75 protein-coding genes and 1 other annotated feature are annotated in these 93,856 nt (G+C 39.3%); of the genes, 5 read left to right on the forward strand and 70 right to left on the reverse strand.

Annotated features, from left to right (window positions below):
• Nucleotides 1–210 precede the first annotated feature (210 nt).
• From rpsL to E7276_RS05395, 14 genes are all read right to left on the reverse strand, one after another.
• Nucleotides 211–630, reverse strand: coding sequence for a 30S ribosomal protein S12 (gene rpsL / locus E7276_RS05330; RefSeq protein WP_294214673.1), 420 nt, complete (start codon nt 628–630; stop codon nt 211–213).
• Nucleotides 631–792: 162 nt separating this feature from the next.
• Nucleotides 793–4,452 carry a DNA-directed RNA polymerase subunit beta' gene (gene rpoC, locus E7276_RS05335; RefSeq protein ID WP_294214675.1) on the reverse strand — a complete coding sequence of 1,220 codons (3,660 nt, stop codon included), beginning with the start codon at nt 4,450–4,452 and terminating at the stop codon, nt 793–795.
• A gap of 19 nt (nt 4,453–4,471) precedes the next feature.
• Entirely contained in the window at nt 4,472–8,371 is a 3,900-nt protein-coding gene (gene rpoB, locus E7276_RS05340) for a DNA-directed RNA polymerase subunit beta (protein ID WP_294214676.1), read from the reverse strand.
• Between the two features lie 240 nt (nt 8,372–8,611).
• Nucleotides 8,612–8,986 carry a 50S ribosomal protein L7/L12 gene (gene rplL / locus E7276_RS05345; RefSeq protein ID WP_028234586.1) on the reverse strand — a complete coding sequence of 125 codons (375 nt, stop codon included), beginning with the start codon at nt 8,984–8,986 and terminating at the stop codon, nt 8,612–8,614.
• 56 nt (nt 8,987–9,042) lie between these two features.
• The gene (gene rplJ / locus E7276_RS05350; protein ID WP_294214678.1) at nt 9,043–9,576 is read right to left on the reverse strand and encodes a 50S ribosomal protein L10; all 534 of its coding nucleotides are present in this window, start codon (nt 9,574–9,576) and stop codon (nt 9,043–9,045) included.
• Between the two features lie 40 nt (nt 9,577–9,616).
• Nucleotides 9,617–9,754 (reverse strand) — a sequence feature (ribosomal protein L10 leader region).
• A 29-nt stretch (nt 9,755–9,783) separates the two neighbouring features.
• The gene (gene rplA / locus E7276_RS05355) at nt 9,784–10,479 is read right to left on the reverse strand and encodes a 50S ribosomal protein L1 (protein WP_294214684.1); all 696 of its coding nucleotides are present in this window, start codon (nt 10,477–10,479) and stop codon (nt 9,784–9,786) included.
• Nucleotides 10,480–10,562: 83 nt separating this feature from the next.
• Nucleotides 10,563–10,988, reverse strand: coding sequence for a 50S ribosomal protein L11 (gene rplK, locus E7276_RS05360; protein ID WP_294214687.1), 426 nt, complete (start codon nt 10,986–10,988; stop codon nt 10,563–10,565).
• A 103-nt stretch (nt 10,989–11,091) separates the two neighbouring features.
• Nucleotides 11,092–11,622 (reverse strand): transcription termination/antitermination protein NusG, encoded by a 531-nt coding sequence (gene nusG / locus E7276_RS05365; RefSeq protein WP_294214689.1) that lies wholly within the window; start codon nt 11,620–11,622, stop codon nt 11,092–11,094.
• Nucleotides 11,623–11,636: 14 nt separating this feature from the next.
• Nucleotides 11,637–11,834: a preprotein translocase subunit SecE gene (gene secE / locus E7276_RS05370; RefSeq protein ID WP_294214691.1), complete on the reverse strand. Its 198-nt coding sequence runs from the start codon at nt 11,832–11,834 to the stop codon at nt 11,637–11,639.
• 18 nt (nt 11,835–11,852) lie between these two features.
• On the reverse strand, nt 11,853–12,002 hold the full coding sequence (rpmG, locus tag E7276_RS05375) for a 50S ribosomal protein L33 (protein WP_028234592.1): 150 nt from the start codon (nt 12,000–12,002) through the stop codon (nt 11,853–11,855).
• Between the two features lie 360 nt (nt 12,003–12,362).
• Nucleotides 12,363–13,238 carry a carbohydrate ABC transporter permease gene (locus tag E7276_RS05380; protein WP_294214693.1) on the reverse strand — a complete coding sequence of 292 codons (876 nt, stop codon included), beginning with the start codon at nt 13,236–13,238 and terminating at the stop codon, nt 12,363–12,365.
• A 39-nt stretch (nt 13,239–13,277) separates the two neighbouring features.
• On the reverse strand, nt 13,278–14,198 hold the full coding sequence (locus tag E7276_RS05385; RefSeq protein ID WP_294214695.1) for a carbohydrate ABC transporter permease: 921 nt from the start codon (nt 14,196–14,198) through the stop codon (nt 13,278–13,280).
• Nucleotides 14,199–14,285: 87 nt separating this feature from the next.
• Nucleotides 14,286–15,689: a carbohydrate ABC transporter substrate-binding protein gene (locus E7276_RS05390; RefSeq protein ID WP_294214698.1), complete on the reverse strand. Its 1,404-nt coding sequence runs from the start codon at nt 15,687–15,689 to the stop codon at nt 14,286–14,288.
• Between the two features lie 87 nt (nt 15,690–15,776).
• On the reverse strand, nt 15,777–16,790 hold the full coding sequence (locus E7276_RS05395) for a LacI family DNA-binding transcriptional regulator (protein ID WP_294214700.1): 1,014 nt from the start codon (nt 16,788–16,790) through the stop codon (nt 15,777–15,779).
• 324 nt (nt 16,791–17,114) lie between these two features.
• Here E7276_RS05395 and E7276_RS05400 point away from each other — a divergent pair, with 324 nt between their 5' ends.
• Together E7276_RS05400 and E7276_RS05405 are read left to right on the forward strand one after the other, a co-directional pair.
• Nucleotides 17,115–19,550 (forward strand): GH36-type glycosyl hydrolase domain-containing protein, encoded by a 2,436-nt coding sequence (locus E7276_RS05400; RefSeq protein ID WP_294214702.1) that lies wholly within the window; start codon nt 17,115–17,117, stop codon nt 19,548–19,550.
• Between the two features lie 90 nt (nt 19,551–19,640).
• Nucleotides 19,641–20,531: an RluA family pseudouridine synthase gene (locus tag E7276_RS05405; protein WP_294214705.1), complete on the forward strand. Its 891-nt coding sequence runs from the start codon at nt 19,641–19,643 to the stop codon at nt 20,529–20,531.
• Here the strand turns inward: E7276_RS05405 and E7276_RS05410 are convergent.
• The 16 genes from E7276_RS05410 to metK form a co-directional block, all read right to left on the reverse strand.
• Nucleotides 20,528–20,983 carry a molecular chaperone DnaJ gene (locus E7276_RS05410; RefSeq protein WP_294214709.1) on the reverse strand — a complete coding sequence of 152 codons (456 nt, stop codon included), beginning with the start codon at nt 20,981–20,983 and terminating at the stop codon, nt 20,528–20,530. The genes E7276_RS05405 and E7276_RS05410 overlap by 4 nt on opposite strands.
• Nucleotides 20,984–21,081: 98 nt before the next feature.
• Nucleotides 21,082–23,112: a glycoside hydrolase family 13 protein gene (locus tag E7276_RS05415; protein WP_294214710.1), complete on the reverse strand. Its 2,031-nt coding sequence runs from the start codon at nt 23,110–23,112 to the stop codon at nt 21,082–21,084.
• A 231-nt stretch (nt 23,113–23,343) separates the two neighbouring features.
• Complete coding sequence (ftsH, locus tag E7276_RS05420; protein ID WP_294214840.1) at nt 23,344–25,140, reverse strand: ATP-dependent zinc metalloprotease FtsH; 1,797 nt, start codon at nt 25,138–25,140, stop codon at nt 23,344–23,346.
• Between the two features lie 34 nt (nt 25,141–25,174).
• Nucleotides 25,175–25,699, reverse strand: coding sequence for a hypoxanthine phosphoribosyltransferase (gene hpt, locus E7276_RS05425; RefSeq protein WP_294214713.1), 525 nt, complete (start codon nt 25,697–25,699; stop codon nt 25,175–25,177).
• Between the two features lie 4 nt (nt 25,700–25,703).
• Entirely contained in the window at nt 25,704–27,050 is a 1,347-nt protein-coding gene (gene tilS / locus E7276_RS05430; protein WP_294214714.1) for a tRNA lysidine(34) synthetase TilS, read from the reverse strand.
• Complete coding sequence (locus E7276_RS05435) at nt 27,016–27,327, reverse strand: septum formation initiator family protein (protein WP_294214717.1); 312 nt, start codon at nt 27,325–27,327, stop codon at nt 27,016–27,018. Before E7276_RS05435 ends, tilS begins: the two co-directional genes overlap by 35 nt.
• Nucleotides 27,328–27,352: 25 nt before the next feature.
• Nucleotides 27,353–27,592 (reverse strand): RNA-binding S4 domain-containing protein, encoded by a 240-nt coding sequence (locus E7276_RS05440; protein WP_015548569.1) that lies wholly within the window; start codon nt 27,590–27,592, stop codon nt 27,353–27,355.
• Nucleotides 27,593–27,936: 344 nt separating this feature from the next.
• A complete protein-coding gene (locus E7276_RS05445; protein WP_028234604.1) occupies nt 27,937–28,209 on the reverse strand; it encodes an HU family DNA-binding protein in 273 nt (90 codons plus the stop codon).
• A gap of 228 nt (nt 28,210–28,437) precedes the next feature.
• Nucleotides 28,438–29,562 (reverse strand): hypothetical protein, encoded by a 1,125-nt coding sequence (locus E7276_RS05450; protein ID WP_294214721.1) that lies wholly within the window; start codon nt 29,560–29,562, stop codon nt 28,438–28,440.
• Between the two features lie 117 nt (nt 29,563–29,679).
• Nucleotides 29,680–31,014, reverse strand: a complete 1,335-nt coding sequence (locus E7276_RS05455) for a CCA tRNA nucleotidyltransferase (protein ID WP_294214844.1) — start codon at nt 31,012–31,014, stop codon at nt 29,680–29,682.
• Entirely contained in the window at nt 31,010–32,449 is a 1,440-nt protein-coding gene (proS, locus tag E7276_RS05460; RefSeq protein WP_294214723.1) for a proline--tRNA ligase, read from the reverse strand. Before proS ends, E7276_RS05455 begins: the two co-directional genes overlap by 5 nt.
• Nucleotides 32,450–32,547: 98 nt before the next feature.
• A complete protein-coding gene (locus tag E7276_RS05465; protein WP_294214727.1) occupies nt 32,548–34,833 on the reverse strand; it encodes a GGDEF domain-containing protein in 2,286 nt (761 codons plus the stop codon).
• 19 nt (nt 34,834–34,852) lie between these two features.
• Nucleotides 34,853–35,509: an RluA family pseudouridine synthase gene (locus tag E7276_RS05470; protein ID WP_294214729.1), complete on the reverse strand. Its 657-nt coding sequence runs from the start codon at nt 35,507–35,509 to the stop codon at nt 34,853–34,855.
• 51 nt (nt 35,510–35,560) lie between these two features.
• Complete coding sequence (locus E7276_RS05475; RefSeq protein WP_294214731.1) at nt 35,561–36,250, reverse strand: response regulator transcription factor; 690 nt, start codon at nt 36,248–36,250, stop codon at nt 35,561–35,563.
• A complete protein-coding gene (locus E7276_RS05480; protein ID WP_294214734.1) occupies nt 36,247–37,389 on the reverse strand; it encodes a sensor histidine kinase in 1,143 nt (380 codons plus the stop codon). Before E7276_RS05480 ends, E7276_RS05475 begins: the two co-directional genes overlap by 4 nt.
• Nucleotides 37,390–37,454: 65 nt before the next feature.
• Complete coding sequence (gene metK / locus E7276_RS05485; RefSeq protein ID WP_294214736.1) at nt 37,455–38,636, reverse strand: methionine adenosyltransferase; 1,182 nt, start codon at nt 38,634–38,636, stop codon at nt 37,455–37,457.
• A 248-nt stretch (nt 38,637–38,884) separates the two neighbouring features.
• On the opposite strand from metK, the gene E7276_RS05490 reads away from it, so the two are divergent.
• Nucleotides 38,885–40,027, forward strand: a complete 1,143-nt coding sequence (locus E7276_RS05490) for an HD-GYP domain-containing protein (RefSeq protein ID WP_294214738.1) — start codon at nt 38,885–38,887, stop codon at nt 40,025–40,027.
• Here E7276_RS05490 and recD2 read toward each other — a convergent pair.
• The 10 genes from recD2 to E7276_RS05540 all read right to left on the reverse strand — a co-directional run bounded on the left by recD2 (nt 40,017) and on the right by E7276_RS05540 (nt 51,877).
• The gene (gene recD2 / locus E7276_RS05495) at nt 40,017–42,245 is read right to left on the reverse strand and encodes an SF1B family DNA helicase RecD2 (protein WP_294214741.1); all 2,229 of its coding nucleotides are present in this window, start codon (nt 42,243–42,245) and stop codon (nt 40,017–40,019) included. The genes E7276_RS05490 and recD2 overlap by 11 nt on opposite strands.
• 680 nt (nt 42,246–42,925) lie before the next feature.
• Nucleotides 42,926–43,369: a hypothetical protein gene (locus E7276_RS05500; protein ID WP_294214743.1), complete on the reverse strand. Its 444-nt coding sequence runs from the start codon at nt 43,367–43,369 to the stop codon at nt 42,926–42,928.
• 84 nt (nt 43,370–43,453) lie between these two features.
• Entirely contained in the window at nt 43,454–44,269 is an 816-nt protein-coding gene (locus E7276_RS05505) for a flagellar hook-basal body protein (protein ID WP_294214745.1), read from the reverse strand.
• A 33-nt stretch (nt 44,270–44,302) separates the two neighbouring features.
• On the reverse strand, nt 44,303–45,106 hold the full coding sequence (locus E7276_RS05510) for a flagellar hook-basal body protein (protein ID WP_294214748.1): 804 nt from the start codon (nt 45,104–45,106) through the stop codon (nt 44,303–44,305).
• Between the two features lie 134 nt (nt 45,107–45,240).
• Entirely contained in the window at nt 45,241–45,984 is a 744-nt protein-coding gene (locus E7276_RS05515) for a glycerophosphodiester phosphodiesterase (protein WP_294214749.1), read from the reverse strand.
• Between the two features lie 19 nt (nt 45,985–46,003).
• Nucleotides 46,004–46,987 (reverse strand): rod shape-determining protein, encoded by a 984-nt coding sequence (locus tag E7276_RS05520; protein ID WP_294214751.1) that lies wholly within the window; start codon nt 46,985–46,987, stop codon nt 46,004–46,006.
• Nucleotides 46,988–47,341: 354 nt separating this feature from the next.
• Nucleotides 47,342–48,211, reverse strand: coding sequence for a carbohydrate ABC transporter permease (locus tag E7276_RS05525; protein ID WP_294214753.1), 870 nt, complete (start codon nt 48,209–48,211; stop codon nt 47,342–47,344).
• Nucleotides 48,211–49,266, reverse strand: coding sequence for a carbohydrate ABC transporter permease (locus tag E7276_RS05530; RefSeq protein ID WP_294214756.1), 1,056 nt, complete (start codon nt 49,264–49,266; stop codon nt 48,211–48,213). Before E7276_RS05530 ends, E7276_RS05525 begins: the two co-directional genes overlap by 1 nt.
• A 125-nt stretch (nt 49,267–49,391) precedes the next feature.
• Nucleotides 49,392–50,675 carry an ABC transporter substrate-binding protein gene (locus E7276_RS05535; RefSeq protein ID WP_294214758.1) on the reverse strand — a complete coding sequence of 428 codons (1,284 nt, stop codon included), beginning with the start codon at nt 50,673–50,675 and terminating at the stop codon, nt 49,392–49,394.
• A gap of 167 nt (nt 50,676–50,842) precedes the next feature.
• On the reverse strand, nt 50,843–51,877 hold the full coding sequence (locus tag E7276_RS05540; RefSeq protein ID WP_294214759.1) for a LacI family DNA-binding transcriptional regulator: 1,035 nt from the start codon (nt 51,875–51,877) through the stop codon (nt 50,843–50,845).
• A gap of 151 nt (nt 51,878–52,028) precedes the next feature.
• On the opposite strand from E7276_RS05540, the gene E7276_RS05545 reads away from it, so the two are divergent.
• Together E7276_RS05545 and E7276_RS05550 are read left to right on the forward strand one after the other, a co-directional pair.
• On the forward strand, nt 52,029–53,003 hold the full coding sequence (locus E7276_RS05545; protein ID WP_294214761.1) for an adenylyl-sulfate kinase: 975 nt from the start codon (nt 52,029–52,031) through the stop codon (nt 53,001–53,003).
• 16 nt (nt 53,004–53,019) lie between these two features.
• Nucleotides 53,020–54,684 (forward strand): glycosidase, encoded by a 1,665-nt coding sequence (locus tag E7276_RS05550; RefSeq protein ID WP_294214763.1) that lies wholly within the window; start codon nt 53,020–53,022, stop codon nt 54,682–54,684.
• Nucleotides 54,685–55,377: 693 nt separating this feature from the next.
• Here E7276_RS05550 and uvrA read toward each other — a convergent pair.
• The 30 genes from uvrA to E7276_RS05700 all read right to left on the reverse strand — a co-directional run bounded on the left by uvrA (nt 55,378) and on the right by E7276_RS05700 (nt 93,623).
• A complete protein-coding gene (uvrA, locus tag E7276_RS05555; RefSeq protein WP_294214766.1) occupies nt 55,378–58,203 on the reverse strand; it encodes an excinuclease ABC subunit UvrA in 2,826 nt (941 codons plus the stop codon).
• Between the two features lie 92 nt (nt 58,204–58,295).
• Complete coding sequence (gene uvrB / locus E7276_RS05560; protein ID WP_294214769.1) at nt 58,296–60,284, reverse strand: excinuclease ABC subunit UvrB; 1,989 nt, start codon at nt 60,282–60,284, stop codon at nt 58,296–58,298.
• Between the two features lie 127 nt (nt 60,285–60,411).
• The gene (csrA, locus tag E7276_RS05565) at nt 60,412–60,645 is read right to left on the reverse strand and encodes a carbon storage regulator CsrA (protein WP_294214772.1); all 234 of its coding nucleotides are present in this window, start codon (nt 60,643–60,645) and stop codon (nt 60,412–60,414) included.
• A 2-nt stretch (nt 60,646–60,647) separates the two neighbouring features.
• A complete protein-coding gene (gene fliW, locus E7276_RS05570; protein WP_294214775.1) occupies nt 60,648–61,100 on the reverse strand; it encodes a flagellar assembly protein FliW in 453 nt (150 codons plus the stop codon).
• 20 nt (nt 61,101–61,120) lie between these two features.
• A complete protein-coding gene (locus E7276_RS05575; RefSeq protein ID WP_294214779.1) occupies nt 61,121–62,710 on the reverse strand; it encodes a flagellin N-terminal helical domain-containing protein in 1,590 nt (529 codons plus the stop codon).
• 75 nt (nt 62,711–62,785) lie between these two features.
• Entirely contained in the window at nt 62,786–64,723 is a 1,938-nt protein-coding gene (gene flgK / locus E7276_RS05580) for a flagellar hook-associated protein FlgK (protein ID WP_294214780.1), read from the reverse strand.
• Nucleotides 64,724–64,744: 21 nt separating this feature from the next.
• Nucleotides 64,745–66,562 carry a flagellar hook-associated protein FlgK gene (flgK, locus tag E7276_RS05585; RefSeq protein WP_294214783.1) on the reverse strand — a complete coding sequence of 606 codons (1,818 nt, stop codon included), beginning with the start codon at nt 66,560–66,562 and terminating at the stop codon, nt 64,745–64,747.
• 46 nt (nt 66,563–66,608) lie between these two features.
• The gene (locus tag E7276_RS05590) at nt 66,609–67,121 is read right to left on the reverse strand and encodes a flagellar protein FlgN (protein ID WP_294214784.1); all 513 of its coding nucleotides are present in this window, start codon (nt 67,119–67,121) and stop codon (nt 66,609–66,611) included.
• An 18-nt stretch (nt 67,122–67,139) separates the two neighbouring features.
• Nucleotides 67,140–67,574: a flagellar biosynthesis anti-sigma factor FlgM gene (flgM, locus tag E7276_RS15085; protein ID WP_330598938.1), complete on the reverse strand. Its 435-nt coding sequence runs from the start codon at nt 67,572–67,574 to the stop codon at nt 67,140–67,142.
• A 137-nt stretch (nt 67,575–67,711) separates the two neighbouring features.
• The gene (locus E7276_RS05600) at nt 67,712–69,691 is read right to left on the reverse strand and encodes a hypothetical protein (RefSeq protein ID WP_294214786.1); all 1,980 of its coding nucleotides are present in this window, start codon (nt 69,689–69,691) and stop codon (nt 67,712–67,714) included.
• On the reverse strand, nt 69,666–70,565 hold the full coding sequence (locus tag E7276_RS05605; RefSeq protein WP_294214788.1) for an ABC transporter ATP-binding protein: 900 nt from the start codon (nt 70,563–70,565) through the stop codon (nt 69,666–69,668). The genes E7276_RS05600 and E7276_RS05605 overlap by 26 nt, the downstream gene beginning before the upstream one ends.
• The gene (locus tag E7276_RS05610; RefSeq protein ID WP_294214791.1) at nt 70,549–70,935 is read right to left on the reverse strand and encodes a GntR family transcriptional regulator; all 387 of its coding nucleotides are present in this window, start codon (nt 70,933–70,935) and stop codon (nt 70,549–70,551) included. The genes E7276_RS05605 and E7276_RS05610 overlap by 17 nt, the downstream gene beginning before the upstream one ends.
• Before the next feature lie 375 nt (nt 70,936–71,310).
• Nucleotides 71,311–71,934: a YesL family protein gene (locus E7276_RS05615; protein WP_294214793.1), complete on the reverse strand. Its 624-nt coding sequence runs from the start codon at nt 71,932–71,934 to the stop codon at nt 71,311–71,313.
• A 12-nt stretch (nt 71,935–71,946) separates the two neighbouring features.
• Complete coding sequence (locus E7276_RS05620) at nt 71,947–72,567, reverse strand: hypothetical protein (RefSeq protein ID WP_294214796.1); 621 nt, start codon at nt 72,565–72,567, stop codon at nt 71,947–71,949.
• 76 nt (nt 72,568–72,643) lie between these two features.
• The gene (locus E7276_RS05625; protein WP_294214799.1) at nt 72,644–74,227 is read right to left on the reverse strand and encodes a glucose-6-phosphate isomerase; all 1,584 of its coding nucleotides are present in this window, start codon (nt 74,225–74,227) and stop codon (nt 72,644–72,646) included.
• Nucleotides 74,228–74,594: 367 nt separating this feature from the next.
• Entirely contained in the window at nt 74,595–75,527 is a 933-nt protein-coding gene (locus E7276_RS05630; protein WP_294214802.1) for a sugar phosphate isomerase/epimerase family protein, read from the reverse strand.
• Nucleotides 75,528–75,550: 23 nt separating this feature from the next.
• Nucleotides 75,551–76,873, reverse strand: coding sequence for a sugar phosphate isomerase/epimerase family protein (locus tag E7276_RS05635; protein WP_294214804.1), 1,323 nt, complete (start codon nt 76,871–76,873; stop codon nt 75,551–75,553).
• A gap of 12 nt (nt 76,874–76,885) precedes the next feature.
• Complete coding sequence (locus E7276_RS05640) at nt 76,886–79,264, reverse strand: adenylyltransferase/cytidyltransferase family protein (RefSeq protein WP_294214806.1); 2,379 nt, start codon at nt 79,262–79,264, stop codon at nt 76,886–76,888.
• Nucleotides 79,265–79,281: 17 nt separating this feature from the next.
• Nucleotides 79,282–80,322, reverse strand: a complete 1,041-nt coding sequence (locus tag E7276_RS05645; RefSeq protein WP_294214809.1) for an NAD-dependent epimerase/dehydratase family protein — start codon at nt 80,320–80,322, stop codon at nt 79,282–79,284.
• The gene (locus E7276_RS05650) at nt 80,323–81,036 is read right to left on the reverse strand and encodes an IspD/TarI family cytidylyltransferase (RefSeq protein WP_294214811.1); all 714 of its coding nucleotides are present in this window, start codon (nt 81,034–81,036) and stop codon (nt 80,323–80,325) included.
• Nucleotides 81,037–81,059: 23 nt separating this feature from the next.
• A complete protein-coding gene (locus tag E7276_RS05655) occupies nt 81,060–82,346 on the reverse strand; it encodes a glycosyltransferase (protein ID WP_294214812.1) in 1,287 nt (428 codons plus the stop codon).
• 154 nt (nt 82,347–82,500) lie between these two features.
• On the reverse strand, nt 82,501–82,860 hold the full coding sequence (locus E7276_RS05660; RefSeq protein WP_294214814.1) for a hypothetical protein: 360 nt from the start codon (nt 82,858–82,860) through the stop codon (nt 82,501–82,503).
• On the reverse strand, nt 82,842–84,086 hold the full coding sequence (locus E7276_RS05665) for a helix-turn-helix domain-containing protein (protein ID WP_294214818.1): 1,245 nt from the start codon (nt 84,084–84,086) through the stop codon (nt 82,842–82,844). The genes E7276_RS05660 and E7276_RS05665 overlap by 19 nt, the downstream gene beginning before the upstream one ends.
• Nucleotides 84,087–84,234: 148 nt before the next feature.
• A complete protein-coding gene (locus E7276_RS05670; protein ID WP_294214821.1) occupies nt 84,235–85,680 on the reverse strand; it encodes a CDP-glycerol glycerophosphotransferase family protein in 1,446 nt (481 codons plus the stop codon).
• On the reverse strand, nt 85,680–86,867 hold the full coding sequence (locus tag E7276_RS05675; RefSeq protein ID WP_294214823.1) for a rhamnan synthesis F family protein: 1,188 nt from the start codon (nt 86,865–86,867) through the stop codon (nt 85,680–85,682). Before E7276_RS05675 ends, E7276_RS05670 begins: the two co-directional genes overlap by 1 nt.
• Before the next feature lie 14 nt (nt 86,868–86,881).
• On the reverse strand, nt 86,882–87,805 hold the full coding sequence (locus E7276_RS05680; RefSeq protein WP_294214825.1) for a glycosyltransferase family 2 protein: 924 nt from the start codon (nt 87,803–87,805) through the stop codon (nt 86,882–86,884).
• 21 nt (nt 87,806–87,826) lie between these two features.
• Nucleotides 87,827–88,963, reverse strand: a complete 1,137-nt coding sequence (locus E7276_RS05685) for a glycosyltransferase family 2 protein (RefSeq protein WP_294214827.1) — start codon at nt 88,961–88,963, stop codon at nt 87,827–87,829.
• Between the two features lie 3 nt (nt 88,964–88,966).
• Nucleotides 88,967–90,562, reverse strand: a complete 1,596-nt coding sequence (locus tag E7276_RS05690; RefSeq protein ID WP_294214830.1) for an ATP-binding protein — start codon at nt 90,560–90,562, stop codon at nt 88,967–88,969.
• A 145-nt stretch (nt 90,563–90,707) separates the two neighbouring features.
• Complete coding sequence (locus E7276_RS05695; protein ID WP_294214833.1) at nt 90,708–92,027, reverse strand: glycosyltransferase family 2 protein; 1,320 nt, start codon at nt 92,025–92,027, stop codon at nt 90,708–90,710.
• Nucleotides 92,028–92,045: 18 nt separating this feature from the next.
• A complete protein-coding gene (locus E7276_RS05700; RefSeq protein WP_294214836.1) occupies nt 92,046–93,623 on the reverse strand; it encodes a glycosyltransferase family 4 protein in 1,578 nt (525 codons plus the stop codon).
• Nucleotides 93,624–93,856: the final 233 nt, after the last annotated feature.

The following is a 93,856-nucleotide window of genomic DNA, read 5'->3' on the forward strand; positions in this document are numbered from 1 at the left end:
TGTATATAGGATCTGCCAAAACGTCTCTCTTTTGAGTATGTCCTTTTCTTGGCACGATACTTCCCTCCTTAACTAAATTTGTTAGATCAACGGTACTCACATTTAAATACTATGTGTCCATGCGCTATTATTTCTATAGAGAAAAAATAACAACATTAACCAAAGTGAATGTGAATTACAATTAATTACTGGACGCTAGAATAATCTATCTTATTTTGCATCCTTAGGTCTCTTAGCGCCGTACTTTGAACGTCCCTGCTTGCGGTTAGCAACGCCGGCTGTATCAAGTGTACCTCTGATTACGTGATAACGTGTACCTGGTAAATCCTTAACACGACCACCACGAATCAAAACAACGCTATGCTCCTGAAGATTGTGACCTTCGCCTGGAATGTATGATGTTACTTCGATTCCGTTTGAAAGACGAACTCTGGCAATCTTACGAAGAGCTGAGTTAGGCTTCTTAGGTGTAGCTGTCTTAACAGCTGTACATACACCACGCTTCTGTGGAGAAGAAGTGTTTGTAGGCTTCTTCTTAAGAGAGTTATAACCTCTCTGAAGTGCTGGTGCTGTAGACTTCTTTTCAGATGTCTGACGACCTTTTCTAACTAGCTGGTTGAATGTTGGCATTCTTTTTTACCTCCTAATTTATTCTTACCCATGGAAATAGGCATAGTTATCCTATTTGCGCATGCTAGAACATTATATTTCCTGAAAATCATTCTGTCAACCCTTAAAATGTGAAAAAACTAGGGATAGATTTCTCTATCCCTAGTCTATATTTAACATTTATTAGCCTTCGATATCTACTAATTCCTCAGTAGTCTCACCATCAAGGTTAAACTCCTCTGCTTCGTTTGCGTTAGCAATTTCAGCATCAGTTGAAAGTGGAATATTTGAATATCTCTTCATACCAGTACCAGCTGGGATCAAGCGACCGATGATAACGTTCTCTTTAAGGCCGTTAAGTGGGTCAACCTTACCCTTGATAGCTGCGTCTGTAAGTACCTTTGTTGTCTCCTGGAATGATGCAGCTGAAAGGAATGAGTTTGTAGCAAGTGCTGCCTTTGTGATACCAAGGAGTTCCTGTGTACCAGTTGCAACCTGCTTGCCCTCTGCTTCCATCTGCTCATTTGCTTCTTCGAAATCAAGCCAATCAACAAGTGAACCAGGCATAAATCCTGTATCACCAGCATCATCAATTCTGATTCTCTTAAGCATCTGACGGCAAAGAACTTCGATATGCTTATCGTTGATATCAACACCCTGAAGTCTATATACACGCTGTACTTCACGGATGAGGTAATCCTGAACAGCTGCCTTACCCTTAATTGTAAGGATATCATGTGGGTTTACAGAACCTTCTGTAAGCTCATCACCAGCCTCAAGTTCCTGTCCTGAAAGTACTTTGATACGTGAGCCATAAGGGATGAGGTACTTCTCTACATCACCTGTCTCAGAGTTTGTAACAACAACTTCTCTCTTCTTTGTCTTTGAATCTTCTTCAATAGAAACTGTTCCAGGGATTTCTGTAATAATTGCAAGTCCCTTAGGCTTTCTAGCCTCGAAAAGCTCCTCGACACGAGGAAGACCCTGAGTAATATCGTTACCAGCAACACCACCAGTATGGAAAGTTCTCATAGTAAGCTGTGTACCTGGCTCACCGATTGACTGAGCAGCGATGATACCAATTGCTTCACCGACCTGAACAGCACGACCTGATGCCATGTTAGCACCGTAGCACTTAGCACAAACACCAACGTGTGAACGGCAGTTAAGTACGTTTCTAATCTTAACTTTCTTGATTGGGTTGCCATTATCATCAACACCGCGCTCAACGATTGCAGCTGCACGCTTTGGTGTAATCATATGGTTAGCCTTAACAATCATCTCGCCATTAGCATCGTAGATTGAGTAGCATGAGAATCTACCTGTGATACGATCCTTAAGTGACTCGATTTCCTCACGACCATCCATGAATGCGTATACCCACATACCTGGAATCTCGCGACCTGTACCAGCAACACAGTCAGACTCACGAATAATAAGCTCCTGAGCAACGTCAACCATTCGACGTGTCAAGTATCCTGAATCGGCTGTACGAAGAGCTGTATCGGAAAGACCCTTACGAGCACCATGAGCTGACATGAAGTACTCAAGTACATCAAGACCCTCACGGAAGTTTGACTTGATAGGAAGCTCGATTGTACGACCTGTTGTATCAGCCATCAAACCACGCATACCTGCAAGCTGTTTAATCTGCTTATCAGAACCACGGGCACCTGAATCAGCCATCATGAAGATGTTGTTGTATTTATCAAGACCAGAAAGAAGTGCGCTTGTAAGCTCATCATCAGTCTTCTTCCATGTCTCAACAACTTCACGGTAACGTTCTTCTTCTGTAGTAATACCACGCTTATACTTACGTGTGATTAAATCTACAGTCTCTTCTGCCTTTGCAATAAGCTCTGGCTTCTGAGGTGGAACAGTCATATCTGAAATTGAAACTGTCATAGCTGCTATTGTTGAGTAGTGGTAACCCATTGCCTTGATATCATCAAGAACTTCAGCAGTCTTTGTAGCTCCATGTGTGTTAATTACTTTTTCAAGAATCTGCTTTAACTGCTTCTTACCTACATGGAAGTCAATTTCTGGAACAAGCTCATTCTCTGGATTTGTACGATCTACGTAACCAAGATCCTGAGGAATGATTTCGTTGAAAATAAGTCTACCAAGTGTAGATGAAACAATACCTGTCTTAACAGTGCCATCTGCCATCTTCTTTGACACACGAACTTTAATTCTAGCATGCATTGTAAGAGCTTTATTCTCATATGCAAGAATTGCTTCGTTAAGGTTCTTGAATGCCTTACCTTCGCCAAGCTCTTCTCTGCTGTCGCCTACTGTAGTACCACGCTCCTGTGTGAGGTAGTAAATACCAAGTACCATATCCTGTGAAGGAACGGCAACAGGACCACCATCAGAAGGCTTTAAGAGGTTGTTAGGAGAGAGAAGCATGAATCTACACTCTGCCTGTGCCTCTTGTGTAAGTGGAAGGTGAACAGCCATCTGATCACCATCGAAATCGGCGTTGAACGCTGTACATACAAGTGGATGAAGCTTAATAGCTCTACCCTCTACAAGAATTGGCTCGAAAGCCTGAATTCCAAGTCTATGAAGTGTAGGAGCACGGTTAAGCATAACTGGATGCTCTTTAATGACATCTTCAAGAATGTCCCAAACCTGTGGCTCGAACTTCTCAACCATCTTTTTAGCGTATTTAATGTTGTGAGCCATACCATTGCCAACAAGCTCCTTCATAACGAAAGGCTTGAAAAGCTCAAGTGCCATCTCCTTTGGAAGACCACACTGGTAAATCTTAAGCTCTGGTCCAACTACGATAACTGAACGTCCTGAGTAGTCAACACGCTTACCAAGAAGGTTCTGTCTGAATCGTCCTGACTTACCCTTAAGCATGTCTGAAAGTGACTTAAGAGGTCTGTTACCAGGACCTGTAACTGGACGACCACGTCTACCGTTATCGATAAGAGCATCAACAGCTTCCTGAAGCATACGCTTTTCGTTACGTACGATAATATCAGGAGCACCGAGCTCTAATAATCTACGAAGACGGTTATTTCTATTGATAATACGACGGTATAAATCGTTAAGATCTGATGTAGCAAAACGACCACCATCGAGCTGTACCATAGGACGAAGATCTGGTGGAATAACAGGGATAACTGTCATAATCATCCATTCAGGTCTGTTTCCTGACTCGCGGAATGCCTCAACAACCTCAAGTCTCTTAATGATACGTGAACGCTTCTGTCCTGTAGCGTTATCTAATTCAATCTGAAGCTTTGTAGCTTCTTCGTCAAGGTCGATTTCCTTGAGAAGCTCCTGGATTGCTTCAGCACCCATTCCTACTCTAAACTCATTACCATACTGCTCTCTAGCTTCCTGGTACTCAGCCTCAGTAAGAACCTGCTTGTACATAAGTCCGGTCTCACCTGCATCAAGTACGATGTATGATGCAAAGTAGAGAACCTTCTCTAATGTCTTTGGTGAAAGATCAAGAATAAGTCCCATACGTGAAGGAATACCCTTGAAATACCAAATATGTGAAACTGGTGCTGCAAGCTCAATGTGTCCCATACGCTCACGACGTACAGATGCCTTTGTAATCTCAACACCACAACGGTCACACACTACACCCTTATAACGAATCTTTTTGTACTTTCCGCAGTGACATTCCCAGTCCTTGCTAGGTCCAAAAATCTTTTCGCAGAAAAGACCATCCTTTTCAGGCTTCAGTGTACGGTAATTAATTGTCTCTGGCTTTTTAACCTCGCCGCGAGACCACTGTCTGATCTTCTCAGGTGATGCCAATCCAATCTGTATTGCGTCAAATGCTATTGGTTGATATGTCGCTTCTTTATTCTCTGGCATTTTCTAGCTCCCTTCCTAATTAATCCTCATCAAAATCTTCTGCTGAATCCTCGAAATCATCATCTTCGAAATCTTCATCCTCATCATCTACAAGTTCGCCCTCTGTATCAAATTTCTTTGTAGAGAAGCCAGCCTGTGCAAATGAATTGTCATCTTCGAATGCGAAGTTTCTGTCGCTTCCAGCAATAATTGCGTTGAGGTCAGTATTTCCATATTCACTTGTCTCCATGAGTTCAACCTCTTCACGGTTCTCATCAAGAACACGTACATCAAGACCAAGTGACTGTAATTCTTTAAGTAATACCTTGAATGACTCTGGAATACCTGGCTCAGGGATATTCTCACCCTTAATAATAGCCTCGTAAGTCTTAACACGTCCGATAACATCATCAGACTTCATTGTAAGGATCTCCTGAAGTGTGTATGAAGCGCCATAAGCCTCAAGAGCCCAAACTTCCATCTCTCCGAAACGCTGTCCACCGAACTGTGCTTTACCACCAAGTGGCTGCTGTGTAACAAGAGAGTAAGGACCAGTAGAACGAGCGTGAATCTTGTCGTCTACTAAGTGATGGAGCTTAAGGTAATGCATGTGTCCGATTGTAACAGGGCCGTCAAATGGCTCACCTGTACGACCATCGCGAAGCTGTACCTTACCATCTCTAGAAATAGGAACACCCTTCCAAAGAGCTCTGTGTGCACGGTTAGTAGATAAGTAATCCATAACTTCATCAAGAAGAACGTCTTTGTACTTATCGTAGAATGTCTCTTCGCCGTTCTCAGCTTCTTCCTTGTCAAATGGCATATTTACATAGTCATTTGCAAGCTCAAGTGTATCCTGAATATCAATTTCCTTTGCACCATCAAATACTGGTGTCTCAATATCAAATCCAAGAGCCTTTGCAGCAAGTGAAAGGTGAATCTCAAGGACCTGACCGATGTTCATACGTGAAGGAACACCAAGTGGGTTAAGTACGATATCAAGTGGACGTCCGTTTGGAAGATATGGCATATCCTCAACTGGAAGTACGCGGGAAACTACACCCTTGTTACCATGACGACCAGCCATCTTATCACCTACACCGATTTTTCTCTTCTGAGCGATGTAGATACGTACTGATTTGTTAACACCTGGAGAAAGCTCATCGCCATTCTCACGTGTGAATACCTTTGCATCAACAACGATACCGTATGCTCCGTGTGGTACACGAAGTGAAGTATCTCTAACTTCTCTAGCCTTCTCACCGAAGATTGCAAGAAGAAGTCTCTCTTCTGGAGTACGCTCAGTCTCGCCCTTTGGTGTAACCTTACCAACAAGGATATCACCTGCACGAACCTCAGCACCGATACGAATAATACCGCTCTCATCAAGATCCTTAAGTGCATCATCACCTACACCGGCAACATCACGTGTAATCTCTTCTGGTCCGAGCTTTGTATCACGAGCATCTACCTCGTACTCTTCAATATGAATAGATGTATAAACATCATCCTGTACTAATCTCTCTGAAAGAAGAACCGCATCCTCGTAGTTGTAACCTTCCCATGTCATGAAACCAATAAGTGGATTCTTACCGATGGCAAGCTCACCATTCTTTGTAGAAGGACCATCAGCGATAACCTCGCCAGCCTCTACATGGTCACCCTTGAATACGATAGGTCTCTGATTGTAGCAGTTAGACTGGTTTGAACGAGTGAACTTGAATAAGTGATACTCATCTCTTGTTCCGTCCTCATCAGCCTTGATGATAATTCTCTTTGTTTCAGACATCTCTACGATACCAGCGCGCTTTGCGACTACGCAAACACCTGAATCGACAGCTGTCTTTGGTTCCATACCTGTACCAACAACTGGTGCCTCTGTAGTAAGAAGTGGCACTGCCTGACGCTGCATGTTTGAACCCATGAGGGCACGGTTAGCATCATCGTTCTGAAGGAATGGAATAAGGGCTGTAGCAACTGAAAATACCATCTTAGGTGATACGTCCATGTAATCGAACATTGTCTTATCGTATTCCTGAGTCTCCTCACGGAAACGACCAGATACGTTCTTTCTCATGAAATGGCCTTCCTCATCAAGCTTAACGTTAGCCTGAGCTACATGGTAATTATCCTCTTCGTCAGCAGTCATATAAACAACTTCGTCTGTTACACGAGGATTCTCTGGATCAGACTTGTCAATACGTCTGTATGGCGCCTCAATGAAACCATACTCATTAATACGAGCATAGCTAGCAAGTGAGTTGATAAGACCGATGTTAGGTCCTTCAGGTGTCTCAATAGGGCACATACGTCCATAATGAGAATAGTGTACGTCTCGAACCTCGAAACCTGCACGGTCTCTTGAAAGACCACCAGGACCAAGGGCAGAAAGACGTCTCTTATGAGTCAACTCAGAAAGAGGGTTGTTCTGATCCATGAACTGTGACAACTGTGATGAACCAAAGAATTCTTTGATTGCAGCTGTAACAGGCTTAATGTTAATAAGGTTCTGTGGAGAGATGTCCTCAAGGTCACGAGTAGTCATACGCTCACGTACAACCTTCTCAAGACGTGACAAACCAATTCTATACTGGTTCTGTAACAACTCACCAACAGCACGAATACGACGGTTACCAAGGTGATCGATATCATCATCCTTACCAATGCCGTACTCAAGATGCATATTATAGTTAATAGATGCAAATACATCCTCAACAGTAATGTGCTTTGGAATAAGATCTGCTACAGATCTAGAAATAGCATCTTCGATGTCTTCCTTTGTTGTGTTTTCTTCGAGAATTCTCTCGAGAACTGGATAGTAAACGAGCTCTGTAATACCAAGAGCCTTTGCATCACAATCAACAAACTTTGTGATGTCTACCATCATATTAGAAAGAACCTTTACATTGCGAGTCTCAGTCTGGATGAATACATGAGTAGCAGCTGCATTCTGAATAGCATCAGCCATCTCAAGTGTAACTTTATCTCCAGCCTTTGCAATAATCTCACCTGTAGTTGTATCAACAACATCCTCTGCAAGAATGTGTCCTGTGATACGGTTTCTAAGCATAAGCTTTTTATTGAATTTGTAACGGCCAACCTTTGCTAGATCATAACGTCTAGGATCAAAGAACATGCCGTGAATAAGTGATTCAGCACTATCCTTTGCAAGAGGCTCACCTGGACGCAACTTACGATAGAGCTCTAAAAGACCTCCTTCGTAGCTACCCTGTGGGTTCTTCTCTGTGATAGCTGGATCCTTTGCAAATGTAGCAAGAATCTTTGGTTCTTCACCAAATACATCTATAATTTCCTGGTTTGTTCCCAAACCAAGTGCACGAATAAGAACTGTAACAGGAACCTTTCTGTTACGGTCTACACGTACATAGAAAACGTCATTGGAATCTGTTTCATACTCAAGCCATGCACCACGGTTAGGAATAACTGTACATGAATAAAGCTCCTTACCAATTTTATCATGGCCGATTGCATAATAGATACCTGGCGAACGAACGAGCTGAGAAACGATAACACGCTCTGCTCCATTAATAACGAATGTGCCAGTCTCAGTCATGAGTGGTAAATCACCCATAAAAATTTCGTGCTCCTGCATATCGCCGGACTCCTTGTTTACAAGGCGCACTTTAACCTTTAAAGGTGCTGCGTATGTTGCATCACGCTCTTTACACTGTGGGATTGTATATTTAACCTCATCCTTGCACAATGTAAAGCCAACGAAATGTAACTCAAGCTGATTTCCTCGATCCTGGATAGGTGAGATATCTGCAAACGCTTCTTTTAATCCGTCCTTAACGAACCAGTCGTAACTGTTCTTCTGGACCTCGATTAAATTAGGCATCTCAAGTACCTCTTTTTGTCTCGAGTAACTCATACGCAAGTTCTTTCCAGCTTTCACTGGACGTATTCTGTTTTTCTCCATTGACGTTCCACCTCTCATTTTATTTTAAATTTTGGATATATCTTACATAAAAATGCCTGCTAAAAACGCCCATAAAAATAAGCATAGCAATGCACATTGCACCATAATAGTGCAAACTACATTCTATGCCAAATGCAATAGTAAAGTCAAGTATTAATTTAAATTAATTTCAAAAATTTATTATATAGAAAAATTGGCAGGTTCGCAATGAACCTGCCAATAAAAATTCGTAAGCAATGATTACTTTAATGTAACCTTTGCGCCGATCTCCTCAAGCTGAGCCTTGATTGACTCTGCTGTAGCCTTGTCAGCTGCTTCCTTGATTACCTTTGGAGCGCCATCAACGAGTTCCTTAGCTTCCTTAAGTCCAAGACCAGTAGCCTCACGAACAACCTTGATAACCTTAACCTTCTCAGAACCTACTTCTGTAAGCTCTACGTCGAACTCATCCTTCTCCTCAGCTGCTGCTGCATCGCCAGCTGCTGCTGCAACTACAACGCCTGCTGCTGCAGAAACGCCGAACTCTTCCTCACATGCCTTTACAAGGTCATTTAACTCTAATACGCTAAGCTCTTTGATAGCTGCGATAAACTCTTCTGTTGTCATCTTTGCCATGATTATTTTCCTCCATTAAAAAATATAAAATCAATTTAAAATAATTCGAGTATTTATTACTCTGCAGGAGCCTCAGCTGGCTCTTCTGCTGGTGCCTCTGCTGATGCACCACCCTGCTCTGCGATCTGGTTGAGAACGCGAGCGAAGTTTGTGATTGGTGACTGTAAGCTTCCAAGTAACTTTGAAAGAAGTTCCTCTCTGCTTGGTACTGCTGCAACTGCCTGCATACCCTTTGCATCATAGAATGTACCTTCTACAACGCCAGCCTTAATCTCAAGGTTAGATGCTGTCTTAGCAAACTTAGCAAGAATTCTTGCTGGTGCTGTAGCATCATCCTTAGAAACAGCGATTGCACTAGGTCCCTCAAGAACATCATCGAGAGATGCAAAATCTGTTCCTTCGAAAGCACGCTTCATAAGAGTGTTCTTATATACCTTGTAAGTAACACCAGCTTCACGAAGCTGCTTACGTAACTGTGTGTCTTCTGCAACTGTAAGTCCACGAGCGTCAACTACTACAACTGATGCTGCATCTTTTACCTGAGCTGAAATCTCGTCAACGATAGGCTGCTTTAATTCAACTTTTGCCACGAATTTTTCCTCCTTATAATTTTTAGTGTTGCTTATATGAGGATAAAGTAAAAAACCTCTATGCCATAAAGACATAGAGGTGATTAATCGATAAATACTTAATCGTCCTCGGCTGGTAGAGAATAATCTCTTTACGGCTAACGCCACCTGCTGTCTTCGGCAACAACTTTGTGCATTATATCATTATGTATATTGGATTGTCAACAATTAGTTTGAAACCTTTGCAACATTAAGCTTAACGCCAGGTCCCATTGTTGGAGCAAGTGAAATGCTCTTGATGTACTGACCCTTTAAGCTTGATGGCTTAGCCTTGTTGATAGCATCCATAAGAGTCTGGAAGTTGTCCGCTAACTGCTCCTCTGTGAAAGAAGCCTTTCCGATAGGTACATGGATAATGTTTGTCTTATCAAGTCTATACTCAATCTTACCAGCTTTGATTTCCTCAACAGCCTTTGCAACATCCATAGTAACTGTACCAGCCTTTGGGTTTGGCATAAGTCCTCTAGGTCCAAGTACACGACCAAGACGACCAACAACACCCATCATATCTGGAGTAGCAACTACAGAATCGAACTCAGACCATCCTTCGTTCTGGATCTTTGGAATGAGCTCCTCGCCGCCAACGAAATCAGCGCCTGCAGCCTGTGCCTCGTCAAGCTTAGCACCCTTAGCGAATACTAAAACTCTAACTGACTTACCAGTACCGTGTGGAAGTACAACTGCACCACGGATCTGCTGCTCAGCGTGACGACCGTCACAACCAGTTCTGATATGAGCCTCAATTGTCTCATCAAATTTTGCAGTAGCATTCTTCTTAACCTGTGCGATTGCTTCTGCTGGATCGTATGCAACTGACTTATCGTATGACTGTGCAGCTGCTACGTATTTCTTTCCTCTTTTCATGTTTACCTCCTGTGGTTTATCGAGCCTTAAGCTCTCCCACTCAATAATTAATAGTAAAGAACGTTGTTTTCGCTAAGCTGTGATTACTCTACAACCTCAACGCCCATTGATCTACATGTTCCCTCGATCATGCTCATAGCAGCTTCGATTGTTGCTGCATTAAGGTCTGGCATCTTTGTCTCTGCGATTTCCTTAACCTGAGCCTTTGTGATCTTTGCTACCTTTGTCTTATTAGGTGTACCAGATGCCTTAGCAATCTTGCATGCCTTCTTAATAAGAACTGGAGCTGGTGGAGTCTTTGTGATGAAGCCAAAGCTTCTATCTGCGTATACAGTGATAATTGTAGGAACGATTGTATCTCCCATATCAGCTGTCTTTGCGTTAAACTGTTTTGTAAACTCCACGATATTTACACCGTGCTGACCAAGTGCTGGACCAACTGGTGGGGCTGGTGTAGCCTTGCCTGCTGGAATCTGCAACTTGATATAGCCTTCGATTTTCTTTGCCATTATCCTATTCCTCCTGCAAATCTAATTACCCGCACGATTGCTTCGCAATAGTGCGTTGTCGGTCAGTGTCATTTTCATTACGGCTCTGCCGTAAAACACTTTCCTAATCCATTCTTCGTACGTCCGTAAAATCAATCTCAACCGGAGTCTCACGGCCGAACATCTCAACGCTGATTGTAACTGTCTGTTTCTTAGTGTTGATAGACTTAACAACTCCAACGGTATCTTTCCAGGTACCATCTACGACGCTAAGAGTATCACCAATTTCGAAATCAACCTCAACGTTGGCTTTCTCTGTGTTGTCACCTAGTAAGTAAGCTTTAACCTCTGCCTCTGACAATGGCACTGGTTTGCTTCCTGGTCCTACGAAGCCTGTAACACCTCTAGTGTTTCTGACAACATACCAAGTCTCATCATTCATAATCATCTCAATAAGAACGTAACCAGGGTACATCTTTTTAGAAACTTGCTTTTTAACTCCGTCCTTAGTCTCGGTAACCTCAACCATAGGAACTCGTACATCAAGAATCTGCTCCTCAAGATGTTGTGTCTCGATAGCCTTTTCAATGTTTGTCTTGACTTTGTTCTCATAGCCTGAGTAAGTATGAACTACATACCACTTTGCCTCTGCCATATGCGATGCCTCCATTATAAATTTACTAGGATATTTACACCTTTGTTGATCACTGCATCTAATACGATGATGATCAATGCTACAACTACTGACACAGCTACAACTGCTGTTGTCTGCTTTGACACGTCCTTAGGATCTGCCCAGACAATTTTATCGAACTCTGTCTTAAGACCCGAAAAACGTCCTGACTTTACCTTTTTCTCATCTGCCATAATCGCACCTCCGCTAGACTACTTTGTCTCTTTGTGCATTGTGTGCTTCTTGCAGAATCTGCAATACTTCTTTGTTTCCATTCTGTCAGGGTGTGTCTTCTTGTCTTTTGTCATGTTGTAATTACGCTGCTGGCATTCTGTACATGCCAATGTTATCTTTGTGCGCACAACTTCCACCTCCGTAAATTTTCTACTGTAGGTCTACCTATACTCACTCATCATAGCGAACAATTTGATGAGGCGAAAAAAGAGCATAAAAAAAAGACCTGCTTTCTTAGTCGCTAGCTAAATTTATCATAGCTAGTCAAGTCTGTCAAGTCTTTTTCCTTAATACAATTAATCAGCACTTTAGGATTAAAAAGGCTCAGTCTTTAGTTGTTGCTTAACACGGGAAAGCGCAGCCATGACTAATTGGCTCAGCCTCTAGGTATTCTCGCTACAACGGGAAAGCGCAGCCATTGTATATCGCCTACGGCGATGGGCTGCGCTGTGGCTAATAGGTTCCTCCCACTTCGTGGGTCCTTCCTATTAGCCCTTAACTCCACCTAATGTTACACCACCTACAATATATCTTGAAAGAAGGAGATATACAATAATAACAGGGAAAATTGAAAATGCAATCATCATGTAAACTTGTCCCATATCAAATTTAAGGAAGTCTGCACTACGTAATTGCTGCATTAATATAGGTAATGTTTTCTTTTCTTGTGAGTGTAGAACAAGGGCTGGTACGAAGTAGTTATTCCAGCTGGCAACAAAGCTAAAGATTGCCTGTACTGCAATTGCTGGCTTCATAAGAGGCACAACAATTTGATTGAATGTTCTAAATTCACCTGAGCCATCAATTCGTGCTGCTTCTATTAATGATAATGGAAGGGTTGAATCCATGTATTGCTTCATATAGAAGAAAACAGCTGGAGAAGCTATAGATGGTACTATAAGCGGTATAGCACTATCATTGATGCCCATGTCATTGATTAATCCAATGAAACCAAGAACAGTAACCTGTGTTGGAATCATCATAATCATTAAAATAAATGTATAAATGAAATTTTTAAATCTAAAATCATATGCGTGAATAGCATAAGCTGTCATTGTATTGAAATAAGTAGCCAAGGCAGCTGATAAAGTAGCAATTATCAATGAGTTCACCATACCTGATACAACAGGCATTGTGCCCTCTAAAAGATTTTTCCAGTTTTCCATGAGATGACTGCTAGGAAAAGGAGTAAATCCGGCACTCATTTCTGAATGAGATCTAGTAGCATTGACAAACAGTATATAGAACCAGAACAAGCATATAATAGTTATTAAGATCAATACTATGTATGCAATTACTCGTCTTGCAAAGATAGATGCACCCTCATTTGTCTTTCCAGCTACATCACTTGTATTTGTCGTCATATTATTATCCTCTCTAAAAACATTTTCATCAGACAAAGATTATCTTCCGTCCTTATCCTCTTTTCCAGTCATCTTAAATACGATTAAACTGAGGATACCTGTCAAGATAAACATAAATACAGATAATGCACCAGCAAATCCATAGTTTCTACTTCCAACAGACAGGTTTCTGTTTAGATACATAATAAGAGTCATTGATGTACGCATTGGATCACCGGTTCTGTTAGTTAAAATCTGAGGTACATCAAACATCTGTAATCCGCCGATTAATGAAGTAATCATTACATAGATAAGAATAGGCTTAAGTAATGGTAATGTTATCTTATAGAAAATCTGAGTAGCAGTTGCACCATCTACTTGAGCCGCTTCAAATAAAGCAGGATCAATTCCCATCATGCCCGCCATCAGAAGAATAGTCGTATTTCCAAACCACATAAGGCAGTTCATTGTAGCAACCAGTCCACGCACTGACCATGCATGGCTCATAAACTGATATGGTGCACTAAGTATCCCAAGTTTTAATAAAATATCATTTATTGGGCCCATATCTGAGAACAATGTAAAGAATAACATCGCAAAAGCTGATGCCATGATTAAGTTTGGTAAGTAAATAACTGTCTTAAAAAATCTTTGAAATTTAAGTCTAAGAGAAGGATCTGTAAACCATGCTCCTAAAAGCAATGATAATAATATCTGTGGCACAAATCCCATGAACCACATAATCATTGTATTAGTGAAATACTTTGGTAAATCGCCATTTGAAATAATTGTGGAATAGTTTTCCAAGCCTATGAAAGTAGGACCGATTTCAGTAAGTCCATCCTCCATATGTAAGAAAAATGAATTGTAAAATGTCGTTACTAAAGGAATTAATTGGAATACTAAAAAGACCACTATGAAGGGTAGCAAGAATATGTATCCCCATTTATTGTAACGTACAACTTTGCTCTTCTTATTCATAAAGGTACTCCCTTTTGTCGCTTTCAATATACAGGGCGCATAGGATAACCCATACGCCCCTATAATAGTTTCTAAAATTCGTTAATATTACTCTGCTGTAAGTGTAGGATACTTCTCAACGATTGCTGTCTTGAATAACTCAAGTGCTTCATCCTTTGTTGCATTGCCTTCGAAGTAGTTCTTCATAGCGTTCTGGAACTCTTCGTTACATCCCTGATCATATGGTGAAAGGTTTGAAAGATCGATACCTTCTGCACCTGCTGCAAGCTGTGCATATGGGTTCTGTCCACCAAGGATATCCATGTTACCTTCATCTGATGATGCAAGCTCATCAAGAACTGTCTTGCTGTTTACGCAATCAAGGTCATCCTGTGCGATTTCCTTAAGTACTGTCTGATCTGTTGTCATTGTAAGGATGATATCCTTTACAAGGTTAGGGTTATCTGTGCCTGTTGCTGCGCAAATCCATGTTCCACCCCAGTAGTAAGACTGTGGTCCTTCGCAGAATCCCCATCTACCACTGTTAGCAACTGTACCTTCTTTGTCTGCGTCTAAGCAGAAGTTAAAGAACCAAGCTGGTCCAAAGTAGCAGAACTGCTTTCCTTCTGGATATTTACCCTTTGCCCAGTCATCGCCCCAAAGAGCATATGTTGTCTCAGCATTAGCATCAACAAGCTCCATAGAATCATCTACCCAATTCATAAGGTTGTCATCAACAACTACCTTGTTGTCCTGTACCCACTTACCAGATACATTGTTTGAATATGTACGATATGTATCCATTACTGAACACATTGTATAACCAGCGTCTGCCATCTTTCCAGCTGTCTCATTGTACTTATCCCAATCAGCTACTGCTGCCTGAACCTCTTCTGGATCCTCTGTTCCGAGAACTTCAAGCGCAATATCTCTGTTGTAGATAAGACCAGCTGAAGCTGCCTGCCATGAAGAGCCTTTAATTTTACCAGCGCTATCTTTTACGATTGTCTGTGTATATTCATACTGATCACCAAGGTCTTCAGATGTGATACCAAGATCACTAAGAGCCATTGTGTAGTCTGTATCGCAATACTTTGAAGCGTAATCTGCTTCGATAAGGAAGATATCAACCTTGTCATCATCGGCTGCGTCTGCCTGTGACTTCAAAGCTGTATCAAGGTTATCCTGGTATGAATTGCCCTGATTTTCTGTAATCTGCCATACAACGTCAACATCACCAATCTTACCATGAGTAGCATCAACTTCCTCATATCCTGGATAGTGATCTGTTACACGGCTCTTGAACTCTTCATTCCATACATAGATGTTGAGAACCTTTCCTGTGTCCTCTGCAAGTTCAACTGATTCTGCTTCTGCGTCAATTTCTTCTGTTGACTTTGGAGCAGCATCTTCGCTAGAGCTTGTGCCTTCCATAGATGTAGTGCCGCATCCTGCTACCATTGATGCAGTCATTGTTGCTATTGCTAGCAAGCTTACTAATCTTCTTTTCATTCTTTTGTTCCTCCCAATTTTTACGTGTTATACACGTTTTTGTTAATTGTATCTGCATTTATATAAGTTGATTTCTCAACCAAATGCCTAATCCAGTTTTTTCAATGTGTCTCCCTCAAGGAGATTTCCTTTTATAACCACTTGCTTAATAAGTGTTGTGTTTGGCCTTTCGATTAAATCTATAAGATTTCGTGCAGCCTGTGTTCCCATTTCATCAGTGTTCTGTCTATAAGTAGTAAGACGTGGTCTTATGTGTCTTGCCACTCTAATTCCATCGTATCCTATAATAGATATATCCTCTGGAACTTTAAGTCCCTTCTCATTTATTGCTCTTATTCCACCATAAGATGCATAATCATCCGGGTATAAAATGCAGGTTGGAATATCTTCTCTTTCCAGCAATTTTAATGTTGTTTCATACGCACCATGCATATCTCGGTAAGGAGATTCTTCAACGTAGCCCTCTGGAATATCTATTCCATACTCTTCCATTTTCTGGTTGAAGGTTATAAGTCTTGATTTTGTAACCGAAGAATCCGCTCCATGAATGTATGCTATCTTTCTGTGTCCATTCTTTATTGCGAAATCCACTAGAGCTGTCATACCATCCACATCATCTGAAAGAATTGCTGTTGTGTCATTATATATATGGTTGATTGTAACTACTGGTATATCGCTGTTAACAAGTTCGATAACCTCAGGATCGTCGAAATGAACATTTGCAATTATCACTCCGTCAAATCTTCTATATCTTGCATGGTTCAAATATGAAGATCTTCCTGGTCGTGTTCTATCATTAGAAATGAAGGTTATGTCATATCCTTCTTTTTCAACTGCCTTTTTAAAGCTTTCTAGAACACCTGCAAAGAAATCATGTTGCAATCCGCTGTTCGCATCATCCATAAATAAAACTCCAATATTATGTGTTCTATTTGTTTTCATGGATTTTGCTGCGGCATTTGGGACATATCCCATTTCATTAGCTTTTTTTCTAATTCTATTTTTTGTTTCTACGCCTATGTCGCTGTGATCATTTAATGCCTTACTAACAGTGGCAATGCTCACCCCGCACTCAGCTGCAATATCCTTTAATGAAACCATCAGTTCCCCCTGAATAATTACGTCTCAACACGCTTAATCGTTTTCGTTAACTTAAATATAGCTCTATTTTTCAAAAATCACAATAGATTTTCGAAAATTTGTGTTTTCGCCACAGTTTCTTCACCGTTTTTAGTGCATAATTTACAAATATCATATTAGTAGATTGCGTTTTATTGGTTTTATGTTATTCTAATTGCGGGATTAGTTTGTAATTTAACTTAAACGTTTACTATTAATTTCTTAGCTTTTTCCTTTAAGAATTCAATTATTCCCACTTAATCGTTTTCTTGTTACTATATAAAAACACCTTTTAGGGAGGAACTTATGAGATACGGTTTTTTTGATGATAATAATAAAGAATATGTTATCACCACTCCAAAAACTCCATTGCCTTGGATCAATTATCTAGGCTGCAATGATTTTTTCACTTTAATATCTAACACCTGTGGCGGCTATACATTCTATAAAGATGCAAAGCTTCTTCGAATGACCAGATATCGCTACAACGATACTACTCCTGATACAAATGGTAAGTATTTCTACATTAAAGATGGTGATTGCATTTGGAACCCTGGCTGGCAGCCAACTAAAACCGAATTAGATTCTTATGAATGCCGTCATGGTATTGGCTATTCCAAATTTACAGGTGCAAAGAACGATATTGAAGCTTCACTGATTACCTTCGTTCCAATTGATAATCCAGTAGAGCTTACAAAAGTAACTCTTACAAATAAGGGAACAAGCAAAAAGGATATTCAATTATTCTCTTATGTAGAGTGGTGTTTGTGGAATGCTGATGATGATATGAAAAACTATCAGCGTAACCTCTCAATAGGTGAAGTTGAAGTTGTAGATTCTACTATTTACCATAAGACAGAATATAGAGAGCGTAGAAATCACTATGCTGTTTATTCTGTAAATACAAAAATTGATGGTTTCGAAACAAGTCGTGATGAATTCCGCGGTGCATACAATGGTCCAGATAAGCCAGCTGCTGTTATTGAAGGAAAGCTTCATAACACAATTGCTTCTGGATGGTATCCAATCGCTTCACATCAGATTAATGTTTCTTTAGAGCCTGGTGATAGCAAAACATTTGTATTTGCCCTTGGTTATATTGAAAATGCTGAGGATGACAAATGGGAAAAACCAGGTGTTATAAACAAGAAAAAGGCTCATGAGCTTCTTTCAAAATATCAAACAACAGAAGATTTTGACAAAGCCTTTAACGAGCTTTGCAATTACTGGAATGGACTTCTTAGTCGTTTCCATATTGAATCTTCTGATGAGCACGTTAACCGTATGGTTAATATTTGGAACCAGTATCAGTGTATGGTTACATTTAACATGTCTCGTTCAGCTTCTTACTACGAGACAGGCATTGGTCGTGGTATGGGATTCAGAGATTCTTGTCAAGATTTACTTGGCTTCGTTCATCTCATTCCAGATAGAGCTCGCGAGAGAATAATTGATATTGCTTCTACACAGTTCCAAGACGGTTCTGCTTATCATCAATATCAGCCTCTTACAAAGAAGGGAAATTCTGATATAGGTTCAGGCTTTAATGATGATCCACTTTGGCTAATCGCTGGAACTAGTGCTTATATTCGTGAAACTGGTGATACTTCAATTCTTAAAGAAATGGTTCCATATGACAATGATATGTCAGTTGCAACTACTCTTATGGAGCACTTGAAGAGATCATTTGATTATATTGTAAATCACAAGGGTCCACATGACCTTCCACTTATCGGACGTGCCGATTGGAATGATTGTTTGAACCTTAACTGCTTCTCAGAGCATCCAGGCGAAAGCTTCCAGTGCTTCGGCCCTAGCGAAGGTCCTGTTGCTGAGTCTGTATTTATTGCTGGTATGTTTGTCAAATACGGTCGCGAGTATGCAGCTCTTTGCAAGCTTATGGGCGACACTGCTGAGGAAACAAGAGTTCTTGGTGAGGTAGACAAGATGATTACCGCCATCGAAAAGGATGGTTGGGATGGAGAATGGTTTGTCCGCGCATATGACGCTTACAGCCACAAGGTTGGTTCTAAGGAATGCGAGGAAGGACAAATTTACATCGAACCACAGGGTATGTGCGTAATGGCCGGTGTTGGCATTGACAATGGAAACGCTAAAAAAGCCCTCGATTCTGTAAAGGCTAAGCTTGATACAAAGTATGGTGTAATGATTCTCCAGCCAGCTTATACAAGATACCACTTAGAGCTTGGTGAAATTACTTCATATCCACCAGGATACAAAGAGAATGCTGGAATTTTCTGCCACAACAATCCATGGATTTCTATTGCAGAAACATGCATCGGTAGAGGTGACAGAGCCTTTGAAGTTTACAAGAAGACTTGTCCTTCTTACATTGAAGATATTTCTGAAATACATAGAACAGAACCTTACGTTTACTCACAGATGGTTGCTGGCGCAGATGCCAAATTCCATGGTGAGGCTAAAAACAGCTGGTTAACAGGAACTGCTGCATGGACATTTACCAATATTTCCCAATATATACTTGGTATTTATCCTACACTTGAAGGCCTTTCTGTAAACCCTTGTACACCTACAGACTTCGGCGATTTCAATATCACACGTGTATATCGTGGAGTTACTTACCATATTGAAATCAAGAACCCTAATAAGGTTCAAAAGGGCGTAGCTAGCTTAACTGTTGATGGCGTTGAAATTCAAGGAAATGTTATACCGTTTGACAGAAGCAAAAAGGAAGTAAACGTAGTTGCTACAATGAATTAGTTTTTTCTTTATTTCTTCAAATATAAATTCTCCTTTTAGCAAAGGACTAGGTAATTGACTGCCTAGTCCTTTTGCTGTTTAATGATGTTTATGGATAGAGTTTTAAAATATACTATTTCAAAAGAATATGATGGATATACAATAGATAAATACCTAAAAAAGCAGGGCTACTCTTCTGCCAATATTACGGCTATTAAGAAAATGAAAAACAATGTAGTTATTGGTAATGAGTGGGTTCACATGAATTATAAATTGACTGCTGGCGAGGAATTGATAGTTAATATTTCAGAAGAGGAATCCTCAGAGAAAATACCTGCCATAAAAATGGATTTAGATATTGTTTATGAAGACGAGGATATTGTAGTTGTAAACAAGCCTGCCGGTCTTCCTATTCACCCTAGCTTGAATCATTACGAGGATTCACTAGCTAACGGGCTTGCTTATTACTATGAAGCTCAGAATAAGCCCTTTATTTTTAGATGTGCCAATAGACTAGATAAAAACACCTCAGGATTAACGGTTATTGCCAAGCATTTAGTTAGCGGTAATATTCTTTCTACCATGGTTAAAAACAGACAGTTCCACAGAGAATACTATGCAATTGTCCGCGGGCATATTGAACCACCAACTGGAACTATCGACGCTCCTATAGGACGCGTTGATGATTCCATAATTACCAGATGTGTAGATTTCGAAAATGGGGAACGTGCAGTGACCCATTATCAAGTTATAGAAGAAAAAAATGGGCACAGCCTCGTTTCTATTCATCTAGAAACCGGTCGTACCCATCAAATTCGTGTTCATTTTAAACATATAGGCCATCCGCTAATCGGAGACCATTTGTATAATCCAGATATGGAATATATGAGCAGACAAGCTCTCCATTCTCACAAAATAAGCTTTGCACACCCTATTACAGGTGAAGCTATGAGTTTTACTGCAGAATTACCGGATGAAATGAAGTCGGTATTTAAAGACTAGGATAATTGGGTTTTAAGGTCTTCGTATTCTCGATTAATCTCAGCAACTGTTGCAGTATCTCCTGCCTGTCCATCTGGATGATAAATCTTAATCAAATCTTTATAGCGCTTTTTGAGGTCCTTTTTATTAGAGACGCCAGAGAAAAACATTTCCCCATGAACAATATTGTCACTCTCATAAATAGGCTCCTCAACAAGATTAGCGTGAACCTGTGCATAGAATTTCTTCTTAAGCTCAAACTGCTTCTTGTCATCAGCAAGCTTCTGAGTTTCTTGGATTAATAAATCCCATTTTAACTCAAATTGCTTTTCCTGCTGTTCTAAAGTATGAATTCTCGCTTCGAATTCCCTTTTTTCTTTTAATAAATCGTTCCATGCTTTTTCTAACTCTTTATGTCGGTCCTCAAGTGTCTGCATGTCGATTGTTTCTTGACATGTGAGATCCTTTGCCATAATAACTCTCCCGTAGTACTAAACATGTATTGCATAGCAATACTATTACACGAGTTTATTATACTTTATGTTCTTCGGCCTTGTAAAACAAAATTCTTTTAGATACTTTTGTACACTATGCCAGTATTAGGTGTGAGGCTGGTATGCAAATTACCTCCCTCAACTTTTATATCGGTAGGCATAATGGAATATCCAACCTCATTGCTAAGAATTAATCTCTCAAGTCTTCCATTTAAAGGAACCCCAGCAATCCAAACAGGCACATCCACATCAATAGATGTGTTATTTGAATTGATAATTACAATAATCTGCTCATTGGCAGTAAATCTCGCATAGCTTATAAAGCCTTGTCCACAATTCAAAAATCTAAAAGAGCCTTCTTTAATGGCCCTGCTTAATTTGTGGACCATAATCATATCTCTTGTGTAATCAATCAAATCATAATTACAATTACCCCAAGGATATGTTCTACGGCTGTCTGGGTCAGTGAAGCCACAAACACCTGCCTCGTCTCCATAATACAATGTAGGTGCTCCTGGCCAAGTAAACTGTATCATTTCTGCCAGCTTCATTGTAGGGATGCTCACGCCTTCCTCTGCAGCCTTAGCGCCCTTTGTAGCTATTCTACCTACTGTATGATTAGTTCTTGTTAAAAATCTTGAATGGTCATGATTTGACAGCTGGTTCATAGCGCAATACAGAGATGGTGTCTTAAGCCTTGACATGAAATGAAGCATAGTATTCTTAAAACGATCACCATCTCCAATAGCAGATGGTTGAAACTCATCTGAATGCTTTTCCATACCTGTTAGATAGTATGTAAGTGGCTCCATAAAGGCGTCATAATTCATAACAGTATCCCACTGGTCACCAGCCAGCCAAGCTGATGGATTGCCATAGTGCTCAGCTAGAATGATTGCATTAGGATTTGCGCTTTTAACAGCATTTCTGAAATCACGCCAGAACTTGTGATTAAATTCCTCTGAATGGCCTAAATCAGCTGCAACATCAAGTCTCCAGCCATCACAGTTATAAGGTGGGCTAACCCATTTTTTGCCTATTCCCATAATATATTCATATAGCTCTGGTGATTCCTCATAATTAAGCTTTGGCAAGGTGTCATGGCTCCACCATCCATCATATGAATAATTATCTGGCCAAATATCCTCATAGAATTTAAAGAAGCTGTTATATGGGCTATCTTTAGTCTCATAGGCTCCTGGCTTATAGCCTTCTTCTTTAGAATAAATTTTTTCTCTATTTAGCCATTTATTAAAAGAGCCACAGTGGTTAAATACACCATCAATGATAACTCTTATTCCCTTTTCATGAGCTTCATGCACAAAATCCGCAAAGAACTGATTACTAGCATCAAGGTTTTCTTTATTTGTAACCCTCAGTTTGTACTTGGTTGCATGAGAATTATCTGTGTCATTATTTTTTAGGCACTCGCCACCATCTTTTTTGATAACAGTAAGGTGTGGATCTATGTAATCATAATCCGCAGTGTCATATTTATGATTTGAAGGTGATACAAATAACGGATTAAAATAGATTACCTCAACGCCAAGGCTCTTAAGGTAATGTAGCTTCTGCTTAACGCCTTCCAAATCACCACCATAAAATCTACCTATATCTAGATTTGCTGGCAAAGCATCCCAATTGGTAACCTTTTGAACAGGCGCACCAACATAGTGATATTCATTTGTTTCAACGTCATTGGTTGGATCTCCATTATAGAACCTGTCAACGAGAATTTGGTACATAACTGCACCCTTTGCCCAAGAAGGAGTCGAAAACCCCGGAGTAATTGAAAACTCATAATGCTCGCGGTAATCTCTCCATAGACCTACTCTATCGTAGTAATAAAGACCATAGTCCCCCACTATTTCAAAATGATATCTGAATTCTTCTGTACCTAGCTGCACATCGCATGAATAGAAGTCAAACTCTCCCCTTGTTCGTTCCAACTTCATTTTGATGTTTTCTTTCCCTTTGGATACCAAAAAGACATCGATATCCTCCTGATGATAAGCGCGTAACCTTATGGTTACTAAATCATTTTCATCAGGCTCCATTGGGCTGCGGTATTCAGCTGTTCCGTCAGAATAAATCGCTTGGATATTCATAAACTCTCCCCTTATATTTTTATATAGTAAAAAAGACAGCAACGATCGCTGTCTTTTTAGGAGAAGGTATTTTTACTATGGGGTTAGTAAAAATTATATAATGTATTGGGGGGTTTTTACGATGTTTATTATATGGCCGTGCAACACTTAAGTGTGCACAAATATAACAAACATCGTAACTATCTTTTGTGCATATTGCACTAAGCTCCCCCGTTTTCCCCTCTACAGCGCCTAATTTGCTTCGAATAGGCTTTCAAATTCATCTCTGCCTATCTTTTCATTCTCTAATAATAGATTAGCACATTTATGCAAAACTTGCTCGTTCTCTTTTATTATTTGAACTGCTTTTTCATAACAAGAATCAATAATACATTTGACCTCATCATCAATAAGCTTTGCTGTAGCTTCTGAAAAACTCTTTGTGTGGGCTAAATCTCTACCAATGAATACCTCTTCGTCATCATCACCATAGTGAATCATACCCACATTCTTTGAGAAACCATACTTTGTAACCATGTTACGAGCCATTTGTGTAGCCTGTTTGATATCGTTAGATGCTCCTGTGGTAACATCATCAAACACAAGCTCCTCTGCAACTCTACCACCAAGAGAAACTATGATATCCTGGGTCATTTTGCCCTTGGTGTTAAACATATCATCTTTCTCGTTGATAGGCATTGTGTAGCCTGCTGCAGAAGCTCCAGTAGGTATTATTGAAACAGAATATACAGGACCAACATCTGGAAGAACATGGAAAAGAATTGCATGTCCAGCCTCGTGGTAAGCTGTAATTTTCTTTTCTTTATCAGATACAACACGGCTCTTCTTTTCTTTACCGATTCCGACCTTAACAAATGAATGCTTTATGTCTTCGTGGGTAATGAAACCTCTATTTTCGCCTGCTGCAAGAATTGCTGCTTCATTTAATAGGTTCTCAAGGTCAGCTCCTGTAAAGCCAACTGTTGTCTGGGCGATCTGATGTAAATCAACATCATCGCCGAGAGCTTTATTTCCTGCATGAACTTTGAGGATTTCCTCTCGTCCCTTAACATCAGGTCTGCCAACGTATACCTTTCTGTCAAAACGACCTGGACGCATAATAGCCTGATCAAGAATATCAACACGGTTTGTTGCTGCCATAACTATGATGCCTTCGTTGACACCAAAGCCATCCATCTCTACAAGGAGCTGATTAAGTGTCTGCTCTCTTTCATCATGGCCGCCGCCCATACCTGTACCACGGCGTCTAGCAACCGCATCAATTTCATCAATAAATACAATACAAGGTGCATTTTGCTTTGCTTCTTCAAATAAATCACGAACACGAGAAGCACCTACACCAACAAACATTTCTACGAAGTCAGAACCTGAAATCGAGAAAAATGGAACGCCGGCCTCGCCAGCGATAGCCTTTGCAAGTAATGTCTTACCTGTTCCAGGAGGGCCCACAAGAATAACACCCTTTGGAATACGAGCACCGAGATTGGTATATTTCTTTGGGTCTTTGAGGAAATCAACAAGCTCCTCAACTTCTTCTTTTTCTTCTTTGAGACCTGCTACATCGTTAAATGTAGTCTTTATGTCTTCTTTGTTAGTCATTTTGGCACGGCTCTTACCAAAATTCATCATTTTAGCATTTGTACCGCCACCGCCGCCTGCTCCTTGGGCATTCATCATAATCATAAATAGGATGAATACTGCGCCCAACACTATGAGCATTGGTAAAAGCTCAGATATCCAACTGTCATGTGGAATGTCGCTGAGAGTATATGTCATTCCCGCATCATCAATCATTTGCTGAATATCATTAACATCAGAAACATATAATGTAGCTGATGAGCTATCCTTGAGTTTTACTGTCACAACACCTGTAGGAACAGCCTCGTTTTGAGAAATGCTTATAGCTGCAATATCCTCGTCAGCCAATGCTTTCTTAAACTCAGCCATTGTATAGTTGGTTGTGGTCTTCCCCATGCTTGTGTATAAAATAAATAGAACTACTGCCACAAACAAGGCGTATATTGCCATTCCCGAAGTTCTACGTTTCTTCAATTGTCCCCTCCTAGTCTAGTTCTACAACTCCAATATATGGAAGGTTACGATATTTCTGGTCGTAATCCAATCCATAACCAACTACGAACTGGTCTGGAATTGTAAATCCTGTATAGTCTACATGTACGTCAACCTCGCGACGGTCTGGCTTGTCAAGCATTGTAACCATGCGAACTGACTTTGCTCCCCTATCTTTAAATAACTGTCCTAAGAAATTGAGAGTATTACCGCTATCAATGATGTCTTCTACTATTATTACGTTCTGTCCTGTTGGGTCTAAATCCAAATCTTTTTTGATTTTAACAACACCAGAAGATACTGTACCGCCGTCGTAGCTAGATGTAGCCATAAAATCGATAATAACTGGTACTGTGATTCTCTTTGCAAGCTCACATGCGAAGAATGATGCTCCCTTTAAGATGCAAACCAAAAATACTGTTTCTCCCTGATAATCCTTGCTGATTTGTTCTCCTAATTCTGCAATTCTTGCTGCAAGCTCTTCTTCTGGTAACAGAACGCGAATGTTCTCACTCATTTCCTTATTCCTCCGTGTAACTTATCTCTAATACTTTTTTAGTATTTTTAGAAATTTTGTAATAATCACTAATCCTATATCCAACTACCCACATAACATGGCTGCCATCGCACACCAGTGGCACCGACTCTCTAAGATGTCTAGGTATTTTTTGATCAACAAAATAATCCTGAATCGATTTGTGATTTCCGGCCGAATCTATGGTCAGATAATCTCCCTCAGCCCTAGTTCTTATTACAATATTAGCCCCTATTCTATCACAATCAAACCATTTAGTATAGGTATCCGTAGGGTAATTCATCCCTTCTTCGTAGGCAAATTCTCGGTACTTAAACTCGCCTGTTGGACCTGTTTTTTCATCATCAACCACATACATTTCCTCATAAGAAATGATCAAAGTTTTCTTGTAAGGAAGCTGTACTTGTTTTTCTCCATCCTCATTTAATAAGGACATAATAGCATCTACATGTACCGCAGAAACATCCTTCTTCTCTGGCATGTAATTGCTTAAATACATTTTCAAGGCTTGAGTAGCTATAACTGCTGGAGCAGTTGCTATTGCTCTTTTTCTAAGTTTTCCTTCTCCAGCGTCTGCAATCTGAAGTAGTCCATTTGCCTCAAGGGAAATATAATCTGCCACTTCTGAAAGTCTTCTGGTCATATCAGAAATATGCTCAAGGGCCTTTTCATTGATTTCAGTGAATTCAGGCAAAATATTATGTCTGATTTTATTTCGACTGTAATCTGTCTCTAGATTGGTGGAATCAATACAATATTTGATTCCATTATCCTTTAAAAGCTGAACAATATCAGACTTTGTGGTGCCAAGTAGTGGTCTAATGATATTATCCCGGACTGGGGCTATGCCGCACATACCATCTAGGCCAGCACCTCTAGCCATGTGAAATAGTACTGTCTCTGCATTGTCATCAGCATTGTGAGCCACTGCAATTTTAACAGGTCTTCCAATTTCGCTGGCTAATGCCTCTGCCTCCTTGTTAAACAGATCGTACCGCACGATTCTTGCCTCTTCCTCTGTAGAACGGCCAGATTGCTGAACTAAGGCAGGAATATCAACTACATATTCCTTTAGCTCAATTCCATGCTGACTGCACAAATCCCTAACATATTGCTGGTCTCTGTCAGCTTCCTCACCTCTGATGCAATGGTTCACATGAAGTGCTCTTATAGATAAATCAAGCTCTTCCTTTAGGGCAAGCAGTACAAAAAAAAGGCATACAGAGTCTGGACCCCCTGATAAGCCCAGCACGACTCCGTCGCCTTTGTCAATCATATTATATTTGCCAATGTATTCTCTAATCTTCTTGTCTAAAAATGATCCAATTGTCATGTGTCAACCCAAGCTTCTGAGAAGCCTCGTTTTCTATATATTCGTCTGTGCCGACGTACTCTTCTTGTTCTTTGATTTGCTCGCTCTTTTCATTTGCGGCATCTAATTCATCCTGTAGATTAGCTTCCTGCTTTTTCAGTTCTTGATTTTTGTCATAGAGACGATATACCTGTACTGCCATAACTCCAATCATAAAAAGCATAATCAATGCTACATATATTCTACCTGTAGAGGTTTTCTTTCTTCTGTGTACTTTTCGCCTATTTCTTCCTGCCATATACATCCTCAGAACACTTTAGAAATTACAGATACTTAAACAAATCTGCGGCTGCATCCTTTTTTGTAGTATCTTGAATATCAAGGACCTCAACCTTCACATTTTTGTTTCCAAATGCTATTTCTATTATATCACCAACTTTAACATCGGTGGAAGCTTTCGCAATTTTTCCATTAATTTGTACACGCCCACTGTCGCATGCCTCATTTGCTACAGTTCTGCGCTTTATCAATCTACTTACTTTTAAATATTTATCTAATCTCATATCTATCCCATTCCCTAAATGTGCTCTATCAACTACATTTTTAGAATCTCTGCATCCGTATGCCATAACCCTTACTTTTTGTAATTGTATGTTGGAAGACGACAATGTTACATAAGATATTTAAGTGAGTATAGCGAAAGCGATACTTAAATGTTTTATGTAACATTGGAGTCTAACGCTTTCTCAACCTAAGTTGGTTGAGAACAATTATATATTACTAATTTGGGCGAGTATAGCGAAAGCGATGTCCAAATTAGTAATATATAATTGTTACCACAACCAACGCAGTCCTCACAAAAAAGTAAGGGGTTCGGCATTGCCGAACCCCGAAGATTCTAAATCTATTAGTTGATAGAATCCTTAAGTGCCTTACCAGCCTTAAACTTAGGAGCCTTAGATGCAGGAATCTTCATCTCAGCGCCTGTCTGTGGATTTCTACCTGTACGAGCTGCTCTCTCAGAAACTTCGAATGTACCGAAGCCAACGAGCTGAATCTTCTCCCCCTTCTTAAGCTCTTCAGCAACAACCTCTGTAAAAGCCTTTACAGATGCTTCTGCGTCCTTCTTAGAAATGTTAGCCTTGCTAGCGATAGCTGCTACTAATTCTGTCTTGTTCATTACCTATTCCTCCTCGAGAATTTTGATTTATAGTTAGGGTTTCCGCCCCTTAGTAACTACAATATCCTTTATAATTGTTTTAAATACCCATGTCAACAACAAAACCTCAAAAAGTCCCGATTTTATAAGGTTTTTATGGATTATTACAAATTTTTTACACATTTTTTTAACATTATTACTATTTACAAAGCCTTGATTTTTCGGGAAGTTCACATATAATTCACAAGTTTAGTCATTTAAGGTTCCCAGAAGGTCTGCGATAGTTGTCAGATAATCCACCTCGTAGTCGTAATCTTCGTTGTTTGAAGGCTCTTCTGATTCAGATTCTGACTCTTCTTCAGCCTCTTCCTCCTCTGGTTCTTCGGTCCATGGTTCACTGGCCGTTTCTCCACTTTCAGATTCTAGCGCTAAGGTGATTGTAGCTTCTGCAGAATTAACCACCAAGGTTTTATTCCATGAATTGTATCCAGCACAATCTACTCGTAAACTATGATTTCCATACTGAACATATTGTGGTTCTGTTACATCTATTTGCTCGCCATCTATATACACATAAGTATCAGGAGCTGTTACTAAAAATGTAATCAAACAATAGGATGGACCATCGCCCTTTAAATCATCTAGATTTATCTCCGTGGTTTCATTGCGAACTACAGTGTAATCGCCACTTCCACCCCAGCCATTGTTGGCTACAGTAATTTTGTAAGTTCCCTCTGGAACCTCAATAACCTCTTCCCCATTTACCATGGAAACAATTTTATTGCCTATAAATATCATACTGTCATCAAAAAGCTCAGTATTTGTCAAATGTATAAAGCCATGGCCTGTTGTAACAGCGATAGATATTATATCTTTATCTTGACCAACAACCGTAAGAATATCGTCTGAGCCAATGCTATCTACAAGAATTTTTTCTGTATCTGAATAAGCCTTTGTGGAGCCTGTAATTTTGTAATTGCTTCCATTAATTTTTATTAAATTTTTCTCTGTATCGATGGTATACTTGGACAGATCCTCATAAACCCACACATCATCGGACTTTTGAACCTGCATAAGTGCACCTGAGGATGGCAAAAATCCATCTATGGTAACCACAGAGCCTATGGTAAATTCGGCCCACATGCTGGCCTTTCCATATTTATCCAAAAATTTAGTTGTCATTGTATAGTTGTAACGGTATTGCTTTGCCTCTGAAATAGAGTATAGAGATATGGTCTCATCGGCCATATTAAGATCTTCGACTATGTATAATTCTTGATTTGCAGGCTCTTCCCCAGTTTCTTCTGTTTCAACTTCTTCACTGGTTTTCAGCGCACTGCCAGTATGATTCGTGACTGCAGCGTTATTTTGCACAGCGCCACAGCCCAACAATACTGTAACTACAATAGTTAATAGAAATATAAAATTCGCCCTTTTGTTTGTAAAAATCCCCTTCATAACATTATTTTACCATATCTCCCCAAAATATGCCTATTGTGCAATTATTTCTTTTGCACGTTTTAATAAATATTCTCGATCATTTAAGCTAGGATTGTCGATTACTTCTTCAAATAGTGTCCCAAGTACCTGTCCTATCTGCTGCCCCTGTGGGAGTCCCATATCAATCAAATCCTTGCCATTTATCTTTAAATCTTTAATTCTAAGGCAATCCCCAGCCTCTATTATGGCTTTGTATGCCTTTTCAAGCTCGTCGATATAAGCAAGCTTTTCTTCTCTGTGATACATGCTCTGAGCCAAGGTATCAGCCTTCTTTACGGAAATCAAATCATCAAAATTGTCCTTGCCAACTCTAATTATCATTCTGCGGACATTTCTCTCATTTATTTCTGGTCTGTCGTCATGATTTTTCACAAGGTTTGCGACCCTGTCAGTTGTATCATTATCAAATTTGAGCCTTCTAAGTACCGCACGCGCCATTTCCGCACCCTTTACAGGATGCATCTTAAAGTGATTTTGACCATTTTCGTCTGTTGTTTTGCAAACAGGCTTTGCAATATCATGAAGCAACATGGAAAGTCTAACTACCTTGTCATTTGGCACCAAGCCCATAGATACGATAGTATGCTCTCCTACGGTGTACATATGATGCTTGTTTATCTGGTCACATTCCATCATAGCATTGAATTCTGGGAAAAATACATTTGTTAGTCCTGTCAAATATACGTCTCGGATTCGCTCTGGATGATCAGAGGTAACAAGTTTAACCATTTCTACCTGGATACGTTCAGCGCTGATTCGCTCTAATGTTGGAGCCAAATCTTTTATCGCCTGGTATGTGTCTGCTTCTATCTCAAATCCCAACTGAGCAGAAAATCTAAGGGCTCTAAGCATACGAAGAGCATCCTCTGTGAAACGCTCCCTCGGGTTACCTACTGCTCGGATTATGCCGTTGTCCAAATCCTCTTTGCCACCAAACAAATCAACTAATCCCCTAGAATCATTGTAAGCCATGGCATTAATGGTGAAATCTCTACGCTTTAGGTCCTCTTCTAGAGATGCGGTAAATGTAACTTCCTTTGGATGACGTCCATCCTCATATTTGCCGTCCACCCTATAGGTAGTGACCTCATAGCCAACACCCTGCATTAAAACTGTAACTGTGCCATGCTCGATTCCAGTGTCAAAAGTGCGCTGAAATAAAGCCTTGACCTGCTCAGGCAAAGCTGATGTGGTTATGTCCCAATCATGAGGAACTTTCCCTAGAATGCAGTCACGGACACAGCCGCCTACTGCATAGGCTTCGTGTCCGTTTGATTCTAATACATTTATTATGTTTTGAACGTCTGCTGGTAAATTCATATTAATAAGCTTTACCCCAATATACTAATTTCTTAGCTGGCTTGCCACAACATGCACATACGTCAGAAATATGCTCCTGATCATTGAATGGCATACAACGTGAAGTAACAGCTAAATCTTCTTTGATTTTGTTCTCACACTCAACATCGCCACACCACATTGCACGAATAAAGCCTGGCTTGTTATTAGCGATTTCTGTGAACTCAGCATAGTTGTGAGCATCCCAGATATGGCTATCTCTATGAGCCTTTGCTCTTTCAAACATATCCTTTTGGATTGTCTCAAGAAGCTCTGCAACCTTTGTCTCAACCTGATCAAGTGGACACTCGATTTTCTCACGTGTATCACGACGAACGAGAACGCACTTGCCAGCCTCGATATCCTTTGGTCCAAGCTCTACACGAACTGGGATACCACGCATCTCAGCCTCTGAGAACTTCCATCCTGGTGACTTGTCAGAGTCATCAAGCTTTGCACGCATAGTCTTGCCAAGGCGTCCGCAAACCTCGCCTGCCTTTTCAAGAACTCCTTCTTTCTTCTGCTGAATAGGAATAACAACTACCTGTGTAGGCGCGATACGTGGTGGAAGTACAAGACCTGAATCATCACCATGTACCATAATGATAGCACCAATAAGACGTGTAGTCATACCCCAAGATGTCTGATGTACATACTGAAGCTGATTATTCTTGTCAGTATACTGAATTCCGAAAGGCTTTGAGAAGTTCTGTCCAAAGTTATGTGAAGTACCAGACTGTAAAGCCTTTCCATCGTGCATAAGTGCCTCGATTGTATATGTAGCCTCAGCTCCTGCGAACTTTTCTTTGTCTGTTTTCTGTCCGCGAACTACTGGCATAGCAAGAACTTCTTCACAGAAGTCTGCATAAAGATTAAGCATCTGAATTGTACGAGCCTCTGCCTCCTCAGCTGTTGCATGAGCAGTATGGCCCTCCTGCCATAAGAACTCTCTAGAACGAAGGAATGGACGTGTCTCCTTTTCCCAACGAACTACTGAACACCACTGGTTGTAAACCTTTGGCAAATCTCTGTGAGAGTGAATAATATCTTTATAGAAATCACAGAAAAGAGTCTCAGATGTAGGACGAACGCAAAGACGTTCCTGAAGCGGGTTAAGACCACCATGTGTAACCCAAGCTACTTCTGGTGCAAAGCCCTCAACATGATCCTTCTCTACTTGAAGAAGACTCTCAGGAATGAACATCGGCATGTATACGTTCTGGACTCCTGTTTCTTTGAATCTTCTGTCTAACTCGTGCTGGATGTTTTCCCAGATAGCATAACCATCGGGCTTTATAATCATGCATCCTTTTACTGATGAATATGCAATCAAATCAGCCTTAACAACTACGTCGGTATACCACTGTGCGAAATCCTCAGACATAGAGGTAATCGCTTCTACCAGCTTTTTTTCCTGTGCCATTTTTTTCTCCTTTTTATTATTTATAATCTTTTATAAGCCTGTCTATTATATAAAATAATCAAAAACAAGTCCACCCCTAGAACAGGGTGGACTGTATATTAAATGTACATTTCTTCGAATTTTTTAACCGGTAATGGCTTATCAAAATAATAGCCTTGTAAATAGTCAGCTCCGGTGCCTGATAAATAATCAAGCTGCTCCTTGGTTTCGACACCCTCAATAATTACCTGCATTCCAATTGCCTTAGCCAAGGTGATAATTGTGTTGATAATCTTTCGGCCCTTCTGGGCATTTCTATCAATTGAAAGGAATGCCATATCCATTTTAAGGATATCTGCTGGAACCTCTTTTAGCATATTCAGTGAAGAATATCCGCTACCGAAATCATCAATCTCAATAAGGAATCCGTACTCCTTCAGAGAATTGATAATATCTATCTGACGTTCCTTTTCTGTCATGAATACTGACTCGGTTATTTCAATTTTAAGCCTTGATGGAGCCACATTATATTTCTCAACAAGGGATGTAAGCACATCAAACAAATCAATGTAGTAAAAATCTTTTACCGAGATATTAACAGATATTGATAATTCATCCCTGCCAAGACTGGCCCAATATGCAAGTCTCCTAACTGCCTGCTCCCAAATATACAGGTCAAGCTTGTATATATAGCCTGTTTTCTCAAGCAATGGAATAAATGCTCCTGGAGCAATAATTCCTCTATCAGGATGAATCCATCTAACTAACGCCTCTGCCAAAGCAACCTTGCCGTCCAAATTCACAACTGGCTGCAAGAACATTGCAAACTGGCCTGTCTGAAGGGCTTCTTCAAACTCACCGATAATTTTCTGCTCCGTCATATATTCATGGCGCAACATATCGCCATAGTATGCAATGCTATTTTTGAAGCTGGTCTTAATAGAATCAATAGCCAAGAAAGCTCCATCAATCATAGAAATAATCGATGCTTCTCTATCGAATATCTCATAAACACCAACCAGTATAACCATTCTATACTGAGAATTATTAAGGTAGTGGCTAACCTTGTTCATGCCTGTCATAAATAATTCTTCAGAATAACGAATCTTTGGCATCAATATTGCAAATCTATCGGCTTCTAGTCTGGCAAAAATAGCACCCGGCTTTATTTTTTCTCTAATTGCATCTGCACATTTAACTAAAAGTCCGTCAGCCTCATCTACACCAAACATATCATTGATAAGCTTGAAGCCCTTAATATTACAACATACCAGGATATATTCACGCTCTGGATTGTTATCGAGAATATCACGAACCTCTTCGTAGAACGCCTCTCGCTTTAATGCTCCAGTAAGTGGATCATGACTATTTCTATATTTTTCCTCCTCGTATGCCAAATAGTCACCTGTGACATCATAGAAGGATAGGTAACAGCCACAATAATAGCCCTTTTTGTCATATATTTTGTTGAAGTGAACATCAAACCTATAGTCGTCGCCATTTAGTGTGTACACATCGTTCCAGCTAGAATTTGAAATGGAATTGGCTTCTTTTCCTTCCTTCCATTTTCTGAATCTTTCCTCCAGAAGTCTACGGTCTCCACTTGGGCAAAACATTCTGTTGGCAAACTGATTTGAATAAATACAACAATCATTTTCATCGAATGATATCAACGCACATTCCATTCGCTCTGTGATGGTTGATAACATATATTCAACGAAGGATTTTGGATTATAAAGCAATGTGTAATAGGCCAAATAAATGGATCCAACTCCATAGAAGCAAATGGATACATCAATTGGGAAGCCAAAAAATACATAAATCAGATTAAGAATTATTATTCCTGCAAAAACCGCAAGAACCGCCAGATACCTATTTCTGTGGAATCCGCTAGTGGAAATAGCCTTTTTCAAAAACATTGCCACAACTAGAGCAACTAGAATATAACAGAAAACAAGATGGACTATGTAATAATCATTGATTACAAAATCATAGAACCATTCATCATCCGAAAGATATTCCTTCTCAAGAGTGAACGCGTGATGCCAAATCATTGAAGTATATATGCTAACTGTATCTGCAACTGCAATCGCCACTGTAATAAGCGGAGATGCATAAGACTCCATCCAAACCTTTGTGTACTGTCTAGCATAAAAAACGAAGCTAAGTAACAACCAATCCAAGCTACTGAAATACAACACATATCCCAATTCTGCTACTTTCGGGTCATGTGAGCCAATAGCAATGGTGTATACAATGCTGGTAACAATACCAATTATTAGCACCTGTACAATCGAAATATTCAGCTTACTTTTCAATATTCTATGCTTTGTGCTTACGTATACGATGCAACATAGCATCATTAAAGCAACAAGCATAACAACAAATACGTAAATTCTTATCAAGCAAAAACCCCCATCTTAGCTAATTTGCCACTTTGCTGTCTCTAAAATCTTCTCCTTGAGGCTTGATATCAAATCCCATTTTTTCACCTGTTGTAGGATGAATAAAACCAATGTGATGTGAGCATAAAGCAAGGAAATGCCCTGTGGAAACTCCGCCATATTTCACGTCACCTACAATTGGCGCTGTCCTACTAGCCAACTGAATTCGGATTTGATGGTGTCTACCTGTAAATAAATCAATATCAAGAAGCTTTCTATCGTCCCATTCCTCTACGACTCTGTATCTAAGAACCGCCTTTTTAGCTCTAGGATCGTTCTCTTTTACTACTTTGGAAAGATTTGTTCTATTGTCCTTTACCAAATAATCAACTAGCTCTCCCTCGTTTGGAAAAGCTTCTCGATTAATAATTGCATAATAATTTTTCTTGAAGGTGTGATCTGTGATTTCCTTTGTTAGCTTGTTTGCTGCCTCGGAACTCTTTGCAAAAACCATAACACCTTCAACTGGTTGGTCCAATCTATGTACAACATGTATAGATGGCTTTTCACCTTTTTCAGCCAAATGATTGTTAAGCAAGCTAACCATATCCTGCTCTCCGATGTTTTTGGTCTGGGTTGCCACTCCTGCTGGTTTATAGCATACGATAATACTATCGTCCTCGTATAGAATTTTCATACATTAGCCCCCTCAAGCTTATTTTATGTATACTATTTTATCACTTTTTAACTATACCTTAAAGCGATATCCTACACCCCAAATTGTCTCAATGTACTGTGGCTTCGAAGTGTTTAATTCAATTTTCTCACGGATTTTGTTTACGTGTACTGTTACTGTGGAGATGTCTCCAATAGACTCCTCGCCCCAAAGAGTTTCAAACAATTGCTCCTTGGAATAAATAACATTTGGATTTTCTGCTAAAAATGTTAAAAGATCAAATTCCTTTGCAGTAAAGACCTTTTCCTCGCCGTTAATCCATACTCTACGGCTGGCCTTGTCTATACGAAGTCCTCTTATGCTAATTTCATTTTTCTGGATTGCTGGAGACTGGACAAGTCTCTCATATCTAGCCAAATGAGCCTTAACTCTTGCTACCAATTCGCTTGGGGAAAATGGCTTTGTAATATAATCATCTGCACCTAATCCAAGGCCACGGATTTTATCAATCTCTTCCTTTTTGGCTGTAACCATAAGAATAGGCACATCCTTTACCTCACGAATTCTCTTGCAAAGCTCAAATCCATCAATTCCCGGAAGCATAAGGTCCAAGATAAACATGTCGTAATTTCCTGCTAGTGCCTTTTGAAGACCTTTCTCACCGTCACCTTCGATGTCTACCTCGAAGTTAGAGAGCTCCAAATAGTCCTTTTCTAATTCTGCAATAGCTTCTTCATCTTCAATTATCAGTATTCTGCTCATGAAAGGCCTCCTAAATATTTTCTAATAACAAAGTACATGGTAGTTCCTTCGTTTTCTTTACTTGTAACCCAAATTTTGCCACCGTGGTCTTCTACGATTTTTTTGACGATAGAAAGACCGATTCCGCTGCCACCTGCTGCAGAATTTCTAGAGGTATCCGCACGATAAAATCTATCGAATACGTAAGGTAAATCCTTTGTCGCTATACCCTTTCCATTATCTGCCATCTCAATCTGAACAAAGTCTCCTACGTCCTTGACTGTAATGGCTATTCTTGATGGCACATCAGCCCTCATGTATTTAACAGAGTTGCTGACAATATTGTGTATTATCCTGCCCAATTGCTCTGGGTCCGCAATAATCTGAACATCTGGATCAACAAAATTAGAATAATCTAAGCGTATATGCTGATTTTCCAAATCCATTCCAAGCTCTTCGATACAATCAGAAAAATATGAGCTAAGGTTTAGCTTTTGGAAATTGTAAGGAATCTTGTTTGTATCAATATTTGAATACAAGGTCAATTCATTTATAAGAGTATTCATTTCATTGGCCTTGTTGTAAATGGTCCTAATATATTTTTCCTGCTTTTCAGGGGTATCGGCTACACCATCAAGCATTCCCTCAGAATAACCCTTAATTGCAGTAATTGGCGTCTTTAAATCGTGGGCAATATTTGAAATAAGTGCTCGCTGCTCTGCCTCATCCTCCAGTCTATCCTTGGCGTTATTTATAAGTCGAATACGCATGTCTTCAAAGGCATTGCACACTTCAGACATTTCATCTGTGCCGTTGCTAGCAACTGAAAAATCCAAATTTCCTTCTTTTATATTATTAGCTGCATTTTTAAGAATTTTTAATTGAGGTGCAATGCCTCGATAAATCCATGCAACCATAACAACTGCTGTTAAAAGTAAAATAATAAACTCAGCTACACAAAAGTTCATTATTAACTCATCAAACTTTCCAGTTTCATCCATATAATCCTTAAAGGAATGGAAAATCTCGTTAGAAATCAGCTGCTCCTCAGTAGCCTGTCGGATGAATCCCTTCATGGCAATCATAAGAGCACTAAAAAGCATTACCGGTACAATTGTTATTATAAAAAAAGAAATTATAAGTCTATTTTTTAGTTTCATATCTACACCTCATCATAAAAAGGCAGCCCTTAAAGGACTGCCTTAATTATAGCATATTGAATTTCTTAAAGATATTTCTTTAATACTTCTGCCTTGTTTGTCTGCTCCCAAGGAAGCTCAACATCTGTACGTCCGAAGTGTCCGTAAGCAGCTGTTGGACGGTAGATTGGTCTACGAAGGTCAAGCATTTTGATGATTCCTGCTGGACGAAGATCGAAGTTCTCACGAACGATTTCGATAATTTTTTCATCTGAAAGCTTTCCTGTGCCAAATGTGTCTACCATTACTGATGTAGGCTCAGCAACACCGATTGCGTATGAAAGCTGAATCTCGCACTTGTCTGCAAGTCCTGCTGCAACGATATTCTTTGCAACGTAGCGGGCTGCATAAGCGCCTGAACGGTCAACTTTTGTGCAATCCTTACCTGAGAATGCACCTCCGCCGTGACGAGCATATCCGCCGTAAGTATCAACGATGATTTTACGTCCTGTAAGACCTGCGTCACCGTGTGGGCCACCAATTACAAAGCGGCCTGTTGGATTGATGTAGAACTTAGTTTTCTCATCAATCATGTCCTGTGGAAGGACTGGGTCGAAGACATATTTCTTAATGTCTGCGTGAATCTGTTCCTGAGTAACATCCTCATCATGCTGTGTAGATAAAACTACAGCTTCAAGTCTAAGTGGCTTTCCAGCCTCGTCATACTCTACAGAGACCTGTGTCTTTCCATCTGGTCTGAGGTACGAAAGTGTACCATCCTTGCGGACATTGGCAAGCTGAAGAGCAAGTCTATGAGCAAGAGAAATTGGGTATGGCATAAGCTCTTCTGTCTCGTTTGTGGCGAAACCGAACATCATGCCCTGGTCACCTGCACCTGTATCTAAATCATCTGCAAGTGAGCCTTCCTTTGCCTCAAGAGCCTTGTCAACACCCATAGCAATGTCTGCGGATTGTTGATCAAGAGCGACCATAACAGCGCAAGAGTTTCCATCGATGCCTTTCTTTCCATCGTCGTAGCCGATTTCAAGAAGAGTCTTGCGAACAATAGCTGGAACGTCGAGCTGAGCCTTTGTTGTGATCTCGCCTGTAACAAGAACGAAGCCTGTACATGAAGCAGTCTCACAAGCTACTCTACTCATTGGGTCTTCAGCTAAGCAAGCATCAAGGATGGCGTCCGATATGGCATCACATACCTTATCTGGATGGCCTTCTGTTACTGACTCTGAAGTAAAAAGTAACTTTTCCATTTTGTGACTCTCTTTCTATTAAATTATCCACCGAAACCTATTTTTCGGTTATACTAGTATAATCCCTTTATGCTTTGTTATCAATAGAGTCTTAATAGTTTTCAAAAAATATACACCATTTCGAAATAATCCTCTTTTTTTAACCACTAATCAAGGAACCTGCGCACTGTTGTACACAATTACTTCAATTGTATTTCCTTTTCACAAAGCATATAATTTAATTAAGTAAAACTAGAAAGGATTGTATTATGCAGACACTTACAACAGATAAGCTTGAAGCTGGGATGGTTGTAGCAGAGCCTATTCTTACAAAACGTGGACAGGTTATTGCGAAGGCCGGTGAAAAGCTCTCAAACCAGCTTATTGCTAAGCTTACTTTCTATAGAATTGAATCCGTTAGTATTGAAGAGGAAGAGGCGCCTGAAGAAATACCTGTTGCTGAGGAACCTGCTCCTAGCCAGGAACCTAAGGCAACACCTAAGGAATCTACTTCTAGAGTTAGTGACCAAATTACCTATACTCAGAGATTAAAGGCATCTCCATCATTCCAAAAATTCCAAACAGATTATGCTCTTAATATCACTAGTCTTAAAAAAAATATAGAAGCAATAAAAAATGGTGGTGATGCTTCATGCACCCGAGATATGCTAGAAAATTGTGAGTCTTTGTTTATTTCAAAGACATCTCTTGAACTGCTTGATATGATTGGAAATATGCGAAATCTTGAGGATCCCATTTATTCCCATTCACTTAATGTTGCTCTTATTGCCCGTGCAATTGGCAAATGGTTGAAGTGGCCAAAGGATGCCTTGAACGATCTGATTTTGGCTGGATTACTACACGATATTGGCAAGACTGAGATTCCAGAGTCTATTCTTAATAAGCCTGGTAAATATACTGATGATGAATTCGAAACGATGAAATCGCATCCTTTACTTGGCAAAAAGATTCTTAACGGCAAAGGCTTTGATTCTAATATATTAGCTGCCACATTGCAGCATCACGAAAGAAGCGATGGCAGTGGCTATCCACGTGGACTTATGGATGATGAGATTGACGATTTTGCTTGTGTTATCGCCATTGCTGATGTTTATGATGCTATGACTTCAGCCAGAGCCCATCGCGAGCCTCTTTGTTCCTTCCAGGTAATTAGTCAATTTGAAAAGGAAGGCCTACACAAATACCGTACTAAATACATTTTGACCTTCTTGGAGCGCATTGCCAATGCATACAACAACAGCCGCGTAATGCTTAATAATGCAAAAACAGGCCGCGTAGTCTACATCAATAAGAGTAGCCTTTCACGACCTGTAATTCAGCTGGACAACGGCGAAATCATCAATCTCGCCGACAGCGCTTATAATAATATTTTCATTAAATCTATTCTGTAATACACTCTTCTATACGAGCTCTAAGTCCTGAGTAACGTTTAGCTTGAGATATATTATCAACCATCGAATAGAAAACATCTGCGTCGCCTACCATGGTGACGCATTTTTTTGCCCTGGTAATAGCTGTATACAATATATTTCTATTCATTAACATTTTAGGGCCTTCTGCAATAGGCATAACGACAGCTGGGTATTCAGAGCCCTGTGATTTATGTACGGTGATAGCATATGCAAGCTCCAGCTCATCAAGATTTGCAAATGGGTAGACAACTTTGCGCCCCTCTTCAAATTCCACCGTAATATTTTTTGCCCAATCGTTAATATCCTTAATTATTCCAACATCACCATTAAAAACTCCTACGCCCTTTTCAATAGCAATATTGTAATTTCCCGTAACCTCCCAATCCAACTGGTAATTGTTACGAATCTGCATTACCTTATCACCCTCGCGGAGTATTCTGGTATCGCCTCTCCATTCCTTTTTTTCAGGTGCTTCAGGGTTAAGATAACGCTGCAATATTATATTTAATCGCTCAACCCCAAGCAATCCTTTTCTAGTTGGGGTAATTACCTGTATATCACTAATGCCAGCATCTACATACTTTGGCATTTTTTCTTTTACAAGAGTAAGCATGACACTGATGATGGTGTCTGCATCACTTCTCTTTAAAAAGAAGAAATCCTTTGATTTATTATCCAACACCACATGCTGTCCCTGGTGAATTTTATGGGCATTCATAACAATGTCACTTTCCTGAGCCTGTCGGAATATTTTTTCAAGGGTTACTGATGAAAATCGACCAGATGCCAATATATCCTTCAGCACATTTCCAGGACCTACGCTAGGCAGCTGATTAACATCACCAACCAATATCAATCTCGTTCCCGGTGAAATAGCCTTTAGCAGAGAATACATCAAGGTAACATCTACCATGGACATTTCATCAATTATAATGACATCACACTCAAGGGGATTATCCTCGTTACGGTCAAATTTTGCCAGAGCACTGGAATCCTCATCATCGCTGATTCTTCCTGCCACCTCTAGCATTCTATGGATAGTCCTTGCTTCATAGCCTGTGGCCTCAGTCATTCTTTTGGCTGCACGTCCCGTAGGAGCCGCCAAGAATATCTCGTATCCTTCCTCTTCGAAAAGATGAATCATGGTTGTTATGGTAGTGGTTTTACCTGTACCAGGGCCACCAGTAAGCACAAACAAGCCCTTTTCGGCAGCGGAGATAACTGCATTTTTCTGCAAATCATCCAGCTCCACCTCTTCATCCTTTTCAATTCGACGAATAACCTTTTCAAGGTCAGCCTTGTCTACTTTATAGGTAACATTTAGCTGGTCCAGCATACCCGCAATAGACTCTTCCATTCTATAGAAGATTCTAGAATAAACCTGCTTTTCCTCGCCTACAGTCTTAATAATAATTTTGCGTTCCATGGCAAGGTTCATTATCTGAGCTTCCACTGCCTCTGCAGGAACCTTCAGCAAATCAACTGCCATAGAAGCCAGGGTTTCAATTGGCAAATAAGTATGCCCCATGCCAGCTCCCTGGCTGAGAATAAACTGTATTCCGCCCTTAATCCTAAATTCAGAGTCGACCTTTATTCCCACCTGTGTAGCAATCTCATCAGCAGTCTTGAAGCCAATACCTGAAACCTCGTCCGCCAAGCGATAAGGATTACTCTGAATAACACTATAAATGTCATTTCCAAATCGATTATATATCTTAATAGCGGTATTCCCATGTAGGCCATATCTATCAAGGAAAATCATCGCATTTCTAATATCCTTAGCACCTACAATCTGATCAGAAATCTCCATAGCCTTATTCATGGAAATTCCCTTAACCTCTGCCAAGCGCTCCGGCTCTTCCTCAATAATCCTAAAGGTATCCGCCCCAAACTTCTTTACGATTCTAGCCGCCAGCTTAGGACCAATTCCCCTAATAGCTCCTGAGCCCAAATAACGCTCCATGGACAGCTCATCTGTCGGAGTCACTGCCTCATAGCTACTAGCCTTAAACTGTCTACCGTAAGACGGATGATCCATATACTCTCCTCTAAGCAAGAGATTCTCTCCCTCACCAATAGCAGGGAAAACTCCCACCGCAGTAATAAGGAACTCATCCACCGCAAACTCTAAAACCGTATATCCATTATCCTCATTCCTAAATATTATATTCTCTACGTATCCTGTTATTTCTTCCATGTGGACTATAATAACACATTCCCGCCCACAAAAAAACAAACCCGCCACCGGGCCATGGCATAAGTGGTCCACACCTTCTCAACAAGATTTGACCAAGCCCCTTTACGCCCCTGTGGCACCGAGGGTAATGCAAACTTTGCAAGAATATTATGTTTTCCATATATGCAAAGTGTCGCATCTTTAATTAGCATGTGTCTTTCTCATGTCTGTACAATTTTGAAAAGCTGTTTTCCATAGGTGGACACACAAATCCTTTAAATAATTGTGCATTTCAGACTCAGGGGAACTTGGCGCGATTTTGGAGTGCGCTTAGAAAATTAAAAACAGGATTATCAATATATTGGCATGCGCCGCTAGGATGGCGGCGCAAGTGCGACACGCGACACGATGTCGTATAAAGCACGGTGCCAATATATGATAATCCTGTTTTTTAAATTTTCTTAGCAAACGTAATATGAGCCCAAGTCCCCTGAGTTCTGAGATGCACAGTTAATGAATCCAAAGTGTCCACCTAGCAGGAAAACACTTTTCAAAATAGTTCATCCATAGAAAGACACATGCGAGATGCTCCCTTTTTGCATATTGGAAAACTATAATATTCGCAAAATTGTTTGCATTACCCTTGGTGCCACAGGGGCGTAAAGGGGCTTGGTCATTATACTATAACCGGGTGTGGACGCTTATGCCAGGACCCCGGTGACGGTGTTTGTGTTTTCTTTGGCAATGTCCTCGGAAACTGAGGCGTCATCTGGGCTTATATCCTCTAATGGAAGGTTCGTAGTACCTGTGATACCGTAGTTGCGCATAATCTGGTCTACGAAGTCTTCGGTGATATTGTCACCTACTTGGTCGACGATTTGCGAAGCCATTTCGGAGTACATTTTGTCCATGAAGAAGTCTTTGTACATGGAAATGCTGTTGTCCTCTTCTTCGTCGTTTTCGTCTACGAAGGATTCCTTCATTTGCTTAAGGACTTGCTCCATCATGTAGGTTTCGAAGCTTTTTACGGCTTCAGTAACTTCTTCTTTGCTGGAATCCGCGGTGATTTTTCCTATTGACTTTGTGGTTTCCTCGGCAGCCTGCTTAGCTGCATTTGCGTATTGCGACTGCAAATACGTGTTCATTGTTGTTACATCCATTTTCCCATCCCCCTTAGTGAACTTGAATTTCCAAATCCGCAATAATGAAAATTCTACACCTACTATTTACTATCTCTTAAGGTTATTAGCCTGCTCCAACATTGTGTCTGAAGTAGTAATAGCCTTTGAATTCATTTCATAAGCTCTCTGAGAAATAATCAGATTAACCATCTCATCTGCTACATTAACATTTGAACCTTCAAGGTAGTTTTGCATTATTTCGCTTCGAATAACACCTGCTGTATTCCACTCACCCATTGGTTCACCGGATGCTACAGTTTCATCATATAAGTTTTCACCTATTTTGTTAAGTCCTACTCTGTTAGTAAATTGATAAAGTGCTATGGTCTGACCTGTATTTGTATAAGTACCCTGAGCATTTCTGTATGAAATAGAGCCATCATCAGGATTTACAGTAAAACCACTTTCAATTTCCTTTGGAATAGTGATTGGCTTTCCTGTCTGATCTAATACCTGATAGCCTTCAGCTGTGGTAAGAACCTTATTTCCAGCTGAATCTAATGCCCAGCCGAAGTTTCCGTTTCTAGTGTAATGTGTTTCCTCTCCATCCTGTACTGCGAAGAAACCGTCGCCTACGATGGCCATTGCGGTAGGGCTCTCATTTGCAAGAGTTGCGCCCTGTGCAAAGTTTGCATTTATTGAAGCTACTCTAGTGCCCAGTCCAACCTGTGCACTTGTTGGCTTTGTCTCGCCCTGACCATTGGTGCTTGTTGATTCCATTGTTTGATACAACAATGTTTTGAACTGTGTGCTTTGAGATTTATATCCTGTTGTATTTACATTGGCCAAATTGTTTGCAATCGTATCAACTGAAACCTGTTGACCTTTCATTCCTGTGGCTGCTGACCAAAGTGAGCGCATCATAAGCTTTTACCTCCTGTGGATTGCTTGTTACGATTATACCGAGCCGACTGTATTTACGGTTTTATCAAGGGTTTGATCCTCGGTTTGGATTATCTTTTGGCCTGCTTCGTAGGCCCTAGCTATCTGAATCATGGAAACCATTTCGTCCACTACATTTACATTGGATGCCTCTAATGTGCCTTGCTCTAAAATGGCTTCACTTTCGATGATTTCACCACCATCGATTAAAGTGTACATGTTCTCGCCGTATTTATTTATATAATCGTAATTGGCTATATCAATAAGTCCTATTGTGTCAACCTCTTCTCCATCCTGAGAAATCGTGCCATCTGCTGCGATTGCATATGGAAGACTAGGATCGATTTGTACGTAGTAGTCTTCGGTGGATTGTGAGTTCAACGCTCCCTCTTGATTCAATACATAATCACCATCAGAGGTTCTCAAGTATCCATCGCTATCAACTACAAATGAACCATCACGGGTATACATAATAGAGTTTTCCCCATCTCTATTAGTAAAAGATATTGCGAAAAAGCCTCGTCCGCCAATTGCTACATCTGAAGGCTTATCTGTAATTTGGAATGCTCCCTGATCCCAGTTCGTATAGGTTTCACCTATCTTTGCTCCAAGTGAAATATATCCGATTCCCTCAGGTCGATTCATAAGAGCTGATGTATCCTTAATTTTTATTGCTAATCTCTCATCAAAGGCTTGCGCAACCATGGCTTCCTTTTTGTAACCTGTAGTAGCCGAGTTTGCAAGGTTGTTTGTCATAACCTCAAGTCTCTTCTGCTCATTAACCATTCCTGTAAAAGCTGTATAAAGTCCTTTAACCATGGATTTTCCCCCAAGCATTTTAATGATTAATAGTATCCATAGTCTGTATCGGTATTCAGAATCTATAATTAACCCCTAAATGAAAAATTTTCTATAAAAAAAGGATCCATCCGAAGATGAATCCTTGTATCTGTTTATTTATCCCAAGAATAGGTATCTACTATTTCTTTGGCTAGATCTGGGAAATTCGTTATGATGCCATCTACTCCCAGTTTGCATGCCTTGTGAAGATTGTCCTGTGTGTTGACTGTCCATGTATTTATGGCTAAGCCTACTTCATGGGCTTCCTCAACAAAGCCTGGATATTTAAGATTGTAAAAAGCTGGATGCAATGCATCTACGCCATGACGTCTGCCATAATCTGGCATATCAAGGGGGCCGTCTGAATATAAAAATCCAGTGGCTGCCTTAGGCTCTAGCTCTTTTATTTTCATGATGCTGTAATGATTAAAGGATGAAAAAATGACTCTATCGAGCATTTCGTATTCTTTTGTCATTTTGAGAATGTCTGCTTCTAAATCCTCATAAAACTCAACACCATTTTTTAATTCTATATTGATTGTTAAATTAGTAGGCTGAATTAGTTCAAAGACCTGTCCCATGGTAGGAATATCTGCATGCTCGCAGCCCCTTTGAGTAGCGTTGTAATTGTATCTACGAAGCTCCTCTAAGGTGTAGCTTTTAACCTTGCCTCTGCCGTTTGATGTACGATTGATTTTCTCGTCATGGATAACCACGATCTGATTGTCCGCAGTCTTGTGGATATCTAGTTCGATGCCATCAGCACCAAGCTGTATAGCTCGCTCAAAAGCTACAATCGTATTCTCTGGCAAATATCCGCTGGCTCCCCTGTGAGCCCAGATTTTAGGTCTTTTCATAATCTGCCCCCGAATAGTATTAGTCTCCTGCAAGAAGCTCTACATAACGTCCTGTACCGATAGCTACGCATGTCATAGCCTCGTCAGCTGTCATTGTGTTGATGCCTGTACGGTCCTCGATAAGCTCCTCAAGACCACGAAGAAGCGCACCACCACCAGTAAGAACGATTCCTCTGTCAGCAACGTCAGCTGCAAGCTCAGGTGGAGTCTTCTCAAGTACAGAGTGAATAGCCTCAACAATCATCATAGTAGACTCCTTGAGAGCCTCCTCTGTCTCCTCAGAAGAAACAGTGATTGTCTTTGGAAGACCTGAAACAAGGTTACGACCTCTAACATCCATAGTCTCTGCCTCACCAAGTGGGAAGCAACGACCAATTTTGATTTTGATATCCTCGGCTGTACGCTCACCGATAAGAAGATTGTGCTTCTTTCTCATGTAACGAACGATGGCCTCGTCAAAATCATCACCAGCCATCTTGATAGATGTGCTGACTACTGAGCTACCAAGTGAAATAACTGCGATATCAGCTGTACCACCACCGATATCTACAATCATATTACCCATAGGAAGGGAAATATCGATGCCAGCACCGATAGCTGCTGCGATTGGCTCCTCAATGATAGAAACCTCACGAGCTCCAGCTGCGAAAGCTGCATCCTCAACAGCACGCTTTTCTACTTCTGTAGCACCAGAAGGAACGCAAACTGAAATACGAGGCTTGCGATAGCTCTTTTTGCCCATAGCCTTCTGTACGAAGTATTTAATCATTTTCTCAGTGATTGTGTAATCAGAGATAACACCCTGACGAAGTGGACGAACCGCCACAATATTACCAGGAGTACGTCCAATCATAAGACGTGCCTCCTCACCAATTGCCTTAATTTTATTAGTATCTCTATCAAAAGCCACTACTGAAGGCTCTTTTAAAACAACGCCCTTGCCCTTAACGTAAACAAGAATACTCGCTGTACCTAAATCGATTCCGATATCTGATCCTGCCATTTTATTGTTCCTTTCTTTTACTGAAGCTAGAATATTTAACTGCCCAATTGGACAGAATTATGCATTTTCACTTTTTCTATTATAAACGATAATGCCCAATATTCAAGCCCTTTTAGCCACATAGCCCTCTTTATATATGACTAAATTTTCCTCGATTTTCTAAAAAATTTTGGCATAAAATAAAATCGCCGGTGCACATCTAATGCACCGGCGTAAGAGTCGGGGAGTGCGACCAAAGTTACCCTTGGTCGCTGAGTTATGAAAAATTTGGTATTAGCTTTCCGCTAGTACATGTAGTAATATAACTTCCCTATGTGATGGTTAAGTGAAGATTTAAAAAATATTTTAATTTTTTTATCCTTTTACCGCACCTTCGATCATTCCGTCCATAATCTGCTTCTGTGCAAAGAAGAATAAGATAAGGATTGGAATAATTGCAAGGAATGCAGCTCCAAGGATTAAGTTCCACTGTTTTACATATGAACCTACGAATGCCTGCACAGCAACAGGAAGTGTCTTAACTGGTCCGTTCTGCTGTAGAAGGATTGATGGAAGTAGGTAATCGTTCCAAATCCACATACCATTAAGAATAGTAATAGTTGTGATTACTGGTTTTAATAATGGGAAGATAACAATGAAGAATGTCTGCTCTGGAGAACATCCATCGATTGATGCTGCTTCCTCAAGTTCCATAGGAATACCCTTGATAAAACCATTTAAAATGAATACTGTCATTGCACCGCCGAAACCAAGGTATGCAAATACAAGACCTGGTATTGACTGAATCATTGGAATACCAATGAAATTTCCTACATCTTTAAATGAAGATATAAGAGGTAACATAACTACCTGGAAAGGAATAATCATAGATGCAATAAATGTAAAGTAAATTACTGCTGACCATTTTGTTTTGTTACGGCAGATAACCCATGCTGCCATTGCACCAAATAAAGCAAGCAATACTAATGAAAGCACTGTTACAACTACTGATGTAAAGAATGCTGGCCAGAACTGGAAGTGAGTATTGTTTATTACATCTGTTAGGTTCTGAATGAAATTGCTGAATGATACACCATTAAATCCAATTGGATTTGCAGTAATATCATCTGTTGTCTTACAGCAGTTAACAACAACTAAGAAAAATGGGAACAATACATATATTGCAATGATTATTGCTACTACCATTTTTGCAACTACTTTGGAGGTCTTCTCTTTAATTTTCATTATAATTCTACCTCCCTCTTATTTGATACACGTACCTGAATAATAGAAACTATTGCAAGTACTATGAAGAAGAATACAGCTTTAGCTTCGCCATAAGCGTACTCATTATTTACAAAAGCTGTTTCATAAATGTTGTGTGCAAGCATTGATGTACCTTTTGAAAGGTATTTGCCCATGAATGTGACTGAGCCTGTACCATTTGTTAATGACAAGTTAACATCGAACTGCTTGAATGCACTAGTAAGTGTAAGGAATGTACAAATTGTAATTGTTGGTGCAATCATAGGAATCTTAATTTTGAAAAGAGTCTGTAATGCATTGGCACCATCAATCGATGAAGCTTCTATAATATCGCCAGGAACTGTATTAAGTCCTGTGATGTAAATCAACATGATATATCCAGCATACTGCCATACATATACCATAACAATTCCGATAAATGCTGTCTTTGTCTCAACAAGCATAGATGCCTGTGAATTTAAAATCTCAGTGATAACCTTTGAGAAAATGAACTGCCAAATGTAACCTAATACGATACCACCGATAAGGTTTGGTACGAAGTATGCAGCTCTGAAAAATCCAAGTCCTTTAAGCTTTGATGTGCAAAGTAAAGCAAGCAAAAAGGCAACTAAATTTACAAGAATAATATTTATTATTACAAACAAGAATGTTATTAATACTGACCACATAAACTGTGCTTCGCCAAACATTCTCTGATAGTTTCCAAATCCAACACCCTTATTTACTGTGATACCGTCCCAATCAGTGAATGAATATCCGATACCAATAAATAATGGGAAAATAACTGTTACAACAAATGCAAACAGTAATGGGAATAAAAACATAAAGTTAATTATGCCCCTGTGATGTTTTAATGTAGGGAAGAAATACAAACCTACAAAAAACAAAATGCAACCTGCAATTATCAACTCACCTCTTATTCCTAAGAAATCTGTAAGTGTTATTGCCATAAACAATCCCGCAACCATCAAGGCAATACCAATTATCATTGTTCCAAAGGAAAAAATCTTTCTTTTGGCGGAGAACTCACCCATAACAAATCTCCTTTCTCTCCCTAACGACTTTATTCCTATTACGTAAGAAGGAATTAATACAGCCCTATCCTACTTAGTAAAAAAGGGGCAGTGCTTAAGCTCTGCCCCAAAGCTAACTCTAAATATTAGTTTGCGTAGTAATCAGCGATTACCTGCTCCATAGTTGTTGTGAAGCTTTCTGCGTCAAGCTTGCCCTGAGCATAATCAGCAAATACCTGACATGTCTGGTTCTGAAGACCATCCTTCTTGAGCATTGTGTGCCATCCAGAGAACTTACCAGCATCAATGTATGACTTCATGCTTGAGTAGAATGGGTTAACAGCTTCGTACTGGCAATCATCAAATGGAGAAACAAGACCTGCATCGTTTACAAGAATATTCTGTGCAGAGTCGCCTGCGCACCAATCAAAGAATGCCTTTGCGCCATCAACGTTACCCTCAGAGTATGCTACCCAGTAGCTTGGTGGTCCAGCGATGATTGTATCAATGCCATCCTCAAATGCATAAGGAGCAAATCCACATTCAAAATCAACATCATCAGGTGATGTTACACACCAGTTACCCTGTGTGATGAATGCATACTCGCCTGCCTTGAAGCCAGCTACCTGCTCATCATATGTGCCATCAACAAGAAGGTCTGGATCTGAGTACTGGTTCATCATGCCAACGAACTCTGCGAATGCAAGCATTCTGTCGTGGTCAACCTGACCGCCATCATTAAGTAAATCAATATATGTAGTATCATCAGCAGCAAGTCCTGCATCAAGGTACTGTGCAAATACGTGTGTTCCTGAAGACCATCCAAGGTTAGATGGCTCTGCGCACCAACCAAGTACTGCCTTAAGTCCAAGCTCATCCTTCTTGCTATCAAGAGTCTCAAAAGCCTCTTTGTAAGCTGCTGGGCTTGTAAGTGTTGAAGGATCAATACCTGCTGCTGTAAGAACATCTGCATTGTATCCAAGTGCTGTAGCCTCTACTGTGTAAGGGAATCCGATTGTACCCATTGAATCATCAACAAGCTCGAACTCTGTCTTATCTGTCCAAGACTCGCCTGCAAGGTCTGCCAATAAGCCGTCCCATGAGCTAGCCTGGTTTGCTTCGATAACGAAGATATCTGGCATGTTACCAGCTGCCTTCATCTTCTTAAGCTCATCAGAAGCGTTTGTATCACCACCTATTGTCTGAACAATAAGTTCATTTCCTGTCTCCTCTTTGTAAAGAGCTGCTAAATCCTGAAGCTGAGCATCAATCTCAGGCTTACCATTTAAAAGTGTAACTGATGAAGTAGCTGTGCCATCTCCTGAACTAGCATTTCCTGATTCTGTGTTTGCTGTGTTTGGCTGTCCACAAGCAACGAAGCTGCTTGCCATAGCGCCAACGAGAAGCATTGAAAGTAATTTCTTTCTCATTCTTTTCCCTCCGTAATACATGTTGCATATGTAAAAAATATGCAGTTATTTTTGTGCATATTGCACAAGTCGCTTTGGATTCCCTAGTCAACTTTTGCGCATAAGTTTGCTATAAGTAATATATATCACAACTAGATTTTGAGGTCAACCCCTTTTTCTAAAATTTGTTAACCCCTGAAAAAGCTTGATTTTCTAGGCTTTGTGACAGTATCTCTTATTACTAGGCTTGTTGGGAGTGTTATCTGATGATCAGTTTGTTCACCCCGCAATTGCTTGAGTAAAGTCTCAGCTGCAATGATGCCCTTCTTTTTGACATCCTGATGAACTGTTGTAAGGGCAGGTCTGTAGAGCTGTCCCATCATATTGTCATCAAATCCTGCTACTGAGATTCCCTCTGGAACCCTAATTCCTCTATCTGTAAGGGCTGACATTAATGTCACCGCATACAAATCTGAAACACACATAATCGCTGTATAATCAAGGGCTCTGTGGCATATTTCATCCAAGCTCTTCTCGATTTCAGCGCTGGCTGGTCGTATCTTAAGGAAATCCTTTTCAGAATATTCGATGCCAGCCTCTTCTAAAGCTTTTTTATATCCATTTAAACGAGCTAAATCAACGCCTTTTGTATTATCTGATAAAAAGGCAATACGCTTATGACCACAGGAAATGATGTAATTTACCATGTCATAAGTACCCTTTTCATCATCCAGGCCTACATTGGTAAAGTGTTTGAGACCCTCCATACTGTAGGTGTCTATACATACAATTGGCTTTTTATATTTTGTACTAACTCTGATTCCATCATCATCTAGCATTCCAAAAAGAATAAGACCATCTACATTCCATGTAGAAACATGACGCATGATTTTCTCTGTATCTCTAGAGATATAAATCATCATGAAATATCCGGCATTTCTAATAGTTTCCTCAATGCCACCGATAAGCTCTGCTACGAATGGATCTGTGATAAGATTCTCATATTTATCTACTCTAGCCTTAAGAGCCAGACCGATAATCTTTGACTCATTCTGAGCAAGATTTCTGGCATTAATATTTGGAACATAGTCTACTTCTTTGAGGAATTCCTGAACACGACGTCTGGTTTCTTCTGATACTTCACTATCTTTTCCGTGAATAACGTTAGAAACCGTCGTTGTGGACATATTTAAATGTTTCGCAATTTCCTTGATGGTTATCATTTTGAAAAACCTCTTTACAAAAAATAAATTGTATTGTATTGTGAAAACATGATATCACTTATGCGCATAAGGAGTCAATATTGCGCTATTTCACAGTTTTTGTAAGTGATTTTTGGTAATATTTCATAATGTAGAGAGAAGGGAAAGAAAAATGAATTCAAAATTTAACACTATTGAAAAGGACGCTTCAATCAACGAGAAGTTAACAGCTTCAATTGCTAACGTTGAAGGGCTTAATATACCAGCTGATATCCCACACGGAGATATGCCAGGAGACAAAATTGAAATTGGTGAGTCTCACATTGCAAAGGCACGTACTATTTATCCAGCACTTGTTGAGGAATTAAAGAAAGCTACTTCTTCTAACAAGTTCGGCCGTGCAGTTATTTGCGTTTGTGGTGGTTCAGGTGTAGGAAAGAGCGAGATTGCTTCGATTCTTTCTTATATGCTTACATCTTCTGGAATCAACAGCTACACAATGTCAGGCGACAACTACCCACATAGAATCCCTATGTATAATGACGCTGAGAGACTTCATACCTTCCGTCAGGGCGGTATGCGCGGTCTTGCAAAGGCTGGCATTGCTGATAAAGAGGTATTTGCAAAGATTTCTGAGCTCCAGAAGGCTGAGGATGATGCTAACCAGGCTCACATTAATGAATATGATTGGTTCAAATATTATCTTGAGGCTGGAAAAACAGCTCTTACAAATTATCTTGGAACAACAAACGAGATTGATTTTGCAGAAGTAGACAGCATCTTATCTGCTTTCTTAAATGGTGCTGACAAGCTTTACTTAAAGAGAATGGGCCGTGACGAATCAACTCTTTGGTACGACGAGGTTGACATGTCAAACACATCAGTACTTATCCTTGAGTGGACTCACGGAAATAGCGATTATCTTTCAAACGTTAATATTCCTATTCTTCTCAACAGCACACCTGAGGAGACATTAGAGCATAGACGTTCTCGCAACAGAGACGGTAAATTAGACAGTCCTTTCACTATGCTTGTTCTCAACATTGAGCAGGACAAGCTTAAGGCACAGGCTCACAAGGCTAAAATTATTATCACAAAGTCTGGGGAGCTTATTGATTACAATACATTTGAAAAGTTAATGGGTTAAATCAAAAGGAGTAAAAATGAGTAACACAAGAACAGACAACGGACCTATGCTTAATGCATATCCAGATAGCATGGGTACAAAACTTTCGGACATTATTAAAGTCCTTCAGAAACCTGAGTTCAAAGACGTATTCCAGTCTTTTTATATACTACCTAGCATTTACAATACGGATTTGGACAGGGGCTTTTCCGTATTTGATTACGGAATCAATAAGGAGCTTGGTTCTGCTGATGATATCGCAGCTTTAGGAGAGTTGGGTATTGATTTGAAGCTTGATTTTATTTTAAATCACGCTTCTGTTCTCTCACCACAGTTCCAGGACCTTATTAAAAACGGGGAGAATTCTATATACAAGGATTTCTTCATCAACTGGAACAAGTTCTGGGAAGGTTATGGAGAAATGACTGAGGGAGGATACATCCAGCCTGATCAGAAATATATCAAGGATATGTTCTTTAGAAAGCCTGGCCTCCCAATCCTTATGGTTCGCATGCCTGATGGCAAAGACGTACCATATTGGAACACATTCTATCAGGAAGTACGCTACAAGCGTCCTGATGGAATGGATTTGATGGATATCACTGATATTTCTTACACATCAGCAAATACCCTTGCTAGCAGAATCTGCCAAGCTTTGGATGAAGGCAAAACACCTTCTGACATTGATTTCAGCGGATTTGAGCAGCACAAGGAAGCAATCGTAAACTACCTTGAGTCTACACGCCGCTACCTTGGCCAGATGGATTTAAATATCAAGTCTGATTTGGTTTGGGAGCACTACAGAAACACTCTTAAAACTCTTTCAGAGTATGGTGCTAAAATCGTTAGACTAGACGCATTTGCATACGCTCCAAAGGAGCCAGGCAAGAAGAATTTCCTTAATGAGCCTGACACATGGGACGTTTTAGAAAGAGTCAACGGATTAGCTAGCGAATACGGTCTCTCACTACTACCTGAGATTCATGCCACATACGGCGAAGGAACTTACGAGACAATCGCTTCAAAGGGTTACATGACATACGACTTCTTCCTTCCAGGACTTCTTATCTACACCTTGGAAGAAAAGGATCCTACATTGCTTGTTAACTGGGCAAAGGAGCTTATTGAAAAGAAGATTCGTGTAGTAAATATGCTCGGCTGCCACGATGGTATTCCACTCCTTGACCTTAAAGGAATGCTACCAGAAGAGGAAATTCAGAAATTAATTGATATCATCGTTGGTCGCGGTGGTTATGTAAAAGACTTACACGGCGCAAAGAACATGTACTACCAAGTAAACGCAACCTACTACAGCGCTCTTGGTGAAGACGACAAGAAGATGCTTCTTGCTCGTGCCATCCAGATGTTCATGCCTGGCAAGCCACAAATTTGGTATTTGGATTTATTCGCTGGCAAGAATGATTACGAGGCTGTTAAGCGTGCAGGTGTTGGCGGTCACAAGGAAATCAACCGTACAAACCTCTCACCAGAAATGATTGAAGAGGCCCTCGGCAAAGAAGTAGTTCAAAAGCAGCTTGAACTCTTACGCTTACGCAACACACACCCAGCCTTCGGATTCGAATCAAACTTAGAAGCAAGTGCCGACGGCAACACCTTGGTACTCGCTTGGGAAAACGGCGGACGTCACGCAAAGCTCACAGCCAACCTCGTCGACTACAGCTACACCGTCACAGTAGACTAATCTTAATAATTCACTTTAACGGCTCTTTACTTCAAGGGCCGTTATTTTTTGCCCACTTTTTCTGTGGCCCCGCCCACCTCTGCCCGCCAGGCTCCCTAGGCACCTTTGTAACACAATTTCGCGAATATCGTAGTTTTCCAATATGCAAAAGGGAGCATCCCGCATGTGTCTTTCTATGGATGAACCATTTTGCAAATTGTATTTTTATTGGGCGGACATTTTGGTTTATATAAATTGGTACAACTCAGGTCTCAAGGGGGAATTGGGTTCATAGTACGTTTGCTAAGAAAATTTAAAAAGCAGGATTATCATATATTGGCACCGTGCTTTATACGACATCGTGTCGCGTGTCGCACTTGCGCCGCCGTCCTAGCGGCGCATGCCAATATATTGATAATCCTGCTTTTAATTTTCTAAGCGCACTCCCAAATCACCCAATTCCCCCTGAGCCTGAGTTGTACCTAGTTTAGTTATTTGTGTCCGCCCATAAAATACTTTTTGCAAAATTGTCCAGACATGAGAAAGACACATGCCAATAAAAGATGCGAGTCTTTGCATATTTGGAAAACAAGATATTCTTGCGATGTGTTACAAAGGTGCCTAGGGAGCGTGGCGGGCCGGGGTGGGCGGGGCTAATAAGGGGCTGGGCCATAAAATAACGGCCTCCAAGGTGGTGGAAGCCGTTAAAGTGAATTATTTAAGATAGTCTTTCAGGTATTGACCGGTGTAGCTTTTCTTGACTTTGACGATTTCTTCTGGCGTTCCCTTTGCGATGACGGTGCCGCCGCGGTCGCCGCCGTCAGGGCCCATATCGATGATGTAGTCGGCACACTTGATTACGTCAAGGTTGTGTTCGATTACTACTACGGTGTTGCCAGAGTCTGAGAGCTTGCGCATGATTTCTACAAGCTTGTTTACGTCGTCGAAGTGGAGTCCTGTAGTTGGCTCGTCAAGGATGTAGATGGTCTTGCCTGTGGCACGACGTGAAAGCTCTGTAGCAAGCTTGATACGCTGGGCCTCGCCACCTGATAGTGTGGTGGATGGCTGGCCAAGCTTTATGTAGCCAAGACCTACGTCATAGAGGCATTGGATTTTGTTGGCTATGCTAGGCACGTTTTTGAAGAATTCTACTGCTTCTTCTACGGTCATATCAAGGACGTCGTAGATTGTTTTGCCCTTGTAGTGGACTTCTAGTGTCTCGCGGTTGTAGCGCTTGCCACCGCATACTTCGCAAGGAACATAAACATCTGGAAGGAAGTGCATCTCAATTTTGATGATACCGTCACCAGAGCATGCTTCGCAGCGTCCGCCCTTTACGTTGAAGGAGAAGCGTCCCTTGTTGTAGCCACGCTCCTTTGCCTCAGTTGTGCCTGCAAATAAGTCACGTATTAGGTCGAATACGCCTGTGTAGGTGGCTGGATTTGAACGTGGTGTACGTCCAATTGGTGATTGGTCGATATCGATTACTTTATCAAGAGCCTCGACACCAAGGATGTCATCGTGCTTTCCTGAAATCTTACGGGCACGATTCAGTCGTTTTGCTAAATCCTTGTAGAGAATCTCATTAACAAGAGAACTCTTTCCAGAGCCTGAAACACCTGTGACTACTGTCATGATGCCAAGTGGTATGTCAACATCTATGTTTTTAAGGTTGTGCTCTCTGGCACCCTTTATGGTAAGCCATCCGTTTGGCTGTCTGCGCTCCTTTGGAACAGGAATGCAGAGTTTACCACTAAGATATTGGCCTGTGATGGAATTTGGATTGTCCATAATTTCCTGAGGAGTACCTGCAGCAATGACCTCTCCACCATCCTTGCCTGCACGAGGGCCGATATCCACAAGATAGTCTGCGGCCTTCATGGTATCTGCATCGTGTTCTACAACTATTAGTGTATTTCCAAGGTCTCGAAGGCCCTTGAGTGATGCTAATAACTTGTCGTTATCCTTTTGATGAAGTCCAATAGATGGCTCATCTAAGATGTAGGCAACGCCAACAAGTCCAGAACCAATCTGGGTGGCAAGACGAATTCGCTGAGCCTCACCACCTGAAAGTGTAGCTGTTGCACGGCTAAGTGTAAGGTAATCAAGTCCTACATCTACCATAAATTTAAGTCTGTTTCTAATTTCTTTTAGGACAACAGCACCAATTTTTTTCTGTTGCTCTGTAAGCTCGAGATTGTCGATTAAATCGTAAAGCTCATGAACTGGGTACTGGGTCATCTCAAATATATTTTTGTCTGAGATTGTAACAGCAAGGGATTCCTTTTTTAGACGCTGTCCATGGCAGCATGGGCAGTCACTATAAAACATAAATTCCTCGTACTCTTTCTTCTGATTCTCTGAGAAGGTTTCTTTGTAGCGACGATTAACATTTTCAATCAAGCCTTCGAAAACGGTAGGATACACTCCTCTGCCTCGCTGTCCCTGATAGTGAACATCAACTGATTTGTCAAAGCCATGAATAAACATGTGACGAATATTCTCTGGCAGATCCTTGTAAGGTGTATCAAGTGAGAATCCGTATTCTTCTGACAAAGCCTCAAGAAGGGCATGGGCAAAGCTTGAAGATTTGTTAGAGGATTGCCAACCAATAACCTGCACTGCTCCCTCATTGAAGGATAGGCTCTTGTCAGGAATCATAAGATCCTCATCAAATTCCATTTTGTAGCCAAGTCCAAAGCACTCAGGACATGCACCAAATGGATTGTTGAAGGAGAAGCTACGAGGCTCTACCTCATCAATGCTGATACCGCAATCTGGGCAGGAGAAGCCCTCAGAAAATCTAATTGGTTCTCCATCGATTACATCAACAATCATAAGGCCGTCTGCAAGCTTTAGTACATTCTCAATGGAATCTGTAAGACGCTTTTCTATACCCTCTTTTATTACAAGTCTATCAACCACAATCTCAATGTTGTGTTTGATATTTTTATCAAGCTTTATTTCCTCTGATAAGTCGTAAACATTACCATCAACATTTACACGAACATAACCAGACTTTTTAGCCTTTTCAAAAAGCTTTTCATGAGTACCCTTTCGACCTCTAACTACAGGAGCTAAAAGCTGGATTTTGGTACGCTCTGGTAGAGTCATGATGGCATCAACCATCTGGTCAACTGTCTGCTTACTGATTGGTTTGCCGCAATTAGGGCAATGTGGTATACCGCATCTAGCGTAAAGTAGACGCATGTAATCATAAATCTCTGTGACAGTACCAACTGTAGAACGTGGGTTGTGGTTAGTACTCTTTTGGTCAATGGAAATAGCGGGTGGCATGCCTTCCATGTGCTCAACATTAGGCTTTTCCATTTGGCCTAAGAACTGACGGGCATAGGAAGATAGAGACTCCATGTAGCGTCTCTGTCCCTCTGCAAATATAGTGTCAAAAGCCAATGAAGATTTACCAGAACCTGATAAGCCTGTGAGAACAACAAATTCATCACGAGGAATATCAATGCTGATATTTTTAAGATTGTGCTCGTTGGCTCCTTTTATTTTTATATATTTTCTTTCTTTCATTTACATACCTCTGCAGATAATACTTGTTTCACAAGTTAACAAGCATTTGGAATTTGTTTACAAATTCCATGTTGTTAGATGTCTCAAGATAATTATTCTTCAGACATTTTTATCATCATATTTTTCAACTCTACCATCTTGTCACGATACTCTGCTGCAGCTTCGAAGTTAAGCTCTGCAGCGGCCTTTTTCATCTTTTTCTGAATATCTGCAATAAGCTTTTCAAGCTCTTGCTTGTCCATCTCCTCTGGGTCCTTCTTGAACTGGAGCTCTTTCTTTGCAATATCCTTAGAAATAGAAATCAATTCTCGAACTGATTTCTGAATGGTGGTAGGTGTAATACCGTTTGCCTCGTTGTAAGCCATCTGAATCTCGCGGCGTCGCTCAGTCTCGGCAATGGCCTTTTCCATGGACTCTGTCATGGTGTCAGCGTACATAATAACGTGTCCCTCAGAGTTACGAGCAGCACGTCCTATGGTCTGAATAAGTGAACGCTCTGAACGAAGGAAGCCCTCCTTGTCAGCATCCAAAATGGCAACAAGAGTAATCTCTGGGATATCTAGACCCTCACGGAGAAGGTTGATACCTACCAGAACATCAAATACATCAAGTCTAAGATCTCGGATGATTTCTGCTCGTTCCATGGTGTCGATATCCGAGTGCATGTATTTAACTCGCACGCCAAGCTCGGCTAGGTAATCGGTCAAATCCTCAGCCATACGCTTGGTTAACGTAGTAATCATAACTTTGTTCTTCTTTGCTGTTTCCTTTTTGATTTCGTTGTATAAGTCGTCGATTTGTCCCTCAACAGGGCGTACCTCAACCTCAGGATCAAGCAGTCCTGTAGGTCTGATAACCTGCTCTGTACGAAGCATCTCGTGCTCTTCTTCGTAATCGCCAGGGGTAGCTGAAACGAACATAATCTGGTCGATTTTGAACTCAAATTCACCGAAATTAAGAGGTCTATTATCAAGGGCAGATGGCAGTCTAAAGCCGTACTCTACAAGTGTGCGCTTGCGGGCCTGGTCACCGGCAAACATACCTCTAATCTGAGGTAATGTAATATGACTCTCATCGACAATAATCAAAAAGTCGTCACCAAAATAGTCTATGAGACATTTAGGCGGCTCACCTGGCTGTTGGTTGGTCATATGCCTACTGTAATTTTCAATGCCGGAACAGAAGCCTGTCTCACGAAGCATCTCTATATCGAAATTAGTACGCTCCCCTATTCGCTGAGCCTCGATTAATTTGTCCTCTGATTTGAAGTATTTGATGCGCTCATCAAGCTCTGCCTCGATACTAGCGCAGGCTGCATTGATTTTGTCCTGAGGGATAACATAGTGGCTAGCAGGGAAAATAGCAACATGCTCAAGCTCTCTTTTTACCTGACCTGTCATAATGTCGGTCTCGCAAATCCTGTCGATTTCATCTCCAAAGAATTCGATGCGGATAGCATAGTCCTTTGTAACAGCAGGGATAACCTCAAGTACGTCACCTCTGACTCTAAAGGTACCACGGTCAAAATCCATGTCGTTGCGCATGTATTGAATGTTAATCAGCTCATGTATAACCTCATCCCTATCCTTGATGTCTCCAGGACGTAGGCTGACCATCATGTTTTGGAAATCATCTGGCTCACCAATACCATAAATGCATGATACTGAGGAAACAATGATAACATCTCGTCTCTCTGACAAAGAGGCCGTAGCTGACAGACGAAGCTTATCAATTTCGTCATTGATGGAAGAATCCTTTGCTATATAGGTGTCAGTACTAGGTACATAAGCCTCTGGCTGATAGTAATCGTAGTAAGAGACAAAGTACTCTACTGCGTTCTCTGGGAAGAATTCTTTGAACTCTGAGTATAGCTGGCCGGCCAAGGTCTTGTTATGGGCAATAATAAGCGTAGGCTTGTTAAGCTGCTCTATTACATTAGCCATGGTAAAGGTCTTTCCAGAGCCAGTAACACCCAAGAGGGTCTGGACCTGATTGCCCTCCTTGAAGCCGCGAACCAAGTCCGCTATTGCCTGAGGCTGGTCGCCTGTTGGTTTATATTGTGAATGTAGTTTAAAATCCATATGAATCACCAAAAATCAATTGCACACAATCGTATAAGATTGATTATATCACAGTCTGTCAATATGTCAAACATTTGTTCTTTTTAATGCAAAAAAAGAGGAAGCTTTCGCTTCCTCCTAATATTCATTATAAAAGATTTTTGAGAGCTTCGATATCGTCTAAGCTGATAGATTGAGCTGCCTCTTGAGCTGCTTCGTTTTCTTTTTGAATCTCTAAATATACTTCTTTTCTGTAGATGGATACTTCCTTTGGTGCAGAAATTCCTATTTTGACTTGATCACCGCGAACTTCAAGGACTGTAATCTCGATGTTGTTGTTGATCATAATCGCGTCGCCTGTTTTTCGTGTTAATGCCAACATCGCTACTCACCATCCTTTCCATGTAATGCATCGTGAATTAAGTATCGGACTGGTTCTGAACCTTCAATGATGATCTGATCTCCAATATTAGTATCTGAATTGATAACGATTGGAGCCTTAAGATTTACAGATGCTTCCTTAGGATTTTTAGGAACTCTAACGGTGACTAAAACGTAAGTGTTCTCTTCAGTAAGCTCGCCTAGTTGCTCTAAAGAATCCTCGTTTAAGGATGGAGCGTAGTCAGGCTTTACAATGTGTGGAAGCATAACTGGCATTGCAAAATCGGTCTCATCAAGTGACTGAAGCCACATGATATTGCCCTTGTCTTTTTTCTCCTCATCGAAAATGAGTGTGTATCTCTTCATGTCTGGAAAACCTATAAGCCCATGAACGAGATTGATGATTTTTTCGTCAACAATTTCAATTTCGCCAAACAATCTAGTTTTTACGCGCATTGTCCCTTCTCCTCCTGAGATTAAATGTAGTTAAGTAGTGTCGAATCGCCCAGCTTTCCAGCCGCTGTAAGCGATGCCTGATATGCGGTGTACGCTGCCGTATAATCAATGATAATCTGCGATAAATCTACATCATCATTTGTGGACTGAAGACTCTGAACTGTTTCTCTTTGATCCCCCACACGAGTCTTAGTAAGATTCAATGAATCTCGCTTACATCCCAAATCAGTAATACCTAGGTATATTTTAGCATAATATGTATCCATTTTGCCTAGTTCTGTGTTAAAAAGTTTCTTTATATTGTCATCAAAGTAATCTGCCTCTTTTTTGATTGCATCATACCACTGACTAAGCAATTCCTGATCCTCATCAGACTGGTACTGAACTTCACCCTGCATACGTTCAATATCCTTTAATTTATTATGGGCAGCAATAGAGTTTTTAACTGCGTCCATCATTTCTGATAAGTCTCTTTGAATATCGCTGTTAAATACGTCTGAAGCCTCAGTGTTAATGGCTATTGTCTGGTTTGCAGCGATAGTGTACTCAATATCAAAATGTATGGTTGTACCATCATCATTGAACTTTTTATAAGTTACAGGAACCTGAACATCCTCAGGATCTGCTGTTTTAACGCAATTGTGATAATATTCTGGACGAAGCTCACCCTCCTTGAAGGAAGCCTTTGTATATGTAATATCCAAAGAAGCTTCGTTTTCCTTTAAAGTTGCTGCAACCTGATTTCCAAGGATAACATCACCAGTTTCCTTGATAACATATATAGCATTATCTGGAACTGTCTTTGTGTTACCTTCCTTGATTACTGTTGGTGGTGTGGTGGTGTCATCTGTCTCAGAATAAGCTGCCCATGCTGTCTCATTATCAAATGTAATAAGATTAAAGCTATCGGTTGTGATATTAGGGTCCTTGCTAGTAATAACGATTTCATTCAATGACTCAAGCTCATTATAGTTAAGGCGCAAACGATAATAATTTGTCTGTGCCATGTCATTAATGTTACCTGTTAGCTTTAGCTCGTCCTCTGTTGTAGGAACAGCTGTAACACCATTGTAGTATCTGTGCTCTTCCATGTTGTCTTCCATGGTAAGAGTCTGTGTGATTGTATATCTTGTAACCTGATCTGCAGGCTCTGTCTTTGTATCCTCAGTGAATACTAAATTCTTGCCTGTTCTATATCCGGTAAATACTGTTCTTTTAGCATAATCAGCATTGCCCTCTGCAAATACCTGCTTTTGAAGGGCCTGCATCTGTGTAACGATAGTGTTTCTATCTTCTTCATTCAAAGAACCTGTTGCACCCTTATCAGCAAGTGTACGGCAATCTCTTACCAAATCGCCAATGTTGATAAGGGATGTTTCTGTTACTTCAAGCCAGCTAGTTGCATCAGGAATATTTCTTGAATAGTACTGAGTAACCTGAGAAAGAGTTGTAGACAATCTAAGGGAACGAACTGCAACTACAGGGTCATCTGATGGCCTGTCAATTTTCTTCTGAGAGGTCATCTGGGTGTTTCTCTGCTTTACAATTTCCTTAGTGGAATTGATGTTGGATGCTGCATTGTTCATTATCATTTTGTTTGTAACTCTCATTTAAATCACCTCTAAGACTTTCTAAGGAACGGAAACAGGTTCCTCCCACTAAAGTGGGTCCCTCCTATTTCCGTTTTAAACTCCAGTGTTAAGAATCAATCTATCATATATTTCGGAGAAAACTGAAATACATTTAGATGCCAGGTTGTAGGCATTCTGGAATTTAATTAGGTCTAATGCCTCTTCATCTTCATCGACGCCAGATACTGAAGTTCTCTGGTTTGAGATAGATGTTTGGATGTTTGTAAAGTTCTTTTGGAATAGCTTGCACTCCTCTGCGTCTACAGTTACATCTGAGTAGATACACTGCAGGAATGCGTCGCCTCCGCCACCTCTAAATAGCTTTTCTTTAGACTGTAGGGTCTGAAGCTGCACAACTATATCTGCCGCATCAACACCTGATGAATAGTTGCCTCTGGTAGTTGTTGCAAGAAGTCCTGCGTCCTTGTCTGTCTCTTTTTTGATAGAAACATTCTTTGCTGTTAAAAGATAGTAGGTCTCAAACTTTTTAGTTGGATCCGATGTATCTTCACCGCTGTAGAAGGTTTGATTTGCTGTGCTTTCACGCATCTGATGCTCAACGCTAAGGTCAAGCTTGTCCTTTGCTATAAATAACGCATTTGATGGGTCCCCGTTAATATCCACACCTCTGTCATCACTTAAAACTGCTGGTGTAATGATATTTCCATCATCATCATAAACTGCTTCTGTATCCTCTGTTCCAATTTCATATTTGTTGAAGGCTTCGCAGAAATTACGAAGGAACAGGTTCATCTGGTTCTGATAATATGGAATTCCCATATAGTCAACGTCGTCACCAACCTGAAGTGTTTTGCCTGTAAGGTTGTTCTGTTCAGAAACTGTAAGTGTTTCATTGATGTTGAATGTAACTGATGTTACCTTTCCATCTGCATCTGTATCAAAGGAGAAGCCCTGATAAGTATATTCTGTATTGTTTGTATCAAGGGAGCCTCGAGTTGGCATATTCAGCTCGTTAATATCAGTGATGCTTAAGTTTGAAATGGTGATGCTATTGGCTGTTGCACTTGTAACCTTAGCATGCATGTTCTCATTATTGTTTCCATCTCTCACTTCAAACATTGCCTTCAATGCGCCGCCGCTAGAGCTTGGTGTTGCATTGAATTTATTTCCGTCTGTTTCCCAGATAATTTCATATAAACCATCAATATCTGTCTGATTATGTAGCTGCTCTAATCCACGTGACTGAACAGTTAATCTGTGATATTCATATGTGTCTACTAATACCTGTCCGTTAATGTAAACAGTGTAATATGTTGCACCGGTGTACATATCAGGATCATTACTATTGGCAACTTCCTTTTCTACAGCCTCAACATCCACAAGCTTTGAAAGCTGATCTATCAACAATGCTCTCTGGTCGCGAAGCTCATTTGCATGTCCGCCGCCCTGCTCGATTGTATTTATCTGTTTTGTTAAAATAGCTACCTTTTCTGAAATAGAGTTAATATCATCAACAGCTGTCTTTATTTCATCGTTGATAGAATTCTGCAATTCATCAAGCTTTGTTGATAACTGATTGAAATACTCAGTAAGCTGTTTCGCGGTAGAAACAAACTCTTTTCGAACTGTACCGTCACCAGCATCACCCTGCAAAGTACTTAGGGCGTTGAACATTTTGGTATAAACAGTTGTAAATCCAGCCTTGTTAGAATTCTCGTTGTAATAATCCTCGATTTGGTCCATATAGTACTGCTTCTTGTCATAAAAGCCGAGAATAGACTCATTATTCCAATATTTCTCATCATAATAGAGGTCTCTATGCTGGGTTACAGATGTGGCCTCAACACCAGTACCAGTAGTTCCCCAGCTCTGATAGCATCTTAAAGCTGAAGAAGCAACTGTATTAACGACCTGACGGCTATATCCCTTTGTATTTACATTGGAGATATTATTTGCTGTGGTGTTAATCTGTGCCTGGGAAGTATTAAGTCCCGATGCTGCAATTGTTAAACCAAAAAATGTTGATGACATAAGCTATTCCTTTCTGCCATTTTAGAAGTGACCAAGCGATGTAACGATATGCTCAATCATTTCACTTATTACATTGATGTATCGGCTGGCTGCATTATATGCTGACTGGAACTTAATCATTGTGGTGAGCTCCTCGTCTGAAGATACGCCGATAACACCCTGACGGCTAAACTCTATCTCTTCCTTTGTGCCTTCAAGAGATTTTGCTGTAGTCTCGTATACGTTTCCAATATTTCCTATTTCGCCAACCCACTTTACATAGAAGCCTGAGAATCCACATGGAGTTGTATCACTAGGATTTAGGTTAAATTCTTGGTCTGTCCACATTAAACTAAGATTTGTTCCAAGCTTGTGATCTACTTGGGTGTGATCTAGGTTTTTAAGATGTGGCAGGTAAGATTCCTGCTTGATTAACTCTTCATTAACTGTTAGAGATTTAAGTGTGTAACACTTTGATGTGTCATTTGGGTCTTCTTCGTTGTATAGATATAATTTGTAGGTACCAATTTCTGCACCTGTGTCATCATAAAGTGTTACATCTTTTTCTGTGTATCTCTCACAGCCGTTTCGCACGAATAATTCTCTTGGTGGTAACTCACCATCGGAACCAACGGAGCAATTAGCTTCGTCCAGTATTCTAAGAAGGCTGGCATCCACTTCAACTGTAATTGGATTTCCTTCAGAATCTACATCCTGGTAGGAAGCAACCTTTGCGTCTGTGTAGGCCGATGCCACATTTGTCAGTGGACTGTATAAATCGTTTATTGTTGTTACCAGCTGATGAATCAATGTATCAAGCTCTGCCTCAGAGTTCATCATGATTGAATTGGCGATTCCATTTTCATATGTATCTGAATCAATGTAATCACCATTTTCATCGTAGAAATCTAAGTAAGTACTCCAGCCTGTTCCACGGGCCATTATAAGTGATTTGAGTTCACCAATATCTGAGTTCTTTTCTGCGCTAACATTTGTTGTATCAAATATTGGATAATAAACATTATCCTCTTCATTTTCATGATCCAACTCTGACAACTGAGGCCAATATGGAGTTACATATCCAGTTCTCTTGTTTGTGAGAATTCCTACCTCGTAGTATCTAATCTCGTCGATGAACTCAACACCTTCGATTTCAACGTGAACAACACCACCGTTGTCCTCGCTGTAGGACATTTTTACAAGGCCAGACAGTTCATCTAACAGGAGGTCTCGTTTATCTCGTAAATCCATAGCCTTTTCAACTTGAGCTGCCTCTATTGATTGAATTTTTTTATTGTATTCAACTATCTCTTTTCCGATTTCGTTAATTCTATTTAGTTTTTCAGTGATTCTAGAATTAATGATAGTTTGATAATCTTCGAATCCGTCCTCTACAGCTTTTGCTCTAGCCAAAAAAATGTTAGCCTTCTGTAGCACAAGATTCTGACTTACAGTATCTGATGGGTCCTTTGCAAATTCTTCAAATGCATCCTCGAAATTTTCGATTGCTGTTTTAAACTGAACACCGTCAGATTCCTGTAACTGAGTTATTACCTCTTGTACTGCTTCTGAGCTAGCATCATAAAAAGAATATCGCCCATTCTCTGTACGATATGCTTTGTCTAAAAAGATATCGCGAGTGTGGACGATAGTACCAACCTGCACACCAAGGCCAGCATATTGTGTGCTGACCGCTGCAGTCCCTATTTTTCTATAATCTCTATCTTCATAAACAACCTGTTGACGTACATAACCATCGGTATTTACGTTTGAAAGGTTGTTTGCTGTTGTATTTAATCCATGTGATGCTGACTGTAGGCCAGATGCCCCAACATATAAGCTACCAAAACTATTAGCCATACGACATTCCTCCAAGTATATAAGCTACTCAAAGGACATCCGTTTCCTATTGTTTAGCATCAAAACCTCTACTACCTAGTATGTTTCCTGTAGTCTCAGCATTCTTGCCGTAATTCGAAGTCTGTGGCGCCTGCTTTGCACTCTTTAAGAGCGTAATGTCAAATTCCACCATTTCTAATGCCTGCTGCAACAAATTCTGCATTTGGAAATTCAAAACCTGCGCTTCATCAGCGGCATCTTTAAGCTTTCCTCTGGCTTCTATTAACTTCTCTTGTTCTACAGGTTGCTCCGACAAATTATCTATCATCCATGATACGGTAATTTGCTCGCCTTCATGCCCCATCACTGCTGCAATATTGCGCATTATATTAAGGCGCTTTTTCTCCAGTTCCAATAAGGCGTCTGCGATGGCCTGCTCTTGAACGGTAATAGCCTCCAGTACGTCAAGTTTCTTATAGATGATAGAATCCTTCTTTTCATCACTAAGATCAATTAACTTTTCATATTGCGACCTTTCACCTTCCATGGTTAAGAGCAATTCATCCATTAAACTAGCCACGCATTCGTCCTCTCAAAACTAAAGAATTGAACCGTACTGATTTAACAATTTCTCTGCAAAATCATCAGCACTGACCTCATATGTGCCCGCTTGAATTCTAGACTTAATATCAGCTACTAAGTCCTCTCTGATGTCCGCAGATTCAGCTACGGCTGCCTTTGCTACATGGTAATCCTTACCAGTTGATGAGATTTGTACCTCATCACGGCCCATTCCATTTGCCTTTGCAGTCTGAGTTGTGTTTTTAGTGTTTGATGTCTGATAGAGCTGTGCTACCTGATTGTAAGCCTCTATACGCATATCACCACACTCCTTTCCTCCCTTATTTGTGTCATTTCTAGTCCCTTTTCTCAACTGCATCATCGCTGATGCATTAAATACATCTTTCTCTACACTCCTATTATCGGAAATTGTAGCAAAAAACTTTATAGTTTTTTCAAAAAGTTTTAACAAAAAATTATTCCCGATTTTGTTCAATAGTTATATCGGCCTGTTTGTTGGATTTCTTTAGAAAAAATTTGACCCGAGGTTGAGAGGACCTCGGGTCGGTTAGAGAATTGTATCGGATAGAGAATTAAGAAGTAAGCAAATTAAAGGTAAGTTTCGTAATCATAGTACCCTACCTTTTCATTGTATTCATCGAAGGTAATGATTACTTCATCATCATAGTAGAAGCCCTCATCCTTCAATGTCTGCAATGTGTTTGTGCAATCCTTGTTGAGCATAACATATATGTTTTGCTCATACTGAGGATAGCTATAGTAATAGTCATAATCGTAATCTTCAAATGTCATCTCATCTGAGAAATACTCAATCTTTTTATTTGAAACTGTAAAGTTAAAGTCATCATATAGATTTGCGCTATCATCTCTATATCCAAAGGAGGTTTGAAGGACATTTCCTTGATCAATATCCTTAAGTAATGCTTCGTATACTTTTTCGTATTTTGCTTCCTTTTCTTTGTCATTCAAATCATCGAATGGCATTTCTTCTGCATTGAAGTCTTTTATTCCCTCATCATAACGGTATCCAATGAACTGCATGTAAGGAATAGTGCAAGCATTCCAAATATTACCAATGATATGTTCCTTGATAATTGTTGGATTGTTAAGGAAATCAAGGATTGGCTCTGCTGCCGCCACATATGTAGGTGTAACAGTTGGATCCTCAGTATCTATTACGTTATAGGAACGAACTACAACGTTTCCATTTTTTAGCTTGTACTTAATAGTAACTACGTTGCTGCCAACATCTGGATTGTTTACTGAAATATCTCTAAGCTCCTTTTTGTCAGCAAGGAAGTTCTTGTGAAGGGAACGAACTGTATTAATTTCGTCCTCGCTTGTAAATACCATGGTGTAATCGCACTGGATACCTACCCAGGCAATATCGTCTGTGGATGGAACTCTGTTCTCCACCTTGAAAACATCAAATCTAAGGCAAAGTAAAAATGCAAGTGACGCAATGGAATACAGCAAGCATTTAGAAATATTTTTAACATTGAAAACGCGGATAGTCTTTTCAATCATCATTTTTGTAATCATGTAAAGTATGGCACCAATGATGATTGCTGAAATAATTCCAACTGCAAATTTGCTACTGTAGGTTCTTTGGCCCATAGCGTCGTACATTCCGCTGATATATGCACCGGCAACCATTGAAATGAAAAATGACATTCCAACAGAGAAAACTGGCTGCATAAATGGAGCGCAAATAAAATCGTGTACTGTCTCAATTTTTTTGAATTTGTACATTATGTAAGCAACTATAAAGAATACAACAGCCACAACTCCATAGATGATAAGATACTTTCCGCCCACCATACGAGTGGTAAACTCTTGAAGATTTCCATAATCATCTGTTAGCTCATAGCATTTAATTCGGCAGTTGTCTGCTATATAAAAAATAGGAGAAAATATAGCGTTTTTTCTGAAATATGGAACACTGCTCATTCCAAACATCCAAATGCTAGCACTCAATCTGAATGCAACCTGCATAAGGGTATATAAATAATTGAAAATAATGTAAAAGACAACTGCCGTAACAACCTGTCCTGAAACCATCAATGAGAAAAATGCTATCGATAGGAACAAGACTGTGGAAACTACACCAATAAGCACCCAATACCAAATAACTGCATATGCACCAGCTCCTTCAATTGTTGCCACTATGGAAGTTATGGCTCCAATGAGAAGGATTGGTACTATAGCCACCAATAAGCATGATAATAATCCCGTGAAATAAAGGCTTTTTCTGCTAACCGGAAAAGCATGCATCATGTAGGTATCTCTTTTTGTAAATAAATATAAAAAAGTGATAACTGCCAAGACAATGCCAAGTACAAAGGCAACCTCAGTAGTCGAAATATAGCTGAAATGTTGCTTTAACAGCATACTTTTTGTATACCCAGATTCTACATAATATGTAGACTCAAAATTAGATATATCAATAACGTATGAGATTGGAATCTCCACAAGCATTACGATGAAATAAAGCAGTCCCACTACCCAAGTTCTGCCAAGATTCTTTTTGAATAAAGCTTTATTAAAAAATGATGTCTTTGACTGCATAATTATCACCTCCTAACTCGTAAATGAAGATTTCCTCAAGTGTAAGTGGAAGCACATCCATAAGGAGTGGATTCATAGCTGCAAGAGCTTGCTCTGCCTCCTTTGGCTGTCCCTTAACAATGAGTGTATGTACTCTACCATTTGTAATCTTTTTAAGAATTTGGAGCCCCTCAGGCATCTGAGGCATGTCACCTTCGAATGCAATTTGAATCTTTGTGATGGATGTCTGCAAATCATCAAGTGAGCGCTCGATAAGTATTTTGCCATGATTCATAATTCCAACATGGTCACACACATCCTCAAGCTCACGGAGATTGTGAGAGCTGACAAGAACTGTAACTCCTGTCTCTGCCACATCTGACATAATAAGGCTCCACACCTGACGTCTCATTACAGGGTCAAGACCATCTACTGGTTCATCCAAAATCATCACATCAGGTCTGCTGGCAATGGCAAGCATAAATGCCACCTGCTTTTGCATACCCTTTGAAAGAGTGCGGACCATTTTCTTCATATTGATTTCTGGAAAACAGTCTGCGATCTTGTAGAAAAGCTGCTCATCAAACTTTGGATACATGTTTTTATAAAATTTCATCATATCCTTTGTATTGGCCTGGATGAAGTAAAAAATATCATCCGGTATAACAGCGATTCTCTGTTTTAGTAATTCGTTTTCATATACCTGCTGACCATCAATGGTGATGTTGCCGGCATCCTGTTTATATACACCGCAAAGGTGACGAATGATTGTAGACTTTCCAGCACCGTTAGGTCCTACAAGTCCATAAATAGCGCCCTTTTCAACATGCATATTAAGACCGTCCAAGGCCGCAAAGCTACCAAATTTCTTGGTAACATTATTTACTTCTATCATCACCGTCACCTCCTTTTGCTAATTCCTCGATTCGTTTAATGAGGATATCCTTGTCCTCACAGAGATACAGAAGTTCTTTTACTATTTCATCGAATTCTTTCATCAATTCTTCATTCCTCCCTGAGGCAACGTCAGCCTTCTGAGCCGCATAGCTTCCCTTGCCTGCAATCGTGTAAATGTACCCTTCTTGCTCTAGCTCTCTATAAGCCTTTTGGATTGTATTTGGATTGATGGACAAACTGGTTGCCAGCTCCCTAACGCTAGGCAGCTTCTCATCCTTTTTCACTGCGCCTGTAACAACTAGGCGTCTAAGACCATCCTTTATTTGCTCATAAATTGGCTTAGAATCTCTATAGTTCAGTTGGATCATCTAATACCTCCCCTTCAGCTGTATTACGTGTCCTAATACACTTATACCACGAGTGCACACCAGTGTCAACAATTTTGCAAAAGGTTGGCTAACCAAAAGGGTATAGAAAAGCCCTAGTTACGCTATCAAGCCGACTGCGTCCTCCCACTTTCTCATGCTCCCGTAGGGCACCCTCCGCACCTTCGCATGGGTCCTTCCCGCCCGGTGTAGGCCCCTCCCATGCTCGATGCGGTATCCCCTACTCGCGCTTGCCTAGACTGTGTGGACGCAGATGCGAGCATATTATGTTTTTTTGCACATTAAATTCAGGCAAAAAAAAGCTAACTATGGCAAGTTCATAGTTAGCTCAAGTGTATGTCCACGTAATACTACGTTTTATTCAAGTTCGGATTCCAGGTCTTCTGGGGTCATGTATTTGCGGAAGACGCGCTCAATGATTGGGTGAATTGAGGCAGTTATGAGACCCGGAAGGAAAAATAGTAGTATGATGAAGCGGAATGTCAAAAGGATGAAAGCCGCTAATACTACAAGGATGAGGAAGCTCCATCCTAAATTTGCAACCATGATGATTGCTGAAACTTTGAAGGATGCTCCAAATCCATTTGCGAATCTAGCAATGTATGCAAAATGATAAATTGCCCACAGAATTGCAAAGCAAAGCATTATCAAAAAAAATAATGGCGCTGCTGCAAAGGCGCTAGTCTGAGGAACTGCAAATCTTGTTACATAAATATCTCCAGCAAGCACTGCAAAAATCACCATGAAAATAATCCATGATAATGTGGACTGTTTGAAGTTTTCTTTGAATGAATGGAAAAACTCTGTTGTGTAGCCTCTGCCTCTAAATACGCTTTTGTGGATGGCGTAATAAAGTGCTGTAAGGCTAGCTCCCATGGTAAAAACTGGAATGGAGCATATTATGAAATACAGACCTATGATAAATACATCTGTTATCTTTGAAATTCCATCTAAAATCCTATTGTTGTATAACTTTCCCAAAACATATTCTCCTTACTTTATAGTTCCATTTTCTATTTCAGCAAGCATTTTATCAAATGCCTGATTGTAGTCTTCTCGTCCTAAAAAGTCCGCTCTAATCATATAAACAGTATTATCATCTAAACCAAAGTACTCGTGGATTGGGCTGTCTGCTATATTCTCCGCTGGTGTTGTGTAGTCATCGAAAAAGCTCCTGATATACTCAAGCCCTGCCTCGTCAGTGAAAATAAAGTCACATTCTCTAGCGTTGAGAAGCAAACTAAGCTTGGTTCCAGCACCGGCTGAAGTGGTATCCTCTGTATAAAGTCCTGCCTGTATGCGCACACCAGTATGTTTGTCCATTCCAAGATATTCTCGGATGTCCTCGGCTCGGTCATAATCTACTGTTTCTGAATTGATTACCATGCCAAAATATGCATCCTTTACATAGGTCATGGCATGATGAACACCCCAGATAACTGCCAATATCAGCAGTATAGTGCCGATGATGTGAAATTTGTAATATGTAAAAATATAATCGATTCGCTTGTCAAAAGTCATTTGAGAAAGCTTGTTTTTCTCTCCTGCCAGTGTTTTACGAACCGACTCTGCCTCTGAATCGTTATATGTATTGCCCATAACATTACCTTCCATTAATACAACTTCTATTATCCTAAACGATAAGAAAGGCCTCTGCAATAAGCAGAGGCCAAATTTAATAATATTTTAATTAAATATCAAGAAGCTTTGCATATGCAGCAAGTGCATCTGATGTGTCGCCTGCAAGAACCTTCTTAGCAAGAGTCTTACCAAGCTGAACACCTTCCTGATCGAATGAGTTAAGGTTCCATACGAATCCCTGGAACATAACCTTGTTCTCGAAGTGAGCAAGAAGTGCACCAAGTGTCTCTGGTGTAAGCTGCTCGCCAACGATGATTGATGAAGGACGGTTGCCCTCGAAGTATTTATTTCTGTTGTCATCATCCTTACCACAAGCGAAAGCCATAATCTGAGCAGCAACGTTAGCGCAAAGCTTCTGCTGTGATGTGCTGTTCTCGATAACAACATCTGTTGCCATCTGGCTCTTCTTGAAGCCTACGAACTGAAGAGGAACGATGTTTGTTCCCTGGTGAAGGAGCTGATAGAAGCTGTGCTGTCCATTTGTACCTGGCTCACCAAAGATAACTGGTCCTGTAACATAGTCAACAGGCTCGCCAAATCTGTTTACGCTCTTACCGTTTGACTCCATGTCAAGCTGCTGTAAGTGAGCTGGGAAACGGCTAAGTGCCTGTGAGTATGGAAGAACTGCAGTAGACTCATAACCAAGAACGTTTCTCTCGTACACGCCGATAAGGGCATCAAGCATAGCTGGGTTCTTGCGGATGTCAGCGTTGAGAGATAATTTGTCCTCTTCTGCTGCACCGTTAAGGAAACGAGCAAATACCTCTGGTCCAAATGCAAGTGAAAGTACTGCACCACCTACTGAAGATGTAGATGAGTAACGTCCACCAATATAATCATCCATGTAGAATGCATCAAGGTAGTCAGAAGACTTTGCAAGTGGAGATGTCTCAGATGTAACAGCAATCATGTGCTTAGAAGCATCAAGACCTGCATTCTTAAGAGCATCCTTTACAAATGACTCATTTGTAAGAGTCTCAAGTGTAGTACCTGATTTTGAAACAAGAATGAAAATAGAATGAGCAACATCAACACCAGCAAGAACTGATGCAGCGTCGTCTGGATCTACGTTTGAAATGAAACGAGCTTCCATTTTGAATGTGCCTGTAACCTTTGCCCAATTCTCAAGTGCAAGATACATAGCTCGAGGACCAAGGTCAGAACCACCGATACCAATCTGTACTACAGTAGTGAACTTCTCACCTGCCTCATTTACGATTTCACCAGCGTGAACCTTGTTTGCGAAATCAGCGATGCGGTTCTGCTGCTCTACGTAAAATGCTCTCTTGTCAACGCCATCAGCCTCAACCTTGCCACCAAGCTGACCACGTGTGAGCTGGTGAAGAACTAATCTCTTCTCACCAGTATTAATAACTTCCCCATTGAAAAGTGCTGAAAACTTGTCAGTAAGCTCTGCCTCAACAGAAAGCTCCTGAAGGGCATCAAGAACTGTGTCATCAACCTGCTTTGCAGCGAAGTTGTATGTCATACCATTTGACATTGGTACGCTGTACTCTGCAACACGCTTTGCACCATTTTCTCCTGCCATAACCTTCTTGAGTTCAACCTGATTCTTAAGACCCATTAATGTCTTGTAGGAATTAAGCTGATCAAAATTTTTCCATTCTATCATGTTGGTACTCCTTTTATAAAAACAATTTGTTAGCGATTGTTTAACGATTACGGAGAAAATTTTATAATAAATGCCACCTCTTTTCAAGGAATGGGAGAGGGTTTTCACAATTTATTAATTATCTATACACAAAATATGAGCTGCCTCCCAACTTCCATTGAAATTGAAAAGCAGCTCTTAAGCAAATACTGATAACGTCATTATTTAGTTCCTTCCCGAATCGTTCTCAATGCTTTCCTTCGCGTCAATTGATCTGGCTTGCTGTCAAATCAACCAACGGAGAATTGGACTTTCTGCTTTGAATGAACAATTCTTTTTTGTTTTATACTCTTTATATCGGCAGAAAGTCCAATTAATTTATAACTTTTTATATTTTTTCAGCTAAATATTTTCCTATTTTATTGATGAAGCATAGGGCCTCAAATTTCATTTCAGGCGGGAATGCATCAAGGACAGGAGCAGTCTCAAAGCTAAGAACACCGTCAAATTTTATATCTCTTATTGCCTTTATAAATCCATCCCAATTTGTAGCGCTGGTGTTTTCACGGGTTTTAGTAAAAGTAAATGGAATCTGATGCAAGTCGTATCTGCCATCATTGTCATGTAAATGTAGTACCTTTAATCTTGGCCCAAGGGTGGTAATAAAGTCATAGAAATCCAGGTGCACTAGATTTGCATGACCAATATCAAAGCAAAATCCTAGTACCTCTGCCCCATATCTACTATTAAAATCATCAATTCGCTCCACTGCTTTTCTAACATCGCAGCCAGGTCCTTCGGCTAGATGTCCCTGGGCGCCATCATAGAGATTCTCCATACAAATGGTAATATTATTAGCTGCTGCAAATGGTGCGATTGACTCTAAAAACTCTGCTGTCTTTTCCCACTCTGCTTCTTCTGTGCCAAGGAATTTAGCAAGCTTAAGCCCATGAATAACAATATTAGGACATTCTAAAAACTTGCATATTTCCATGCTTTTCATAGGAATATTATCCCAAAGGTATTTATTTACTTCGTCGGAAACTGTAGGAACATAAACAGGATATGGCATGTGCATCTGATTGATTCTGATGCCTGCATTTTTCGCTGCTTCCTTGTGTGCTCCAAAAAATTCGTATAGTTCGCCTAAATCATTAGAGAAAAATCCGTTAAGATTTTCAGCGTATATGTCCTTGTTATATAAATAGCTGTTTAAGCTGAAATCACAGCAAGTAAATCCAGCAGCCTTTAACATCTGAAAGCCCTGCTCTGGATTATCATCTGTAACAACATTTTTTGTTTGAACACCAATTTCTAACATATCTCGCCTCCGTTTTGGGTAGATTAGTTTTCCTTCTTGATTTCACGTTTTTCGGAATCAAATCTATCAGTATACATAGATGGCATGTATTCATCATTAAAACGTTCTATTGGATTTTTTAATCCCATTTCCCTAAGCTGGGCCTCGATTTCGTCATAATACATGTTGCAGAGGAAAATGGCTGTTTCCTCAGGCAATTCTTTTAATGCTTCTGGAGGCTTGATTTCAAGTCCTTCGAAGGTCTGACCCCAGATAGCCTTGTTATTGTCGCAGGTGAAAAGTGGCGGGAATTGTTCCCCGTAGCATTTCATATAATTGCGACACATATTGCCTGCGCCAAACAGAACTCTAGACTGGTATTTCTCAATAACCAGTTCCATGGAAACCTGCCAGTTAATGTAATCTGCCATTTTTTTGCCATAGTCAACTATATACTCTCGCAAGCTAACTGGCGCAGCATTGTAGGTATCCATATAATCGATATAAACAGCACTGTCGTACTTAATCTCCCTAAGTCCTCGGATTATGCCAAGCCAATCCACTGAAGATTTGCCGCCAATAGCACTAGAAAATGGCATTAGACTGGAGCCATTATGTCCATCATTGTCCTTTAATATGATTAATCCGATTAGATTTCCAAGGATACTCAACACCTGATGATAATTCTGCCCAAGCAAATTGCAGATGCCAAAATCCAAGGAAATTTTAAATAGTGGTGCTCCAACCTCCTGATTTAATTCTTCAACGAATTCCTTGAATCGATATGGGTCTGATAAATCATTTCTATAAAGAGTTCCATTGTAATAATCAAAGGAATTTGGAATCAGGACCGTCAGATTATTTTCCTTTGCATAAGGCGCAATTGTTAGATAAAACTCTTTGGCTTCTTGCTTGTTAGGCCTTTTATGCTCTAGTTCCTTTAACCTAAGCTCCTCATTTTTTGTAAAATCCATGCCATGGTTTTTCTTTTTCTTAGCCTTTAATATTATTCGCTCTTCCACCAGGTCAAAAAGAATTGGGGAACATAAAATACTGCTGCAGCCTGCTGTTTTTGCGATGTTAAAGCTTTCAAAATATAGGTTTTTCGCTATGGAAAATGGCATTTCGATTAGGTCTTTGTCCCCAAAGAACACTGGGGTTGCTATTGTGTGATAAATCCCTTCAGCCTTTGATTTTTGCATATAAGGCTCCATAGCATATTGCAATTTGTCCTCTCCGTATTTGACAGCATCTGTTGCAAAGGCGCCCACACCGAACATGCAATTCTTATAGCCTGCCTTAACTATATGCTTGTGTAACATAGTAACTCGACTTGTGAAACCAACTGAACTTGCAATTATCTCCATGCCATACTCCTTCTATTCATTCTTGCCCTGCTCTCGTAGTTCTGTTTTTATAGCAGTTGAACTAATCCCTTCCGTATAAGGGAAGAAATAAATATCACTACCGTGTTTTCTGAGCCAATCCTGGTTTATGAGCCAGCCCTTGTCATTTGCATAGTCACTTCCAGAGAACTGCACATCAAAGTGATACATGTTAAATGCATCGATGGAGCTTGGTTTATCTACAGGGATTTCCACCGCCTCATCAACGTATTTACAGCCCTCTATTATTGCAAGTCTCTGGTCAAATGGAATCATTGGTTTAGTCTTTTTTCCATTCATTACCTGCTCATCAGTAACAACTCCAACAATTAGGTAATCGCAAAGCTCCTTTGAGCGTCTAAGCAGATTTAAATGACCAATGTGGAACATGTCAAATACGCCTGACACATAGCCCACATGATATGGCTTTGGTCCGTTGTCGCCCTGGGCCTTGAATTTCAAAGGTCTTGGATACTCAATACGAGGATCATAAATAGAAATATCTCTAACCTCCATTTTCTTTAGCTGGGACAAAACGTCCTCGTAATATTTAATACAAATAAAAACTCTATATGGAAGAGTTTCCTCCTTTACAATTTCCGGTGAATTTATAGGAATGTCGTACAGCATTGTTCCCCATTTTTCACTGTTGTTATCTAGAATTCCTTTTATCTCATAGAATTTTCCAAACTGGTCTATAAACTTCTTGGCAAAGTCTCCAGAGCCAAATAAATAGATCTGTTTGCTTTCTACGTCTTTAAAAATATTCTCAAATAATCTATCGTATTCGTTCTGGGCAAAATCCATGCGGAAGCGGTTCTTGTTCATGACACCATGATCTTTACGGGTTCTGATATTGTAATTTGCAAGCTCTGCCTCATGCCTAAGCTCTGCTAGGAATTTATATTGGATTTTCCTAAACATAGCCTCATGTTCCTTTAAGTGGAAGTATTCTAATACCTCATCCTTTGGCAGAAGCTGTTCCATTTCCCAACAATCGCGATAAACAAAGTCCACCGTTCTAATAAAAATTGAATTTGCAGGAAATTCCTCAATGTAAAATTCCTGATCAAAAAATACAGGGCCTCTTTCGGTGTGGAAGCAGTTTATTGAAACCAAGTCTATGTATCCCCTTTTTAGGATAACGCCTAGGTTTGCTCTATCCTCATCGCTGCCAAATGCAAGGTCTCGCCATTTATATCTGGTTGGATTGTCAGGCTTTTGCTTGTACCAGTAAGGGTCAAATTTCAGCCAATCATATTCCTCGTAAGGAACCTGCTCTGAGGAATTGTCGATGATGTTTTTGAAAGCCGTCATTTCCTGCAGGAATTTTTCTTTGCTTTCTCTCAGGCAATCTCTCAAATATTCTGTATAAATTGTTCCATGGACAAAGCCTGTTACAAAGGAATTATCCATTACATTTAATTTACCCTGAACCATTGGAACATTATGCTCAGTCAGGTCGTCAGTATTTGCCATCAGCTGGGATGATTTGAAAGCCCCTGCCTGATACATAGGTATTTTCTCGACTCTATCCTCATAGAGAAATGTTGCTACTGCCGTATCCTCTGAACGGTCATTTTGAACGGTAACCTGATTTGGATTGTCCAGTGTCCCGTCTATTGTAGCTTCTATAAAATAGCCGTTTGCCATTTGATGAAGAAGGTCGTTTTCAAGGAAATCCTGGTATAGTCGCTCTTCAGGTAAATAGATAGTTTCCGGGCTAACATACTCTGCAAAAATTCTCACGTCCAATCTTTCATTTGGTTTGTAGCCATATTTTAGAAAAATCTGAGGTCTGGCAATACATGGAAATACTGAATATGTCTCTATTTTTTTAATCCCAGCATTTTTTAGCATTCTCTCTACATCTACTTTGGAAAATGCGTGCCCACCAATTGTTTCCAAACGTTTTTGGCTTAGATTTAGATAGTTATCTATGCCATCTAAAACATGACCTGTGGTAATATCCTTGTCACCACAAAAATGTCTGAGGGCAAAGCGGTTGTTGGTGGCAATAAGAATTTTGCACTGTGGTGCCATAAGCTCTGGGAGCTTTTTTATCAAAGTTTGAGCATCAACAACCTGCTCTAGCAGACCGGCTAAGATAATGTAATCAAAATAATGTTGATAATTGTTTAGGTCGACTCCTGCATACTCTGGTGGAATTTCAGGAGTAATGTATTCTAAATCAAAGTCAGTAAGCTGATATTTATGGATGCAGGTAACCTCCAGCCCCTTATCCTCAAGTACAGAAAAAAGCACCTCAAATTCAGGCAAGGTGCCTGTGATAAATAGTGCTTTCTTTCCTTTTTCAAATTTGTACCAGCTAATAATCGCCTTTGGTAAATCTTGAACTATATTCTGCTCCATATCCATTTTGCCTCTGCTTATCTAAGATTCATTAATGTACACTTCAAGCCGTCCTTTATTTCGTATTTTCCCTTCCATCCAAGAGTAGTTAGTTTTGTAGCATCAAGCACTGCATAGGAAATCGGTGTTTCCTCCTGCTTTTGTAAATCGTTTGGTATTTCAAATCTGCAATTTACCTTTGATATTTCTGCCAACTTTTGCGCAAAATGGGCAAGGCTTACAGTTGAATCCGAATTTGCGATATTATACGCTTCCCCGATTTTCCCATTTAATAGGACTGTCAAAATTCCTGAGGCTGCGTCTGCAATGTATGTGTAGCTGCGAATCTGGTTGCCTTTGCTAAGTAGAATTATGTCCTGTCCATTTATGGCATTATTTATAAATTGAGTGGATGCTCTGTTGTCGGTTGCTGCTGTAAATGGACCATAGGTGTGGCTAAGTCTTGCCACCTTCGCATTTACGTTATATTCCTCGTTATAGCTAGAGCAAAGAGTCTCTGCGGCCTGCTTTCCTACTGGGTAGCAAGAGCGAGTGGACATTCCTGCCGCCATAATCATATCTGTTTCCTTGAATGGTCTGTTATCAGATGAAGGAGCTCCGTATACTTCTCCACTTGAAATAAAGATATAACCTGTAGCTTGTTTTTCTTTGGCAAGCTCTAGTGTATTTATTGTTCCAAGTAATGCCGGTGTCATGGTCTCTACAGGTCTTAGTCTAAAAGCCTCTGGATAACCATCTCCTGCTGCATGAATAATATAGTCAATGGATGCCTTTAGATTAATTGGCTGGCATACGTCTTGGATTAGATAATGGAGCTTTTTAGAATTCGTATATGCGAATCGTTCCCGTGCCCTCTTCTCATTTCTTGCCAAGCCATATATTTCAATATTTGCATCTAAGGTCTCATTTGCATAAAGCAAAATATCCACAATGAATCCGCCAATGAGACCAGTTATCCCCGTTATCAACACTGATTTATTGAACAGCTTTCCAAAATGGACGGTTGAATCAATGGCATTATTCAAATCGTTTTTGTAAGTGGTCTTTAATTCCTTCATCTATTTAATCCAGTCTGCCTTCTTTGCCATAAGAAGCGCTTTGAAAATCTCTAGGTCTTCGGCTGTTGTTATTTTTATATTTTTCTCTGAACCAGGGCAAAAACTAACCTGTTCTCCAAGCTCGACCATAAGCGTGCATGTTGCCACAGAGTTTGTGATTCCTTTTTTTGCTGCCTGTTCATGGGCCCATTTCAGCTTGCTGAGTTTGAACGCCTGTGGTGTTTGGGTTCTGGCAAGATCTTCTCTAGGGATAACTTCCTTGGAAGAATTTTTGTCATCACCGCGAAGAAGCATGGCCTCAGCACATGGGATTACAGTGATTGCTGAACCAGTCAGCTTACACTGTGCTATGCAATTTGAAATAATCTCCTGCGAAACATTAGGGCGGATTGCGTCATGAATTAGAACCATGTCATCATCACTGCATTCTTTTGCGAGAGCCACGATTCCATTATGAATAGATTCCTGACCATTATTTCCGCCAGGGACAATCCATTTTAATTTTGAAATATTAAACTGATTTGCATAGGCCCACAGCATGTCCTGCCAGCCTTCTATGCACACTACGAGAATAGCATCGATTTCTGGATGCTTCTGAAAAGCCTGCAACGTATATACGATAATAGGCTTGTCATTGATATTTAGAAATTGTTTTGGAATGTCCTGGTTGGTGCGTACCCCCTTACCACCAGCGATGAGCATTGCAATATTCATAAACTACCCCCATAGTCTTATGATTAAGCCAAGTAAAAATACTCCTCAAACAATGTGCCGTCTAAATAATTTGTCACCTCTAAATCAAGTAAATTAATACACATAGCCTTATAAGCATTGGTGCCTCGCACTGTTGCCACAATAATCAGGCTATCTGGATATTTTTTAATTGCATCATCTATCTTTAGGACCTGATGATTTGCAAGGATTTGTGCCTCTGCGTCATCTGTTACAGCAAAGCATTTTAGCTTGCTGATTTGGTCTAAGTTTACAAGGTTGCGAAGGGCTATGACGCCTCTATTCCCTGCACCATATATTATAATTGAATGTGCCTCATTTAGCTTATTAACTACAAATGATTTTTTATCAATAATATTGTTTAAAAGCGTTTGGCTTTCATCTGTGATGTCTCGCATCCAATTATCAAGGAAGCCGTTCATTTTAATTGCTGCGCCGTATTTTGCATATTCATCCTTGAGATGAGTCACATAATCTGGTTTCAATTCATCAGCAATTCTAAAGAACACGCCTCTATCTCTGAAAAGTCTGTAGTAATAGCAGTATGGTAATAGATGGTAATGTCCTCTTGATTTGAGCTGGTCCTCTAGCCATGAATACTCATTTTCCATGGCATATATTTTGCCTGTGCTTTTTATGGATGCCTCAGGATTGTCCTGTCGGTATAGGTAAAATGCCTCGTCAAGCCACATAGCCTTACTTGCGTACATACATGTCTGCATCCAAAAGCCGTTATCCTGATAGGATGCGCCTGGCGATTCGTTGAAGCGAATGTCGTTGGCTTTCAGGAAATCAGTTTTATAGATGCCTGTCCAAATATTCATGAAGAAATCAAAGAAAATATTTCTGTAGCGCTGGTCAAGTGCCTTGTTATAATATAGGTCTAGGGAATCTACGTGTATACGTTTTTTGAAATCCAAGCTTTCAAACCAAAAATATGCTTCGGATTTGATGAAGTCAAGATTGTTTTGGACAGCCTGGTCATAGAGACGCTGGTACATTTCCGGCAGAATGCAATCATCGCTTTCCACTATGCCAATATATTTTCCAGTGGCTGCGTCAAGTCCCGTGTTCATGGCTGCGCCGTAGCCTGCGTTTTGCTTGTGGATGGCTACTATGCGGCTGTCCTTTGCTGCGTACTCGTCAACTATTTTCTCGCTACCATCATTTGAGCCATCATCTACGCATATTATTTCTACATCAGAAAAAGTCTGGGCCAGTATGCTGTCCAGACATTGTGGCAAATATGCCTTCACGTTGTAGATTGGTACGATGATTGAAATTTTCGCCATAGCATTCTCCGATTAGCTCGCCTAGTACTACAACTCTATTTTATCTATTCTTAGGGAAAAATACTCTAGTTTTCACAGAATGTTGCGAAATTTATTTGGAATTTTAATGATACTAGTGGGAATTTCAGATGAAATAGCCACTAGTAACTCAATTTTACTGAAGCTGTGCAAAGTTTTGGGCGCCGAAATTTTCGAATTTCACCCAGTAATTGTCTAGATGGTTGTTTCCATTGTTCTTTCTAATGTAGAGGTCAAAATCCATTTTATCCATACCAAGAGCCCTCAAATGCTCACGGTAAAACATGCAGTTTTCTCGCATGGTACGTCTCTGGAAAAATTTTACAAAGCTACCATAGGACACGCCGAGCTTTGCTAGCTCCCATGGATATAATTTGCCCTGGCTCAGGTCAACAGATTTGATTAACTCACGGTCTTTAATTTCGAAATCCATTAAAGGAGTGTCTATATAATACAGAATACCTTTAAGATTATTTATTAATCTAACTTCTGCCATAAGTCATTCATTCTCCTTTCGTATTCTAGGGCAAATGGGGTTGTTAGGGTATCTAAATAATTTATTTTTGTAACGCCACTATATATTTTTCTGAGGTTGAATTCTTTGTGAAGCGCCTGAAGCAAGTCAAAAGGATCCTCACCATATGGTGCCACATACACTGCATTCATGGCCTCATCATAGGTTTTATAATTGTCCCTATAATAATCATGCTCAAATAAGCCCATACCATTATCAAATATCAATGGTATCTCGTGCTTTCCAGTTAGAGAATTATAGAATAATCCAAAATTGCGTGTGTGCCTGTCTACATTGCCTACCAAGCAATCTAGTACAGCTAAATCCAACATATATTTTTCAGCATCTGAATATGGTAAGTCACCTATATCAGAAAGCTGCATGGCGCACCATTTAAGTTTTTCTATGGCGTTCATCTTTATTAAAGCATCATCCTTTGTGGATATATGTCTTGATTCTAATAATGATTCAAATGATAAAAATGTATAGCCGTCCAATTCAAAATTATCCGAGTACACTCCGTCAAACTTACGACCACCGTATGCGAAATGACAGTGTTTCTGGATAACACAAGGCATGCCAAACTGTCTAGCTATATCAGATGCGATTATCTCAACTGCCCAGTCTCGCATATGAAGCCCCGACATAATAGCCTGAGATTTAACGAAAAGCCTGCGTTCATTTGAAAGAGCCTTCATCTGGAAGCCATCAGTATCAGTTCTAGTCAGGAGTATGTCCTTTTTAGTAAATGCAAATTCTGGAATGCTCTTGCTTTTTATTTCTAATTCTCTAATGGACTTGGGAGAAAAAGTTTTCTCTCCATCCGTCATAAAAAACGTACCTGGTCCATCTACTCCCATTTGTTGTAAATATTTCTCTTCAAGAAGTTTAATAAAATCCTGCCATGAAGGATTATTGTTGAACCCGAATGGAAGCTTCGATAAGCGAACCACATAATTGATTATGGTCAAAACATGGTGCTGCCAATCAATCTCCATAGATGTGACGCACTCTCCATCTACCATCCAGTTAATAGTATCAGGCAGAGTCTCGTGTTCCTTAATTCTTTTGTGCAATGCCTGTCTAGAAACTCCATACTCAGCTGCCAGAGAGGCAATACTCTCTCCGCTCTCATGACGAGATATTATATTTTGCAAATCTGTATTTGATATTTTAGGCTTGCGACCTGCATTTCTTTCGTTGGACATAAAAATAGCCTCCATAGTTTTATTATGGAGGCTGGTGAGGTTATTGTCAACTTATTAATTTGTTGTCAATCATTAATCATCTTTCTGATTGTATTAAAACATACCCTGCACTTCATCTACAATGCTCATAATGTCAGGTTCAAATCTTTCATTCTTTCGAATTATATATCAATTCTGCAACCTTTTTTGCGGCTTCACCTATATCATAAGAACCATATTCCGAAAGCCATTTTTCTACTCGTTTTTTATATATTTTTTCATCAAAATTCTCTATTGCTTCGCATAATTCATTGGTGTTATGCCCCTTTGGATATGGATACAATTCCGGAGAGACGTAAAAGCCTACATCATTTTCAGTTTTTTCTAAATCATTATAAAACTGGAAAATAGGTTTGCCTTGCAATGAAAAATCCCACATACATGAGGACCAATCACTAATTAGGACATCTGCTGCAACAAGCAATTCTTGCATATCTGGGTAATCAGTGGCATCAATATAGTTACGATATTTATTTTTTATAGATTTACTATTTGATATGATGTTATGCATTCTATACATGAATACATACTCAAACGAAAAACTCTCTTTAAGAGCTGATATTACTCTTTCCGCATCCAAGTCATATACACTTGTCATTATTTCAGGGTCCCCATGTATCAAATAATGCCTAAACGTTGGAGCATATAGCACTATCTTTTGATTTTCACTAATATGGTATTTTCTTTTTACTTTATTCTTTATCTCTAAAATATTATCTGCAAAAAAAATATCATTTCTAGGATATCCTACATGTAGAATCTCGCCTCTATACAGATGTGATTCTCTGTATACCTTATCACAGAAATCTGATCCAGCAACTGCTATATCAACAACACCAAATATTTTGTTTAAACGTGTCCTTAAAGCATCATAGTCTTCTACATTTTTTGCGTCTAATCCAACTTTTTTTGATGGTCCCATACCATGCCAAGAACATATATATATCTGCCCCTCTCTCTTATTTACAAAGTTATCAAAAGTTGTGTTAGATACTATTGTTCCGGCAGTATACTTCTCATAATAGAATTCTTTTGTATTAACTTGGATAGGTGTTATTTCATTAGGCAAACTATTATCATCTATATTTTTAATACACCAACCCATTTTCATTTTTGGCATATGAATCCTTATATATTCGGCAATATATTTACAATTACATCCATATCCCTCTCCGTCAAAGCTATTGAATAAAATTCTATTATTATCTATGGGTATTTCATTACAGATTTCTCTAATAGCATCCTCCGTTCCCATTAGATACTTGTTATCAATAAATATAACGTTATCGTTTGTCCAACCTCGACTATATAGATTTTCACAGATTTCTTTTCTATATTTGTCGGATACAGCCAAATAGAAACTTGTATTATCAGTATCTAGTTCTATATCGCTCAACTCATATACATTACTTGTATTCTTATTATCTTTCTTGGTAACTACAAAGCCTTTTATGAGTTCTGCCTTATTTAATTTTGACATTAGCCAATAAAAATTATTGGCATATTTTCCTGCCCCATAAATATAATTATTTTTGTTGGGATCGATAATTACCATTATAGATTTCCTCTAAATACTTTAATTTTACTTACGCCCTTTTCCTTAAGTCTCGTTTCTATTTCTTTGATTGCCGCCTCATCTTTTATTGCAATTAATACACAAATATCATTAGATTTTAATTCATCTAACTCATATATTTTTTTTCCTAGAATCTCATTGGCGGACTTTTGTGATAGCAGAAAACCTTCTATGTTTATTCCCAAACTAATCAATCTTTCATAACATTTTCCACCATAATGCCCTGCTCCCCAAATATACACATTTCTATCACACCAATTTTTGAGCTCATTTATCTTATGTTTAAAACTATTCAACTTAGCATCATCCGTTATTCCATGATACTGATTTATAAATGAGCCCATTTTAAGTGCCGAATTCTGCAAAACATTTAAATGTTTCATAATATAATGCTTAGAAAAAACGTTATAGCCCTCAAATCCAGCACTTTTTACCACATCATAAAGAATTCGTTCCACTCCATGTGTAAGTAACAGTTTTCCTTTTTCTATTGGCTCTTTTTCAAAGCATTCATAACTCCACTCATAGTTAAATAGCCTAGATAATGCCTCTGTTCTAGCCCAAAAAGTGGTTCCATAAGATACAGGTTCTTCTGTCAGCTCTGTAGAAAGACCAATTAAATTTGCAACTCCTATAATATATTGTTTATATTCATTCCAATCTGTTCCGTACCATGGATGAGCATAGTCTCCCACTAATACAGGTGGCAATAGAATACCTAATTTCTTATTTAATTCAAACCTACGAAGAATTTCATTGATATGTCCTTTTGAATGAAGAAGATTATCCCACATGCACTCTCTAAACATCGCTAAGAAATCTCGTTCTTCTTCATTCATTTTCTTATCATGTACAAAACAAATAATGTCATATTTTTCTATATATACTTTAAATGTAACTAATAAAGCAGCAATATCTCTCCCCCTATTTTCCCCAATAATAACTTTTTTTATATTGGGCAAGGAAGAAATATGCTGCTCTATAATATTTGCCTTTTCTATACTTGTTGTAGAGATATAAATATCAATGTTCTCTGGAATATTCCTTAAAAAAGAAATATAGTAATCTATTTGTGTTTCATAATATAAATGCACAAAAACGCCTACTGAATTCATATTGAATAAGCTATTATCATTTGATTCATCAATTAGTAGACTCTGTAACATAGATATTTCCTCATTTAATATTTCCACATATCTGCATATAAATACTTTAAATGGTACATTCTTCTACATGCCTGGGCAATTTCAATTTTATTCTTAACATCAGCCTCAAAAGCATTGTTTATTAACTCATTAAAAATCAGATATAACTTATGAAGTTCCGCTTCATTTGGTCTATACTCATCAATTTTCTCTGGCAACATCCTGAATAAGAATGCTAGAGATTCGTCTTTTAATGTGACGCCATTAACTTCAAAAGCCCTTCTTCTAATTTCATCGTACTTTTCAGAACGAGAAGAAATACTTTGTGTTGTACAATTTTCACTATGCAGTCTCCACTGTAGTAAGACATCTTTAATGTTAGAAATTCGTCCCTTCTCTGAAAACTCTATCCAGAATAAATAGTCCTCCATCCCCATACAGTTTTCCTTGTAGTAAATACCATTATTATCAACAAAACTTTTTCTAAACATCATTGTTCCATTGCCTAGAACATCATAGAATAAAAGCCTTGCTTTTATATATAGCGGATTATTTAAACATAATGTTCTTTTTTCTATGATTTCATCATTTTCATCTATCACATCATGGATTCCACCTACTGCATCTATATCTCTGTTAGCATCCAAAAAGTCAACTTCTTGCTGTAGCCTAGTAACAACAGCAATATCATCATCATCCATAAGGGCAATATACTCACCAGTAGCATTTCGAATCCCCTTATTTCTAGAATATGAAATGCCATAATTTTTATCATTAGATAACACTCGAATCCTTGAATCATCAATGTCTTTTACTATGTTCATGGAATTATCTGTTCCACAATCATCTATTATGATTAATTCAAAATCCTGAAAAGTTTGATTTAAAATAGAATTGATTGCTTTTAATACATACTTTTCAGCATTGTAAACCGGCATTATAACACTTACTTTTGGCATATTAATTTCCCCTTAATATTGCTAGTAAATAATTCTTTCTTTATCCACCCCATTAGCACACAAATAATCAACTACCTCTGCAATTACATTTTCATCTTTTATAGCTACAACTATATAATCGTATTTTTCTTTAAATATCATTTCAGGCAAACTAATTTCTTTATTGGATGGATTCTTGTCACACCATAAAATATTGTTTGCATATTTACTATCTACTAATTGTTTATAATATTCTTTTCCTATTTTCCCTGCTCCATATAAAACTATGTCGGAATATCGTGGAATTTTTTCAAATGGGAACCGTACTATATTATTATTTTGAAACGCATAAGGAGCCTTCATCCAAATCATATATCTCATATACTGATCTAGCTGAGGTAATAAAAATTCATGATATGTACTTTTCTGAAATATAGACTTCATATTCAGATATAGTAGTGAAACATTTTCATAAAAGTCATTCCCTTTTTGTTTTGTCATTGATTCACTTACTTGTACATAATGATATGAGGTATCTGATATTACGACTATTTTGCTACACATAGTCATGCATCCCATACAAGCAGCTACATCTTCACCGTCGAATACTCTTTTATCGACCTGTTTCAATGCTTCCAAGATTAATTCTTTCTTAAAAACTTTTGTACACATGTAGGGCAGGATGCCAAAAGTATAAAATCCTTTGTAATGCAGCATTCTAGCATAAAAGGATTTTAATAATTCTTCTGTATCATAACAGCCATCTTCAATATTATTTAATTTTTTTTCATGATTATTTTCATTATCAATCCAACATCCCCCAATGACTATATCGGCATCTTTTTTTAGCATTGCGTCCATATAGTTCTTGAGAAAAGACTCTTCCCACCAATCATCTGCATCTATAAACGCAGCATAGTTTCCGCTAGCTATTTCTAGACCATTTATTCTAGCGGCAGTTTGTCTCATGTTATGCTGTCGTATCAATTTAATTTGTGAATAATTATGAGCACACTTCTCCAAAATGCTATATGTGGAATCTGTAGACCCGTCATCAACGCATATCAACTCAAAGTTTCTATAAGATTGCTTTATCACAGACTCTATAGCATTTTCTACATACTTTTGACCATTGTAAACAGGCATAATAACCGAAACCAGTGGCTCAGTATTCCCCATATATTAGTGTCCCCCGTTTAAGCTTTTTATTTCCCACTCACTAATGTTTCTAATCTCTGATGAAAATTTCACTCCAATTATTGTTTTTTCTCTTTGATCTGCTGCATATGGAATTAGATATCTGTTTTCCTCTACTTGATTTATAGCATCTTTAGCAGATTTATCTAATTTGAACTCAAACACATATATGTTAGTACCAGTCTGGACAATGCAGTCGGCACGGCCATTTGCGCTATGTGCTTCTGCTTTTACAAACTGCCCCAGTAACGCAAATACGATATAGATTACGTTTTGGAAATTCTGCTCTACTAATCTAATATCCTTGTCTGTAGGATATGGTAAACTTTCGAATAATGCTTCGAATCTATGTCTAATACTTTCCAAATCATTGTTATTCAAATCATTTAAAAAAGCTCTAATTTCAAGAGGCGATATTCCCTCACTATTCTTCATGAACATTGGAGCTAAGCTTTTCAGAAAACTATATTTTACTTCATCATTTGGGTAATCTAACTTGAGAGCGTTAATCTCTTTATCGTATCCTTTGATTGTTAAATATCCTGTTTGATACAATAATGGAATCAAATTAACATCATCAGCCTTGTACTCCATCAAAGCATATCTCTCTGCATAGAGTTTTCCTTCTGTAATTAATTTTACATTGAAATCCTCAGCACGAATTTTATCTATAAGGAATGTAGGTGTTCCGGTACTAAACCAATATGGTTCAAATTCCATATTATTAATAGCACATAATAAACTATATGGATTATAGATATCAGGAGAATCATAATGGAAATGATATCCATCATACATAGTCTTTAATTTTGTTCTACATTCTGCAGGAGATAATCCTAATTCACTAGATATTAAGTCAATATTCTGACTAAGATATTTATCTATTTCCTCATCAGTTATGCCGCATATTGCAGCAAATTCCTTGTTAATTGAAATATCTGTAAGTTGATTAAGATCGCTAAAAATACTAACCTTACTAAACTTTGTTACACCAGTAAAAAATACGAATTTTATATAGCTATCGTAGCTTTTCAAAGTGCTAAAAAAGCCTTTGAATAATTCCTTGTTATGTTCTTCTTTTTCATTATCATCGATAACATCAAGTAATGGTTTGTCGTATTCGTCCACAAGAACAACTACATTTTTGCCGGTGCTATTAACAGCTTTTTCTATGATATGTCTAAAACGTTCTGGTAAGGAAGCCTCACCTTTGTCGAGACCATACTGCTGCTCCCATTTTATTAGGTGCTCATTTAATACATCTTCTAATGCATTCTCTCTGGCATATGAATCCTTATTGAAATCAAAATAGAAAACTGGGTATTCTTGCCAAGCATCTTCATTATTTGCTTCAAGATACTCTATTGCCAAACCACTGAATAATTCTTTCTTGCCTTGCCAATAAGCCATTAGTGTTGAAACCAACAAACTCTTTCCGAATCTACGTGGTCTACTTAAAAAATAAGGTATACCTGAGTGGACTAGCTTGTATACATATTCTGTTTTATCAATGTATAAATACCCATCTGTTCTGATTTTCTCAAAACTCTGTATTCCTAATGGTATATTTTTCTTTAACATTATTGTCTCCGTGCTGTGTGAATTAAATATGCATGATTAAAGTATACAAATTTAGAGTAGAATAGCAAACGGTAAACCGTTTACTAAATAGCTTGTAGCTACTGTTACTACTATATATTTGTTTTACTCTAGTCATTTAATATAATTATTTCTTTATTAATATGTTATACTCTACATAGTTGGCAATATTTCTTTCTTCTAAGCTCTTCTTTACATCATTTATATATTTCTCGGATACGCCAATTATAACTAAATCATCCTTCATCAAACTATCAATTGACCATACTTTTTTATTGTTATAATAAGGTGGATTGACCTTTGTATCAGAAACCACAAACCCCATAAATTTTTCATCCATTCGATTAATACCATTTAATAAAATAAATGAATTCTGCGCAATCAATCCGGCTCCATATATGTATACTTTGCTTGCTCCTTTTATTCGGTCTACGATTACTTCGTTTAATAAATAATTTTCTTCAAAAAAACGTTCTGGATATTCACTTAAGAATAGTATTTCATTATATAGTATTTCATTTTCATTTGTTTTAACTAATTCTCCACGTAAAATTGCTTCTTTCATTTCTGATGCAATTAATTTGATAAGATATTTTCGATCCTCATATTTACTTTTGCCTATGTCAAAGTTTCTCTTTTTAAATCGATATTCCCACAAAAATTGCAGCAATTTTTCTTTATCAACGCCCCTTTTAATTATACAATTTCGCATATATTTAAACTCTTTATGCAAGCACTCTGTCTTTTCCTTACTAAAAACTGACGATTTTTCATTATCTCTGCGCAAATTGTAATATGCTTCATTTAAAAAAAATATACGCTTTGCATATATCATAACTTGTAACCAAAAACCATTATCTTGAAAGGCTGCTCCTGGAGTCTCATTATGCATAATATCGTTTTGCAAGAGAAAATCTCTGTTATATATTCCTGACCAGGTGGTCACATTACTATACATTATTCTAAAATCTTTTGTATAATTAGTTACTATACTATACAAGTCACGATCTGAGGGTTGTAATACATATCCTTGTATGAATGTACGATTATTCTTATCTCCATAAAATATCATATTATCTGACTTAACTACATCCAACTTTTTTTCATTTGCGACTTCATATAATCTAAAAAACATATTACAGTCTACATAATCATCTGCCTCGATAAGTCCAATGTACTCTCCTCTAGCACTATGAATACCCAAGTTCATTTGATATCCATAGCTTTTATAATTGCTTTTTATCAATACTATTCGATTATCATTTTCTTTATAATATTCTATTCTTTCGTACGTTCCATCATCCGATCCTGCATCTACACATATTATTTCTATATCCCCCAATGTCTGATTTAAAGCACTCTCTAAACATTCATCTATATAATCAATGGCATTTAATACTGGTACTATAATCGAAACTGCAACTCTTTTTTTTCTCCCCATTCCCATATATTCCTTTCTCCATTATTATATATGTATGTCTTTTTGCAAAATACTCCTTCCAATTATTGGAACACTATAGTAATTTCTCAATTCTGATATTACCTTGTCTTCCTCATTTTTAAGAGTAACAATAATCACTTCCGTTTTTTCATCCAATTCATCAGATAAATGTATGTATGGTAATAATGATTCCATTATATCGGGCTGCTTATCAAAAATATTAGTTATTTCATACCCATGTTCCTCTAATACGTCATATAAGTCACAACCAAATTTAGACATACCATAGATGGCTACGTAATGAACTTTCTGCCTATTTAAATAAGACAAAACATTTTCTTTAAAATCTTTATTACCAGCCTCCATTACATCATTCTTTCCATTTGCTTCAACATTGCTTGACACACAATCAATATTACTATAGTTATATAAATACTTTACTAGTTGCCTCTTTTGTTCCACTTTGTTTTCCTTATGAGTAACTACATAGCTATATAAATCTATTAATTGTTTTGTATAGTTTTCTACTGAAAACTTTTTTCTAGCATAACAATAATTCTCATGTGACACTTTTTTATATTCACTTAAACTCATAGATGTTAGATTCTTCATTATTCTAGCAAGCTGAATATAATCCCCAAACTCATATAAATAACCATTCTCTTGATGTTCTCCTATTATCTCCTTTGTCCCAGCACTATTCACACCAATTGGTATATTTCCAGAAAGCATTGCTTCTATGGTAACTCTTCCCAACGCTTCATATTCTGAACCAATTATCGCAAACCTACATCTATTTCTTAAGGCTTGAAGATTTTCAGTAAAACCTATGATTATAATATTATTATTCAATCCTTTATATTTTATATACTTATTAATAGCCCACTGAGATCTATAATTTCCTGCTCCAACTAAATATACCTTTACATCTACCCCATTTGAAACTAACTCATTAACTGCTCTAACTGCGTCACATTGTCCCTTGTTTTTAGATATATATCCTATAAAAATAAATTCATTTAACATCCTCTCCTCGATAGTGTTAAGATGTTCACTTTCTATTGTAACCGCATTATATAGTTGTGAAGATTTCAACTGAAATCTATTATCTATCTCTTTCCTAACACATTCCGAAATAGCTATAACCAAATCTGAACAATCAACTATTCTTTTTTTTATTGAATTGTCATAGTATTTATAGTCAAACTGCCTTTCTACCAATTCTCTAAAATGCCAAACGTGAGGAATGTTTGCATAACATGAGGCTAATGCTCCAACATTGGCCACACTTGAATTAGTATGTATTAGTTCAATTTTCTCTTTTGCTATAATTCTAACTATCTTTTTTGCAGCTTGTATATTATCATTCATCAAAAGCTTTACATTTCCGTTTTCATTAAGAGGTATGAAATCTTTCAAAAACGGTATAACAAATACTTTATATCCTTTTTTCTTCAATATATCAGTAACAGGGCCTTCACTAGGTATTACAATAATTGGATTAATAAATGACAATGCATAATCTATAAAATCTAAAAAAGATTTTGTAGCGCCCCCAAAAACTGACTCATGTAATATATAAAGTATTCTCATTTTTTTCATAGTATACACCGTGACCCATTTATTATTTGTAAGCGCTTAGTATTACCCCGTAGGGTATGAATAAAGGCATCCTTTCGGATGCCAGACATTCAACATATGGAGCATTTTACTCCATTTTATATAGCGCATGCTTCCTGAGTAGCTTCGCTCCATGGGGCTAACTGCTCTAGTTCCTCGTCTGACGAACCAGCACTCGGACGACTCTCGAGAAGATACTCGAGATATTTTTCAGG

Source organism: Pseudobutyrivibrio sp. (assembly GCF_015057185.1).
In the GTDB taxonomy this organism is placed as follows: Bacteria; Bacillota; Clostridia; order Lachnospirales; family Lachnospiraceae; genus Pseudobutyrivibrio.

Coding starts and splice junctions, on each gene's coding strand:
- E7276_RS05695 (WP_294214833.1), bottom strand. CDS start 92,027: ATGGGAATGGGGAGAAAAAAAAGAGTTGCAGTTTCGATTATAGTACCA.
- E7276_RS05380 (WP_294214693.1), bottom strand. CDS start 13,238: ATGACGACAAATACAAGTGATGTAGCTGGAAAGACAAATGAGGGTGCA.
- nusG (WP_294214689.1), bottom strand. CDS start 11,622: ATGGCAGAGGCAAAGTGGTATGTAGTTCATACTTACTCAGGCTATGAG.
- rpoC (WP_294214675.1), bottom strand. CDS start 4,452: ATGCCAGAGAATAAAGAAGCGACATATCAACCAATAGCATTTGACGCA.
- proS (WP_294214723.1), bottom strand. CDS start 32,449: ATGGCACAGGAAAAAAAGCTGGTAGAAGCGATTACCTCTATGTCTGAG.
- recD2 (WP_294214741.1), bottom strand. CDS start 42,245: ATGGAAGAAATAACAGGATACGTAGAGAATATAATATTTAGGAATGAG.
- E7276_RS05645 (WP_294214809.1), bottom strand. CDS start 80,322: ATGAAGGAATTAAAGACCACTTACAAAAACGATTTGAATAATGCCATT.
- secE (WP_294214691.1), bottom strand. CDS start 11,834: ATGGCAGATGAGAAAAAGGTAAAGTCAGGACGTTTTTCGGGTCTTAAG.
- metK (WP_294214736.1), bottom strand. CDS start 38,636: ATGGAAAAGTTACTTTTTACTTCAGAGTCAGTAACAGAAGGCCATCCA.
- flgK (WP_294214780.1), bottom strand. CDS start 64,723: ATGTCATCAACATTTTTTGGTTTAACAATTGCAGCATCGGGACTTAAT.
- E7276_RS05405 (WP_294214705.1), top strand. CDS start 19,641: ATGGATAGAGTTTTAAAATATACTATTTCAAAAGAATATGATGGATAT.
- E7276_RS05655 (WP_294214812.1), bottom strand. CDS start 82,346: ATGGCGAAAATTTCAATCATCGTACCAATCTACAACGTGAAGGCATAT.
- E7276_RS05690 (WP_294214830.1), bottom strand. CDS start 90,562: ATGTTAAAGAAAAATATACCATTAGGAATACAGAGTTTTGAGAAAATC.
- E7276_RS05625 (WP_294214799.1), bottom strand. CDS start 74,227: ATGATAGAATGGAAAAATTTTGATCAGCTTAATTCCTACAAGACATTA.
- E7276_RS05650 (WP_294214811.1), bottom strand. CDS start 81,036: ATGAATATTGCAATGCTCATCGCTGGTGGTAAGGGGGTACGCACCAAC.
- E7276_RS05575 (WP_294214779.1), bottom strand. CDS start 62,710: ATGAGAGTTACAAACAAAATGATAATGAACAATGCAGCATCCAACATC.
- uvrA (WP_294214766.1), bottom strand. CDS start 58,203: ATGAAAGAAAGAAAATATATAAAAATAAAAGGAGCCAACGAGCACAAT.
- E7276_RS05635 (WP_294214804.1), bottom strand. CDS start 76,873: ATGGAGATAATTGCAAGTTCAGTTGGTTTCACAAGTCGAGTTACTATG.
- E7276_RS05550 (WP_294214763.1), top strand. CDS start 53,020: ATGAGTAACACAAGAACAGACAACGGACCTATGCTTAATGCATATCCA.
- E7276_RS05510 (WP_294214748.1), bottom strand. CDS start 45,106: ATGGTTAAAGGACTTTATACAGCTTTTACAGGAATGGTTAATGAGCAG.
- rpoB (WP_294214676.1), bottom strand. CDS start 8,371: ATGGAGAAAAACAGAATACGTCCAGTGAAAGCTGGAAAGAACTTGCGT.
- E7276_RS05400 (WP_294214702.1), top strand. CDS start 17,115: ATGAGATACGGTTTTTTTGATGATAATAATAAAGAATATGTTATCACC.
- E7276_RS05435 (WP_294214717.1), bottom strand. CDS start 27,327: ATGGCAGGAAGAAATAGGCGAAAAGTACACAGAAGAAAGAAAACCTCT.
- uvrB (WP_294214769.1), bottom strand. CDS start 60,284: ATGGATTTTAAACTACATTCACAATATAAACCAACAGGCGACCAGCCT.
- E7276_RS05480 (WP_294214734.1), bottom strand. CDS start 37,389: ATGAAACTAAAAAATAGACTTATAATTTCTTTTTTTATAATAACAATT.
- E7276_RS05505 (WP_294214745.1), bottom strand. CDS start 44,269: ATGATGCGCTCACTTTGGTCAGCAGCCACAGGAATGAAAGGTCAACAG.
- rplK (WP_294214687.1), bottom strand. CDS start 10,988: ATGGCAAAGAAAATCGAAGGCTATATCAAGTTGCAGATTCCAGCAGGC.
- E7276_RS05415 (WP_294214710.1), bottom strand. CDS start 23,112: ATGAATATCCAAGCGATTTATTCTGACGGAACAGCTGAATACCGCAGC.
- E7276_RS05665 (WP_294214818.1), bottom strand. CDS start 84,086: ATGTCCAACGAAAGAAATGCAGGTCGCAAGCCTAAAATATCAAATACA.
- ftsH (WP_294214840.1), bottom strand. CDS start 25,140: ATGGCAATATACGCCTTGTTTGTGGCAGTAGTTCTATTTATTTTATAC.
- E7276_RS05545 (WP_294214761.1), top strand. CDS start 52,029: ATGAATTCAAAATTTAACACTATTGAAAAGGACGCTTCAATCAACGAG.
- E7276_RS05520 (WP_294214751.1), bottom strand. CDS start 46,987: ATGGCAGGATCAGATATCGGAATCGATTTAGGTACAGCGAGTATTCTT.
- E7276_RS05685 (WP_294214827.1), bottom strand. CDS start 88,963: ATGGGGAATACTGAGCCACTGGTTTCGGTTATTATGCCTGTTTACAAT.
- E7276_RS05660 (WP_294214814.1), bottom strand. CDS start 82,860: ATGGCAGAAGTTAGATTAATAAATAATCTTAAAGGTATTCTGTATTAT.
- E7276_RS05470 (WP_294214729.1), bottom strand. CDS start 35,509: ATGAAAATTCTATACGAGGACGATAGTATTATCGTATGCTATAAACCA.
- E7276_RS05515 (WP_294214749.1), bottom strand. CDS start 45,984: ATGAAAAGACCTAAAATCTGGGCTCACAGGGGAGCCAGCGGATATTTG.
- hpt (WP_294214713.1), bottom strand. CDS start 25,699: ATGAGTGAGAACATTCGCGTTCTGTTACCAGAAGAAGAGCTTGCAGCA.
- E7276_RS05670 (WP_294214821.1), bottom strand. CDS start 85,680: ATGGTAATTATCGATCCCAACAAAAATAATTATATTTATGGGGCAGGA.
- E7276_RS05540 (WP_294214759.1), bottom strand. CDS start 51,877: ATGATAACCATCAAGGAAATTGCGAAACATTTAAATATGTCCACAACG.
- E7276_RS05525 (WP_294214753.1), bottom strand. CDS start 48,211: ATGAAAATTAAAGAGAAGACCTCCAAAGTAGTTGCAAAAATGGTAGTA.
- rpsL (WP_294214673.1), bottom strand. CDS start 630: ATGCCAACATTCAACCAGCTAGTTAGAAAAGGTCGTCAGACATCTGAA.
- E7276_RS05700 (WP_294214836.1), bottom strand. CDS start 93,623: ATGAAAAAAATGAGAATACTTTATATATTACATGAGTCAGTTTTTGGG.
- E7276_RS05640 (WP_294214806.1), bottom strand. CDS start 79,264: ATGGAGCAGAATATAGTTCAAGATTTACCAAAGGCGATTATTAGCTGG.
- flgK (WP_294214783.1), bottom strand. CDS start 66,562: ATGGCTAATAGTTTTGGTAGCTTATATGTTGGGGCATCTGGCCTACAG.
- E7276_RS05605 (WP_294214788.1), bottom strand. CDS start 70,565: ATGATAGAAGTAAATAATGTTACCAAGAAATTTGGTAGCTTTGCGGCC.
- E7276_RS05385 (WP_294214695.1), bottom strand. CDS start 14,198: ATGAATAAGAAGAGCAAAGTTGTACGTTACAATAAATGGGGATACATA.
- tilS (WP_294214714.1), bottom strand. CDS start 27,050: ATGACAATTGGATCATTTTTAGACAAGAAGATTAGAGAATACATTGGC.
- E7276_RS05680 (WP_294214825.1), bottom strand. CDS start 87,805: ATGCCAAAAGTAAGTGTTATAATGCCGGTTTACAATGCTGAAAAGTAT.
- E7276_RS05395 (WP_294214700.1), bottom strand. CDS start 16,790: ATGGTTTCATTAAAGGATATTGCAGCTGAGTGCGGGGTGAGCATTGCC.
- E7276_RS05440 (WP_015548569.1), bottom strand. CDS start 27,592: ATGAGATTAGATAAATATTTAAAAGTAAGTAGATTGATAAAGCGCAGA.
- fliW (WP_294214775.1), bottom strand. CDS start 61,100: ATGCGCGTAAAAACTAGATTGTTTGGCGAAATTGAAATTGTTGACGAA.
- E7276_RS05600 (WP_294214786.1), bottom strand. CDS start 69,691: ATGCAGTCAAAGACATCATTTTTTAATAAAGCTTTATTCAAAAAGAAT.
- E7276_RS05535 (WP_294214758.1), bottom strand. CDS start 50,675: ATGAGAAAGAAATTACTTTCAATGCTTCTCGTTGGCGCTATGGCAAGC.
- rplA (WP_294214684.1), bottom strand. CDS start 10,479: ATGAAAAGAGGAAAGAAATACGTAGCAGCTGCACAGTCATACGATAAG.
- E7276_RS05530 (WP_294214756.1), bottom strand. CDS start 49,266: ATGGGTGAGTTCTCCGCCAAAAGAAAGATTTTTTCCTTTGGAACAATG.
- E7276_RS05620 (WP_294214796.1), bottom strand. CDS start 72,567: ATGGAAGGTAATGTTATGGGCAATACATATAACGATTCAGAGGCAGAG.
- E7276_RS05500 (WP_294214743.1), bottom strand. CDS start 43,369: ATGAACACGTATTTGCAGTCGCAATACGCAAATGCAGCTAAGCAGGCT.
- E7276_RS05490 (WP_294214738.1), top strand. CDS start 38,885: ATGCAGACACTTACAACAGATAAGCTTGAAGCTGGGATGGTTGTAGCA.
- E7276_RS05390 (WP_294214698.1), bottom strand. CDS start 15,689: ATGAAAAGAAGATTAGTAAGCTTGCTAGCAATAGCAACAATGACTGCA.
- E7276_RS05675 (WP_294214823.1), bottom strand. CDS start 86,867: ATGTTACAGAGTCTACTAATTGATGAATCAAATGATAATAGCTTATTC.
- E7276_RS05410 (WP_294214709.1), bottom strand. CDS start 20,983: ATGGCAAAGGATCTCACATGTCAAGAAACAATCGACATGCAGACACTT.
- E7276_RS05445 (WP_028234604.1), bottom strand. CDS start 28,209: ATGAACAAGACAGAATTAGTAGCAGCTATCGCTAGCAAGGCTAACATT.
- E7276_RS05475 (WP_294214731.1), bottom strand. CDS start 36,250: ATGAGCAGAATACTGATAATTGAAGATGAAGAAGCTATTGCAGAATTA.
- csrA (WP_294214772.1), bottom strand. CDS start 60,645: ATGTTGGCATTAACACGAAAAACAGGCGACGCGATTATGATCAACAAC.
- E7276_RS05610 (WP_294214791.1), bottom strand. CDS start 70,935: ATGATCCAACTGAACTATAGAGATTCTAAGCCAATTTATGAGCAAATA.
- rplL (WP_028234586.1), bottom strand. CDS start 8,986: ATGGCAAAGATGACAACAGAAGAGTTTATCGCAGCTATCAAAGAGCTT.
- E7276_RS05630 (WP_294214802.1), bottom strand. CDS start 75,527: ATGTTAGAAATTGGTGTTCAAACAAAAAATGTTGTTACAGATGATAAT.